Genomic DNA, 112891 nt, shown 5'->3' with positions numbered 1-112891 from the left:
GGTAGCCCCTCTCAATCAAAAACTGCGAAAACAACCCCATGCACAGTAGACGGGGGCTGTGAAATCAATGGGTTACGCGTAGACCAAGAAATCATTCGACCGTAGCCCCTGATGGAGCGGAAAGCGAAGTCCGGGGCCGCGCCTCAAATGCAGGAATTCCCGGTTTGCGCGGAGCCCGTCATCGGGCGGCGCTTCGCGCCGACACGGTAAGTCCATCCGGCCCAGGGCCGCGGGCCGAAATTCGGAAAAATCCGGATGCTTTCAGTCTGCCCGCCGAATGCCGGCAATTATTGCGGAAGCTAAAGCCCCTCACAAGATTGGGCCTCCGGCTTTCGCGTTCCCTCGGAGACATGCCGTACATGCCGAGCCATTGTTCGATCAAACTCGGCGTTGCCGGCCTTCAGCGATGATCCGGACGCCGATTCGCGTGGCATCTATTCGTACAAGGTGCAGACATCGCCCTGGCAGCGAAAAAAGGCCCCGGTCAATGCCGGGGCCTGAGTTCACTGGGAAGACCTGAGATCAATAGCGAGCCGCGACCGGCGCACCGTAACCGCCGAAGCGGTAGTTCAATCGAAGCGTGACCATGTCCACATCCTGGCTGATCCCGCTGCCGGTGAGCGTGAATCCTCCGGGCGTGACCACGCCTGCGAAGCCGAAATTGTCGCTGCCCATCCAGAGATGGTCATACTCGATGCCGAACGACCAGTTCGGCGTGAAGCCGTATTCCCAGCCGACGCCCAGGGCGCCGCCCCAGCGCGTGTGACCTGCCGAGGCAAGGCCGACGCCGGTGAGGTTGTTGAAGATGTCGAAGCGATTGCGCGTCACTGCGGCGCCGCCCTTGACGTAGAACAGCGAGGCATTCCATGCCCAGCCGAGTTGCGCCGTGAACAGCCCGATGGCGTCGATCTTGCCCGTCGTCGAGATTGCCGGATCAATCAAGCTGACGCGCGTGTTCTTGATCTCGGCCCAATCGCCCTGCGCTTCCAGGCCGAGCACAAACTGGTTGGTTTGCCAGCGGTAGCCGATTTGGCCACCCACGAGACCGCCGGAGCGATCGGCGCAACCAGCAGCGAGCGTCCCTGCCGGTGTGACGAAATCCACGCAACCATGGCTTTGCCCCCAGCCTCCGTTGGCGCCAATGTAGAAGCCACTCCAATTGTAGAGCGCCACGACTGGCGCAGGCGGCGGCGCCTTGACGGCCATGTCGGCCGCCATGGCCGGAGCCGTCATACCCAGCGCCGCGAAGCCGATCGCAGCCATCGAAAGCTTTCTCATCGTTTCATCCCCTTTGCTCAAATATCTTCCTTCAGAAGCGCGCCCCTATGCATGCTGGCGTGCATAAGCGTTGCGAACACCCTGAAGTTTATGCGCGAGAGGCATTTCCTCCCGTATCAAAATGGCAACACTCAAGGGCAATTGCTGTGCACGGTAGCGGGGTTAGTCGCCAGTCAAAGTTCCGGGCGCTGCGTCGCGGCCCTGCTCCTCGGCAAGCCAGGCAGCGATGCCGGATGCCGGTATGAGCCGCCGGGGAAGGTGGGGATTGATCGTGCCCGCGAAGACCGCGAGGCCCTCGTCGAGTTTCGCACGCGCGAACAGCTTGGCCTCCGCCTCTGTCGCAAACGTCTTCGTCTCGCGCGGGCTCCGCTGTCTCAAAAGCAGGCCCCGCCTTCGCACTTCAAACGTGACATACCAAGTCGAGATCATCGCGCACACACCGAGATGGCACCAGTCCCTACTGTCGCGTTGTGGTGCGGCTGTCATCGGCGTGCTTGATTCAAATCAAGCTGCTGCGCGAGCACCGACACGCGGGGCAGGATACCCGTAGCCGGCACTGAGCATCGGTTGAAAGGGGAACGATGGCCCCATCGATTGCAACCACACCAAGATCACGAGCGGCTCCAACGCGGCGAGCTGCTCGATGGATCGTTTCAGCACCGACAGACTAACCGCCGAAAGGGGTGAAGGAGCACCACCGCGCCGAGCCCGTGATGCTACATTTCGATGCGGAGGTGTCCCGTCAACTCGGCGGCGTGCGCTTGGCCGAGACAACGAAGGACTATCTCGACGTCAACATGCCGCATTGGGACCGGTATGACTTTGGGCTGTGGGCGCTGCAAACGAGCGACGGCTCGCTTGCTGGACGAGCGGGCCTCCGGCACATCCTGGTGGATGACAGCGACGAGATCGAGATCGCCTACGCGTTCACGCGCAGTCTCTGGGGGCAGAAATTTGCCGGTGAGATCGCGACCGCGATGACGCGCATCGGACTTGAGCCGAGCACGAACCGGCACGGCGAGGACGTCGTGATTTACCGCATCCGGCGGTGAGGGCTCCCGAGGGGGCTGGAAGCCGATACCACTTCTCTTCTCGCAGCTCAGCCCGGGATAACGGCCGCTTCGCCAAAACCTCGACGGCGTGACTCAGTCGGCGCGCAGCCGAACGAGCGATCGCGGCAACGAGGCGAGGAATAGCACCGCGCAAACACACAGCAGGACGATGTCCTTGAACAGGAACTCGCCGGTCAGATTCCACGCCATCGGATCGGATGACAGGCTCCATGTGACGACGCCCGGCGTCGTGAAGAAGAACGACCAGGTGATCGCGAAGGTCGCCACGCCCATGAGTGAACCGAGGGCGGACAGGATCGGGCTGAATGCGCCGGCTGCGAGCAGCGCCGCAATCACGAACTCGGAGACACCAAGAAAATAGGCCTCTCCCCTCAAGCCGAACACAGACAGCCAGGAAATGAACGGACTATTGGTGATGAACTGGGCGATGCCCTGTGCCGATTGCAGCGTGAATTTCTGCATTCCAAACGACACGAAGATGATCACCATGACCCAGCGAAGAATGGCAAGAGGACGATAGGACCCCCCGCCATTCTCGGCGACGTTGAATCCGTTCATGTGACGATTTCTCCCGGCTAGCGCGTTGATTGATTTGCGAACGAAACGTCCGCTGCAGGCTGTACGGCAGGGGAGCCTGCCGCATTACCGGCGGAACGGGGTTCCGCGGATCACAGCCGCGTGCAATGCGCGTACCCGCGACGAAAATCCTGCCGCGCACTCGGCCGGTCACTGCGGATCGCTGCGTCCAGTCTCCGAATCGGTCTCCGGCTCCGGGATCAGCACCGCCGGTTCGTCATAGCCTTTGCGGCTGCTGTAGAACAGCAGCGCCATCAGGCCGACGCCGACGACCAGCGAGAACACGACGCCGAGCACCAGCGCGACGTAGCCCGCCACCGGCACCTCGGTATCCGTGCTGAACCAGCCGAGGTAACCGAGCGCGACTGCGCCGGCGAGCATCGCGCACAGCACCGCGATGACCAGCCATCTGGCGAGCCTGCCGTTGCGCGGGCCGGATGGCGTGGGTTGTCCATCGGTGCTGGTCATGGAGATCTCCCGAAGGCACGTGCATCGCGCGGCCGTCGCATCACGCTACGGTGCCGTGGCCTTGGTTGCGATTGCATGCAGGGCGCCGGTCATTGCCGTGATGGCAGCCTTCGCCGGCTCGCCGACACCATGACGCCCTGCGAGATAAGCCGGGTCGTTATAGGACAGAAAGGTCGCACCTTGTTCGTCCTGCCAGACCAGCGCCTTCAGCGGCAGGTCGATGCCGATGGTCTGCGCCTGTTGCATCAATGGCGTGCCGCCCCTGGCGTTGCCGAAGATGATGAGATCGGTCGGCCGCAGCGGCAGGCCGACGGCGGCTGCGCCCGCGGCGTGATCGACGTGAGCGAACACGGTGAGGCCCTTGGCCTTCACTTCGGCCTCGAGCCGCTTCATGGTGTCTTCCGGCCCAAAAGCGCTCTTGATGGTTATGAGTCCGTCTGCGGCCATTGCCTGTGTCTCCCATGAACATGTCGCTGTGATCAGAGCGAAGATCCCGATCAGTGCCGAAAGCCTCATCACCCGCTCACTTCTTGCGGAACAATTTGGCGGGGTCGAATTCCGGCTCTGGAATGAAACCGTCGCGATTGGGCATCCTGATCTTCGGCAAGCTCGCCTTGTCCACCTTGCCGTCCGCGGGAACGATGCCATTGAGGCTCAGGATGTAGGCGGTGACGGCATAGGTCTCGTCGGCGCTGAGCGAGCCCGGCGTCGGATATGGCATCGCGCGATGAATGTAGTCGTACAACGTCGTCGCATAGGGCCAGAAGCTGCCGACGGTCTTGACCGGCATATTGGACGCGAGCGTGCCCTGCCCTCCCGCGAGGCGATCCTTGATGCCGCCCTGACCGTTGTCCCCGTGACAGACCGCGCAATTATCCGCAAAAATCTGCTTGCCCTGCGCCGCCGTGCCGCTGCCGTCAGGCAGCCCCTTGCCGTCGGGGCTGACGTCGATGTCCCACAGCTTGATCTCATCAGGCGTCGCCGGTCGGCCGAAATCGAACGCCAATGCGGGCGCGGAGAGCATGCCGGCGGTGAGGATGCCGGCGAGAAACAGCTTGTTACGCGAGGACATTGCGGACCCTCCCGGCCTCGTCGATGCTCCAGGTCTGCTGAGCGTTGTAGTGAAACAGCGCATTGGTCCCCATCGCGGCGATGAAGGACTGCCGGTCCGGCTGGACATTGCCTTGCTCGTCGGTGGAGCGGCTGACGATTCTGGTCGGCTTGCCGTCCCACACCCAATCCATCTGGAAGCGCACCTGAGCCTTCGACAGCACCGGCAGACTCAATTGCGCCTGTTTCCACGTCCTGGCGCCATCAGTCGAGATCTCGACCTTCGCGATCTTGCCATGACCGCTCCAGGCAAGGCCCGAGATGCGGTTGTAGCCTGGCTGGATCTGCATCATGCCCGAGGGCTGGGTGATGACGGAGTTGGTTTCCATCCGCAGCTGGAACTGCCGCGACTTGCCGTTTGCAAGCAGCTGTGTGTAGCGCGCCGTCTCCCAGCGCGTCATCCAGGGCGCAGTGCCGAACTTGAGGCGGCGCAGCCATTTGATGTTGAGGTTGCCTTCGAAGCCCGGCATCACGAGCCGCATCGGAAAGCCATGTGCGGGCCGGAGCGGCTCGCCGTTCTGGCCGTAGGCGACGAAAGCCTCGTTGACGATCTCCTCGGTGAGGGGAATGCTGCGGTCGACGCCTGCGCCGTCGCCGCCCTCCGCAAGCATCCAGTTCGAGCCCTTGTCCTTGGCGACGAGGTCGATCAGGAACCTGAGCGGCACGCCGGTCCATTCATTGGTGCTGACGAGGCCATGCGTGTTCTGCACCGTCAGATCGGGATCGGCCTTCTTCCAGTTTTCCCAGCCGTTGCCAGTGCACTCGATGAAAACGACGCGCGTGACCGACGGCATCCGCTTCAGATCCTCGACGCTGAAGACCAGCGGCTTCTCCACCAGGCCATGGATCAGCAGCCGGTGTTGCGCAGGATCGATATCGGGTACGCCGGAATGGCTGCGCTCGTAGTGAAGATCGGTCGGCGTGATGTTGCCGACCAACTTCTGGTGCGGTGTCTTGGAATTGATGGCATCGCTCGGGTCGACGTTGCGTTTGCCTGGCGTGGCCTCGGGGATCCGATCGAGCTTGACGAAGCGCGACCGTTCGCTGTGCGCGCCGAGATCGGCCCCGGGCCCGCGATCGGGGACGTCGGCCAGCGACTCGGCTCCGGCCGCCTCGGCCGCAGCCGCGCCCAAGATGCCTACTGACACGCCTCCAATAAAGGCGCGGCGCGATACAGGCGAGGCTCGTTGCGACGATTCGATTTGTGTCCTGGACGTCATGCGATCTCCCGTCGTAATCGTGCTTTTCGGAAATGCCGTCGGTTTCGTTCGCCGACATTTACTGAACGCTGCAGGAATTGCGCGTTAGGCTGTGTTAGAATCCATGAGCACTGGTCACCTCGCTCGCGTGCCGACTCCACGATTGAACCGCAATCTAGAGGCGCTTGCCGCTCCGCATAATGGCCAGGCGGACCGACGTCATGTCCGCGCGGATCAGGAGTGCCGAATGTCGGGGACCGAAACGGACGAGCTGTTGAAGGCGATGGTGCCGCTGTTCAGGATCCGTCCCGTAATCGACGATTCATGTCGATTCGGCGGCAGCTGGGAGTCGCTACACGCGCCGAATGGCCGGGGATGGGCACAATTCCACATGGTCACACGCGGCTCCTGCCTGGTCGAAAGGCCGGGTCTGGGGCCGCAGCGGCTGGACGCCGGCGACATTTTGCTTTTGCCGCACGGGGACAGCCACGTGGTACGAAGCCTGCCGGACGGTGTCGCAACGAGGATCTCGAGCGAAATCAAGAACGGCGTTCGCCAGCGCAGGACGGTCGACGCCGAGGCCGATACCGAATTCCTGTGTGGCCGGTTCCTCTTCGAGATGTCGGATGAGAACCCTCTGATCGCTGCGCTTCCCGATGAAATCGTCGTTCGCACCGCAGGAGAACCCCTGCTGGAAAGATTTCGGCGCCTGTTGATCGACATTCGCGATGAGCTCGACGCAGGACAGGTCGGATCGCAGATGATCGCGGCCGACCTCGCGAGGGCCCTGTTCGTCATGATACTCCGCGACCATCTGGCCGACGAGGGCACGGGAAACGGGACGGTCTCGCTATTGCGGAACCGCACAACAGTCCGGGTCGTGTCGGCGATCCTTAACGATCTTGCCCGCGACTGGACGCTCGACGACATGGCGGCGGTCGCGATCTCGTCGCGCGCGACGCTGGTGCGTGCTTTTCGAAAGCATGCGGGGATCGCCCCGATGACGTTCCTGTCCGATTTGAGATTGACGATTGCGCGCAAGCGGCTTGCCGGCACCTCCGATCCGATCGCGAAAATCGCCGGCGAAGTCGGCTATGCGTCCGAGAGCGCCTTGAGCAAGGCCATTATGCGCAAATACGGCCTGCGGCCGGGCGCGCTGAGGCTTGCAGAGCCGGGGCGATAGCGACTGCGGGCGGGCTGCTGCCGGGCCACGGATTGCCTTGCGCCGCAGCAAGGCCGGAAGGCAACACGCAGCAAAGGCCGGCGCGCTGCGGTCCCGGATTGCACGAAGCCGGCCATCGGGCGGCGCTTCGCGCCAGCCCGCTGACTCCGCCTGCGCGACGGCCCTTTACCGGAAATACCCCAGCACGAGATCGAGATCCGAGCTGCCTGCGGCCGTGCCGTTCAGCTCCGCGTCGATGACACGGCGGCAGGCCGCTACTGCGGCGTGGTCGCCGAGATCGTTGGCGGCTTCCAGAACGAGCCAGGCGGCGTCCACCGACACCTTGTCCGGCGCTCCGCCGCCGAGATCGGCGCCGACGGCGTTGCTGAGGCTCTTCTTGCGAACGGCGGTGCCGAATTGAGGCAACATTGCAAATACTCCCCTTCGGATTCCGGGACGATGCTCAGTGCACCCGACTAGTGGACCTGGAGCTCGGGCTGACGGCCCGTAACGGTCTCGACACCCGCGCTATTCTTGCGCGACTGGTAGAACTTCAAGATGCTGCGCGTGGTCTCGATCTTGAGCCGGCCGTACTCGCGCTCGTTGTCCTGGAGCTCGCGCGCCGTGATCAGATGATCCTTGGCGCCGAGGAACAGGAGCGACATCGTCGTGTCCCAGGAGAAGTCGAGCGCCTTGCACAAGACCAGGATCATCTCGCGGTTGCGGTCCATCAGCGCGCGCTCGATCACGTCGACGGGCAGTGACGAGAGCAGCGACAGGCCAATCTGCACCTCGTCGAAGCGGTGCTGGCGCGCATAGTTCGAGATCGAATCCTGATTGAGGTTGCCCTGCCGGTACTGCGTCGTGACCACGCGCTTGGCGACGAAATAGCTGCGCGAGGACGGGCCGAACTTGGACTGGAGATCGCCGGTGACGTCGGTCACCGAGCTCTGGATCTGCGCCATCATCTCGGGCCTCTCGGTCTCGAGGCGGCGGCGCACGTCTTCCGACGCCTTCGAGATCAGCTGCTGGAAGATGTGCCGCGGCACGTCCTTGCGCAGGCCGAGCTGCTCGGCGAGAATCGAATCGCCCTCGGCGCGACGGACCATGTGCAACAGGCCAGATCCGGAGAAGCGCGCGCCCTCGTTCTTCGCAACCGACGTCACGACCTCCTGGTTGCCGCGCTTGACCAGCACGTCGGTCACGGCTTCGCCGATCGACTTGCGCTGGGCGATCGCGAGCAGATGCGACTGGCTCTTGGTCATGGCACTCTCGACCAGCATCTTCTCGTCGAGACGACTGGAGTCGCGCAGCACGGGACCGGCGACCTCGATCTCGTCGTCGAGCGCGAGCTTCTCGATGACGTTGAGCGGCGCGTGATCGCATGCCGACATGACTTCAGAGAGTTGCGCCCGCGCGGCGACCTCGATCTCCTCGGCGAGCCGGCCGATGACCTCGCCGAACGTGGAGATCTCGTCGTCGCTGTAGCGGCCGGTGATCAGAATATCGGTCGCGTGCCACAACGCCTTCGCCCGGCTTTCGTCGGTGCCGCGCGCGATCGCGTCGTCCAGATCCTGTAGAAGCGATTTCGCCCCGTTCATCTCGATCACCCCAGTTCTTGGTAGCCCTTTGGCAAGCCGCTCTTGGCGCGACGCCGAATTCCTCTGGGAACCGACGTTAGAGATGAAACGCGAGAATTCAGTAAAATGGGCAAATCAGTTTTGCCGAGCAAAATTCATTCAAATGCGAGGGAATGCTTTAACGGGCGGGCAATGGAGACGGCGCTCCCCTTCCGCGAGCGGGAGAGGCAAGTCGGCCCGCGGCCCAATTCGCGCAAACCGATCTGCTCACGGATTCTGCGGCGTCAGCACCAGGGGCGGCTTTGGCCTGGGCTTGGCGGGCGCGGGGCCCGGCGCGGGCCGCACCTCGATCGGCGGCGGCAGCGGCGCGGCCTGCTGGCTTGCGAGCGGCGGGCCTGTGAGTGGAGGGCTTGTGAGTGGAGGGCTTGGCGCGGCGGGAGCGGCCTGCGGGGCCCTCGGCGTCGGCGCGGCCTTTGACTTCTGCGGCGCGCGGCGCGGATCGCGGCCGGGCAGCGGCACATCCAGCAGCGGCGGCTCCGGATCGGGCGAGACCAGGCTCGGCAGCGCAGCGGTGGCCGGCGGCGGCTCGCCGCGTTCGATGGCATCGAGCCGCCGCGTCTCGCGATCGATGGTGCGTACCGCGAGCCATGACGACAGCGGCGTGAGGTCGATGGTGCGGCTCAGCCTGTCGGGGGGCCCTGCCGCGAACAGCTGGATCTCCGGCGGCGCACCCGAGAGTCCGGTCATGATCGGCGTCAGGCTGACGCGGATGTCGGCCTGGTCGGCGGGAATGTCGTAGCCGCCGGAGACGATGGCACGGGCGTTCTTGGCCTCGAGCGGCGTCGCGCCGACCCGCAGCCGCCCGTCGCGGATCGTGAACGGGATCTGCGCCGAGGCGACCGTGATGGGACCGGCCGACAGCGCGGGCTCGACGAGCTGCCGCAAGCGATTGTCGTCACTGACCTGGCCGCTGTCGCTGGCGCGGATGGCGATCTCGAACGCGCGGGGATTGAGGCCGCCGATTTCCGCGGAGTCGAGAGTCACCGTGCCGTTGCCGGCGAGCGCGCCGGTCAAGGCCGCGACGCTGCGGCCCTGGCTGGTCAGCGCCATCTGCACCGAGGCGCGCCCCTTGGACAGTGCAAGGTCGCGATAGCGCAGCGCCGCCGCATCGACATTGCTGAGCTCGATGCGCGCGTTCAGCGCAAGACCATTCGCGCCATTGCGCGCGTCAAGGCTCGCGGACATCTCGCCGCCGCCAATGCGGCCCTTGAGCGCATCGAGCGCGAGCGACTGCCCGTCGTTCCGGATCGTGCCGCCGAAGGGGCGCAGCTCGATGCCGCCCGGCAACGTTCCGCGCAGCGCCTGGAAGGCGATGCGGCCGTGCCAGCCGCTGACGAGCCCTGCAGTGAGCGGTTCGCCGGACTCATGTCCGGCCGCGCCGATCGCCATCGCGAGCGCCGGCGCAAGATCGAGCGTATCGAGGCCAACCTCGCCGTCGACGTTCTTCTCCTGATCGAGCGTCACCGAAAGATGCCCGCGCAAATGCGAGCCCGCTGCATTGCCGTCGAGATCGTCGAATGTCAGGCGATTGCCCGACAGCGTGAGGCGGGAAGACAGGCTGACATTCTGCGCCGATTTGTCGGCCGGACCGGTCCCGAACAGCGGCGCCAGATTGACGTTGCGCACGCGCAGGTTCACGCTCGCCTTGGGTTCGGAGGATTTGGGCTCCGACAGTTCGACGCTGCCTTGCGCGTCCGCATCGAGCCCGCCGCCGGTGAGCTTTGCGTTCAATTGCGCCGGACGGCGCCAGGCGCCGCTCAAGCGGCCTTCGAATTGCGCGGCGCCATCGCCTGCGGCCACCATGCGATCGAGCCCGAGCAGGGCCAGCAGCGCGCCGGCCTGCGGCGTCGACACTTTCGAATCGAGCGTGAAGTCGCTGTTGCGCAACTTTTCGATATCGATGCCGCCGATGGCGGCGGTCGGCGTCTGCGCGGTCAGCGTCGCTGTCGCCTTGAGCTGCGGCGCATCGAGATCGAGCACGACGCGGGCATTGCTGCGATCGGGATGCTCGGTGTTCTTGTCGAGGCTGAGATCGAGCTTGAGACGGGTCGCGCCTGGCAATGACGGGAGGGCATCGAGGCGTGCGCGCACCGCGGGCGCAAGCGGTTCGATCAGCGCGGTGAGCTCACCCAGCGAATTGGCGGAGGATCTCAGCGCGAGCTTGCCCGTGGCCTTCGTGCGGTCGAAGCTGCCGCTCGCCTCCGTGGTCACGCCGCTGGCCTGGCCGAAGCGCAATTGCTCCAGCGACAGCGATGCGGGGCTGTAAGCGAGCTTGGCGGCGAACGGCCGCAGCTCCTGGCCGGCGGAGATGGCGCGGCCGATGGTGAGCGAGAGTCTTGCCTCCTCCGGCCACTCGCCCTGCGGTCCCGCGAGCGCGCGGACGAAACTTGCGGCGGCATCGAGGTCGAGGCGGTCGGCCTTGAGCTCCGCGTCGATCCGCGAGCCCTTGCTCGCGCCGGTCTGAACGAAGGCGATGCGGCCCTCCACCTCGCCGCCGTCGATGTCGGCCTTCAGCCTGTCGATGGCGAGGTGATTGGCGGCGATGGTCACGTCACCGGCGAGGCGCAGCGGCCGCGTGCTGCGCCGGTTGACCTCGGTGCGGCCCTGGAGCCAGGCCACCAGCGTGTCCGGGTCGGACGATTCGATGCGCAGACGGCCGCTGAAGCTGTCCGCGCCGGGGGTCGCGCCGTTGAGCGAAAGCTGCGTCGTGCCGGGCGCGCGCAATTCGAGCCGCTGGAAGGTCCACGACCTGCCGTCGGTCTGAAGTTCGGCCGCGATGTTCTGAAGCGGACGGCCGCCGAGCATGATCTGGTCGGCGTTGAATTCGATCTGCGCCGGGATTGGCGTCTGCGGGATCGCCGCCAACCCTGCGCGCAGCGCCGGCATGACGCGCGGCGGATCGGCATCGTCCTTGGCCGTCAGCTTGTCGGCATCGACCTGCCGCGCCGACAGCACGGTGCGCAGCAGCGGCGAGGCGCCGAACCTGAGATCACCGACGCCGCCGAGCTTCAGCGCGGCGTCCTCCGTGCCGAAGCTCGCGTCGATCTGTTCGAACTTGGCGCCGGCCGGGTCCGCCTTGAGCCTGGTCGCGAGCTTCCAGGGCGTCGGCCCCACCTCGCCCGCCTTCCTGGTCGCGGGCACTGCGAGCGTCAGCGCGCCGTCGAATTTCGGCTGGCGGTTGTCGAAGGCGAGCACGCCTTCGAGATCGGCGAGGATGGCGCGCTCGCCGGGATCGATGTTGAGGTGGAGACGGGTCGCGCTGCCGTCGGCACTCGGGCCGGAGGAGACGCGGAACGGGTAGCGCACTCCGCTAGCGGTGAAACTGCCGTCGCCCCGCACCGAGCCCGCGAGCGAGCGCACGTCGCCGGAGAAGGCGATGTCGTTCAGCTCCAGCGTCGAGCGGCTGGCGGCATCGTGCAGGGCGATGCGGCCGGTAAGGTTCAGGCGTTCGATGGCGAGGGACGCCAGATTGAAACTGCCGCTCGCGGTGGACGGCAAATCGACGCGCCCGCGCGCATCGAGGCCGAGATCGACCGCCATGCCGCCCACCGAAAGCTCGGTGGCGCGCCATTCACCGCGCATCAGGGAACTCAGGCTGAACTCGACGTCGAGCTTGTCGGCGCGCAGCCGGCCGAGATCGTTGTTGCCGCCGAAGGTGACGCCGCGCAGCCGCAGCGTCGGCGCCGGCAGCAGCCGCGCGTCGAGCTCGCCCACTACCCGCACCGGCACGCCGATGATCTTGCCAGCCTCCGCCTCGAACTGGGGCCTGAACTGGTTCCAGTCGATGTAGTAAGGCCCGATCAGCGCGGCCAGCAGCGCAATGATAAAGGCAATCGCCAATCCGAGCAGCGTCGTCTGCACGGGTCTCCCCTCGGCCAAACCGACCCGGGCCGAACCTGAGGGCCTCAGGCGCGCCGGAACAGCCCCTTATATAGGGGGAAGTGTGGCGAAGTCACAGCGACTGTTCCGCACGGAGGTTAACGCCGGCCGCCTCACCAGCTCGCCGGCAGCCGCTTCAGGCCGCGCAGCACGAAGGTCGGCCGCCATTCCGGGTTCTCGACGTCGTCGATGCGCAGATCAGGCAGTCGCCGCAGCAGCGTGGCGATGGCGATCTCGGCCTCGATGCGCGCCAATTGGGCGCCCAGGCAGAAATGGATGCCGCCGCCGAACGACAGCGGCTTCACGTTCCGGCGGGTGACGTCCAGCCGGTCGGGCCGATCAGGATAGACCGCGGGATCGCGGTTGGCCGAGCCGAGCAGGCACAGCACGGTCTCGCCCTTGGGAATCGTCGCGCCGCCGAGATCGTCGATATCCTCCAGCGCGACGCGCCCGGTCATCTGCACCGAGGAATCGTAGCGCAGGAATTCCTCGATCGCGCCCTCCATCAGCTCCGGCCGCGCCTTGAGCAGCGCCAGCTGATCCGGATTGCGGTGGAGCGCGAGCAGGCCGTTGCCGATCAGGTTGACGGTGGTCTCGTGACCGGCGCCGAACAGCAGGATGATGTTGGCGGTCAGTTCCTCGTTGGTGAGCTTGTTGCCGTCCTCCTCGGCCTGCACCAGCTGGGTGATGAGGTCGTCCCCGGGATTGCGGCGGCGCAGCTCGAACAGCTGCTGGAAGTACATCTGCGCCATCAGGTTGCCGGCGTTGCCCTGTTTGATCTCCTCCGCAGACAAGGGCACGGGATCGAGCAGCCGCCCGCCGTCGCGCGAGCTCTTGTAGAAGACCTCGCGGTGCTCCTCGGGGATGCCGAGCATGTCGCAGATGATGGTGACGGGCAGGCGGAAGGCGAAATCCTCGATCAGGTCCATGTGGCCGCGATCAATCACGGCGTCGATGGCCTGGTCGACGATCTCCTGGATCCGCGGCCGCATGTCCTCGACCCGGCGGGCGGTGAAGGCCTTCACCACGAGGCCGCGCAGGCGGGTATGGTCCGGAGGATCGGCTTGCAGCATCCAGTAGCTCATGCTGCGAAACACCGGCTCGTTCATGATCTCGGGACCATAGCGGCGCATGGTGCGCTCGGCGAAATCCTTGCCAAAGCGCTTGTCGCGCAGCACGAGACTCACCTCGGCGTGGCGGCTGGTGACGAACTGGCCGAACGGCGTCACATGGATCGTATCAAGAGTGCGCAGTCGGTCGTAATGCGGATAGGGATCGCGGATGAAGTCCGGCGACAGCGGGTTGAACAGCGGATCACCGCCGGCGCCTTGCACGTGCTCGTTCATGGTGACCTCAGATCGGTTGCCGCACGACACGAATACGCAAGGCTGCCCCGTCGCCTGGCGTAACCATCCCCGAATTTTCAAACTCGATACATTGTTGTATCGAGTTGCAGTTTGCCCTAACCTGTGCCGATGTCAAGGGTGAGAACGAGACCGACCAGGGACGACACGCGCGACAGGCTGTTCGAGGCGGCCGCCCGCGTGTTCGAACAGGACGGCATCGGCGGCGCCAGCATCGAGGCGATCGCGGCGGCGGCGGGCTTCACCCGCGGGGCGTTCTATTCGAACTTTGGGAGCAAGGACGAATTGATTATCGCCATGCTCGAGGACCATGTCGAGCAGTCGATCCGGCGCAACATGGACATCCTCGCGCAGCACGACAATCTCGACGATTTCATCGCGGCGCTGAAGGCGATGGACCGAAGCCGGCAGGATCCGCTCGGCCGCTCGCCCCTCCTCCACATGGAGATGATCCTGTTCGTCGCGCGCGCCGAGAAGCGTCGGCCGGAGCTCGCCAAGCGCCTGCGTGCGCGACGCAAGCTGGTTGCCGACATCGTCGAGGCGACATTGAAGAGCAACGGGCGCAACGACAATCTGAACCCGCCCTGGATGGCCTCCGTCGTGCTCGCGCTGGAAGACGGCTTTCGCCTGCACCGGCTGATCGACCCGGAGACGACGCCGGCCGACAGTTTTCTGCGCGCGATCACGGATCTCAGGCGCAGGACGGGACTGGCCTCGGACTAGCGGCTGCGCATGCGTTAAGTTGCCGCACTCAGGGAACGCGCAGCGCAACTATCGATAAGCGGCCGCGCAAGAGCGAGGCTTGAGGATCTCTTCAACCGTTGCGATCCGTCCTGCGCCGGTCGCCACCAGGAGACGCGAGCCTCGAGATGAACGCGCGTTTATCTTCATGACTCTTTGTCTCTCCTGATTGTCTCTCCTGAATGGCGCTTGCAACTTTTGCCCGTCATTGATGTTGGCCCGGCATCGCAACACCAACGAGGAGGAAAGCACATGAAGACCGCGCTAATTCTGGCAACCGTCGGCACACTCGGCTTGAGCGCCGTAGCGGCACCAACGCCCGCGGAAGCCCGCTGGCGTGGCGGATTCGGCCCAGCGCTGGCAGGCGGATTGATCGCAGGCGCCGTGTTCGGCGGCCTGGCCTCTTCCGCTTACGCGTACGGCCCGGGTTACGGCTACTATGATGGATACCCTCGTTATTACGGCGGCTACGCGCCGGCGTATTACGGCGGCTACGGATATCCCTGGGGCGGCTACACCACGACCTATTACAGCACTGGTTACGCCCCAGCCTACTACGGCTACGCCTATCGCCGAATCGTGCGTCCGGCCTACGCCTATTACGGCGCACCATTCCCGCGGCGGAACTTCCATCACCATCGTTGGCACCACCACTGGTGACGTGAATCGCCAAGTCAGGCCCAGCACGGAACGCTGAGCCCTCAAGAAATGATGATCAGGCCGATGCCATCCGGCGTCGACCAGAGACAACGCGCGCTGACGCCTCACGACGGAACCGCGCAATTGCAGCGAAGCAGAAGCAAATGAAGGAGAGTTTCAGATGAACGCGAGGAAGAACAAGTTTTTGCTGACCACGGCAATCCTGCTCGCAGGCGTCAGCCTGGCGTCGGCACAAGGCATGCGCGAAGGCACCGGAGGCGGAACTGGCGGGAGCGGCATGAGCGCCGGAGGCGGAGCCGGCGGAGGTGCTGCGGAACACGGACGATCCGATGGCGCGATGTCACACGGTGCAGGTGCGGCATCGCACAGCGAAGGGATGACGCAGGGCCGCGCGGGCGGCCGGGCCGAGGGCTCGTCTGCGGCGCAGGACAGCAGCCGAACCACGGACAAGGGCGACAAGCAAACCATCGGTCAGGGCCGCGACCGCGGCGACGCGCGTCAGTCAGAATCTGAACACAACAAGCAAGGCAAGACGGTGGGTCAGAGCCGTGGCGATCGGGACACGGCACGTCAGTCCAAATCCGAGTCCAAGTCCGAGAGTGACAAGAACGGACAGAAGAGCCAGACCGTCGGACAGAGCCGCAGCGACCGCGACCGGACGCATCAGTCGCAGGGCGCCGAGCGGAACAGGAGCACGACCACGGGCGCCAACACCAACGACAATGCTCGCGATAAGAATACCCAGGGCAAGAATGCGCAGGGTCAAAACACGACGACCGGCGCAAACACAAAGAGCGATACCCGGAGCAAGACCGCAGAGGATCCAAGCAAGACGACCACCGGCGCAAGCACCGGCAGCAACGCCCAGGGTCAGAATGCGCAGGGCGCGACGACCGGCGCCGATGCGCAAGGACAGACCAACGCCCAGACCCGGGGCGCGGCCACCCAGAGCATGTCCGGCCGCGTGCAGGTGAATGCGCAGCAGCAGACGCAGTTGCAACAGTCGGTGCTGAACTCACGCAATGTAGACCGCGTGCGGGTCAACACCAATTCCATCAACTTCCGGATCGATGCCGGCGTGGTCGTGCCGCGGAACATCTCCGTGATCTCGGTTGCGGATTATCCGGCGCTGATCGACGTCTATCCTGGTTACCGCGACGATAGCTTCTTCGTCGTCGATGACGAAATCGTCGTCACCGACCGCAGCCGCAGGATCGTCGACGTCATTCCCGCCGGGCCGCGGACGCACTATGCCCGGAGGGGCGGCTCGAGCACTGCTGGCGGCAGCGTTGCCGCGCTGGATCTCAGCCCCGACGAGATCCGCATCGTTCAGCACGTCCTGATCGAACGCGGCATGCTGTCCGGCGAAGCCGACGGCATCCTCGGGCCGGATACGCGCAGGGCATTGATGACCTTCCAGAGGCAGGAGGGCTTCCAGGCCACCGGTTCGATCGATACCCGCACGGTCGCGGCGCTTGGCGTGTCGAACAAGATCAGTGCCACGCAGGGCCAGTCGACGACCGTCGGCCAGGGCCAGAGCAACCAGTCGGCGCCGCAGAACACGACCGGACAAAGTGCTGGTCAGAGCAACGCGCCGGCGCAACAGAACGAGACCACCGGCAAGGCTCCGCAGAACCCGCCGGCGACTTCGGGCCAAGCCAGCACGCAGCCGCCTGTAGGGCAAACCACCGGCCAGGCTCCGGCCCAGGGCAGCACTCCGTCCACTGGTCAGCCCAGCACCGGTCAGGACACGCAGGCTGGGCAGCCGAACCAGAACAGTGCCCCGCCGCCTTCGACGTCGAATCAGCCAGCCCGGAAGTAAGATTGCTGGCAAACGCTTCGGAGCTCCGCCTTCCGGCGGGGCTCCTTTGCTGCCCATTGGAGGCGATGGAGGGCAGTGGCGGGATCCGCTCGGCCGCTCGCCCCTTCTGCGCGCGATCACTGATCTCAGGCGCGGACCGGACTGGCATCGGACCACGTCGAAGTGGTCCACGTCGAGCCCTGATCAGGCCTCGTCGGGACCGACCAGTTCTGCCGGCCATCCAAAATACGAACACAGGAATTCCCCTCCGACCTCGCGGTCGGTTAGGATGGTGCGGGACCACTAGAGAACCCGCAAAGGTTGTTATACGGTCAGGCGCGCAGAGCGAGGGGTGATTGATCGCATGTCGCACACTAAGGGTTCACCCACCGGCCTGAACGTCACTTCGCGCGCCGGTTTCGAATGGCGTCAGAGCATCATAACTTTGATGCTGGTTCTTGCCCCTATGGCGCTTGCGGTCATTGTGATGACCATTGGTCTTGCCGTCCGGGCGATGTGGCTCGTCATACACGGCGCGCCGGCCGAGCTGCCCGCGCCACCTAACTTCAGACTCTATGGCCTGCTGTCGTACGCAGTCAGCAGTTGGCTTGCTGTAGCGTTGGTGTTGGTTTGGACAAAGCGACAGACCATGCGCTCTGACGTCTTCCGATTTCGAAGACTAACTCTCCCCGCCTTCGCCGCGAGCCTCATTGGCTTCGGGATCGTCACCATCGGCGTGCCCGTCGTGACACATTGGTTGACTATCGTAACTGGCCATCGAAGTCAGGATGTTCGGATCGATTTCCATGACGCGAAGTCAATCGCAATTGTCGTTTTTCTTCTCGTCGTGACAACGCCGGTGACCGAAGAAATCCTCTACCGTGGCCTCCTGGTATCTTGGCTGCGTCGGATTGGGTGGCACGATTCCAACATCTTGGTCCTTGGCACCGTGATCTTTGCTGCCAATCACATTATTCCGCTCGGGCTCGTTTGGGGTGCAGCGATGATCTTGCTGGGCCTCGTGACCTACGCACTGCGCCTGCGCTACGAATCGCTTTCTCCAGCCTGGCTCGCTCACACTCTTTTCAACGCGCAACTGACACTGTCCTATCCGTTGATCGCTTGGATCGCGCAAGCCACCTAGTTGTTCGAGCGGTTTAGAAGGCAATGCGGCACTCGACCCGTCGCATACTTTCGCCAGCGGCCTCGTCGCGACAAATTCCGGCCGAACTCTAAGTCGGTCGTGAGGTGTAAACCGGGCGCCACTTTGACCGGGCCAAACCGACTCGATTGACCCCGAGCGGACCTGCCGCCAGAGGCGTCGGCGCCGAACAGTCGAAGCCTTCCGCCTAGTCCTTCGCGGCAGGTACGGGCGGCACCGGCAGAATGATTTCGGAAGCGATCTTCCAATCTTTCTCGACGCGAAGCCAATTGATGATCATTAGAAACCGCCTGGCTGTTCCATCCTGCCCCGCATAAGAGACCGTGATGTTCATCGGCACGTAGGACTCGGCGACATCGCGGGTCAGGCCGACAACCTTGAGCTTGGAATAATCCGGCTCGAGCACGACCGGACCGGAGCTGCCGATATCGTGAAGCTTCTGATCAATCGCCTCGTTGCCCCAAAAGCCGGCCCAGTTCCCCTCAGACTGGATCGCGCTCTTAGCTACCAATAGTGTGGAGGGCGATTGCCAGAACATCTCATGGAGAGCCTTGAAATCGTGCTTGTTGGCCAATTCCATCAGCCTGCCGAACTTTGATTTGATCGCGTTAAGGGCCGTAGCATCCAGCGGCTCTTTCCTGACAGCGGATTCAGACGCGACAGTCCCGGCGGAAAGAACCGAGGCAGCGACAACAAGTGTCTTGTACATGGAGGAATTTCTCTTTCGACGTCTGGCTCGTGTCATGACAACGCCTGTCGCGGTCCGCGATTGATATGAGTTACCCACTCTACCGGCTGAAGATTTCATCAGAGCGCTTTAGCCTGCACACTCGCGTAGCAAGGTTGTGATTTTCGTATCGAGATCTCGGGCGACGGCAAGTGCTTCCGAGCTGCCATAATGCAGTAGATAACTCTCCATCTTGTCATAAGAGACGTGCACGCCATCGGGACGCTCATCAATGAGTACTGTGACTGGAGCATAAGATCCGGCATCGGGCACGTGCTTGACCATCTCTTTCATGATGAGTGGATTGCCTACGACGAACCGTTTGATCTTGGGCGTCCTGGATCCGGTTTCGCGACGCAGAATGTCGCCCAAGTCGAATTCCGCGAAGAGCATAAGGTCCGTTCGGCCGAGGTCGCGTTGTACAACGCGCTCAAGATCCGGGAAGGAGTTTGTCGCCCTCGTCTCTTTGAAGAAGTTGACCATGTCAGGTTGACCGATCGCGGACTTGAGGGTCGCGACAACAGCCTCGAATGGTTTTGCGCTCGTGAGGCTGAAACGTTCAACCTCGACTCTAACGATTGTCATTTTGTCCTCCGTAGCGACTCTCATTGATGAAGTGCGTCCGATGGTGCGTCGGAACGCGGTGAGATCATGCAGCCGCGGGATGCGATTCCAGGAAGGTCCGGACGTGGCTGACGAACATGTCGGGATACTGAAACAGGGCGCCGTGCCCTGAATCGGGATAGAGGACCAACTGAGCGTTGCCGAGTTCGTTGAACATTGCGTAGGCGTTATTCGCGGGCAGCATGGTGTCGTGGCTGCCGCTGACCACAAGAGCGGGCTGGCGGATGGCGCGTAGAATGGCGTGCTCGGGATCAGGTGTGGCGCACCAGGCGATCAGAGCCTTGGCCTGCGGGTCGGTAACCGCGTTGCCGTTATCGGTGTCCCGATCGTCCTTACGCAACTTCGTCCGCTTCAGGAAGGCCAAGCCTGACGACCGGCTGGCGGACGACTTCGTGAAGAACAGCGGCAGACGGGGGTCCGGCGCGTCGGTTTGGGAAAACGCCTCCTGCAGAACCGCTAACAGGTGTTCCTCTCCGCCTCGTGGCGCGGTGCCGACGAGGATGAGTTTCCGGACCAGCCTTTCGTGCTCAGCTGCGATCTGTTGGGCGACGCAGCCGCCGAGAGAAAAGCCCAGCAGGTCGACCTCAGAAAGGCCGAGGAGATTGATGAAGGCGAATGCATCCCTCGCCATCGCTGCGATATTGTCAGGCGTTTGGCCGGTCGAGCGACCGACCCCAGCATTGTCGAATGCGATGACGGGGCGATCGGCGGCAAGACCGTTGACGACGGCGGGATCCCACGCGTCAATGTTGCCCGAAAAGTGCTGCAGGAGCACCAGCGGCGTTCCGGTCGCGGGGCCGAGGCGACGATAAGCGAAGCGGATTCCGTGGCCTTCGACATAACGGGTCGGTGCCGTTTCGAGCGTGGCGGCGTCCAGGCTCGCAGTGTTGAGTTGAGTCATCTCATCCTCCGGATGTTTGGCAATGAAATAGTCGAGCGGGCGCGCTCCCGGCGCGAAAGGACCGGGAGCGCTACCGTTACTTCGCGAGTGCGGCCTTTTCGATTGCCTCTGCGACTTGCTTCGCATGGACGACGAGCGAGGCATGGCTACCGGCGACTTCCGTCGTCTGAGCCTTGATCCTGGCTGCGAACGACTTCTGCGCTTCCGGCGCGAGGACTTTGTCCTTCGTGCTGATGACATAGAACGTCGGCTTGTCATGCCAGGCCGCAATGTCGACCGGGGCTTCGTACGCAACGTGATTCAACGGAAGCTGCGAGTTGGCGAGGTGCTCAGCGATTTCCGGAGGAAGGTCGGCCGCGACGGCTGACGGAAACACCTTGGGATCGATGTACAAATTGCCCTTTGCATCAGGATGGATCGCTTTGCTGCCTTCGGTCGGCGGGCCGGCCTTTGCCAGCGACGCCAGGGATTCGCCTACCTCCGGCGCGAAGGCCGAGACATAGACCAGCGCCGACACCTTGGGATCGTTACCGGCTTGCGTGATAACCACGCCGCCCCAGGAATGGCCGACGAGAACGGTTTTGCCGTCCTGCTTCGCCAGCGCCTGTTTCGTGGCATCGACGTCAGCGGCAAGGGAGGTGAGCGGATTTTCGACGAGCGTAACGTTGTAGCCCTTCTTCATGAGAATATTGGCAACGGGCTGCCAGCTCGTCTGGTCCACGAAAGCGCCGTGCACGAGCACTATGTTGTGGGCTGCTCCCTTGGGTAGTTCAGCGGAATGAACGGAGCCGACCAACGTCGTTCCGGCCAGGAGTGCGGTGGCGGCTGAGAGGAGGATGTTTCGCATTGATAATTCCTGTTGGCATGTCGGACGAACTCGGTCCGGCGGAATGGACAGGCGTTTCCAGCAAGGCCGCGGTTCTTCCATCTGCCATCGGCAAGATGGTTGCCGTACGTGACGTCGGCCCGCGGCATCACCTAGTTCGCGGACAGTTCGGACGATAGAGATCAATCGTCCGGATGTTGTGTCGGATCGTCCACTGGTCTAACTTTGGCGACATGGACATTCTCGCCCAAGTGCTCGATCGCGTTCGCCTCGGCGGCACGCTGCTCTTTCACTTCGAACTCGGACATCCCTGGAATCTGGAGTTGCCGGCGCGCCCCTACGCCTTGTTTCACTATCTCAGCGAGGGCTCTGCGACCCTGGTGCTCGGCGAGGGTCCGGAAATCCAGATGAGCGAGGGCGATTTCGTCGTCATCACACGCGGCGAGCCCCATGCCTTTTATTCCGATCGCCGGGCCAAGCCTCTGCGGATCATAGATATCGATCGAGCGTCGTCGCGGTTTGGTGTCATCCGTCACGGCAGCCGAGCAAAGCCACTCTCGACGATGATCTGCGGCAATTTCACGGTGTCACGGCCCCTGTTTGGCAGTGTGCTGGAGCTACTGCCGCCCGTGCTCCTGCTGAAGCCGACGGCAGACGGAGGTTGGCTTGAAGCGATCCTGCGCCGCATGGTCAGCGAGTCCGCGCTTGAGCGTCCCGGTCAACGCGTCGCGCTCTCGCGACTGACGGAAGTGCTCTTTGTCGAGGTGCTCCGAAGTTGGATCGCGTCTCTTAGTCCCGGACAAGGCGGCTGGCTCGGTGCCATATCTGACCCACATATCGGACCGGCGCTCAAGCTGATCCACGAAAACCCGGAGAAGCCCTGGACCCTGAGCGACCTTGGCCACCGCGTGGGGCTCGGCCGCTCGGTGTTTTCGGCGCGCTTCACCCAGCTCGTCGGCCAGTCCATGCACCGTTATGTGGTCGAACGCCGCATGGCGGAAGCGGCGTTTCTGCTGGAAGCCAGCGATGAGCCCATCGCGCGAATTGCCAGCAGAGTTGGCTACGAGACAGCGGCGGCGTTTTCGAAGCTATTCCATCGACATCACGGCGTATCGCCCGGCCGGTACCGAATATCCCGTCGCTCTGACACGGGCGAAAGGCAAGGGGACTTTCAGGAAGCAGCGGTCGCCGATTAGGTTTGTAGCGGCCATCTGCGGCAGGTCCCGCTACTGGCCCATCCGCGGCCTGCGAGACCATTCGCTCTTCGACCACTGTAGGCGGCAGACCGTACATCAGGCGGCCATCGCTTGTTGAGTACTTGCCCTAGCCGTGTCTCGAGCGAGCGGCTGGTCCCGAGCCAGCGAGTTGCGAGATTCGTCGCAGGATCGGACAAGGCATGTCCGCTTTGGGAAAGATTTTTCGGCGCACCCTGCGCCACAAACAAACCTATCGCTCGAATCCAAAGGTTTCGTTCTGCCAGAGTTCCCGAGCGGCGCAGCCACGCCGATCTCCGTCGTCGATGCCTTGAGGGCAGTTGCCGGTCTTCCGCCACGGGCGCGCGCGAGCTTTTGCCGGGGCCAGTGCGTTCGCGGTACCTATGCCCCCTCGGATCAGGCCAAGGAGATCACCAGGTCTCGCAGCTTCACCATGCCCTCCCGGGTGCTGGCGCGTTTCTCGGCGGACGTCGTCTCCCCGAACTCGGTCGATACCGACGGTCGCTCGCTGCGCGGCTTCAGCTTCCGGCTCGGCAGCGGCCATCAGCGCTCCGAGATTTTCACCCAGAGCGCCCCGGTTCATTTCGCCAGAACGCTCGACCAGATGCTGGCCTTCCTGCAAACGCGCATGCCGGGAACTGACGGCAAGCCGGACACGGCCCAGGTCGAGGCATTCTCCGCCGTCAATCCCGAGACGCTGCGCCAGGCAAGCTACCTTGCCGCGAATCCGCCGCCGGCAAGCCTTGCCTGCACGACCTATTGGGGCGTGCACGCCTTTCCCGCAACGAACGCTGGAGGTGAGACACGGTTCATCAAGTTCAAGATCGCGCCGGTCGGCGAAGAACGCAGGCCGAGCCAGGACACGGCCACGGCCAAGTCCATTGGCTTGCTGCGCGATCTCGAATCCCGGATCGCGGCACGCGATGTCAGGTTCAGCGTGATGGCGCTGCTGGATCGTCCCGGCGACCCCGTGATGGACGTGACCATCCGTTGGCCCGATGAGGATGGGCGCGAAGCGGTACGGCTCGGAACGATCGTGATAACGGGCACTGAATCGAACGAGGCGTGCGACGCATCCATGTTCAATCCAGGCAATCTTGCCGAAGGCATCGGCCATCCGCCGGACGAGATGTTTGCGGCGCGGCGCGCAGTCTACGCCATCTCTCAAACAGGCCGCCGCTGAACGGAAGGGTCACGCTTCGCTTTCCGGCTCGCCCTGCGCCTCACGGCGCCACACGCCCGGGCTGACGCCGACCACCGAGGAAAACACCCGGGTGAAGTGGCTTTGATTGGCGAACCCGGCCGATATCGCGATCTCCGCCAGCGACAGGTCGCGCACGGTCATCAATTGCTTGGCCGTGTCCACGCGCTGGCGCAGCAGCCATTGGTGCGGCGGCAGGCCGGTGGAGAGGCGGAATGCGCGCGAAAAATGGCTGACCGAGAGATCGAACTCGGCGGCGATCTTCTCGAGTGAGAGCTTTCCGCGGAGATCGGACTCCAGCCTTTCGCAAGCCCGCTTCACCTGCCATGGGGCAAGGCCGCCGCGCGCCGGCTCGGCGGCGCGCCGCAACCCGCCGTAGGTCGTCGCAACATGCGCGGTGAGCGCGAGCATCATGTGGTCGATGAAGAGCTGGTTGGCCTCTTCAGGCTGCCGCAACGCCGCCAGGAACGACGCGCCGAGATGGCGGATCGTCATGTCGTCATGGCCGGCGCCGGGCTCATAGGCGAGTTCCCCGATCCGTGGCGCGCCGCTTTGCCTCGCCATGTCGTCCAATGCCGAACGGGGCAGATGGAAGAACAGGGAATGGAAGGGCTTGTCGATCACGTAGCGCGGATCGCGCTTCAGGTCGTACAGATAGGTGGCGCCGGCGCGGATATCGCTCTTGATCACGCATCGGCCGCGCTCCCAGCACTCGCAATCAGAGAAATCCCGGAATTTGAGGCTGACGAGATAGGCGTCCTCAGGCGGCATCGACTCGGAAAGCCGCGGCAAGGGATGGTCATCCCGGGTTTCGATGACCGCGAGTGCGGCGCTGCGCAGCGAACGCGTGACCAGCGTTGGCGGCGCATCCTTCAAATGCAAGAACCGTTCGAGCTTCTGCGCGAAGGCGTCCGCCTGTGCCATGGGAGTGCATCTCGTATGTAAGGAGACCGGGGAGCAGAGGCGCCACCGCCAGATCACGTCCAATTATCCGACATCCGCAAGCGACGGTCCAGACTTGCGCGTTGGAACGCCGGCCGTGTGACGCCCCGCCGCATCTATTGTCGCAAGACGTTTTCACAAGAGATTTCAACGGATCTTGATGTCTCTCGCGCGATCTCCGTTCAATGCCTCGACAACTCGTCGCCCGCCCATCGTGCATTTGTGAAAACGCGGGTGCGCTTGAAGCATTCGCCTGCACCGGCTGATCGATCCGGAGATGACGCCGGCGCGATCAAGGATTTGCGGGGCCGCATGCCGCAAATGCCACAAGCACTCGTGAAGTTGGCACATCCACAGCGCTTGGGCTGACACTGAACAGCAATCTTAGGCTCACGATCAGCGATGGCATGCTGACGCTGCACGGCCGGCCCGCGACAAACTCACCAGCTATGCCGGCAAGGGAGTCCTCAAGTACGGCTGGTGAGCTGCAGCTCCTCGCTACTTCTTCTTTGCGGGTCCGAAGTCCGGCTGCCAGGCAGCTTCCTTGCGGGACGGGGCCGCGGCAATCACCTTGGCCTTGTCCTTCTTCGGCTTCTTGGCTTCGCGGTTGCCGCGTTGCTGGCCCTTTGCCATGTCGCTCTCCTTTGCTGGCTTGAGTTCGTCGAATTCATTCGGCTGCAGGACCCGGCCGCGCGGGGTGCAGACCCTGACGTCCATGTACCCCTCGCGCAGCAGTTTTTCCGCAAGGCGTAGCGCGACCGTCGCAGTCCCGCGCCCGAGATTGGAGCTGCCGTATTCGTTGGTCCCGCTGACCAGATACGGCACGCGTGTTGTCCTAGCCATTGAGGACCGCAGCGGCGCAGACGAGCAGCAGGAGGAACAGCGGAACGATCACCGGCGGCACGATCCATTCCGAGATGCGAACACGCGACATCGAACGCTCCTGCGAAGCCTTCGGCGGGAGCACACGTGACCCTCAGTCACCGGTCGAAGCCGTTGAGAAGTGCGGTGATGCGAATGACCCTACTCTCGTGTCGGACCAATAGCGAGCGCCAAATGCCGTGCGGGCAGCCGCCGCGCCGCGACGTTATCGTCTCCGGCATGAGACGATATCGCTGGCCATTGCCGTGCCAAAGGCGCATGCTTGCAGTGGCCGGCACGGGTTGGGGCTTCACTTGCGAAAGGCAGGCGTGCATGACCATCCGCTCGCGGCGAAAATCCGCTTCGTCCAGGCATCCGTTCCGCATGAACTCTGTCGATCTTGCGAGCGCAAGCCGCAGTCGCGAGCATCGCCGATGACTGACCAGCCGGTTGATCTCGACAAGCGCCGCGGCATGGCCGCGCAAAAGGCCACCGACTTGCGTCGCGCGCTGGCCGAGGTCGAGGCTCACGTCAGGGAGTTGCGCGAGCGCGAGGCCGAACTCGAACACCGCATGATGACGGTGCCCGCTGCGTCCTGGCTCGAGGCCGCGGTGAAGGCGCGCCATCTGCTCAACCTCTACGCTGCGAGCCTGCCGGCCGAGGACACGCGCCACCGCGCGCTCGTATCGGCGCTGTTCGACGATTTCGCCCGGCTGTCCGGGGACGGCTGAGGCGAGCAACGGCCGTCTGCATTCTCAAGATGTGCATACTCGGCGCGAGCCCGGAAGCAAGCGCGCGGTCCCCGTCAATGATTGGATGGCGCGAACTCACCGAGCAGCAAGCATGTTACGGAGTGAGCCATGACACTGACCAGCGGCCGCTTTATTGGCCACGAATACGACCGGATGATCGTCCGGTTCTCGATGCATGACGGCGCCAGGGAGATTCCTTGCGCGATCTCGACCTCCGCGATGGACTCTCTCGAGCACGGCCCGCAAGTCAGGCCCGAGGAGCGGGAAGCCCAATTCGCCCGTCTACGGGATCGCATCGAAGCATGCGCCGCGAACAAATATCGCGCGACAGAGTTCGAAGGCACGCCGCCCGGCATCGTGCTTCGAGGTATCGATTTCAGGCCATAGCGAAGACGGCAACCGCGACGGCTCAGTCAGGCTTCTCCGCGGCGTCACAGGTGACGCAGCATGGCATGAGTTCCAAACGAAAATCGCTTCTACTCCGGCCGTGCCTTGATCTCCGGCAAGGGCGGCTTGCGCTCGAAGGGCTTCTTTTTCGGTGGTGCGGGCAGCAATCCCTCCCTGATCGCCTGCTTCCGGGCGAGCTTGCGGGCGCGGCGAATGGCCTCGGATTTCTCGCGGGTCTTTCTCTCGGACGGCTTCTCGTAGGAGCGGCGCTGCTTCATTTCCCGAAAGACGCCTTCGCGCTGCATCTTCTTCTTGAGAACGCGGAGTGCCTGCTCAACATTGTTGTCTCTGACGAGTACGTGCAATTGATCCTCCTGGCTCGGGCTGCGAATGCGAGATGTCCTGCAGGGCAGCCAATTGCGCAGGAGCCTTATTGCGATTGTCTTATTGCGATTGTTGAGGATAGCAGCGGCGACATTCGTCGCGGCTTCGGACGAGCCGATCTGCTCGTCACAGCGAGCAGCTTGGTGGCGTCGACGTGACCACTGTCGCGCAGCGCTGTCAATCGATAACGTCCTGCTTGCAGGTCGACGGACACACGCGAGGCGCCTCGATCGGAACAGACGAACTGCCTCGCGGAAAACAAACTGGCTTCGCTCCTTGCAAAACCGTGAAAGTCATATATATTGACCTCGTTCGATTAGCCGCTGTGCCTTGTTGAATGCGCCCGCGGGCTCCTTTTCCAATGACATCGACGAAGTTGAAGACAACCGCGTGATTGTTGCGCGGGATGCGTTCGTGCGCTTTGGAGAAGAAAATGGCGACAGGTACAGTCAAGTGGTTCAATGGCCAAAAGGGCTTCGGTTTCATTCAGCCGAGCGACGGCGGCAACGATGTGTTCGTTCACATCAGCGCCGTTGAAAGAGCCGGTCTTACTGGTCTCGGGGAGGGCCAAAAGGTCAATTTCGAGATCAAGACCGACAAGATGCGAGGCAAAGTCAGCGCTGAGAACCTCTCGCTGGCTTGATATCGTGGCGCCGTTTCACGGATGTACTGAAACGGTTTCTCCGCCCGCTCAATCCTGGGATTGAGCGGGTTTGGCCGTTGCGGAGCCGGGTGAACGATGAGCACCAAGAAGCCGGCGGAACCGTCACCCGAAAGCATTGCGCGTTCCGATCGCAAGCGCCTGGCCGCTGAAGAGGGAGCGCGGGCGTTGGCAGACGTCGAAAGGCAAGCCGTCGAGGTTCGCAAGAACATGGCGCGGCTCCGAGAAGTACGCGAGGCGAAGGAAGCAGCTGATGAAGCTCTTCGAACAGCTTTGCCAGCCCCAGCGCTCAGGAAGCGTTCAAGGAAGCGGGCGCGATAGTGGTCTTCCACGGCGCCGGCGAAATTTGAAGAGCCGATCACATGCCGGAGAGTGCAGATCGTGCCTAGACTCAAGCCAGACCACGGAACCATCACCTTCTTTCTTGCGTCCGGCGCAAACCGCCAGATGTGCCGGCTTGCCACGACCTTCAACACGCAGAAGCAGGCCTTCAGCTATCTCCAGAAGCATCGAACGGAGTTCGAGCGTATGGCGCGGGCGCGCCTGGCTTCAGGCGAGCTCGAGGACGGCATTGTCGTGCTTTCGATGCTCTAGTCAGTGCGGACACGTGAGCGAGAGCACTCTTGGCGGTCTCAATCGGCCCATCGAACTCTTTCGTCGACGAATGTCGCTCTCAAGACAGGGCCGCTCGCATCCCGAACATTGATGGCGACGCCATCGCTGCTCGCGAACGGTTCGAGCTGTTTGGCAATGTCGGCAAGTGACAGCGCCGCCTCGATCTCCGCGGCTCGCCGGCTGGCCAAGTCCAGGCCTTCTTCGTCTACGACGAGCGCTTCACCATCCCAGATGTCAAAGTAGAATCGCGACACTAGGTCGTCTTCTCTGACGGGCTTCGTCGTTCAGCCTCCCTCGCCAGCCGCTCAGCCTTCAGTCGCTCCCGATTTGCGTGGAAAGCCTGTTCTGCTTTCTCGTAATCGGTCGCGGGCTTCGCCGCGGTCTGCCTGAAGAGGTTGTTCGCCTCCTTCGCTGTTTGCGATTGGGAATACCGTCTCATTGCTTGTCCTCCCTGTCTCCAGTGACCCGAAGTCCGCCGGTGCCGGCGGCTTCCTGGTGCTCGGCCTATTCTCGGATCGGCCTGCTGCGCTTGGACCGAGCAATTCGCACCCGGTTGAACTCCTCGGGCCCGTCGAGCAGATCCCGCTTGCGGACTGCCCTATCCTCCACCGTCGTGGTCGCATCGCCCATGCGATCGATCGCATCGGCGGCCATTTTGCGGGCGCGCTGCTTCCGGCGATCCGGATCGGCGTGCAACGCAAGCCCCAGTTCCATCAGGCGGCCTATTGCCTCGGACCGGCTGGGCTTATCGCTCCGACAAGCCATCCATGACGTGATGGCCTTGAGCTGCGGTTGCGAAAGGTCGAAAGCCTGCCGCTCGGACGGTGGCGCTGCTTTCCGGTCTTTTCATCAGGCCCATGCAGTTTGCAAACAGGACATGGCGCGGTGCCCCTTCCGGCGAACGTCGAAAACCAAACCGCCAGTCGCCGATGTGTTCCTACCGGCCGGAAATATCGCTCAAAGGCGCCTATGCCGACCGCTTCACCGCAACTCCACCCGCCGCCACAACATCGAGCCGCCCCAGCATCGCCCTCGCCTGCTCGGCGCAGTGCTCGATCAGCCAGCGCTCGAAGGCGACCGGAGGCAGCGCGGGTGCGTAGAGGAAGCCCTGGACGATGTCGCAGCCGAGCTCGGCCAGCGTCTTGCGCTGGCCCTCGGTTTCGACGCCCTCGGCGACCACGGTCATGCCGAGACCCTGCCCGACGCGCACCACGGCGGTGGCGATCGCGAGCGCGCCCGCGTCTTTCTCGATGTCGCGCATGAAACTGCGGTCGATCTTCAGTTCGCGGATCGGCAGATGCGCGAGCCGGCTCAGGCTGGAATAGCCGGTACCGAAATCGTCCACCGAGAGGCCGACGCCGAGCTCGCGGATCGCGCTCATCGTCTCCGGCGCGGCGGCGCCGTCCTGCATGAACGCGCCTTCGGTAATTTCCAGCATCAGCGCGTTCGGTGGCAGATCGTATTCGGCCAGGATGTTCTCGAGCCGCGCCGCCAGCGCGACATTGCGGAAATTGATCGGCGACAGGTTCACCGAGACGCAGGGAATGTTGAGCCCGGCGCGGCGCCAGGTCGCCATCTGCCGGCAGGCCTCGCGCACGGACCAGAGGCCGATCTGCTCGATCAGGCCGCATTCCTCCGCGAGCGGGATGAACTTTGCCGGCGAGACGTCGCCGAGCACGGCATCACGCCAGCGCGCCAGCGCTTCGACGCCGTGAATCGCGCGGTCGCAGCTGCGGATCTGCGGCTGGTAGCTGAGGCTCAGCGCACCCTCCGCGACCGCGCGGCGCAGCGCCGCGATCAGCGCCAGCCGCTGCTCGGCGAGCACGTTCATCTCGGCGCTGAAAATGCGGTGGGTCGAACGTCCGGCCTGCTTGGCCATGTACATGGCGGCATCCGCCTGCTGCATCAGAGTGTCGATGTCGGTGGCGTGATCGGGGTAAAGGCTGATGCCGATGCTGGCGGACATCGGCATCAGCTTCGATCCGAGCCGCAGCGGCCGCGCCAGCGCTTCGGTGATGTCAGCCGCGACGCGCTCTGCGCTCTCGGCGCTACGTTGCGGCAGCAGAATGACGAACTCGTCGCCGCCGAGCCGCCCCAGCATGTCCCCGGGGGCGATATGCTCGCGCAGGCGCTGCGCGAGTTGGACCAGGAGCTCGTCGCCGGCGGCGTGACCGAGCGTATCATTGACGTCCTTGAAATGATCGACGTCGAGGAAGGCCAGCGCGACATGGCCGCTGGTCGGGCAGGCATCGATGGCCGTGGTGATCAGGTGCCGCAACTGGGCGCGATTCGGCAGGCCGGTGAGGATGTCGTGATAGGCGAGCCGCGCGATCTCGGCGCGCGCCTCCTTGCGCTCGATCGCGAAGGCGCCGAGGTTGACGCAGGCCTCGACGATGCGCCGGTGCCAATTGCTAGGCGCGCGCGGCTCACGATAGTAAAAGGCGAAGGTCGCGATGACGCGGCCGTCCTTGGCCTTGACCGGGGTCGACCAGCAGGCACGCAGGCCGATCGCGAGCGGCATCGCCTTGTAGGGCTGCCAGCGCGGATCGGTGTCGAGATCGGTCGCCAGAACCGGTGTACCGTAGAAAGCCGCGGTGCCGCAGGAGCCGACATTGGGGCCGATCGCGATGCCGTCCAGCGCGCGGGAATAGTCTTCAGGCAGGCTGGGACCGCCGAGCGGATGGATCAGGCCTGCGACATCGACGTGGAGCAGCGAACAGACCACGTCGGGCGCGATCTCCTCGACACGGCGGCACAGCCGGTCGGCAATCTCGCCGATCGGCACCTCGTCGGCGAGCGCGCTCATGATGAGCTGTTGAAGCGAGCGCAGCTGCCTGGTCTCGGTGATATCCTCGAGCAGCGCGAGGATGTGCTTGACCCGGCCCTTGCCGTCGCGGAAAGCATCGATCCGGGCGGAGACCCAGATCTCCTCGCCGTCCTTGTCATAGACGAGCACCTCGGCCTCGCCGCGATGTCCGCCACGCAACAGGCGCCTGACAAGCTTCGCGAGGGCCTTGCGATCGGTGTGACGACCGGCAATGAGCCCGTCGGCGCTGCGACCTGCGGCCTCCTCGCTGGTATAGCCGAACAGCGCCGTGAACGCCGAATTGACGTAGACGATGTTCTGCCCGACGTCGGTGACGATCACCGCGCGGTTGGTCTGGTCGGCGACGGCGTGGAGAAGCCCGATCCTGACACGCCGCTCCGCATCGAGAGTGACGTCGCGTGCGAACACGATGCGATGGGTCGCGCCGCCGATCGTCGTTGATGACATCGACACCAGCGCCCTGATGCGGCTGCCGTCGCGCCGCACGAGGCTGATCTCCTCGCGGAACTCCGCGGTCGCGCCGGCCTCGAGACATTTGAGGGTGAGAACTGCGGCGTTGCGGCCGAGCACATCGGTGGCAGCGAGCTTCCAGATCCGCTCCGCGGCAGGGTTGAAGTGCGTGATGCGATGCGCATCATCGACGATGACGACGCCGTCCTCGGCGCGTGCGAGTGCCGCGCGCAGCACGTGCGGCATTTCGGTCGCGGGACAATCGGAGGCAGACATCGTTGGAACCGGACGGCATCGGGAAGAAGTGGTACTGAGCGGACGCTACCGCTCCGATGGTGTCCAAGACGTTCTTGCGGCGCCGTGGCGTCACGCCAAGACGCGATATGCTTAACGTTCTCCGAAGAAGAAACGAACAATGCGATGCTTGAGAGAACCTATCTCGCAATACCGCCGGGGAGCTTGTGCAGCCGGCCGGCGACGGCCCGCACATTGCGCGGTGCGGCCCGCCAGATCGAGAGCGCCGACAATCCGCTCATGACGATCGCGATGGCAAAAGCAAGCGTGTAGTCGCCGGCACGATCATAGAGGAAGCCCGTCACCCACGGTCCGGCCGCACCGCCCGCCAGCGCCGCCAGCATGATCGTGCCGAAGATGCTGCCCTGGTGCCTGCCCTGGAAGATCTCGAACACCACCGCGCCCATGATCGAGGTGAGGCCGTAGCCGAGCGCGCCTTGCGTGAACACCATCACGTAGACTAGCCAGAGCGACGGCTGGAATTTCAGTGCCATCAGCGCCGCAAAACAGATCGCAAAGCCCGCGCAGCTGATCGCCCAGACCCACTCCCGGCCGATGCGGTCGGAGACGTGGCCGAGCAGGATCTGGCCGGGAATGCCGAGCAGGCTGACGATACCGAGTGCCCACACCGCCACGCTGGGGCTAAAGCCGATGTCGAGCAGGAATTTGGTCTGGTGCACCTGCACCGCGTACCAGATGTAGAGCCCGCAGAAATAGCCGAGCGCGATCCACCAGAACCGCGAGGTCGCGACGGCGCGTTTCAGCGTCCATTCGGTGCCGGCCCAGACCGGATCGACAATGTTGGAGACGGATCTTGCGGCGCCTGCGGCCGGCGCGGCATCGCCATCCGGCTGAAGGCCGATGTCCTCGGGGCGCTTGCGCAGCAACAGATTGATCGGCGCCAGCACGATCAGGACGAGCAGTCCCATCGCGGTGCAGGCGGTGCGCCAGCCGGTCTGCTCGATCATGTGCTGCACCCATGGCAGCAGCGTCACCGAACCGATGCCGACGCCGGCAAAGGCGATGCCGATGGCGAAGCCGCGCTTGCGGATGAACCAGTTCGGCAGGAACAGCGACTGGCCGGAATAGCCGAGGCAGACGCTGCCGGCGCCGACCATGACGCCGATGGTGACATAGAGATGCCATGGCGCGCTGGTCAGCGGTGCCAGCAGCAGGCCGCCGCCCATCAGCACGACACCGAGCTCCATCACCGCGCGCGGACCGGCGCGATCCATCAGGCGGCCGATCAGCGGGCTGACCACGCCCGACACCACGAAGCCGAACGAGAAGGCGCCCGCGGTGACGCCGCGCTCCCAGCCGAACTCGGAGATGATGGGCGGAAAGAACAGTGAAAAGGCGGTGCGCGCGTTGACGCCGATGGCCATGGTGACGAAGGTCACGGCGACCACGACCCAGCCGTAGAACAACGGAAGCCGCATGTTTGTGTGTTTCATCCCTGGACGGTCCCTTCGGACCATCCGGGACTGCCCGGGTCAAGCGCTTTTCGCGCATGCCCCTCGAGCGGCAGTGCAATCGCGTACGACGTCAGAGCTCGGGCGCCGAAGCCTCCACAACGTCATGGCCGGGCTTGTCCCGGACAAGCCCGGGCATGACGACCTCTTGTCAAGGACCGAGAGCGTCGCGCTCAGGCGGCGTCGCGCCGTGAAGGTTTGACCGGCGCGTCGAACAGGATCCGCTCGATCGGCTGCGGCCGGCCGAACAGATAGCCTTGCGCAAAATTGATGCCGAGCGCCCTCAGCCGCTCGAACTCCTCGCGGGTCTCGACGCCCTCGGCCGTGACCGACATGTCCAGCCCGCGCGCCAGCGTCACGATTGCGGAGACGATGGCGGAGCTGCGCGGGTGATCCGTGAGGTTGCGGATGAACGACTTGTCGATCTTGATCTTGTCGAACGGGAACGCGGTCAGGTAGCTGAGCGACGAATAGCCGGTGCCGAAATCGTCGAGCGCGAGCTCGATCCCGATGCTCTTCAGCCGCTCCATGAAGGCGTGGTTCTCGACGGCGCGCTCCAGCAGCACGGATTCCGTGATCTCGATCTCCAGCCTCTGCGGCGGCAGGCCGGAATCGGCGAGCGCCGCGCAGATCATTTCGAACAGCTCGGCTTCCTTGAACTGGATCGGCGACAGATTGACGGCGATCATGAGATCGGAGGGCCAGCCGGCGGCGTCCGCGCAGGCGCGCCGCAGCACGAATTCGCCGAGCGGCACGATCAGCCCGGTCTCCTCCGCAAGCGAGATGAACTGGTCCGGCGGGATCAGTCCGCGCGTCGGATGCCGCCAGCGCACGAGCGCCTCGAAGCCGCGCCGTGCGCCGCTGAGGGCGTCGACGAACGGCTGATAATGCACCTCCAGCTGGCACCGTGCGATGGCGTCGCGCAGATCTCCTTCCAGCGTGTTGCGGGCCTCCAGCTCGGCCGACATCGCCTCGTCGTAGATGGTGAAGCAGTTGCGGCCCGCCGATTTCGAACGATAGAGCGCGAGATCCGCCTTCTTCAGGAGCTGCTCCTGATCGCCGCCGTGATCCGGCGCGATCGCGATGCCGATGCTGGTGCCGATCTCGACGCGGTGTCCGGGCAACAGGAACGGCTCGCTCACGAGCTTGGCGATCCGCGCCGCCAGCTCGGTCGAGCAGGCGCGCTGGTCCTCGCCGGCTTCCTGGATGATGGCGAATTCGTCGCCACCGAGCCGCGCCAGCACGTCGTTCGCGCGCATTGCGGATTTCAGCCGCTGCGCCACCTGGCGCAGCAGTGCATCGCCGGCTGCGTGACCGAGGGAGTCGTTGACGTTCTTGAAGCGGTCGAGGTCGAGCATCAGGATCGAGAAGGGCAGGCCCCTCATGCTCAACTGGCTGTTCATCTCGTCGAGCCGGGAGAGGAAGAAGGCGCGGTTCGGCAGTCCGGTGAGTATGTCGGTCTGGGCAAGCTCGAGCACCCGTCGGTTCGCCAGAGACAGCCGCCGCGAATTGCGGCTTGCCAGCATCAGATAGGTCGAGAGCGACAGCGTCAGCAGCATGCCGACGATCAGCACCGCACCCGCGCGATCGTAAGTCGTCGCCAGCGGACCGCCGGCGGTCGGGACCGCCCGCACCTGCCAGTCTGTATCGCCGATCTTGAGACTGCCCGACCAATGCACGGCCTGCATGACGTCCCGAATCGACCGCAGCGGCGTCGCCGCCGACGAGTAATCCGGCAGCGTTTCCTCCAGGCTGACGATCCGCGCGGTGAAGGGCGGGTAGACGTTCATGCTGACCGCGGGGCTTGCCCCGGTGGTCACGCGAATGGACTGGATCAGCAGCGGCAGGTCGAAGATGCCGACCACGAAGCCAGCGAGATTGCGGCGCCGGTCCGCGATCTCCTCGCGCGACGTACCCTTGGCATAGACGGGAATGGCGACGAGGACATCGGACAACCGGCTGCCCTCCTTCGGCTCGAACAGGCGCGTGCGGATGGCTGCGATGCGATCGTTGTCGCGCGCGCGCTCCAACACCGCCCGGCGCTCCGGAACGGTCGCGTAGTCCATGCCGTAGACCGACGAGGTCTTCGGCTGGGTCGAGTAGAACACCGGAAAATATTCATCGCTCTGCGGCGCGACGGCAAAGCCGTCGCCCTCGAGCGACTTGATGCGATAGCCGGACACGCCGTCGGTGATCGCCGCAGCCTCGTATTCGGCGCGTTCCTTGCGGTTGACGCGCGGCAGCCAGGCAATGCGCAGCATGCCGGGATGGCGCTCGAACAGCCGGGCGCTGAAGGTCTCGAATTCGCTGCGGGTGATCTCCTGATTGGTCGATTCGAACAGCGTACGCAGCGCGACCAGCCTGGAAATGTACTCGTTCATGCCGTTCTGCATGACGATCGCTTCGGTTTCGGCCGCGTTCTCGAACTCGATCCTGTTGACGCGATCTTCCCACCGCGCCACGGCGGCAGCGCCGACGACCGAGAACAGAAGGCCGACGCCGACCGCGACGAGCGCAGGGCGATAGAGACCGAGCAGCGGCGCGGCACGCCACCATCCGGTCATACGCCTCCGATCCTGATCGTTCTGATCGCGACCGCCCATCTTGATCCGCAAGTCCCCTCGGTACGGCGACCAGAACTTCTGGTTGAGCCGCCGGTGCGACTATCGGACCAGGATCGGGGTTAAGAACTGCACAATTTCGAAATCGGGGCGCTGCGCATCGCGCGGCTTAGTTAACGATTGCCCTGATAGTTGCGGCAGAGTGGCAGCAACTTGCCGGTTTTACCCGAAGTTTTACGGATCGTCGACGCGGCGCAAATTAGCGTCCTGTTCAGGCCGCAGGACCTATCGTTTTCGCAACGCGTCCCGCATCCGGCAAGCATCCTCATGACACGATCGCCATTCGCGACCTACGTCGGCTTGACCGTCGCATTGCTGGCCGCAGCGATGCTTCCTGCCAAAAGCGACGAAGTCGGCGTCAGCGAGGACGCGATCCTGTTCGGTCAGGCGGCGGCGCTCGAGGGCCCCTCCTCCGCACTCGGCCAGCGCATGCGGCAAGGCATCGTCGCGGCGTTCACGGAGATCAACGCCAAGGGCGGCGTCCACGGCCGCAAGCTCCAGCTCATCAGCCGCGACGACGGCTACGACCCCGACCGCTCCGTGGCGCAGACGCTGCGCCTGATCGAGGACGACAAGGTGTTCGCGCTGATCGGCGCGGTCGGCACACCGACTGCCATCGCGACAATTCCGATCACGAGCTCCAGGAACATTCCCTTCATCGGTCCCTTCAGCGGCGCCGAGTTCCTGCGCGACCTCGAGCTTCCCAACGTCGTCAACATCCGCGCGAGTTATGGCGCGGAGGCCGAGGCCTGGATCAAGCACCTCACCGAGGATCGCAAGTTCACCCGCATCGGCATCTTCTACCAGGACGATTCCTTCGGTCGCGACGGTCTCCTTGGCGTGAAGCGCGCGCTCGCCAGGCGTGGCCTCGAACTCGCCGCCGAAGGCACTTTCGAGCGCAATACCCGCGCGGTCGCCGCGGCCTTGCGGGTGATCAAGCGCGCCGAGCCCGAAGCCATCGTCATGGTCGGCACCTATGGACCCTGCGCGGAATTCATCAAGCTCGCGCATCGCGGCGGTTTTTATCCGACCTTCGTCAACATCTCCTTCGTCGGCGCCAACGCGCTCGCCGGGGAGCTTGGCCCGGACGGCGAAGGCGTCATCGTCTCGCAGGTCGTGCCGTTTCCCTGGGACCGTTCGCTCAAGCTCGTCGCCGACTACCACGCGGCGCAAACGGCATTCGATCCGACGCTGACGCCGGACTTCGTGTCGCTGGAAGGCTACCTCTCCGGCCGCCTCGCTGCCGCGGCGCTGGAAAAAGCCGGACCGAATCCGACGCGCGCGAGCCTGTTGCGCGCCATCAACGATATCGGCCATTTCGACATCAGCGGCAGCATCGTCACCGTCGGCACGCGCATGATCGACACGCCGCCGAAGGTGTTCTTGACGGTGATCCAGAAGGACGGGACGTTCAAGGCGGTGGACCGGCTGTAGGGCCGACCCTTCACGGCCGCCGCGTCCAGCGGTCGGCGATGACGAGCAGGCGCAGCATCAACCGGCCAGATAACCCGCGCAACAAAAGAGCTGCGGACCGTGATCCCGCAGCTCTCGCGATTCAACAATGGCCGATGTCAACGCGAATGCGCGCCGCTCAGCTGGCCGCCCGCCGCCGCGGCATCACGCGAGGGACGCAGTGCGTAGGCGCCGTCGCCGAGCAGCGCTTGCGCCACGAGCGCGATCGCCCAGAAGGCGGGGAATTCCCAGCCGCCCTTCGGATTGGTGAAGAAGAAGCCGGCCGCGCCGTGCACCGAGAAGATCGCGCCGAGCAGGATCGGGATTCCGGCCAGCGCCGCATAGCGGGTCAAGACGCCGAGGATCAGAGCGACGCCGCTGAGGACTTCCACGGTCATGATGAGATAGGCGAGCTCGGGCGGGAAGCCGAGGCTGCCGAAGAACTTTGCGGTGCCAGCCGGGGTGAACACGAAGAGCTTCAGGCTGGCATGGGCGAGGAACAGCGCGCCCAACGTCACGCGCAGCACCAGCGCGGCGTAAGGGGCGGTACGGGAATCGATCATGGTGGGTCTCCTTTGCGTCGCACCATGATCTATTCTCGGATCGACGATAATCTGCTATTTTCGAAATATACTTCATACCAATAGAGTGAGATAGATTTGCTCGATCGCCTGACCAGCCTGGAGGTCTTCGCGAGAGTTGCCGCGGCCGGCAGCCTCTCGGGTGCGGCCCGGGCCATGGGCTTGTCGCAGACCATGGTGACCAAGCATGTCGGCTCGCTGGAGGCGCGGCTCGGCACAAAACTGTTCCACCGCACCACCCGGCGGCTCTCCATCACCGAGGCCGGACGGAGTTATCTGGAATCCGCCGAGCGCATTCTCGCCGACATGGAGGCAGCCGACGCCGCGATCGCACGCGAACGCGTCGAGCCGCGCGGACTGCTGCGCGTCAACGTCCCCGTCGTGTTCGGCACAAGGCAGATTGCGCCTGCGATCGCGGAGTTTTCCGCAGCCCATCCCGAGGTCACGGTCGAGCTCGGTCTCAACGATCGCCTCGTCGACCTTGCCGAAGAAGGCTGGGACCTCGCGATCCGCATCGGCAGCTTGCGCGACTCCAGCATGGTGGCCCGAAAGCTCGCGCCGAACCGCCTCGTGGTCTGTGCCGCACCTTCCTATCTTGCCAAGCACGGCACACCGCGCACCGTCGCCGACCTCGCCGCGCATAATTGCCTCGGCTACACGCTCTCGCAGCAGGCCAGCGCGGCGGAATGGCTGTTCGGCGTCGAGGGCGAGATCCGCGTCCAGGTCAGCGGCACCTTGCGTGCCAACAATGGCGATGCGCTGCGCGCGGCGACGCTGGCCGGCCTCGGCCTCGCGCGACAGCCCACCTTCATCATCGCCGACGATCTTCGCAGCGGCGCGCTCGTGGCCCTCCCGCTCGACCAGCCGGAGATCCAGACTTCGGCGGTGCATGCGGTCTACCTGCCGGACCGCCGCCCGCCGGCCAAGGTGCGCGCCTTCATCGATTTTCTCGCCGCGCGCTTTGCACCTGTGACGCCCTGGGACCGCGGACTGCCGTGACGGCGCACGGCCGGACGCGCCGGCTCCGGCAGACCCACTGCCCGATTTGTCGCAGCCCAACGTGAGCCAGCGCACAGACGGCGTCATGGCGGCATCCTAGAAAGAGTGACATCATCGCGCGCATTGCCGATGGAGGTGACACTATGCGTCGTCGAGTCTTTTCCAATTTCCTGCTCGCATCCGGTCTTCTTGCGCTCGCGCAATTGACGACGCCGACCGATGCCGCAGCCGAAGCACGGCTTGCTCTGGTGATCGGCCAATCCGCCTATCGCACCGTGCCCGAGCTGCCCAACGCCGCCAACGATGCCAAAGGCATGACCGAGCTGCTCGGCCATGCCGGCTTCAGCGTCACCACCGCGGCCAATCTGGCACAGAACGAGATGCGCGCGGCGATCTCGGATTTCGCCGACAAGGTCGGCGCCAGCGGCGCTGACACCGTCGCGCTGGTGTTCTATGCCGGCCATGGCCTCCAGATCGACGGCGAGAACTATCTGGTTCCCGTCGATCTCGACCCCAAGCGCGAGGCCGACATTCCGCTCCAGGGCGTGCGGCTGAACGACCTGCTCAACACGCTCGGCGCGCTGCCGACGCGGGCGCGCATCTTCATGCTCGATGCCTGCCGCAACAATCCGTTCCCGGCGCTGAGCGGCGCCGGCCACGGACTTGCGATCGTGGACACCAAGGCCGGCGCACCCGGCTCCTTCATTTCCTATTCGACCTCGCCCGGCGCCGAAGCCGAGGACGGCAACGGCCTCGACAGCCCCTACACCACGGCGGCGCTGACCATCGCCAAGCAGCCCAATCTGCCGATCGAGGAAGTGTTCAAGCGCATCCGCGTCGCCGTCGCGCAATCGACCGACGGCCGGCAGATCCCCTGGGAGAGTTCGTCACTGACGACCGACTTCAGATTCTTCGGCGAGAGCAGCGGCAGCACGCCCGCTCTTCCCGGCGCATCCGCGATGGCGCTCGCCAGCGGCACGCGCAGCGTCGAGGACTGGCGCAAGACCTTGCAGGGCAAGCCCGCCATGGTCGCCTATGAGCTCGTGATCACCGAGGACACCGTGGAGGCGTATCAGGCCTATATCGAGCTGTACGCACAGGATGCCCGCACGCCGCGCGTGCGCACCGTGCTGGAACGGCGGCGCCAGATGCTGGCCTGGGAGCGCGCCACCGCGATCAACACGCGTGCTTCGTTCGAGGCCTATCTGGCCAACTGGGACAACAGCGACCTGGCTGCAACCGCGCGCCGGCTACTGCTGCGCGTGCAGAACCGCAACTACGCCGTGCCCGTGGCCGCCGCGGCGACGCCCGTCGCGGTCGCGATGGCTCCCACCTGCCCGTGCACGACGCCGTCGCCGCCTGCATCGCCGGTCAATCCGAGCGTCGCGCCCGTCATCAAGAAGCGCGTCGACCAGACCCCGCCGAAGCGAAAGGTGGTCCAGACGCCGCCCAAGCGACGACCGCCGTCTGACCAGGTGATCTACGAGCGCGCGCCGCCACCGGATCGCGGCCCGCCGCCCGAAGCTGTCATGCAAGGCATCGGCGTCGGTGTTGGTATCGGCCTCGGCATGGGAATGGGCGGCCGCGGCGGAGACAATTATGGCGGCGGATACCGCAGATAGCCGAGGTGCGGCGCGCGGCGGCGCTTGAACAATAATCCAAAGCGCGATGACGCCCAATCTCATCGCGCTTTGGACGTTAGGCACCGCCGGCTCGGAACGGACCGTTTCTGTTGCTGCTGCGCGCGACGGGCTGAGTCTGCGCAGCCGTACCGAAGCGCTCCACCGCGACCGTCAGCTGCGACAGCGGCCTGATTTCGTGGCGAACCGCCCGATCATCTTCCACGATCATGATCGTCCGCTTGTCCATGACGACGATCCGTCGATCAATGCGTCGGCGGCAACAAGGCGGCGCGCCGCCGTTACAAGACGTTACAAATCGAGGTTCGCCCGCAATATCGCGGCAAAGAGGCGCGGCAAGAGTGTCCCCATGCGGCGCGGCCGGACTGTTGCCGGCGCGCTCTTTCGAGGGAGAAACTGATGAGACGTATCCTGGCTTCGGCCTCACTCGCAGCCGCCCTGGCCGCGGCCGGCGTATCCGAGGCAAACGCCTGGGTCCGCACCGGCACCGTCACGACCGGGCGCGGCACCTACTACGGCAGCGCCAGCGGCGGCTGCGCCGGCGGCACCTGCTCGCGCTCGATCTCCGTAACCGGGCCGAACGGAGGTACGGTCTCGCGAACCGGCAGCATCACGCGCGTCGGCCCTCATGCCTACCACTACACGCGCACCACAACCGGCCCGTACGGCAACAGCGTGACACGTCGCGGCACAGTCGTGGCCTATCCGTTCTACGGATACCGCTACTGATCCGCACGCCGCGGCCGCCGGCTGATTTCCAGCCCCCGGGTCCGGCCGGCGGCCGCAAACCTCGTTCAACCTGGAAGATGGATTCCAAATGACAAGACTGACGATCATGGCGGCGGCCGCCGCAGCGGCGCTGGCCGCAGGCTCGGCTGCGTACGGCTTTCCGCCCACCCCTCACCTCGCTCCCGACGATCTGATCCGGGTGAGCGGCGGATGTGAACCCGGCTGGCATCTCACCCCCAATGGACTGTGTCGGCGCGACGCCATTCCCTATGCGTATCGGCCCTACGCCTACGTGATCCCTCCCCATGCCGGCCGCTGCTGGTGGACTGCCACGCCCCTGGGCGTTCGGAGGGTCTGCGCATGGTGAGAGCTCCAAGCTTGCATCAGCTGAGACGCGCGGCCGCTGCAATGCTGATTGCGGCGGTCGCAGCCGCGTCCGCGTCTTCCGCACAGGCGCAGCGACAGCAGATACGCCAAGCCTGCACTGCCGACATGCGGGCGTTGTGCTCTGGCATCATGCCCGGATCAGGGCGCATCAAGCAGTGCATGATCGACAAATTCGATCGGCTTTCGGAGGGCTGCAAGAGCGCGCTCAAGGCGGCGCAGGCGCAGTCACCCAAGCAATAGACCCAGGCGGCGAAACCTGGAGCTGTTGTTGCCCGAGCGGTATATTGAACCGGACCGCGATGACGAGGCGGTTTTCCTCGCCATATGGGTTGGCTCTCGGCTCTTTCAGGACATGCGGCGCGGCCCGATCGCCTCGAACTGCGCCTTCTGCTCGTCGTTCAGCGTGGCGTAGAAATCATCGAGCGCCGCGCGCACCGACTTGATCCCGTCCAGCATCGCGTCGAGGCGCTTGCGGATCGCGGCCATGCGTGCCGGCGGTGTCATCACGTTGTTGGGCTCGCAGGCCGCCTTGAGCGATGCGCTGACTTTGGCGCTGGTGTCCTGGAGCACCTGGAGCGCCGCGCGCTGGGTATCGTTGGGACGAAGTCTTTCTTCGATCGCGGCGCCGGGCCAATCGAACGCGGCGGACGCGCCGCAATCCTGCACGAACGATCCGCTCGCATTGTTCGCAGCCGTGGCACGACGCTGATCGTCAGCCAGTGCGTTGAAGCGCGCCTTCTGCTCGTCGGTGAGCGAACCATAGAACGTCTCGAGCGCGGGCTGGACCAGATCGACCGCCCTCTGCATGGCTTCGACGCGCAGCTGCATCGCCGCGAGCCGGCCCGGGGCCGTCGCTGCGGCCTGCGTCGGACAGGACGCGCGGATCAGCGCCGCCGCGTCGATCGAGGCGTTGCCGAGCGCATCGAGAGCGGCGCCTTCCGCATCCCTCGGCTGCACCGCGGCTGCAATCTGATCGATCGGCAGACCGACGATGGCACGGCGGTCGCTGCCGCAGAGCTGATCGAGCGGCGCGCTGCGCGCCCGCCGTCGTCCCTGCGGCTGCTGTGGCAGATAGGCCGACAGGCGATCATAACCGTAGGGACCGAAGATGCCGGCATAGATGTCCGGATAGCCGTAGCCCCAGAAGCCGAGCCCGTCGCCCCAGATCGCGTAATCGTAAAGATCGTTATAGGCGAACGGCCAGAATAGCGGTCCGACCCAGCCATAGCCGCCGCCCGCATGCTGCCACCATCCGCTGCTTGCGCCGCTCCAGCCGGCAAGTGCGGCCGCCGCGGCGATCTGCGCACGGGCCGCCGGATTGCTGATCAGCCGGCCGTTCCGGAATGCGCTGGCGTTCAGGGCATTGCGGAAGTTCGCCGGCCGTATCGCGGCATTGCGGATCCGACCGAAGTTCGGGCCGCCGCGTCGGGCGCCGGTTGTGAACCGCATTCCGCGATGATGGCCGCCGCCATGCGCATGCCCGCCGCCGTGCCCGCGCAAATGGCCGCCACCGTGATGCCCGCCGCCGTGCCCGCCTCCGTGTCCACCTCCATGGCCCCCGCCATGTCCGCCCCTGGCCAGCGCCGCACCCGCCAGCATGCAGGCAAAGGCCACCGCGGCAATTCCAATGACCGGTCGCACCATCGCAGCCTCCCGCGCACAGCCCTGCCATCGAGGCATTGCAACTTCGCGGAAGTTGGAACCGGCGAGATTACCGAAAGTTCCCGATACCTTGCGGCGCAGGCCTTAGGCCCCCGGCACGATCTTGCCGGGGTTGAAGATGTTGAGCGGATCGAGCGCCTTCTTCAGCGCCCGCATCGCATCGAGCGCCTCGGGGCCGAGCTCCGCCTCGAGATATTTCTGCTTGCCCTGGCCGATGCCGTGCTCGCCGGTGCAGGTGCCGTCCATCGCCTGCGCGCGCTCGACCAGGCGATGCATGAACTCCTCGCCGCGCGCCATCTCGTTCGCATCGTTGGTGTCGCAGACCAGCGAGCAGTGGAAATTGCCGTCGCCGACGTGGCCGACGATCGGCGACAGCAGGTTGAGACGCTTGAGATCCTCCTCGGTCTCGCTGACACAATCGGCGAGCCGCGAAATCGGCACACAGACGTCGGTCGCGACCACGCCGATGCTGTCGCCGGGGCGCAGCGCCTTCACGGACCAATAGGCGTCGTGCCGCGCCTGCCACAGCTTGGTGCGGTCCTCCGGCTTGGTGGTCCAGGAGAAGTCGCCGCCGCCGCACTCCTTCGCGATCTCGCCGAAGGCCTTGGACTGCTCGCCGACCTCGATCTCGCTGCCGTGGAATTCCATCAGCAAGAGCGGCGCCTCGGGCAGCGTCAGCTTCGAATAGGCGTTGCAGGCCTTGACCTGCGCCGCATTGAGCAACTCGATACGCGCGACGGGAATGCCGGTCTGGATCGCCAGGATCACGGCCTGGCAGGCGCCGTGCACGGTCCCGAACGAGACTGCGCCTGCCGCGATCGTCTCGGGGATGCCGCGCAGGCGAATGGTCAATTCCGAGATGATGCCGAGCGTGCCTTCGGCGCCGACGAACAGATGCGTGAGGTCGTAGCCCGCAGACGATTTCTTCGCGCGCGTGCCGGTCGTGATGATCTCGCCGTCGCCGCGCACCACCTTCAGCGCCAGCACGCTGTCGCGCATGGTGCCGTAGCGCACCGCATTGGTGCCGGAGGCGCGGGTCGAGGCCATGCCGCCGAGCGAGGCGTCCGCGCCGGGATCGATCGGGAAGAACAGGCCCTGGTCGCGCAGATGCTCGTTCAGCGCCTTGCGGGTGACGCCGGGCTGGATCACGCAGTCGAGATCCTCGGCATGGACCGCCAGCACCTTGTTCATGTCGCGCAGGTCGATCGAGATGCCGCCGGCCGGCGCGTTGACCTGGCCCTCGAGCGAGGTGCCGGTGCCGAAGGCAATGACCGGCACGCGATGTTTCGCGCAGATCCGCACCACGTCCTGGATGTCGGCCGTCTCCTGCGCCATCACCACGCCGTCCGGCGGCTGGTTGACGATCCACGTGGTGGTATGGCCGTGCTGCTCGCGCACGGCCTGCGAGGTGATGAGGCGGTTGCCGAAGCGTGCGGCAAGCTGCTCCAGCGCGCTCGCGAGGGCTTTCGGCTCCGGCCGCGGCGGACTATTGGTGATGGTCGTACCCACGGAATTCCTCCCGACAGAAGAACCGTGGCAAAGGACAGAACGCCGGTCAAGTCAAGCGACCGGACGCATAGCTGGAAGGAAACATGCCGGAGACTGCCGCATCAAGGCCCAAAGCCGCGCCGTTCCGCGCCTCGATCATGCAGATCGAGCCGCAATGGATCGACTATAACGGCCATCTCAACATGGCCTACTACAACGTGATGTTCGACCGCGCGATCGACCAGCTGTGGCTCGAGCTCGGGATCGGGCCGACTTACATGAAGGAGCGAGGCGGCTCGACCTTCACCGCCGAATGCCACGTCCGGTACTTGCGCGAGATCCACCTCGGCGATCCCGTGCAGATCTTCGTCTGGCTGCTGGAGGCCGACGACAAGCGGCTGCATACGTTCGAGGAGATGCGGCATGCGACCGAAGGCTGGTTGTCGGCCACATCCGAGAACATGTCGCTGCACATGGACATGAATGTGCGCCGCGTTGCGCCGTTTCCGCCTGATATCCAGCAGCGCATCGCGGCCGTGACTCGCGCCCACAGCGCGGTGCCGCGACCCGAGGGCATTGGCCGCAACGTGGCGATGCCCTCGAAGCGGTAGCAACCACGTCTGCCGCTTGTGTTCACCTCTCCCCAGCGGGGAGAGGTGAACACGCTGCGCTAGACCCTGGTGCGGCCGCGGGCAAGGCCGACGACGGCCGAGACCAGGAAGAGAACAACTGCGATGAAGAAGATGATCTTGGCGATCTCGATCGAAGCGCCGGCGATGCCGCCAAAGCCCAGGATGCCGGCGATCAGTGCGATAACCAGAAACGTCACAACCCAGCCTAGCATGGTCAAACCCTCGTCTTGATGTTGTCTGCCTCGACGCGGCTTGCCGCGCCACCTGCCCTGACAATCTCGACGCGGGAACGATGGTTCCGGCTCGCGCGGGAGCGAAATTCGTGGTCCTTGCAGGAACAAATCGGCCTGCCGCGCACGTGGAAAACCCTGTCCCGGCGACCCATATAGGCAGCAATCCCTGTTAAGAAGGCTCCCTCCCGTCACCCCGCGGTGCCATCGTGGGGCCAATGATTCGCATGACCGAGCCGAGCAAGATCACAGGCGTACCCGACCACCAGCCCGCAGCAGGCGGCATCGCCGCGCGTGCGCGCGCCGCGGTGGGCCCCAAATACCTCTCCGGGCTCAATCCGGAGCAGCGCGAGGCCGTGGAGACATTGGACGGCCCGGTCCTGGTGCTGGCCGGCGCCGGCACCGGCAAGACGCGCGTCTTGACCACGCGCATCGCCCATATCCTGAGCCAGGGCCGCGCGCGCCCCGCCGATATCCTGTCGGTGACCTTCACCAACAAGGCCGCGCGCGAGATGAAGCACCGGCTCGGCCAGATGCTCGGCCACGCCGTGGAAGGCATGCCGTGGCTCGGCACCTTTCACTCCATCGGCGGCCGCATCCTGCGCTTCCATGCCGAGCTGGCGCAGCTCAAGTCGAACTTCACCGTGCTCGACGTCGACGACCAAGTCCGGCTGCTCAAGCAGCTGCTGCAGGCCGAGAACATCGACGACAAGCGCTGGCCGGCACGCATGCTCGCCGGACTGATCGACGGCTGGAAGAACCGCGGCCTGATGCCCTCGCAAGTGCCGTCGGGCGAGGCCGCGGTGTTCGCCAACGGCAAGGGCGGCAAGCTCTATGCGAGCTACCAGGAGCGGCTGAAGATCCTGAACGCGGCCGATTTCGGCGATCTCCTGCTGGAGAACATCCGGATCTTCCGCGAGCACCCGGATATCCTGCGGCAGTACCAGCAGCGCTTCAAATACATCCTGGTCGACGAATACCAGGACACCAACGTCGCGCAATATCTGTGGCTGCGGCTGCTGTCGCAGGCGCCGGCGAAGCCAGCTCCGCCTACCGTCATTCCGGGGCGGCTCGAAGAGCTGAATCCGGAATCCGGAGATGAGTCCTCAGCTCTAGATTCCGGGTCTGCGCCTGCGGCGCATCCCGGAATGACGGAGCGGGCGGCGCTGGCGGCTGCTTCTGCGGCGCCCACCAAGAACATCTGCTGCGTCGGCGACGACGACCAGTCGATCTATGGCTGGCGCGGCGCCGAGGTCGACAACATCCTACGCTTCGAGCACGATTTCCCCGGCGCGAAAGTCATTCGCCTGGAGCGCAACTACCGCTCGACCGGCCACATCCTCGCCGCCGCCTCGCATCTGATCGCGCACAATGAAGGCCGGCTCGGCAAGACGCTGCGCACCGAGGACCAGGACGGCGAGAAGGTCACCGTCACGGGCTCCTGGGATTCCGAAGAGGAAGCCCGCGGCATCGGCGAGGAGATCGAGCAGCTGCAGCGCCAGGGCGAGAAGCTCAACGAGATCGCGATCCTGGTGCGCGCCTCCTACCAGATGCGCGAGTTCGAAGACCGTTTCGTCACGCTCGGGCTGCCCTATCGCGTCATCGGCGGCCCGCGCTTCTACGAGCGCGCCGAGATCCGCGACGCGCTGGCGTACTTGCGCGTCATCAATTCGCCCGCCGACGATCTCGCCTTCGAGCGCATCATCAATGTGCCCAAGCGGGGCCTCGGCGATGCCACCGTTCAGATGTTGCATGACCACGCCCGCAAGCGCCGCATTCCCTTGTTCGAGGCGGCCCGCGCGGTGGTCGAGACCGACGAGCTTAAGCCGAAGGCGCGCGGCTCGCTTCGCGAGGTCGTCGCCCAGTTCGAGCGCTGGCGCGCCCAGCGCGAGGTCACCGCGCACACCGATCTCGCACAGATCGTGCTCGACGAGAGCGGCTATACCGAGATGTGGCAGAAGGACCGCTCGGCGGACGCCGCGGGCCGGCTGGAGAACCTGAAAGAACTCGTGCGCTCGATGGAGGAGTTCGAGAACCTGCAGGGATTCCTGGAGCACATCTCGCTGGTGATGGACCGCGAGGGCGGCGCCGAGGACGAAGCCGTCTCGCTGATGACGCTGCATTCGGCCAAGGGCCTCGAATTCGACAACGTGTTCCTGCCCGGCTGGGAGGAAGGCCTGTTCCCGAGCCAGCGCACGCTGGACGAACAGGGCCGCGCCGGCCTCGAGGAAGAACGCCGGCTCGGCCATGTCGGCCTGACCCGGGCGCGCCGCCGCGCCATGATCTATTTCGCGACCAACCGGCGGATTCACGGCACCTGGTCGACCACGATCCCCTCGCGCTTCCTCGACGAATTGCCCGCGGCCAATGTCGAGATCACGGAGTCCAAGGGCGGTTCGGCCTGGGGCGGCACCGGCGGCTACGGCGCCTCGCGCTTCGACGACATGGAGGCATTCGGCTCCAGCTACACGACGCCTGGCTGGCAGCGCGCGCAGGCCAACCGCAATCGCGGCGGCGGCGGCAGAAGCGGCGGCCGGGGCGGCTTCGAGGAAGAGGCCGCGACGTTCTCATCGTCATCATCCGGCCCGGATTTCGGCAGCTTCTCCTCCCGCCGCCGCGGCCCCCTGACGATCGAGGGCGAGCTGGTCGCCAAATCCACCGGCACGACGTCCGAATTCTCGCTCGAAGACCGTGTCTTCCACCAGAAATTCGGCTACGGGCGCATCACCAAGATCGACGGCAACAAGCTCACCATCGCCTTCGACAAGGCCGGCGAGAAGAAGGTCGTGGACAGTTTCGTGCAGCGGGCGTGAGGCGCGATATGGCTCAGTACGTTGCCATCATCGAGAACGCCGGCCCGGACGAGGCCGTTGGCGTCTGGTTTCCGGACCTGCCCGGCTGCTTCTCCGGCGGCGACGAGGCCGACGAGGCCCTGGAGAACGCGTCCGAGGCGCTCGCGCTCTACGCGCAGGACCTGATTGAGGACGGCCGCCAGCTTCCCCCACCGAGGACGCTCGCCGAGGTCGAGGCCGACCCGGAATTTGCGGACGACCTCAGGAACCACACCGCCCTCCTGATCGAATGGCCTCCCCGCACCGACGCCGCGGAGTGAGGACTGATCGCCGCACTTGCCGGACTCTCGACAGTTCTCCCCCGAACGCCACTTGACCACCGCGAACTTCCCCGTATCAGATAAACCCATGGTCCGGGGCTCCATCACGCTGATCCTGCTTGCATTGGGGATGCCGTCGCTTGCGGCGGCGGAGACCATGAGCTTTGGCGATTCGATCGGAAAGCTGGCGGCGAGCTGCGGCGCGGAAATCGTCGCCAATTGCCGCGGCGTCAATCCGGACTCGACCCGTCTGAAGGAGTGCCTGTCGCGCAACCGCGACGTGCTATCGCCGCAGTGCGCGAGCGATTATCTCGGCGTCTTCGACGCGATTCAGAAGCGCGTCGCCGCGCGCGTCACGGTGGCAAATGCGTGCCAGCGCGAGATCGTCAAGGTCTGCGGCGGCTCGACCAAGGAGACCAGCAAGTCGGTCCCCTGCCTGGTGTCGACGCCCAAGGGCATCAGCAACAACTGCCTGAAGGCCGTCGACGACGCGGGGTATCGCTGATGCGCGCGAAGGGGCTCGCCACCGCAAGATTGGGCATCGCGCTGGGCTTCGTGGTGCTCGCGAGCGCGGCACGCGCGCAGACGGCGGCGCCGACCCGCGACGACATCGTCGGCAAGCTCAACCATTTCGAAGAAGCCGCCGAGTTCGATCTGCCCGCGCTGAAGCAGCAGGTGATGGAGCGTGCCAAGACCAGGATCAAGAACGATCCGGGCCCCGTGAACCGGCCACTGATCGCGCCCGACCTCGCCAAGCTGCCCGCCTTCAATGCACAGATCCAGTTCGACGCCGACACCCCGATCATCCAGCCGGCGTCCTACCAGACCGTCGGCCGGATCGCTGATGCGCTGGTGCATTCCTCGCTGCTGCCCTACACCTTCCTGATCGTCGGCCATGTCGAATCCAACTCGAAGACGCGCGAGGCCAATGCGATCCTGAGCCAGCGCCGGGCCGATGCGATCCGCGACGTGCTGGTGAACACGTTCAAGATCTCGACCAAGCGGCTGCATCCGATCGGCCTCGGCGAGGAGCAGCTTCTTGACCGGGCCAAGCCGACCTCGGCCGTCAACGGGCAGCTGCAGATCCTGACCTATGCCAGGCTGCCGGAGGAGCCGCATCCGGCTGCGGCACCTGCGCCTGCGGCGAAAAAGCCCGCCAAAAAGCGGTGAGCGAACGCGGTTCCACGGCGAACGGAACCCTTTGAAGCGCTGGCGTTTTGCAGCCTGTCCCGGGGCGCGCCAGCACAGCTTGGCGCGACAAAAGTGCCGGTTTGTGCACCGCCGGGTCCAGTGCTATAGCCTCTGTTCGCCCTTCCCCCGACCCCGTGCTGCATGAGACCGAAATGGGTGGCTTTTTTCAGCGCCAACTTGCCGTCTACGTCGAGTACCATCGCGATCCCCGGAATACGGCGATGCATGTGGTCGGCATTTTGTTGCTGTTCACCGGCGCCGTGCTGCCGCTGACGCTGGTCAAGCTTCCGCTGCTCGGTTTCAACGTCAGCCTGGCGGTGATCCTGGCCTTGCCGGTATTGATCTATTGGCTGCTGCTCGACGCGGCGCTCGGGCTCGGCATTCTGGCCGTTTCTATCGTGCTGTTTTCGGTTGCGACGACAATTGCGGCGCAAGTCAGCACCGCGACGATGTGGGCGATTTTCGCCACGCTGGTCGTGCTCGGCCTCGCCGCGCAGACCATCGGCCACAAGGTTTTTGAGGGCCGCGAGGCCTCGTTGTTCACTTTTCCCTCGCATCTTTTGCTTGGACCGATGTTCGTGATGGCGAAATTATTCATCGCATTGGGCTTCCGTCGCGACCTTGCCGCGATTCTGGCGCCTCTTCCGGCCAGTTCCCTTTCAACCCAATAGCTCTAGAAGCGAAACAGCAACCTTCTGCATGGCTCTCGTCCTGGTTACCGGTGGCAGTGGCTTCATCGGACATCATCTCGTCGAAGCGCTCTGCGCCCGAGGGCAGCGGGTGCGTGTTCTCGATGTCCGCGCGCCGACCGCGGCGAACGCGGACGTTGAACACGTCCACGGCTCGGTGCTGGACGGCGCCGCGGTCGATGCTGCGATCGCCGGTGTCGATCAGGTCTATCACCTTGCCGGCCTGCCCGGCATGTGGGTCGCCAACAAGCAGGACTTTCACGACGTCAATTGCCGGGGCACCGAAATCGTGCTCGCAGCCGCAATGAAGCGCGGCGTGTCGCGCTTCCTGCACTGCTCGACCGAATCGATCCTGTTCCCCTATTCCGACCTCAAAGGCATTCCCGCCGAAGAGGCGCTGCAGCCTGCCGACGCGATGCCCGGCGCCTATACGCGGTCTAAATCGCTCGCCGAGCATCACGCCGCCAAGGCCGCGGCCGCGGGCTTCCCTCTCGTGATCGGCACGCCGACCATGCCGATCGGTGCTGCCGACCACAATCTGACGCCGCCGACCGCGATGCTCTGGTACTTCCTCCAGAAGAAGGTGCAGCCGCATCTCGACTTCCTGGTCAATCTCGTCGACGTCCGCGACGTCGCCATGGGCCTCGTGCTGACCATGGAACGCGGCCGCCTCGGCCAGCGCTACATCCTCGGCGGCGACTGCGTCCCGCTCGGGCGCATTCTGCGCATGATGTCGGCGATGAGCGGCCGCCGGCAGTTTCCGGTCGTCGTGCCCGGAAAGATCGCCGAGCTCTCCGCCATCATGCTCGAATTCATTGCCGATCACGTCACCCGCCGGCCGCCCAACGGCACTGCCGAGGGCGTGCGCATCGCGCTCGCCGCAAGCGACCTCTCGATCGGCAAGGCGCGCACCGAGCTCGGCTATTCGCCGCGCCCGATCGAGCCGGTCTTGCGCGAAACCATCACCCATCTGCTCGCCCGCAACGGCCAGCAGCCCTCCGGCGCCATCAAGCATCACGCGCTCTCCTCGCGCGCGAGCTGATCGCTCCGCCCAAACGCAAAGAACCTTCATGTCCTTTGATTTCAGCAAGCTTCTCTCTGTCGCCTGGGGTGGCTGGACCACGACCTGGCCGACGCAACTGCTCGCCCTGATCTGGCTCGCCTGGCTCGCCAGCTGGGTCGGCGCCTCGTTCTGGCAGGGGCGCACGCAAAAGCAGGTGATGACGCTGGAGTCGGGCCGCTATCGCATCCCGATCCTGGTCGGCGGCATCCTGTTCACGCCGTGGACCGCGGAGATCCTGAACGAGAAGCCGCTCTGGGTGTTCAGCAACCTGGGTGTCTACATCACGGCGCTGATCGTGCTGGCCGGCATCTCCTTCACCTGGTGGGGACGGCTGCATCTCGGCAAGTTCTGGTCCAACACGATCACCCACAAGGAAGACCACCGCGTCATCGACACCGGCCCGTACGGCATCGTCCGCCACCCGATCTATACCGGCCTGATCGCCGGCATGCTTGCGACCGGCATCGCGGTCGGCACGGTGACCGCGATCCTCGGCGCCATCCTGATCTCGCTCGGCATGTGGCAGAAGGGCCGGATGGAAGAGGTGTTCCTCTCCAAGGAGCTCGGCGAAGACGCCTACGGCGCCTATTGCCGCCGCGTGCCGATGATCATCCCGTTCCTGTCGCCTCGGTAAGGGCGTCGAGCGCGTACACACTCGGTGTCGTCCCGGCCTGGTGCGCAGTTGCGCACGGGGGCCGGGACGACGCCGAGAGTTTTGCGCTACCGTATTCTTGCCATGCAAATTCGGCGTGCTGCATCCGCGTCATAAACGGCTCGATCAGAGCCCGCACAGGTTGACCTTTTTACCGTCAGCCAGTTGGATGCGCGCGCAACGAGGCACGACGACATTCTATCGTGGATCTGGAGAGGTCGACGATCAGGCCTGAGCCCGCGCGGGGTTTTGGGCGATCCGGCGTTGAATGTGCCTTGAGGGTTCGACAGGGGCTTCTCATGACGTTTTCCAGCATCTTCGCGCAGTTCGTCGCGTTCATCGGCGGCATCGCGCTGCAATGGCGCAAGATGACGGGCACCGAGCCCGCGCCGGCCTGGGGAGCGCAGCCCGCCATCCCCGAAGCGAAGCCGCAAGGCGCGATCCCGACCTTGAAGATGCCGACCGCGCGCGGCTGGAGCGAGGCCCGGAAGCCGGCGGTCGCGCCCGGGCTCGAGGTCAATGCCTTCGCAACCGGGCTCGATCATCCGCGCTGGATCGAGGTGCTGCCCAATGGCGATGTGCTGATCGCGGAGGCAACGCAGATCGCGGGCGCCCCGCGCAGCGTGTTCCACTATGCGATGCAGGCGACGATGCGGCGCGCCGCGGCGCTCGGCGTGTCCGCCAACCGCATCACGCTCTTGCGCGACAAGGACGGCGACGGCGTCGCCGAAATTCGCGGCGCCTTCATGGAGAACCTCAATCAGCCCTTCGGCATGGCGCTGGTCGGCGACACCTTCTACGTCGGCAACACCGATGGCGTGATGGCCTTCCCCTACGTCGCCAATGCCGACCGCATCACCGCGCCAGGCAAGAGACTCACGACGTTCAAGCCGGGTGGCCACTGGACGCGCAGCCTGCTGGCAAGCCCCGACGGCAAGAAGCTCTATGCCGGCGTCGGCTCGCTCAGCAACATCGCCGAGATGGGCTTCGAGGTCGAGGAAGGCCGCGCCGCGGTCTACGAGCTCGATCTCGTTGCCGGCACGCATCGCATCTTCGGCGCCGGCCTGCGCAATCCCGTGGGCCTTGCCTGGGAGCCGAGTACGAATGCGCTCTGGACCGTCGTCAACGAGCGCGACGGCCTCGGCGACGAGACCCCGCCCGATTATCTCACCTCGGTGCGCGACGGCGGCTTCTACGGCTGGCCCTATTGCTACTGGGGCAAGACGGTGGACGACCGCGTGCCGCAGGATCCGGCGATGGTCGCCAAGGCGCTTCAACCGGACTATGCGCTCGGCGGCCACACCGCTTCGCTGGGCCTGTGCTGGATGCCGGCGGGCACGCTGCCGGGCTTCCCGGACGGCATGGTGATCGGCCAGCATGGTTCGTGGAATCGCAGCAAGCTGTCCGGCTACAAGCTGGTGTTCATCCCGTTCGAAAACGGCAAGCCGTCCGGCCCCTCGCGCGACATCCTGTCGGGCTTCCTGTCCCCGGACGAGAAGGAATCCTATGGCCGTCCGGTCGGCGTCGTGATCGGCCCCGACAGGAAGTCGCTGCTGATGGCCGACGACGTCGGCAACGTGATCTGGCGCGTGACGGGCGCGTAGGGATCAGGTCCCCACGCACAGCGTGGCGCGCTGCTTGCGTAGCAACGCGATCACCGAGAGCGCCGTGATCAGCCCGGTCTTGGGATTCCCGGACGGGATGTTCTCGATCCCCATCGAGAACCGCGCCGAATCCGCTTCGACCTCGATGCGGTGAACGTTGCGCGTCACGGTCGGGTCGGCCCAAACCTGAATTTGGGTGCGATCGGGCCCGATGCCCGCCAGCGACAGCGCGACGGCGACGTTGACGTTCGCCGGAAAGCCCTTCGCCGCTTCGCGCGCGCTGCCCTCGAACAGCTTCAGCGGCTCGCGCAGATTGTCGATGTCGATATTGTTCTGAACGATGAACGGCGCGCCCTTGAGCCCGTCGATCGGCTTGCGCGTCACCATCTTCACCGAATGAATGGTGCCGATCGCGGCGGCGTTGACGGCATCGAGCCCGATCAGCGCGCCGGTCGGCACCATGATGCGGCCGCCATTGGCGCGGGCGAGATCGACGAGATCGAAATTGTCGAGCAGGCCGCCGACGCTGACCACGACCGCGGCCTTGCCGCGCTTCACCGCGGGCTCGACGATCGCGCGCAGCTGACTGCTCGGCGCGCACTCGACCACGATATCGGCGGCCTCGCCGAGCTGGTCGAGGGACAGAACCTGCGGCGGGCAACGCAGGCCGTCGAGGAAGGCCTGATGCCTGGCGGGATCGCGCACGGCGACGGCGGACAGCGCCAGGCCCTCGATGCCCCGGTCGAGCGCGGTCGCGATCTTGGTGCCGATCGAGCCCAGCCCTGCAACGGCAACCCGCAACTCGCTCTGGACCCTCTGATCGGTCATCGCATCCGACTTTCCCGCTGGACTGATGTCATAGCGCATCATTTTCTGTATAAGCCAGCGCGAATTGAATTGGCCTTGCGGCCGGCAAGCTGCAGCCTGGACTGTGATGCCGCCATCTCACTGATACGGAGCAACCCCATGCGCACCCATTCGATCGCAGCCATCCCCGCCGACGGCATCGGTCCCGAGGTGATCTCGGCCGGAATTCGCGTGCTGGAGGCGCTGGCAAAACGCAGCGGCGATATCGCCTTCGACGTCAAGACGTTCGACTGGGGCTCGGACTATTACAAGAAGCACGGCGTCATGATGCCGGCGGACGGCCTCACCGAGCTGAAGAAGTTCGACGCGATCTATTTCGGCGCGGTCGGCGCCCCCGATGTGCCCGACCACATCACGCTGTGGGGCCTGCGGCTGCCGATCTGCCAGGGCTTTGACCAATACGCCAATGTGCGGCCGACAAAAATCCTGCCGGGCGTGGCCTCACCGCTGCGCAATGTCGGTGTCGGCGATCTCGACTGGGTGATCGTGCGCGAGAATTCGGAAGGCGAATATGCCGGCATGGGCGGCCGCGCCCACCGGGGCCTGCCGGAAGAGGTCGGCACCGAGGTGGCGGTGTTCACCCGGGTCGGCGTGACGCGGATCATGCGCTACGCGTTCCAGCTCGCGCAGTCACGTCCGCGCAAGCTGCTCACCGTCGTGACCAAATCGAACGCGCAGCGCCATGGCATGGTGATGTGGGACGAGATCGCGGCCGAGGTCGCCGGCGAATTCCCCGACGTCAGCTGGGACAAGATGCTGGTCGACGCCATGACCGTGCGCATGACGCTGCATCCGAAGAGCCTCGACACCATCGTGGCGACCAATCTCCATGCCGACATCCTGTCCGATCTCGCGGGCGCGCTGGCGGGAAGCCTCGGCGTCGCGCCGACCGGCAACATCGATCCGCAGCGCCGCTTTCCCTCGATGTTCGAGCCGATCCACGGCTCGGCCTTCGACATCACCGGCAAGGGCATCGCCAACCCGGTCGCGACGTTTTGGACTGGCGCGCAGATGCTCGAGCATCTCGGCGAGAAGGATGCGGCCTCGCGGCTGATGGCGGCGGTCGAACGCGTCTGCGCGGCCGGCACTCTGACGCCCGATGTCGGGGGCAAGGCCACGACGAAGGAAGTGACAGATGCGGTGATCGACGCGATCAACGGGTCGAATGTCTGATCACTGCTCTACCCCCTGCCGGACAAGCCCGGGCAGGACGAATCTGCTCATTTCCGCCCAGCCGACGGAGGCGGTGGCAGTGCCATCGCGGCGGCCGGCTCGGGCGGCGTCAGGTGGCGCGGGACGATGATGGTCTGGCCCGGGGTGAGCTGCGCGTTTTCCGGCAGCGAGTTGCTCTGCGCGAGCGTCCACAGCGGCACGCGATTGGCTGCGGCGATGCTCTCCATGGTGTCGCCGCGCCGCACCGGCACCCGCACCCCGCTATCCCACAATTCGACCAGCGTATCCGCAGGCACGAGATAGCGCAGCGGCACGGCATCGGCCTGGGTCTGCGGCGGAATGCGCGGCAGCTGTGTCACCATCTCGACGATCTGGCGGTGGATGTCGTCGGACTTTTCGATGTTGATGTGCGAGACCCGCGAATTTTCCTTCAGGTCGTAGCTGGCATAGTGGCCGCGAAAGCCGGGCACGGCCACGACGTCGCCGCCGCCGAGCACGCTGTCGGACAGGAAGATGTTGATGAAGCGCTCGACATTGAGCGGCACATCGCCGGTCGCATGCGCAGGGTCGATGGCGATGACGAGGCTGATCGGGACGTTCTCCTTGGCCGCCATCTCCGAGATGACGATCGAGCACAGCCCGCCCATGGAGTGGCCGATCAGCACGATCGGCGCCGGCTTCTCCTTGTAGCTGGCGATGGCGCGGTTGCCGATCAGCCGGCACAGGGTAAATTCATAGACGTCGGCGGAAAAGCCGGCCTGCGTCAGCTTCTCGCTGAGCCGGTCCATGCCGGTCGAGAAGATCGGGCCCATCGCACCGCGGAACAGGTAGACTTTCGGCGGCGGCAATGGCTCGAACGGCGGAGGCGGCGGCGGCGCGGCGGGGGCCACCGCGGTGGTCTTGGACTTGGCCGGAGAAGCCGCGGCCATGCCGCTGCTCAAGGCGAGCAGCGCGACTGCCGCCAGCGCGAGGAGTCGCCTCGAATCAATCATCCGTCCAGCAGTCCCACCACGGGAGGCAAGGGCTCTCCCAAACCGGCTTAGTGACAACCGATTTGGCGGATTTTGGGGCGCGGGAACCGGGGCGCGACGCAGCGCGCGCATCAAGGCTCCGTGAACGGATGGGCCGCTCTCGGTCCGTCACTGCCTGCTCTCTTGAGCCGGCTGCGATGCGCGGCCTGCTTGGCGCGGTTGCCGCAGACCGCCATGACGCACCATCGACGCCCGCGCCTGTGGGTGTGGTCGGCGAACAGCATCGTGCAGTTATGGCCCTCGCACGCCTTCACGTTGGAAAAGTCCTCCTCGCAGACGAATTTGGCCAAGGCTTCACCGACCGGCAGCAGCAGTGATTCCGGCGATCGCCAGCGCCGCATCCCTTGCAACGCAAGACCTTCCTCACCGAGGCGAGGCACAATTTGCGGGAAGGCCTCATCGCGCTCCAGGAGGCTGTTCAAGGGGCCAAGCTCATGCAGTGCCTTCGCGGTGAGCGGCCGGCCCGCATGCTCCAGAACAAATCCCCTGAACCACTCGCGCAAGGCGCGCGCCTGATCTGCGACCTTGTCCAGTTCGTCCGGCCTCGCGCCCACCCTCAATGCGTGCAGCTCATCCGTCGGCACCAGCTTCGCCTGCGCCAGCCAGTCGATCAGGCCATCGCCATCGTCGATCCAGTCGACCGGCGTATCGACCGGTGTCGCCACCGAGTTGAGGAAGTCGAGGCCGAGCGAGTCGGCGATGAACATGGCGGGCGGGCGGTCCATGCGCGGGTCCTTGGCCTGTGTAAGAGGTCGCCTAGATGTAACCTGTAAAAGTGCAGTTGACAAGTTATGCCACGCGGTGTAACCTGAATATAGGCTTTTAACAGGTTACAGAAGATTGGAGACCGCCATGGCCCCGACCACCTACCGCACCGCAGACGTCGATGGCTTCAAGGTGTTCTATCGCGAGGCCGGCCCCCGAGGCGCGCCGAAGCTCCTGCTGCTGCACGGCTTCCCGAGCGCCGGTCACATGTTCCGCGATCTGATCCCGCTGCTCGCCGACAAATTCCACATCGTCGCGCCCGACCTTCCCGGCTTCGGCCAGTCCGACATGCCTCCGCGCGAAAGCTTCCGCTACAGCTTCGACAATGTCGCGCAGGTGATCGAGCGCTTCACCGAGGTGATCGGCTTCGATCGCTTCGCCGTCTACGTCTTCGACTATGGCGCGCCGACCGGCTTCCGCCTCGCGCTGCGCCATCCCGAACGGATCACCGCGATCATCTCGCAGAACGGCAACGCCTATGAGGACGGCCTCAGCGACGGCTGGACCCCGATCAAGGCCTATTGGCAGGACCCCTCGCCCGCCAACCGCGAGGCGTTGCGCGCCTTCCTCACGCCGGAGGCGACGCGCTGGCAGTACACGCATGGTGTCTCCGATCCAGCGACCGTGTCGCCGGACGGACAGAATCTCGACAATTTCTATCTGGCGCGTCCGGGCTCGGACGACGTGCAGCTAGACCTGTTCGGCGACTACAAGAGCAACGTTGCGCTCTATCCCGCCTTCCAGGACTATTTCCGCAAGCACAAGCCGCCGTTCCTGGCGGTCTGGGGCAAGAACGACCCGTTCTTCATCCCTCCCGGCGCCGAGGCGTTCAAGCGCGACAATCCCAATGCCGTGGTGCAGTTCTTCGACACCGGTCATTTCGCGCTGGAGACGCATGCGCAGCAGATCGCGCAGAGCATTCGCGCGTTCCTGCCATGACCTGAATTGGGTATCGGGGCGCGGCCCTAAAGCGGCAGCATCCGGTTCAGGAGATCGAGCAGCGTGCGCTGCTCGGTCTCGCTGAGCGGGGCCAGCATCGTCCGGTTATAGGGCTCCGTCAGCCTTGCCCCCTCCGCAATGAGCTTTGCGCCTTTCGGTGTGAGCACGAGCTCGACGGCGCGGCGATCCGACTTCGAGCGGTTGCGCTTGATGAAACCGGAGGATTCGAGCTCGTTCAGGATCTTGATCAGGTTCGGCAGGCGCAGCCGCAGCAGGCTGGCAAGGCTGCTCGGCGGCACGCCCGGATTGTCGCGAATGACGACGAAGATCGCATAGGTCGCCGGCGTCAGACCCAGCGCGGCGAACTCCTCGTAGAAGCCTTCGAAGAACTTCAATTGCGCCAGGCGGAGCATGAAGCCCGGCGTCCGCTGCAGCACCCGCAAATCCAGTGAGTTCTCCGCTTGTTGAGCCGATTTGGCCCCTCGTCGCAACGCTCTCGCGCTCATGGTCCTCGATCCTTACCGCCAGTCGAATTGACACTCTCAGAAATAGCTATAAAATATAACTATTATTCAGCGGCACCAAGACCGCGCATGGGAGGGACACAATGAACGGCAAATTCCTGCATAAACTGTTCATTTCAGCCTTGATGCTGGCGTGCGCCGCTCCGGCATTCGCCCAGGACGTCGTGAAGATCGGCGTCTTGAACGATCAGTCCGGTCCGTTCGCGAGCTATCAGGGCATCGGCTCGGTCGTCGCTGCAAGAATGGCGGTCGAGGATTACGGCGGAAAAGCCGGCGGCAAGACCGTCGAGGTCGTCGCCGCCGATCACCAGAACAAGACCGACATCGGGATCGGCATCGCGCGGCGCTGGTACGAGAACGACGGCGTCGATGCGATCTTCGACCTTCCGAATTCCTCGATCGCGCTTGCGGTCGCCGGCATGAGCGCCGAGAAGAACAAAGTGTTTGTCGGATCGGGCGCCGGAACGGTGCTGCTGACCGGCGAGAAGTGCACGCCGAACACCGTGCACTGGACCTACGACACCTATGCCTATGGCCGCGGCCTCGGCAAGGCGATCGTGCAACAGGGCGGCAAGAAATGGTTCTTCATCACCGCCGATTACGCGTTCGGTCATGATCTGGAGAAGCAGGCGGCGGAGGCCGTGAAAGCGGCCGGCGGCGAGGTGCTCGGCAGCGTGCGGCATCCGCTGGGAACGGCCGACTACGCCTCGTTCCTGCTGCAGGCCCAGGCCTCGGGCGCGAACGTCGTCGGCTTCGCCAATGCCGGCGACGACACCATCACGTCGATGAAGCAGGCCGCCGAGTTCGGGCTGACCAAGGACCACAGACTGGTCGGGTTGATCCTGGGCATGAACGGCCTTCCCGCGCTCGGCCTGAAGTTTGCGCAAGGCGCGCAGATCATGAATCCGTTCTATTGGGACCTGAACGACGGCACGCGCGCCTTCGCAAAGCGCTTCGCCGAGCGCATTCCCTCGAAAGCCTATCCGAACGACATGCAGGCCGGCGTCTATGCCTCGGTCGTTCACTATCTCAAGGCCGTGGACAAAGCCGGCAGCGCCAAGGATGGCAAAGCCGTCGTCGCCGCGATGAAGGAGATGCCGACCGACGATCCGCTGTTCGGCAAGGGCTATATCCGCAAGGACGGACGCAAGGTCCATCCGCTCTACCTTCTCCAGGTCAAGTCGCCCGAGGAGTCGACATCCGCCTGGGACCTGCTGAAGGTCGTCGCCACCATCAAGGGCGAGGACGCATTCCGCGCCGAGAGCGAAGGCCAGTGCGCGCTTAGCAAGCAATAGACGCGGAGCTGACGATGAGCGGCATTGCATCTAGTCCGGTCGATCCCTTTGCGCCGGACTTCCTGACGGACCCCTATCCGGCCTACGAGGCGCTGCGCGCATTCGGGCCCGTCTTCGCGCTGGAGCGATACGGCGTGTGGGCGATGGCCGGCTATGGCGGGGTCGAGCCGGCCCTGAAGGACTGGAAGACGTTCATCAGTGGCGAGGGCGTCGGGCTGCACGGGATGAACCCTGCACTGCCGAAGCCGCTCACGCTCCAGATCGATCCGCCCGACCACGACAAGGGCCGGCGGGTGCTCGGCCGCACGCTGTCTACAGGCGTCGCGCGGAAGCTGCGGGACACGTTCCAGCGGGAGGCCGAGCAGAAGGTCACGGAGCTGATCGACAAGGGCTCGTTCGATGCCGTCACCGATCTTGCCGAAGCCTATCCGATGAAGGTGTTTCCGGACGCGATCGGCATCCGGCCCGACGGCCGCGAGAAGCTCCTGGCCTGGAGCACGTTCGTGTTCAACAGCTTCGGCCCGGAGAACGAGATAGCCGCGGCCTCACGGAACGAAGGGCTCGCCGCGCAGAGCTGGATCATGGAATGTTGTGCGCGGAATGCGCTGCGGGCCGACAGCCTTGGCATGATGATCTACCAGGCGGCCGACGAGGGCGAGATCAGCGAGCACGAGGCAACGCATCTGGTGCGGCCATTCCTCACTGCCGGGATCGACACCACCGTCAACGGCATCGGCAACACCCTGCTCGCGCTCGCCACCCATGCGGATGAGTACCGCAAGCTCCACCACAGGCCGGAGCTGGCGCGCAACACTTTCGAGGAAGGCCTGCGCTACGATTCACCGGTGCAGACATTCTTTCGCACCACTTCGCGCGACGTCGAGATCGGCGGCGGCGTGATTCCCGCTCACCGCAAGGTGCTGTTGTTCATGGCCTCGGCCAACCGCGATCCCGCGCGCTGGGAAGGTCCGGACCGGTTCGACATCGAGCGGGCCGCGACCGGCCATGTCGGCTTCGGCGCCGGCATTCACGCCTGCGTCGGCCAGATGATCGCACGCCTGGAAGGCGAATTGATCTTCAGCGAGCTCGCAAGGCGGGTGAAGACGATCGAGCTCACGGCCGAGCCGAAACGCAGGCTCAACAATTCCCTGCGTGGATTGGAGAGCATGCCCGTGCGTGTGACGGCAGCTTAGGCGGCATCACGCGGAAGAATGAGCGGCCAGCTTCAGTTCCTCGCCGGAGCCGTCGCAGCCGCCGAGCGTGCCCGTCGCGGCGTGCCGGGTTCGGCGACCGGCGCTGCCGGTGCGCGCGAACGCATGATGGCGGCGTCGATCTCGGCGATGACGCGACGCTGGATCGCCTCGTTCTTGTCGATCGAGATGTGGCCGACGCCGGTGCCGCGCACGTCGACATTGTCAAGCTTGCCGCGGAAGCCCGCTGCGGCCCGCACCGGCTCGCCGGGACCATCGCCGATATAGATGTTGATGTAACGCTCCGCGCCGGTCGAGAGCTTGGTCTTGAACACGGAATCGAGGCCGATCGCGAGCTTCACGGGCACGCCGAGCTGATTGAGCTTGGCGATCATGTCCGGCAGCGCGGTCGCGCCGGAGGAATGGCCGACCAGGATGATGGTCTTGATCCGGCCGGCCCTGTAGGCGGCTGCCGCTTCATCGGCGAGCGAGGACCAGGACACGAAGTTGGCGACGGTCACCGGGACGCCCTGCGCCTGGAGCCGGGCGCCGATCGTGTCGAGCCCGAGCGAGAAGATGTTGAGCACGCCACGGAGCAGGTAGACATGCGTCGTCGCCACCGCGGCCTGGCTCGGCGCGGCTTTGGCGGTGGTCGGGCTGATGGCAACAGCTGACAGCAGGACCAGGCCCATCGCCCACATGCGGAGGGCGGACAACTGGCTGGCGCCGGCGGTGTGACGGCCGTTCGGTCTCATCGATCTTTTCCCTGGAGACAATACGCTTCGCGATTGGTCGGAATCGTAGCCACGGCCCGCTCGCGGACGCAACAAAGAGCCGCGTGAGCGGCAATCTTAGCAGCAAGCCGTGACCATCGCGCAACACTTGCCCGAAACATGCCACTGAAGGGCCTGTTTTGAGACCATTTTTCTCCGGGGAATTGCGGGGCAACATCAGCGTTCCTATTTCAGGGCTCCGCCGACCCGCCCTTCCGGGTGGATCCAGCGTTCCCCTTTCCCTCCCCAGCCCGCCGGCCATCATGTCTTCCATCATTTCCGTCGCCAATCTGTCGAAGACCTATGGGTCCGGCTTCAAGGCGCTCAAGAACGTCAATCTCGACATCAAGCGCGGCGAGATTTTTGCGCTGCTCGGCCCCAACGGTGCCGGCAAGACCACGCTGATCTCGATCATCTGCGGCATCGCCAACCCGAGCCAAGGCAAGGTCTTGGTGGGCGGCGAGGACATTCAGACCTCCTATCGCAAGGCGCGCTCGCTGATCGGCCTCGTGCCGCAGGAATTGCACACCGACGCCTTCGAGAGCGTGTGGGCGACGGTGAGCTTCTCACGCGGCCTGTTCGGCAAGCCGAAGAATCCTGATCATATCGAGAAGGTGCTGAAGGACCTCTCGCTGTGGGACAAGAAGGACAACAAGATCATCACGCTCTCCGGCGGCATGAAGCGCCGCGTGATGATCGCCAAGGCGCTGTCGCACGAGCCGCAGGTCCTGTTCCTGGACGAGCCGACCGCCGGGGTCGACGTCGAGCTGCGCAAGGGCATGTGGGAGGTGGTGCGAGGCCTTCAGCAATCCGGCGTCACCATCATCCTCACCACGCACTATATCGAGGAAGCCGAGGAGATGGCCGACCGCATCGGCGTCATCAACAAGGGCGAGATCGTGCTGATCGAGGACAAGACCACCTTGATGCAGAAGCTCGGCAAGAAGCGGCTGACGCTGCATCTGCAGGGCAAGATCGCCTCGCTGCCGGAGAGCCTTCGCCATTACGAACTCGAACTCTGCGACAACGGCGCGACGCTGGTCTACGACTACGACACCAAGGGCGAGCGCACCGGCATCACCAGCCTGCTCGGCGACCTGCGCACCGCCGGCATCCGCTTCAACGACCTCGACACGACGCAGTCGTCGCTCGAGGACATCTTCGTCGATCTCGTGAGGACGTCATGAATCATCGCGCCATTCGCGCCATCTATCTGTTCGAAATGGCGCGCACCTGGCGCACGCTGCTGCAAAGCATCGTCTCGCCTGTGGTTTCGACTTCGCTCTATTTCGTGGTGTTCGGCGCCGCGATCGGCTCGCGCATCAGCCAGGTCGAGGGAGTCAGCTACGGCACCTTCATCGTGCCGGGCCTGATCATGCTCTCGGTGCTGACGCAGAGCATCGCCAACGCCTCGTTCGGCATCTACTTCCCGAAATTCACCGGAACGATCTACGAGATCCTGTCGGCGCCGATCTCCTATTTCGAGATCGTGCTCGGCTATGTCGGCGCCGCCGCGACCAAGTCGATCATCCTGGGCCTCATCATTCTCGCGACAGCCGGCCTGTTCGTGCCGCTGCACATCCACCATCCTGTCTGGATGCTCGCCTTCCTGGTGCTGACGGCGGTGACGTTCAGCCTGTTCGGTTTCATCATCGGCATCTGGGCCGACGGATTCGAAAAGCTTCAGATGATCCCGATGCTGGTGGTGACGCCGCTGACCTTCCTCGGCGGCAGCTTCTATTCCATCGACATGCTGCCGCCGACCTGGCGCACCGTCGCGCTGCTCAACCCGGTCGTCTATCTGATCTCCGGCTTCCGCTGGAGCTTTTACGAGATCGCAGACGTCAGCGTCACCGTCAGCATCGGCATGACGACGGCGTTCCTGGTGATCTGCCTGGTCGTGATCTGGTGGATTTTCAGGACCGGATATCGGCTGAAGAATTGAGCCCTGCTGTCATTCCGGGGCGTGCGGAGCACGAACCCCGAATTCCATTCATTCACCAAATCTGCCGCCCAATGGATTCCGGGCTCGCCCTTCGGGGCGTCCCGGAATGACTATGGTGGAATCACCGATAGCAATGGAAGCGGTGATACCCGTCATAATATCCGCGGCAGCGGTGGCGGTAGTGACGGTATGGAATGCCGAGCACGCCTTCCACCGCGCCGACCGCGCCACCGACACCGGCTCCCACGACGCCTCCGACCGCGCCGCCCACCGGACCGGCGATCCGGTTGCCTTCATGAGAGCCTTCCTGAGCGCCGCGCACGATGCCTTGGGCGTGGCCAGCTTGCGGCAAGGCGAGCAGCGCAAGAAGGATGGCGGCGGCTGCGAACAGCAGGCGGACAGGCAAGCTGGCCGGCAAGGCGGCGGCGGTAGCACGGGCTTTGTTCATCTTCAGTCCCAAAGGAAAGGGAAGTACAGGGGTAAATGGCGGCGAAAGCCGCTTCTCGGGTAGGCGACGATCAACGCGCGAAGCGGCGGAATGGTTGCGCCTTTGTGACGAATTGTCGACGTTGTGAACGCGGCTCTGCTCGCGAAAATGTCAGCGCCGCCGCGGCCTTCGCGGCACAAGGCGGCCTTGCTTACATCAGGCATCGCGTTAACGATGCGCTGGCAGCTCGCTGGAACGAAAGCCGGATTGCAGGCATATTGCACACCGGGGACGGAGAGCCGCGGCGCTAGCGTGAACAGGCCGGAGGCCAGGATTCAAATGCGTTTCCAGATGCGTTCATTTTTCATCGCTTTCACATCCCTGATGCTTTTGAGCGCGGGCACTGCGCAGGCCAAGGTCGAGATCACCGTCGACAAGGACAATCAGCAGATGACCGTCGCGGTCGACGGCGTCGCGCGGTATCACTGGCCGGTGTCGACGGGCATTCCCTCGCGCGAGACGCCGAACGGCGCATTCCGCGCCTTCCGCATGGAAGAGGATCACTACTCCAAGGAATTCGACGACGCGCCGATGCCGCACGCGATCTTCTTCACCAAGGTCGGCCACGCCATCCACGGCACCGACTCAGTCAGCCGGCTCGGTACGCCGGCCTCGCATGGCTGCGTGCGGCTGTCGCGCCAGAACGCCACGACGCTCTATGCGCTGGTGCAGCAGCAGGGCGTGCTCAACACCACGGTGACGCTGACCGGCTCGGCGCAGGTGGCGCTCGCCCGCAATCCGCGCGGCCGCAATGCCAATGCGGTGGCCCGCGCACAGCAGCCGGCTGAAGAGCAATACGCGACCACTGGCGATCCCGTGAAGCTGGCGCCGCCGGCGCAGACCGCCCGCCGCTACATGCCGCAGGACGACAACTACATCTATCCGGCCGATGGCAGCGACACCGGCGCGCGCTATCCGGCGCCGCGCTCGGCCACCCGCCCGCTCTACGACGCCCAGGTCTATCAGCAGCAGCCGCGGCCCTATTACGATCAGGGCTACGGCCAGCAGGGCTACTACTACCAGCCGCAGCCCCGGCAGTATTATCAGCCGCGCGGCTATTACTATCAGAACTGACGCGGCCGCCATCAACCCCCCTCGCCGGCCGAGGCACCATGAAGCCACGTGCCACGACCATTCTGATTGTGCTCTGCGTTCTGATAGCGGGACGGGCCATGGGATCTGATGTGGCCTTCGATCTCGAGGCGCATCGCGGCGGGCGGGCGCTGCGGCCGGAAAACACCCTGCCCGCCTTCGCCAACGCGCTGTCGATGGGCGTGGACACGCTGGAGCTCGATGTCGGTGTCACCGCCGATGGCGAAGTGATCGTGTCGCATGAACGCGGGCTCAATCCCGATCTCGCACGCGGCCCCGATGGGACCTACATCACTCCGCCCGGCACGCCTTTCGCAAAACTGCGGCTCGACGAGGTCAGGACCTACGACGTCGGCCAGATCAGGCCGGACAGTGCCTACGCAAAACAGTTTCCCGACCAGCGTGCCGTGCCGGGGACACGCATTCCCACCTTGCGCGAGCTGTTCGCGCTGGTGCGCAAGTCCGGCAACACGCGGGTTCGCTTCAACATCGAGACCAAGATCGCCCCGAACCATCCGGACGAAACGCTCGATCCGCAGGCCTTCGTCACTAAGCTGCTCGGGCTGATCGAGACCGAAAAATTTTCCGACAGGGTCATGATCCAGTCGTTCGACTGGCGGACCTTGCAGCTCGTCCAGCAGCTGGCGCCGAAAATACCGACGGTGTACCTGACGCTCCAGCGCAGCTCGGGCCAGACGGTGGCGCTGGACAAGGCCACCGGCTGGACGGCCGGCTTCAATCCGGCCGATCACGGCGGCTCGCTGCCGCGGACGATCAAGGCTGCGGGCGGCGTGATCTGGTCGCCTCATTTCGGCGATGTGACCGCGGCCCTGATCACCGAAGCCCATACGCTTGGACTGCAGGTCGTGGTCTGGACGGTCAACAAGCGCGACGACATGGCGCGGATGATCGAGCTCGGCGTCGACGGGATCATTTCCGACAGACCCGACCTGTTGCGAGAGGTCACGGGCGAGAAGGGAATTACGCTGCCAGCGGGCACCCCGGTGGAGCCTTAAATCCAGGTCTCGCGTCCCGGACGCGACGCAGCGCGTAGCGGTGCGTCGCAGAGCCGGGACCCAGGCCGCCATGGGCCCCGGCTCTGCAGCGCATCACTTCGTGCTGCGCAGCGTCCGGGGCACGAGACGCCGGCTCGCCCCTACTCCCCGTCCCGCAAACGCCGATACAGCGCGCCCAGGATATTCGAATAGTCGTCGGTCCAGACCCGCACCCTGTCATCGGCCTCGGTCTGCTCCCATTGCCTGGAGGACGCGAGCCTGCCGACGTCGGCCTCCTCGCGCGCGGAAATGACGACGTCGGTCGAGAAGATGTAGTCGGAATCGCGGCCCGAATCCTCGTTGAAGACCCAGCTCTTGAGATCGTTGGCGTCCGCAATACCGACCACGACGGTCTCGAGATCCAGGTGCCGGTTGGAGACGTGCATCACCACGGCGCCGTGCGGCGCGAGCTTGTCCTTGTAGATCTTCATCGCCTCTCCGGTGGCGAGGTGGATCGGGATCGCATCGGACGAATAGGCATCGACGATGATGAGATCATAGGCGCCGTCGGGCTCCTTCGCGAAAGTGAGGCGCGCATCGCCGATGACGGGCTTCATGTCCGGCATGCAGGTCGAGATGTAGCGAAAATTCCGGGGGTCGCGCGCTGCATCGACCATGGACTGGTCGATCTCGAAGAAGGTCCAGCTCTCCCCTGGCTCGGCGGCACAGGCGAGCGTGCCGGAGCCGACGCCGATCGCGGCAACCTTGAGCGGCGCGCCCTTGCGCTCGCGGATCGCGCTGACGGCCTGACCGATACCGCCGTCCCTATGATAGTAGGTGATCGGCTCGGGCCGGCCGGTGACCGGCGTGCCGTCATCGTTGCGGAAGCGCTCGGCGCCATGAATGGTGGTGCCGTGCATCAGCACATGGAAATAGCCGCCGGGCGTCACCACGATCTTGTGTACGCCGAAGAAGCTGCGCACCGTCGTGACGCGGCCCTCGTCTGCGGGATAAGCGCGGATCAACGCCAGCGCGAGCGTGACGGTCGCGAAGATCTTCCAGCGGCCGGCATTGAGGATCAGCGCGAGCAGCGCGGCGAGCACGCCGACGGCTCCGGCAACCCAGACGCGGTGGTGCTCGAACCAGGTCGAGAGGTCGCCTGTGGCATAGGACGGCGCGACGAGCGCCACCGCGAGTGCGGCGAGCGCCAGCCAGTACCATTTGACGACGCCGGCGAGGCGCTCGTTCGCGGACGGGCGGCACAGCGCGGCGAGCGCGATCAGGATCGGATATTCGGCGATCCACGAGAAGGTGAATGGAGCAACGAGGCCGGCAAACAGGCCGCCGACCATGCCGCCGAACGACAGCGCGACATAGAATCCGGTGAGATGTTTGGCGGCGGGCCGCGTCCGCGCCAGTTCGCCATGACAGGCCATGGCGATGACGAAGAAGCACAATTGATGTCCGCCGAGCGTCAGCAGCAGATTCTGCTCACCGCCGAAGGCCAGCAGCACGACGACGCCCGCGATCGCGACCGGCTGGAGCATCAGCATCCATTTGTGCGGCAAGAGCGGCCGCGACTGGAACACCACGACCCAGGTCAGCAGGTACAGCGACAGCGGCAGCACCCACAACAGCGGCGCCGCCGCGACGTCGGTCGAGATGTGCGCGGTCACCGCGATGAGCAGGCCGGACGGCACCGCGGCCAGGAAAATCCAGCGCAGCCGCGTCACCAGACCGGGCGCCGGCGCATTCACCTCCTCGGTTCGTGCGTCGACCTCAGCCGGCTTCGGCGAGCGCAACAGCAACGCGCCGCAAGCGGCAATCAGGAGGATCAGGAGGCCGTAGCCGCCGGTCCAGAACCGGTTCTGCATGTGCAGCGTGAACATCGGCTCGAGCAGGAACGGATAGGACAACAGCGCGAGGAAGCTGCCGATGTTGGAGGAGGCATAGAGGAAATAGGGATCGTGGGCGGCGGGATGGCCGGTGCGGACGAACCAGGCCTGCAGCAGCGGATTGTTGGCGGCGAGCGCGAAGAACGGCAGCCCGATCGAGACCACGAACAGGCCGAGCAGCCAGAATGCATAGCCCGAAGCGGGCGGCTCGCCATAGGCCGAGGCGATGCCGAGCGGCAGCGTGGCGAAGGCCGCGATCAGCAGCACCAGATGCACGGCGACCGGCACGATCCGGTTCCTCGCCTGCATCAACAGATGCGCGTAGGCGTAACCGGCCAGCAGCAGCGACTGAAAGAACACCATGGCCACCGACCACACCGCCGGCGAGCCGCCGAGCCGCGGCAGCACCATCTTCGTGAACAGCGGCTGCACCGAGAACAGCAGCAGGGCGCTGACGAAGATCGCAGCGGTGTAGACCGCCAGCAGCAGCCGGTTGCGCGACGACGACGGCTGCTCCGTGGCGGCGGGTTGCACGATCGAATCCATGGAGGCTCCGGCTCAAAGCCCGGCGGGCGCCGGGCGCGCGCAATGGAGCACAGGGCGCCTGAACGGGCAATAAAGGGTGGCGTGATGTTGCGGCGAGCAATGCTTGATATAGAGATGTCATTGGGTGCCTCGAAGAGGCGAACTGGGGTGCGCCGGGGCGCACCTGAGAATCTCGAGATTCCGGGTCTGGTCCTTCGGACCATCCCGGAATGACGGTGGAACAATCTGAAACTCGTCATGACCGAAACCGACGTCATCATCATCGGCGCTGGCCATAACGGCCTCACTTGTGCGGCCTATCTCGCGATGGCGGGCCTGCGGGTGCGCGTGGTCGAGCGCCGCAAGGTGGTCGGCGGCGCCGCGGTCACCGAGGAATTTCACCCGGGATTCCGCAATTCGGTCGCGGCCTATACCGTGAGCCTGCTCAATCCGCAGGTGATCCGCGACCTCAAGCTCGTCGAGCAGGGCCTGCGCATCGTCGAGCGGCGTGCGCAGAATTTTCTGCCCGCGCCCGACGGCAGCTATCTCCTCACCGGCGAGGGGCGGACCAAGGCGTCAGTCGCGCGGCTCAGCGCGCATGATGCGGAGGCCCTCGACGGCTTCTCACGCGAGCTGGAAGACATCGCCGACGTGCTCAGGCAGTTCGTGCTGCGCGCGCCGCCGAACCTGCTCGACGGATTTGGCACGAACGCCGTCCGCGAGGCAGTGAATGCGTTCCAGAGCGCCAACATCCTGCGCGGTCTCACGCTGGAGCAGAGCCGCAGCCTGCTCGATCTCTTCACGCGTTCGGCCGGCGAGATGCTGGATGAACGTTTCGAACATGATCTGGTCAAGGCGCTGTTCGGTTTCGACGCCATCGTCGGCAACTATGCCAGCCCCTACGCTGCCGGCTCGGCCTATGTGATGCTGCATCACGCCTTCGGCGAGGTAAACGGCAAGAAAGGCGTCTGGGGCCACGCCATCGGCGGCATGGGCGCGATCACGCAGGCGATGGCGCGCGCGGCACGCGACCGCGGCGTTGTGATCGAAACCGATGCCGGCGTCCGCGAGATCATCGTCGAGCGCGACCGCGCCGTCGGTGTCGTGCTGGAGAGCGGCGCAGCCATCCGAGCAAGATATGTCGCAGCCAATGTCAATCCGAAGCTGCTCTACACGCGGCTGATCGCGGCCGACGCTCTCCCTGCGGACTTCCTCGCCCGCATCCGGCGCTGGAAGAACGGCTCCGGCACCTTCCGCATGAACGTGGCGCTGGACCGCCTGCCCTCCTTCACGGCGCTGCCGGGCGAGGGCGATCATCTCTCTTCCGGCATCATCCTGGCGCCGAGCCTCGACTACATGGACCGCGCCTGGCTCGATGCGCGGGCGCAGGGCTGGAGTCGTTCGCCCGTCGTCGAGATGCTGATCCCCTCGACGCTCGACGACACGCTGGCGCCCGCGGGCAAACATGTCGCGAGCCTGTTCTGCCAGCATGTCGCACCAGAGCTTCCCGATGGAAAGTCGTGGGACGACCATCGCGAGGAGGTCGCCGATCTCATGATCGCGACGGTGGACAAATACGCCCCCGGCTTCGCGGCGAGCGTGCTCGGCCGTCAGATCCTGTCCCCGCTCGATCTCGAACGGCAGTTCGGATTGTTGGGAGGCGACATCTTCCACGGCGCGCTGACACTGAACCAGCTGTTCTCGGCGCGGCCGATGCTGGGCCATGCCGACTATCGCGGGCCGCTGAAGGGGCTCTACCATTGCGGCTCCGGCGCCCATCCCGGCGGCGGCGTCACCGGTGCCCCCGGCCACAACGCGGCGCAGGTGATCCTGCGGGATCACCGCTCGCTGTTCGGAAGCCGTGGATAGGTCTGTGGATTGCTTGTGGACAGCCTGTCGAAAGGTCTTTGGTCGGTCGGAGGATGCCTGGGCCAGACCGCCGCGCCGAAGCTGGGGAAGGCCGGTGGAAAATCGCGGAGATAATTGCGGGAAAAGCGGTGGATAGGGACCCGGGCAAGCCGCGGATAACCTGTTGAAGATCCGCAGAACAGACGCCGCAAAAACGACCTCGCCCGCCAGGGAAATCCCTGGCGGGCGGTGATCAGGAACAGCCTCTGAAGAAAAACAGCCCCCCGCTGGGAAATGCAGGCGGAAATTACTTCAAGGAGGTGCTAATCGAAGTGAACTTCTCATTCATGGCGGTGCCCAGGCCGTTCACCACGGTGATGATCGCCAGGGCGATACCCGCGGCAATCAGACCGTACTCGATCGCGGTTGCACCGGACTCGTCCGACCAGAACTTCTGAATCATGCGCTTCAAGACTCGCCTCCGTTTCAACTCCAAGCTGTGCTAGCTGGATCCAACATCCGAGAATGTATAGGGCGGAACCTTCGTCCCAGTTAACCCGGGAACCGCAACTTGTCGGGAAATTGGTGCCAAAAGTTCCAAAAATTGAACCCAACGGAACCCTGAATGCAGCCTTCGCCCACCCATCGCGCCAGCTTTTCAATCGGCAGCGAGACCGACGCCAGGCGCGTCGTCGACGTGCTCACCGAGGTGTTTTTCGACGGCGATGCAGCGGTCGCCGCCTTCGAGCGGCCTGACGGACGATGGGACGTCACGCTCCATTTCGCCGAGGCGCCGGATCAGGCATGGCTGCGCGAACTCGTTGCAACTTCAGCAGGAAATGAGATTGCGGCGACGCTTGCCTTCGACACCGTCGAGGCCAGGGACTGGGTCAAGGCCAGCCTGGAAGATCTCGTGCCGGTCCCGGCCGGGCGCTTCGTCGTGCACGGCAGCCATGACCGTGACCGTGTGGCGCCAAACAAGCTCGCCATCGAGATCGAGGCGGCGCTCGCCTTCGGCACCGGTCACCACGGCACGACGCGTGGCTGTTTACTGCTACTTGACCATGTCCTGAAGAGTTCCCGACCGCAGAACGTGCTCGACCTCGGCACGGGGACCGGCGTGCTGGCGATCGCAGCGGCGAAGGCGCTGCATCGCGCCGTGCTCGCCTCCGACATCGATCCGCCCTCGGTGCGGGTGGCGGCCGAGAACGCCTCGCTGAATGAAATTGGCAACCATGTGCGGGTGATCCGCGCCACCGGCTTTGCCGCGCCGGATTTTGCAGGTTGCGGCCCGTTCGACCTCGTGCTCGCCAACATCCTTGCCAATCCGCTGCGGCAATTGGCGAGCCCGATGGCGCGGCACCTTGCGCCTGGCGCTCGCGTCATCCTTTCCGGCCTGTTGACGCACCAGGCCCCCGCCGTGGTCGCCGCCTACCGCGCCCGCGGCCTCGTGCCGTTGAAGCATCTGCGGATCGAGGGGTGGAGCAGTCTGTTGCTGCGGAAGGCTTGGTAGGACCTCCTACCCTTGGTCAAGAGGAATAGGCGGTCCCTGCGATCTCGACGCCGCCCTACTCCTCCGCCGGCTTCTCGTCGCGGCGCATCGCGCGCTGGTCCTGCAAGGTGCGCCTCGCACGGCGCTCGGCGAAACGGTCGATCATCTGGCTGATGAGGCCGCGCGGCTTCTTCGGTGCCGCCGCAGTCGGGGCACGGCGCACCGGCGGCGAAATCTTCTCAAACGTGAATGCTGGCATCGTGTGTCCCCTCGCCGTTGAGATGAACCACCTGCTCGAATTTCCCTGTTGTCCGGACGAAGCGCAACCGCCCGATCCTTACTCCACTCAATTCGAATGGAATTATTTCAAGCACAGTCCATGCCAGATGCGACACAAATGCGTCTAGATTGCGGACTGATGCCCATGATCCTAAAGTGATCCACCATGTTCGAAGCACACTTCCAGACATTCGAGGAGCCGGAGGCCGGCGTCGCATTGGCGGCACGGCTGGCCGCACTTCGCGAAGAACTCGCCCGTCGCAGGCTGACCGGCTTCGTAATTCCACGCGCCGATCAGCAGCAGAACGAATATGTGCCGCCATCGGAAGAGCGGCTGGCCTGGCTGACCGGCTTTACGGGTTCGGCGGGATTGGCGGTGGTTCTGACCCACGAGGCTGCGGTGTTCGTCGACGGCCGCTACACGCTTCAGGCCGCCAAGCAGGTCGACGCAAAGGCCTGGGCCGTGGAATCGCTGATCGACCCGCCTCCGGAGAGCTGGGTGGCGGCCCATCTGAAGGCCGGTGATCGCCTCGGATTCGATCCATGGCTGCACACTTTTGCGGCAGCCGAGCGCCTGTCCGCAGCCTGCGCCAAGGCCGGCGCCGATCTCGTTGCCGTCGACAGCAATCCGATCGACGCGATCTGGCAGGACCGACCGCAGCCGCCGCTCGCCCCCGTCGTCGTGCACAGCCTCCAGCATGCCGGCGTCACCGAAGCCGAGAAACTGACGCAGATCAGAGCCGAGATCGCCAAGCTCGGTGCCGATGCGCTGGTTTTATCCGACAGCCATGCCGTGGCCTGGACCTTCAACATCCGCGGCGCCGATGTCGCGCACACGCCGCTGCCGCTGTCCTACGCGCTGGTGCCGAAGGACGGCCGTCCCACCATCTTCATCGACCATCGCAAGCTCTCCAACCTGACGCGCGACCATCTCGAGCAGTCTGCCGACGTGCGCGAACCGGACGCCATGGCGCCGACACTGATGGCGCTGGCCAAGAGCGGTGGATCGATCGCGCTCGACAACGCCACCGCGGCCGACGCACTCAGCCGGCTGATCGCCGGCGCCGGCGGCAAGCCGGTGCGCGGCAGCGATCCGATTGCGCTGCTCAAGGCGGTCAAGAACGCGACCGAGATCAAGGGCACCAAGACGGCCCATGTGCGCGACGCCGTGGCGCTGGCGCGCTTCCTCGCATGGATCGATCGCGAGGCGGCAAGCGGCAAGCTCACCGAGATCGACGCGGTGGAGGCGCTGGAAACGTTCCGCCGCGATACCGGCGCGCTCAAGGATGTGTCGTTTCCGACCATCTCCGGCACCGGCCCGAACGGCGCCATCGTGCATTACCGCGTTACCCGCAAGAGCAACCGGCGGATCGCGCCCGGCGACCTCTTGCTGATCGATTCCGGCGCGCAATATGAAGACGGCACCACCGACGTCACGCGGACCATGGCCGTCGGCGAGCCCTCGGACGAGATGCGCGACCGCTTCACCCGCGTGCTGCGCGGCCATATCGCGATCGCGCGCGCGGTCTTCCCCGACGGCACCACGGGCGCGCAGCTCGACACGCTGGCGCGGCAATATCTCTGGGCCGCCGGCGTCGATTTCGAGCACGGCACCGGCCACGGCGTCGGCAGCTATCTCTCGGTCCACGAAGGACCGGCGCGAATTTCGAAGCTCGGCATCACGCCGCTGAAGCGCGGCATGATCCTCTCCAACGAGCCCGGCTACTACAAGACCGAAGGTTTCGGCATCCGCATCGAGAACCTCGAGCTGGTCGTCGCCGCCGATATCAAGGACGCCGAGAAGCCGATGAATGCGTTCGAGACGCTGACGCTGGCGCCGATCGACCGCCGGCTGATCGATGTGGCAATGCTGAACCGCGACGAGCTCGACTGGCTCAATGCCTATCACGCCCGCGTTCGATCCGAGGTGCGTCCGGCGCTGGACGAGGCGACCAAGGCCTGGCTCGATCAGGCGACCGCGGAGCTGAAGGCGTAGCACGCGCCCGAGGGCGCGATGCATGACGCTACGCGATTTGCGCAACGCTCTTTCCCAGCACCCGCTGTCGTGCGCCGCGAAGGCGGGGCATCTCCCCCAGAGACGGAAATCGTACACGGAGAGGCCGCGGCGTACTGGATCGCCCGCCTTCGCGGGCGATGACACCGCCTTTTTGGCACGGGTAACGCGCCCAATCGGTCGCCATCTTGCCCTCATCACAACCATCCCGGAATCCGTATAGCCGCATTCCGAAACGCCGATATCCGTCTTGCGCTAGCGCGCTACAGTCGATTCGAACTCGAAAGACGGACACTTATGCACGGCATGATCAGCAAGCCGCCGAGGGCGGCAACCAACCTTGCGACATCGCGCGGGGTGCTGCTGTTGCTGGTCGTGATGACCGGGATCGCGCCGATCTCGCTCTATATCCTGGTTCCCGCGCTGCCGGTGCTGGCGACGACGTTCGGGCGCGACATCTCGATCGCACAGATGACGGTGTCGCTCTACATGGTGGGCATCGCGCTGTCTCAGCTCATCATGGGTCCGCTGTCGGACAAATTCGGCCGCCGCCCGGTGCTGCTTGGCGGCCTCGCGCTGATGGTCGTGGCGAGCGTCGGCTGCATCTTCGCCGAGACCCTGCCGCAATTGATTGCCGCGCGCTTCTTCCAGGCGCTCGGCGGCGCCTCCGGCATGGTGATCAGCCGGGCCATCATCCGCGACATCTACGAGCGTGACCGCGTCGCCTCGATGATCAGCCTTGTGGTCGCCGCCCTGATGGTCGGCCAGATGGTCTCGCCGCTCACCGGCGGCTTGATCGAGACCGCGTTCGGCTGGCGGGCGATCTTCTACGCCGTCACGATCGGCACGCTCGCGGTTGCCGTCGGCATTGCGCTGGCTCTGCCCGAGACGCGCCGCGACCGCGCCGTCGGCAGCGGCGGCTTTCGCAGCGACGTCGGCACCCTGGTCAAGAGCCGCGCCTTCATCGGCTATGTGATGTGTCAGGTGCTGGCCTCGCAGATCATCTTCACTTTCGCCGGTGGGGGCCCTTACATCGTCGTGACGCAGATGGGTCGGACCAGCGCGGAGTACGGCGCCTGGTTCGCAACCACCGGCTTTGCATTTCTCGTCGGCAATTTGCTCTGCGTGCGCTTTGCGCCGCGGCATTCGCTGGAGAAGCTGATCTGGTTCGGACTCGCGCTCCAGCTCGTCGGCAGCCTCGCGAACCTGCTGTGGAGCTTCACCGGCTGGAACGAAGCCCCGGCCTGGCTGTTCGGCACGCAGATGATCGTGATGGCCGGCAATGCCTTCGTGATGGCGAATTCCGCCGCCGGCGCGATCAGCATCCGCCCCGAAGCCGCCGGCACCGCATCAGGCGCGATGGGTTTCCTCCAGCAAGGCATCGGCGCGCTGATGTCACAGTTCGGCGCCTATCTCGGCGGCCATTCCGCAACCACGCTGCCGCTCACCTCCGCGGTCCTGGCGATCTCCCTGCTCTGCGCCTGCGTGATGATCTTCGTCGTGCCGCGGCGCGAGGTGGTGGTGAGCGAGACGCTGATCGAGCAGGCGGAAGAGGAAGAGAGCGGGATGATGTGAGGGGGCGTGGTGCTCTATCCCCGTCATTGCGAGCGGAGCGAAGCAATCCAGACTGCTACCCACGGAAAGATTCTGGATTGCTTCGTCGCTGCGCTCCTCGCAATGACGGAAGAAACCCTCACTCTCCGATCAGCTTCAGCCACTCGTCCTCGGTCAGCACCTTGACACCGTGCTTGTTGGCTTCCGCGAGCTTCGAGCCCGCGCCGGGGCCGGCGACGACGAGGTCGGTCTTCTTCGACACCGAGCCCGACACCTTGGCCCCCAGCCGCTCGGCGGTGGCCTTGGCCTCGTCCCGCGTCATCTTCTCCAGCGAGCCCGTGAACACCACGGTCTTGCCGGCGACGGCCGAATTGCCCTTCGGTTTCTCGGCGTCGACGATCTCGACCTCCTTGGTCAGCCGCTCGACGATGCCGCGATTGTGGCTCTCGCCGAAATAATCGGCGATGCTCTTGATCACGGTGTCGCCGATCTGGTCGAGCGCGTCCATTTCCGTCATCGCCTCCTCATCAGCCCTGGCGACCTTGAGGCAGGCGTCGTGGAAGGCGTCCCACGAGCCGTAGCCGCGTGCCAGGGCCAACGCCGTGGTCTCGCCGACATGGCGCATGCCGAGCGCATAAATGAAGCGCTCCAGCGCGATTTTGCGCCGGCTCTCGATGGCACCGAACAGGTTGCGGACCGAGGTCGTGCCATAGCCCTCGATCTCCTCGAGCTTGAGCTTCGCGTTGCGCTTCTCCAGTGTGAAGATGTCGGCGGGCTCCTTCACCCAGCCCTCGTCGAAGAAATACTGGAGCTGCTTCTCGCCAAGGCCGTCGATGTCGAAGGCACGCCGCGAGACGAACAGCTTGAGGTGCTCGATCTTCTGATAGGGACAGGCGAACTCGCCGGTGCAGCGGGCCCGCGAGCCCTCCTCGCCCGTCGCCGTCTCCTCGCGCACGACGTCGGTGTGCAGCGGACACGGGCACTTCTTCGGGAAGTGGAATTCCTTGGCGGTCTTCGGCCGCTTGTCGAGGACGACGTCGACCACTTGCGGGATGACGTCGCCGGCGCGCTGGATCACGACGGCGTCGCCGATCCTGATGTCGCGCCCCTCGCGAAGCACCTCGCCCTTGTTGCCGATGCCCTTGATGTAGTCCTCGTTGTGCAGCGTGACGTTCTGCACGATCACACCGCCGACGCCGACCGGCTCGAGCTTGCCGACCGGCGTGAACGAGCCGGTGCGGCCAACCTGGATCTCGATATCGCGCAGCACAGTCATGGCGCGTTCGGCCGGAAATTTGTGCGCGATACCCCAGCGCGGCGTGCGCGAGACGAAGCCGAGCCGCTCCTGCCAGTCGATGCGGTCGACCTTGTAGACGACGCCATCGATGTCGTAGTCGAGCCGCGCGCGCTGCTCCTCGATCGCATGATGAAAGGCGAGCAGTTCCTCGACGGAGTGACACAGCCTGGTCAGCGGATTGGTCTTGAAGCCGCAGCGCTCGAACCAGTGGATCATGCCGCTCTGGGTCTCTTCCGTCATCGCGCTCATCTCGCCCCACGCATAGGCGAAGAAGCCGAGCGGACGCGAGGCGGTGATGGTCGGATCCTTCTGCCGGAGCGAGCCGGCGGCGGAATTGCGCGGATTGGCGAAAATGGTGCCGCCTTCCGCCTTCTGCCGCTCGTTGAGCGCCAGGAACGCCTTCTTGGTCATGTAGACCTCGCCGCGGACCTCGCAGATGTCGGGGACGTTGCGGCCCTTCAGCTTCTGCGGCACGTCTTCGAGCGTGCGGATGTTGGCAGTGACGTCCTCACCGACCGCGCCGTCGCCGCGCGTTGCGGCGGTGACGAGCTCGCCCCCCTCGTAGCGCAGCGACATCGAGAGACCGTCGATCTTCGGCTCGGCGGAGAAATTGACCTTGTCGTCGTCGAGCTTCAGGAAGCGCACGATGCGGCCGACGAAGTCGCGCACGTCCTCTTCCGCAAAGGCGTTGTCGAGCGACAGCATCGGAACGGCATGCCGGACCTTCCTGAAGCGGCCGGACGGCGCCGCGCCGACCTTCTGCGAGGGCGATTCCGCGGTGACGAATTCTGGAAAGCGCTTCTCGATCGCGTTGAAGCGCTGGCGCAGCGCGTCGTACTCCGCGTCGGTGACGGTCGGCGCGTCCTCCTGATAGTAGCGCTCGTTGTGCCCCTCGATCTCGAGCGCGAGCCGCATGTGCTCGACCTTGGCCTGCGCCTTGGTGAGGTCGGCGACGTCGCGAAGCGGTTTCGATTTTGCTGCTCTTGCCATGGTGCTTGGATACGACGGAGCGGGCGGGAGGGTAAAGGTGGTTAGGTTTGCGTGCCCCGGACGCAGCGCAGCGCCTCTCCGGCGCTGCGCTGCAGAGCGGGGGCCCATGCGCGGCATTCTGGGTCCCGGCTCTTCGGCCGGGACACGAGACCTAAGCCGTCGCGGCCTTGAGCAGCCGTTCCGCCGCCGCCCTCGCCTCCGCCGTGATCTCGGCGCCGGCCAGCATGCGAGCGATTTCCTCGCGGCGGTGGTCGTCGGCGAGCGCATTGACGCGGGTCGCAACGCGCTTGCCCTTGTCGAGGGCGTCCTTGGAGATGAGCAGATGCTGGTCGGCGCGGGCGGCGACCTGCGGGGCGTGGGTCACGGCCATGACCTGGACCTTCCCGGCAAGCCGCGCCAGGCGCCCGCCGATGGCGTCCGCAACCGCGCCGCCGACGCCGGTGTCGATCTCGTCGAAGACGAGGGTCGGCGCCGAGCCGCGGTCGGACAGCACGACCTTCAGCGCCAGCAGAAAGCGCGACAGCTCGCCGCCGGAAGCGACCTTCATCAGCGGGCCCGGCTTGGTGCCCGGATTGGTCTGGACCCAGAACTCGACGCGATCGAAGCCTTGCGGCCCCGGCGCGGCCTCGTCGGTCTCGACCTGGGTCATGAATTTTGCGCGTTCGAGCTTGAGCGGCGCGAGCTCGGCATTGACGGCCTTGTTGAGCTTCTCGGCCGATTTCTGCCGCGCCATCGACAGCTTCTTGGCCGCGGCGGCATAGCGGCCATCTGCCTCGATCGCGGCCTGCTCCAGCTTCTTCAGCCGCGAGGCGCCGGCGTCGATCAGCACGACGTCGGCGGCATATTTGGCGGCAAGCGCGGCGAGGCCGTCGACCGGCGTCGAATATTTGCGCGAGGCGGCGCGAAGTGCGAACAGCCGTTCCTCGATGCGCTCGAGTTCGGCAGGATCGAAATCGGTTGCGGCCAGCGCGGCCTGGAGATGCTGATCGGCTTCCTCCAGCGCGTTGATCGCGACATCGATCGCCTTCACGGCAGGCTCGACCAGCGCCGGCGAGTTGACGCCGCGGCGCTCCAGCCGGCGCACGGCGGCCGAAAGCGCGGCGACTGGCGAATGATTGCCGCCGACCGCTTCCTGCGCCTCGCGCAGGTCGGAGGCGATCTTCTCGCCCTGCATCATGGTGGTGCGGCGCGAGGCCAGCGCGGTCTCCTCGCCGTCCTTGGGCGCGAGCTGCTTCAGCTCGTCGGAGGCATGGCGCAGATAGTCGGCCTCGCGCGCGGCGCTCTCCATGGCTGCGCGATGCTCCTCCAGTGCGGTATTGGCGGTGCGGCGCGCCTCCCAGAGCGATTCGACCGCCGCAACGTCCTTCTCCAGGCCGGCAAAAGCGTCGAGCAGGCGACGGTGGGTGGCGGCATCGACCAGCGCCCGCTCGTCGTGCTGGCCGTGGATCTCGACCAGGGCGGCACCGACCGCCTTCAGCGTCTGCACGCTGATCGACTGGTCGTTGATGAAGGCGCGGGTGCGGCCGTCGGCGAGTTGCACGCGGCGGAGAATCATCTCGCACGACTCTTCAATACTCGTGTCGTCCAGACCGTTCTCGGCCAGGATCTTCGTCGCAGGGTGGTTCTTCGGGACATCGAACACGGCGGTGACCTGCCCCTGCTCCGCGCCGTGGCGCACGAGGCCGGCATCGCCGCGGCCACCGAGCGCCAGCGCAAAGGCATCGAGCAGGATGGATTTGCCCGCACCGGTCTCGCCGGTCAAAACCGCAAGGCCGGTGGCGAATTCGATATCGAGCCGTTCGATCAGGACGATGTCGCGGATCGACAGACGCGCCAGCATGGAACCAGATTTCCTAGCCGAGACCCATCTTCTTGAAGGTCCGGCTGATCCAGGACCCCTGATTCTCGCTCGGTTCGAGACCGCCGGATTTTACAAGATTATAGGCGTCCTTGTACCAGCGGCTGTCAGGAAAATTGTGTCCAAGCACGGCCGCCGCGGTCTGCGCTTCTCCGACGATGCCGATCGCCATATAGGCCTCGGTGAGCCGGAACAGCGCCTCCTCGACATGGCGGGTGGTCTGGTACTGCGTGACGACGGTCTTGTAGCGATTGATCGCCGCCGTGTAGTCGCGCTTCTGAGCATAGTAGCGGCCGACATTCATCTCCTTGCCGGCGAGTTGGTCGCGCGCACCCTCGATCTTGGCCTTGGCGGAGGTCGCATACTCCGAGTTCGGATATTTGCGCACCACCTCTTCCAGAGCGGCAATGGCCTTCTCGGTGCGGGCCTGGTCGCGGCTGATGTCCGGGATCTGGTCGTAATGAGAGGCGGCGATCAGGTATTGCGCATAGGCCGCGTCAGGGCTGCCGGGATGCAGCGTCACGTAGCGGGTGGCGGCGCCGATGCAGCCGTCATAGTCGCCGCCCTGATAGGACGCATAGGCCGACATCAGCAGCGATTTGCGGGCCCAGTCGGAATAAGGATGCTGGCGGTCGACCTCTTCGAACTTCTTGGTCGCCGCCTTCATGTCCTTCTTCTCGTTCATGAGGTACAGGCCCTCATTGTAGATCTTGTCGGCGGGCTCCTCGACGAAGGTGTCGTCCTTGGCGGTGAACTTGTCCCAGAGCGAGCCGGTGCCGCAGCCGGCGAGCGGCAGCGCGAGCATGATGAAGGTGACGGCCTGAAGCAGCCCACGGGCTCGCGACGAGACCGAGAAATATCCGCGCGTCATACGCTGTGCCGACATGAGTTTAAGCCCTGACGCCCTGTGATGCGGTGTCCGCCAGCCCACGAACCCCGTCATGGGCGCGAAATGTAACCGTGGTGCCTGCCATGCGACCACGCCGATGTATCCGAAAAGCGATCTTTAACCAACCGGATAGGCAGGCATTTCGCCCGGATTAAGGCGAACGTGCCGCAATGCTAGCCGATCATGGTTACCAGGAGTTTCCGGGGGTAAGCCGCGGCCAATGCCTGCGGCGTCCCGATCGTCAGGACACGTCCGGCCCGTAGGCCGCGGCGATCCGGCCACCGACGATACCGCGACCGACTTCGCCCACGGGACGCGTGGTGCGGCGGACCGCTTCGCCCTCGACCACCCGCCAGGCGGTGCGGTCGGCGAGCAGCGCGGTCAGGACGGCGTGGTTGAGCTTGTGGCCGCCCCGCACCGAGCGGTAGGCGCCAAGCAGCGGCAGGCCGGCCAGCGAGAGGTCGCCGATCACATCCAGCACCTTGTGGCGGGCGCATTCATCGGCGTAGCGCAGGCCCTCGGTATTGAGCAGCCGCTCGTCGTCGAACACGACGGTGTTGTCGAAGGAGGCGCCGAGGGCATAACCTGCGCTCCAGAGCCGCGCGACATCGCACATCAGACCGAAGGTGCGGGCGCGGCCGACTTCGCGGCGGAAACCTTCAGGGTTGAGGTCGAAGGCGTAGCTCTGCTGGCCGATGACGGGATTGGTGAAGTCGATCTCGACCTCGACGCGGAACCCGCTGGCGTGGGGCCTGATCTCGCCGAAGGAGTCGCCGATCTTGACCGAGATCGGCTTCAAAACCTGGATGAGGCGGCGCTGCGCCGGCTGGGTCACGACGCCAGCCTGGTCGATCGCCGCAATGAAGGCCGCGGCGCTGCCGTCCATGATCGGCACTTCGGGACCATCGATCTCGATGGTGGCGTTGTCGACGCCCATGCCCCGCAGTGCGGCAAGCACGTGCTCGGCGGTGGATACCAGCGGACCGCTACGGTCGCCGAGGACTGTCGCGAAGTCGGTCGCGATCACCTGCTCGGCGGTGGCCTGAACTTCGCGATCACTTCCCTCGAGGCCTGTGCGGACAAAAATAAAACCCGCGTCGACAGGCGCAGGCCCAAGCGTGAGAGTGACGGGAAGACCGGAATGAACGCCCACGCCTGCCACGGAGGCTTGCGCACGAAGCGTCGTTTGCCGGTTAAATTTCATCAGGAACCGCCCCACTACGACCAACGCGACTTATACGAGACCCACTTGGCCAGCCAGTGCCGGCGCGCCGCGAATCCGTATCCCCAAGTCACGGCAAACCATAGTCACTGCCTCAAACAGCGCCAACTCACGCTTTTTTACCGATTGTTACCCCAAACCCGCCGTATTCGCGCCAAGGCTTAACCAAATTGAGCCGAGGTTTTGGGCCGCTACCGGCGGTCTTACTGAACCACCAGATACGTAATTAATGGTTTAAAATCAGCTGCTTGGCGACGCCATCCGGGCACGCAAGGGACAAAAGGAAAGGTCCCGGCAAGCTTGCTGCCGGGACCTTCATCCATCTGCCTTATTGTAACAATCCTCAGGTCGCCTGCCGCCGCAGGAAGGCCGGGATATCAAGATGATCGTCGCCCTGTGGCGCCGGCGCAACAGGCGCGGGGCGACCATGCATGTCCAGGCCCTGCGGCGGGGGACGGCGAGCATACTCAGATACCGGTTCGTTGGATGCGATCTGCTGCGCCACGCTCTTCTGCGGCCGGCGTTCGGGCAGCGGCGGCATGGCGGGACCGGCGGTGCGGGCCGCCACCGGCGGCTCACTTTCCTCGTCCCGGCGGCCGAGGCCGACATTGGCGAGGCGCTGAAGCAGCGACAGACGGGTCTTCTGCGGGGTCTCTTCCTCGACCTCGCCGCGGGCCTGACGAATCTCGGCCTGGGCCGGCATCGGCAGTTCCTCAATGCGCGGCATCCGGGGCGCACGGACCGGCGGACGTTCGGCCTGCGGCGGAATGAAGTTTTCGGGCGTCATCGGTTCCTGCATCGCGACCGGGGCCATGTCGGGCTCCGGGAACAGGGTCGGCTTCTGCGCGATCGGTCGCACGGTGACGTCGCCATAGGTCTGCGTCGGCGCGGGCGGCTGCGGGACGTCAGCGACGGCAGCGGCGATGGCGGCGAGCGCAGCACGCTCGACATTCGGACGGGGCGCGGCAGCAGCGGGAGCGGCGGCCGGCGTCTGCGCTTCCAGCTTCTGGGCGCGTTCGGCCAGGCGCTGATTGTCGGCGCGCAAGCGCGCGGTCAGGTCGGCGAGACGGCTCTCGGCGGCAACGGCCGGTGCGGCAGCCTGCTGCACCTGCGGCGCCGGGTTCGCGACGGGCGCGGAGGTCCCCTGGCTGTTGCGGGCGATCACGGCCTGCTCGATGCCGGTGGCGACCACCGAGACGCGGATCAGGCCATCCAGCGCTTCGTCGAAGGTCGCGCCGACGATGATGTTGGCGTCCTGGTCGACTTCCTCGCGGATGCGGGTCGCGGCCTCGTCGACCTCGAACAGCGTGAGGTCCTTGCCGCCGGTGATGGAGATGAGGAGGCCCTTGGCACCCTTCATCGAGCTATCGTCGATCAGCGGGTTGGCGATCGCCGCTTCAGCGGCGGTCAGCGCACGCTTGTCGCCGGAGGCTTCGCCGGTGCCCATCATCGCCTTGCCCATCTCGCGCATGACGGCGCGGACGTCGGCGAAGTCGAGATTGATCAGGCCTTCCTTGACCATCAGGTCGGTGATGCAGGCAACGCCCGAATAGAGCACCTGATCGGCCATCGCGAAGGCGTCAGCGAAGGTGGTCTTCTCGTTGGCGACCCGGAACAGGTTCTGGTTCGGGATGATCAGGAGCGTATCCACGACCTTGTGAAGCTCGTTGATGCCGGCTTCAGCGGTACGCATGCGGCGGCCGCCTTCGAAGTGGAACGGCTTGGTCACGACGCCGACGGTGAGGATGCCCATGTCGCGCGCGGTCTTGGCGATGACGGGTGCAGCGCCGGTGCCGGTGCCGCCGCCCATGCCGGCGGTGACGAACACCATGTTGGCGCCCGAGAGATGGTCGCGCAGCTCGTCGATCACCTCTTCCGCAGCCGCAGCGCCCACGTTCGGCTGCGAGCCGGCGCCAAGGCCTTGGGTGACCGCCGTGCCCATCTGCACGATGCGCTGCGCCTTCGACATCGTCAGCGCCTGCGCGTCGGTGTTGGCAACCACGAAGTCGACGCCCTGCAGGCCCGCCGTGATCATGTTGTTGACGGCGTTGCCGCCGGCGCCGCCGACGCCGAACACGGTGATCCGGGGCTTCAGTTCGTGAATATCAGGAACATTGATGCTGATGGTCATGGTTGCTGCCTCTCGATCACGCGCGCGTGGGTTCGCCCCGGCCGGCGGCCGCGGGAGTTGGTGAAAATCGAAGATTGCGGAAAGCGGTCATCAGAAGCCCTCGCGTAGCCATCGTCCGACCTTTCCGAAATATCCGCCCGTCCCTGTCCTGACCTGCTGCCGCGTATGCCGCGGTTCGACATGTTCGAGATGAACATATTGCGGGTAGACGAGGAGCCCGGCCGGCACCGCAAACGCAGCGTTCTTCGCCTCGTTGGGCAGCCGGCCGAAACCGAGCGGACGTCCGACCCGCACGGGCCGGCCGAGAATCTGGGTGCCGAGCTCGACGAGGCCAGTCAGCTGCGAGGCGCCGCCCGAGAGCACGACGCGGCCGTTGGGCTCCGAGGCGAAGGGCGAATCCTTCAGCTTGTCCCGAACCATTTCGAAGATTTCCTCGGCACGGTGCTTGACGATATTGGCGATGGTGGCGCGGGAGACGATCTGCGGCAGATCCTGCTCGTCACCGGCTGTCGGCACAGACATCAGCTCACGCGAGTCCGATCCGCCGGTGATGACGGTCCCATATAACGTCTTGATTCGCTCGGCATCGGCAATGGTCGCGGAGAGTCCGCGCGCGAGATCCATCGTGATGTGTTGCCCACCGACTGCAAAGCCGGCCGCATGCACGAAGCGGCCACCGGAATAGACTGCAATCGTCGTGGTGCCCGCGCCCATCTCGACGACGGCGGCGCCAAGATCGGCCTCGTCGTCGGTCAGCACCGATAGGCCGGCCACATAGGGGCTCGCCGCCATGGCCTCGACATTGATGTGGCAGCGTTCGACCGCCAGCATCAGATTCCGCGCCACGGTGGCGTCGCAGGTGACGACGTTCATGTCGACGCCGAACTGGTGCGCGACCATGCCGCGGGGATCGCGGATGCCCTTGACGCCATCCAGCGTGTAGCCGACCGGCAGCGCATGCAGCACGGTGCGGCCTTCGCCGGTGGCGTGGCGCATGCCGGTGGAGGTAACGCGGCTGACATCGGCCGGCGTCACGGCGCCGCCGCGGATGTCGGCGGCGGCCTCGACCAGCTGGCCGGAGAGCCGGCCGCCGGAGACCGAGAGCAGCACCGACTCGACCCGCACCTTGGCCATCTTCTCCGCGAGCCCGACCGCCTGGCGCACCGCCTGTTCGCACTCGCCGAGATCGATCACCGCGCCGGCCTTCATGCCGCGCGACTGGATCTGGCTGTAACCGATCAGTTCCACCGCATGGGTGCGGCCGCGCAGCGCATCGCTCGGCGGCGACGGCTTCAGCCGTGCGATCATGCAGGCGATCTTGCTGGTGCCGATGTCGAGGCAGGCGACGATGCCGCCGCGCTTGTGCGGCATCGGGCGCGTCTTCGGCGTCTGGGTGCGATCGAGACCGGTCATGCGGAATCCCCGGCCTTCTTTTTCTTCTTGTCCTTGAACTGATCCTCACGCGCCTTGGCGGCGTCCTCGGACAGCTGCACCACCAGCCGATCGGGCAGGCGCATGTCGACGGCGACGATGTCGCGGGAGAACAGCCTGTCCTCCTTGTCGAGCTTGGACAGCATCGCAAGCGCGTTGCCGACGTCCTGCTCGGGCAGGCGGATGTCGAGGCCGTCCTTGAGCCTCAGGTTCCAGCGCCGCTCGCCGACGAAGATCGCAGCCTTCGTCACCGAGTTGACCTGCGGATAGCGCGCCAGCAGCGCGAGGAAATCGCGGGCCTGGGTCTCGGCGCCCTTGCCGACGACGAGCGGCAACGACAGGAAGCGACGCGAGACGTAGGGCTCGAGCACGGCGCCGTCATCGGCGATGACCGAAAGCCGGCCGGCCTCCTGCCACAGCGCGAACGCCTTGCGCTCGGTGAGCTCGATCATGAGCTGGCCCGGATAGAGCTTCAGCACGGTCGCATCCGCGATCCAGGGATTGGCCTTGAGCTTGTCGCGCACCGCATCGGCATCGAGGAACAGCAGCGAGGAGCGGCCGCTGACGCCACCGATCGCCAGGATCTCGTCCTGGGTGAGCTGCTTGCGGCCGTTGATCACGACGGAGGTGATACGGAACCCAGCGGAATTGGCCAGCGCGTTGCGGGCGTCGCTGACCGCGGTGATGAAGTCCTGGAGATGGCCGCCCTTGACGATGCCGAAGCCGCAGCTGCCGATCAGCAGCAGCACGGTCATGCTGATCCCGACCCGGCGCGGCAGGTAGCGCTCGACAAGTGCGACCACGCGCGGCGGCGGCTCGCGCTCGACGACGGCTTTGGCCCTGGCCCTGGCCTTGACTTTGTCCTTGGCGGCGGCGCGCGCCTCAGCGTGCTTGTCCTGCATCCACTCGCGCAGAAGCACGACCGCTCCGACAGCGGCCGCCTTCAGGTCAGCTTGGGGCCTCAGCGATCTGAAAAGCGATCGGGTGAGGCTTCCTGCTCCATCCATTGCACGAGCTCGTCAACAGTTTGCCCGCGACATCGCGCGGATCCTGGCGAACATGACGTCTCGGACCTGCCGGGCCGGGTGCTGGTCTTCAGCAGAAGAAAACCTCTCCCTTCAAAGCGCTCGCTGGAGGTGACATCACCCGCGACAGCTCACGCGCCGGCAGCCAAAGCGCCATATGCGCCGCCAGCGTTAACCTTCGGACGTCCTGGTAAACAAAAGGTAAAATTCGTTAACGACCGGCGAATTTTGCCCCGCGATGTCCGGCATTTGTGCCGCGATGTCCGGCATTTTACCGGCTTTGGGCGCCAAACCGGGCCATTCCGGCCCTCCAGCCGTTAACCAGTCCTAACTATTTCCGCACGCGCTGGCGAGCGAGCTCGACCAGGCCGCGCAGGAAGTCGACGAATTCGATGCCCTCGGCCTTCAGCGCCTTGGGGTAGAGCGAGGACTTGGTCAACCCGGGGAGCGTGTTGGTTTCGAGATAGACGAGGCCCTTGCCCGAGACGATGAAGTCCGAACGGGAATAGCCGGTGCAGGACATCGCGCGATGCGCCAGCATCGCCTGCTCCTTGAGCGCGGCGGTGATCTCGGGCGCGAAACGGCCGGGGCAGATCTCCTGGGTCGATTTCAGGAGATATTTTGCGGCGTAGTCGAAATTGCCTTCGCCCGGAATGATCTCGATCGGCGGCAGCGAGATGATCGAGCCATCGGTGCGCTCCAGCACGCCGCAGGTCGCCTCGACGCCGGCAATGTAGGGCTCGATGACATACTCTTCGTGCCTGGCTGCATTGCGGACGGCAACGAGATCCTGTTTGGCGTTGACGAAGATCAGGCCGTAGCTCGAGCCGTCGCGCGCCGGCTTCGCGATCAGTCTTCCGTATTCGGCAAAAGCCTCGTCGATGTCGTCGAGCGCAACGTTTGCCGGCGGCGTCACACCGCCCAGCGCAGCAAATCGCTTGGCCGCGATCTTGTCGAAGGCAAGATGCGAGGAAGCCGAGCCCGAGCCGGTGAAGGGCACGCCGCGCGCCTCGCACAGCACCTGCAATTCGCCGTTCTCGGCACGCCCGCCATGCAGGCCGAGCACCAGCACCCGTCCTTCGGTCTTGGCCTTGTCGAGCGCCTGCTCCAGCGGAATGCCTGATGTGCCCGGCTTGAACTCGTCCTCGAACGGACGGGCATGCTCGAGCAATTGCTTGGACTGCACCACATGCACCTTGTCCTCGACGTCCCACCACCACAGATCGGCCTCAGGCAGCGCCTGATGCAAGGCCTGGGCTGACGCGACCGAAACCAGACGCTCCCGGTTGGAGCCGCCGAAAAGGATGGTGATGCGCATGGTCATGGTCCACAATCTCTCTCGTTCGTCATTCCGGGGCGATGCGCAGCATCGAACTATGGTGCGCACTTGCGCACCTGAGAATCTCGAGATTCCGGGCTGCGCTTCGCGCCCCCGGAATGACACTCACGCGGAAACCCCGATCCGCTTGATTTCCCAGTGTAGCTCGATTCCGGAATTTGCCTTCACGCGTTCGCGCACGGTCTCGCCCAGCGTCTCGATGTCGTGCGCTGTGGCATCTCCGGTGTTGATCAGGAAATTGCAGTGCATCTCGGACACCTGCGCGCCGCCGACGCGCAAGCCGCGACATCCGGCGGCATCGACCAGCTTCCAGGCGGAATGGCCGGGCGGATTCTTGAAGGTCGAACCGCCGGTCTTTTCGCGGATCGGCTGCGCGGTCTCGCGGTGGTTTTGCACCTCCGCCATGCGCGCGCGGATCGCCTCCGCATCCCGGATCTCGCCACGGAAGCGCGCGGAGGTGAAGATGATGGAGGGATCGACGCCGCTGTTGCGATAGACGAATTTCATTTCGGCGTTGGAGAACACGTGCCTGGTGCCGTCGCGGCCCACGCCTCGCGCCTCGATCAGCACGTCCCTGGTCTCGCCGCCATTGGCGCCGGCATTCATGCGCAGCGCGCCGCCGATGGTGCCGGGAATGCCGAAATAGAATTCCAGCCCGCCGATGTTGGCGCTTGCCGCGACCTCCGCCACGCGCTTGTCGAGCGCAGCGGCGCCGGCGGTGACGATGTCTCCGCTCGCGGTGGCCTCGCCGAAGGCCCGCGGCGCAAGGCGGATCACGACGCCCGCAATGCCGCCATCGCGCACGATCAGGTTGGAGCCGACGCCGACGACGTAGACCGGAATGTCGGAAGCGAGATGCGCGAGGAAATAAGCGAGATCGTCCTCGTCCGCCGGCGTGAACAGCACCTGCGCGGGACCGCCGACGCGAAACCAGGTCAGCTCGGCCAGCGACTGGTTGGCCAGCAGCCGGCCGCGCAGCTCCGGCATCGCGGCTTTGAGTTCGGGCGCGATGTCGGGAAAGCTCATGCCGCAAGCCCCAAGCGAAGTCGGAGTTTGTGGCTACCCCTCTCCCGAACCCTCCCCCGCAAGGGGGGAGGGAGCCTGACGGGCGTGCTCACCTCACCTGGTATTACAGCCACAGTCTGATGCTTTGGGAGAGTGAGGGACGCACGGGCGGAAGGGTTCCCTCCCCCCTTGCGGGGGAGGGGTAGGGAGAGGGGTGGCCACACGGGCGGTGATCGACGATGAAGCGACATTCGCTCGATCACCCCAGCGCCTTCAATTCGCCCGGCAAGGCATACGCCCATTGCGTGATGTTGCCGGCGCCCAGGCACACGACGAGGTCGCCGGAATTGGCAAGTCCCTTGACGATGCCCGCGAGCTCCGAGGCCGCCGGCAGCGGGATCACCTCGCGATGGCCGTGGGCGCGCAGGCCGGCGACGAAATGATCGCGGTCGATGCCCTCAATCGGCGTCTCGCCTGCGGCATAGACGTCGGCGACAACAACCGCATCGGCGTCGTTGAAGCAGGCGCAGAATTCCTCGAACAGCGATTGCAGGCGAGTGTAGCGGTGCGGCTGCACCACGGCGATCACCTTGCCGGTGTAGGAATCGCGCGCTGCTTTCAGCACGGCCGCGATTTCCACGGGGTGATGGCCGTAATCGTCGATGACGGTGACGCCGTTCCATTCGCCGGTTTTGGTGAAGCGGCGCTTGACGCCGCCGAAGCCTGCGATCGCCTTGCGGATCGCTTCGTCCGACACACCGAGCGCGTGAGCGACGGCAATCGCCGCCGTCGCGTTCGAGGCGTTGTGGCGGCCCGGCATCGGCAGCGCGAGGTCGGCGATCTCATGCGTGGTGCCGGTCTTGCGGTCGCGGATCACGACCTTGAACTTCGAGCCGCCGCCGCCCGCGGTGAGATCGACCAGGCGGGCGTCAGCCTGCGGATTCTCGCCGTAAGTGATGATGCGGCGGTCTTCGATCCTGCCGACCAGGCTCTGCACCACGGGATGATCGATGCACATCACGGCGAAGCCGTAGAACGGCAGGTTTTCGACGAAATGGCGGAAGGCGTCCTGCACGGCGTCGAAGGTCTTGAAGTGATCGAGATGCTCGGGGTCGACATTGGTGACGATCGCGACATCGGTCGGCAGCTTCAGGAACGTGCCGTCGCTCTCGTCGGCCTCCACCACCATCCAGTCACCGGCACCAAGCCGCGCGTTGGAGCCGTAGGCGTTGATGATGCCGCCGTTGATCACGGTGGGGTCGAGCCCGCCGGCGTCGAGCAGCGTTGCGACCATCGTGGTCGTGGTGGTCTTGCCGTGCGTGCCGGCGATGGCGACGCAGCTCTTCAGCCGCATCAGCTCGGCCAGCATCTCGGCGCGGCGCACCACGGGAATGCGCCTTTCGCGCGCCGCCATCAGCTCCGGATTGTCGCGCTTGATCGCGGTGGAGACAACGACGACCTCGGCACCGTCGATATTCCCGGCCTTGTGGCCGACCGAGACCTTCGCACCCTTCTTGCGCAGACGATCGAGATTGTAATTGTCGGAAGCGTCCGAGCCCTGCACGGCATAGCCGAGATTGACCAGCACCTCGGCGATGCCGCTCATGCCGATCCCGCCGATCCCGACGAAGTGGATGGGTCCGATCTCGCGCGGCAGTCTCATGCTCTAATCCCTGACCTTGCCGCCTTGCGCAGGCGGCATCTGGCGAAGGTCACGGCCAAATCAGCCGCACGCCTTTCCTACTGGATGCCCCGCTTTAGAACGCGAAGACAAGGGCTTTTTCGCGTCAGATTCCCGCGACTTTGACCACGAGATCCGCCAACCGCTCGGCCGCGTCGAGCCGGCCGGCGCCGCGGGCGGCTTCAGCCATGCGGGCGAGGCGCGCGGGCTCGGCGACGAAGGCGGAGATTTCGGACGCCAACCGGTCGGAGGTGAACTCGGTCTGAGGGACACGAATGGCGCCATCGACCTTGACCAGCACGCCGGCATTAGCGAACTGATCCTGATCGATCGAGCCTGGCAGCGGCACCAGGATCGAGGGCCGGCCGATCGCCGCGAGCTCGGCCACCGTGCCGGCGCCGGAGCGCGATACCACGAGATGGTTGGAGGCGAGACGCGCGGGCAGATCGGTGAAGAACGGCGCGAGCTCAAACTTGATCTTGAGCTTGTCGTAGACCGCGCGCACGCGGCTCATGTCCTCTTCGCGCACCTGCTGGGTGAGGACGAGGCGGCTCCACAGCGCAGGCTCGAGCCGCTCGATCGCGCCGGGCACGATGTCGGCCATGATGCGCGCGCCCTGGCTGCCGCCGACGACGAGCAGGCGCAGCGGTCCGTTCACCTCGGGCGCGGCATATGGCACGGCGGCGGCGGCGAGGACCGCGGGCCGCATCGGCGTGCCGACCGTCGTGGTCTTGCCGGATAGCGCGGGATCGCGGTCGAGCACACCGGGCAAGGACGTCGCGATGGCGCGCACGCGGCTCGCCAGGAACCGGTTGGCACGGCCGAGCACGGCGTTGGCGTCGTGGATGATGCCGGGCACGCCGGCAAATTTCGCCGCGACCAGCGGCGGCAGCGTCGGATAGCCGCCGAAGCCGACGACAGCGACGGGCTTCAGGCGCTTGATCAAGGCGTAGGCGGACAGCGTGCCGGCCGCGAGCGTGAGCCCGGCATAGGCAAGCTGGAACGGATTGCGGCCGCGCGCGGTCTCGCTTCTGACGACGTCGATCATATCCTTGCTGAACAGCCCGCTGTAGCGCAGTGCGCGCTCGTCCGTCACGAGGCGGACGCGATAGCCGCGCCTGATCAACTCGACGCCGAGCGCCTCGGCCGGAAACAGATGGCCGCCGGTGCCGCCCGCGGCGAGAAGAATCAGGGGGGAAGAGGTGTCCATGGTGAGGGAGTTTTACAGGGTCTTTCTCGTCATTGCGAGCGAAGCTGCCCTCGTGCCCCGGGCGCAGCGCAGCACGTCGCCCTTTGCGACGTGGTGCGCTGCTGAACCGGGGCCCATTGGTGCGGTAGTCTGGGTCCGGGATCTGCGCTTCGCTTGTCCGGGACACGAGACCGTCACGCGTAACTGCGCATCGCCTCGGCGTGGCCGTTCGCCTCGACCTCGGTGCGCGGGCGCAGCCGAGTCAGCGCCAGCATCATGCCGACGCCATAGGCCAGCGAGACGATCGAGGAACCGCCATAGGAGATGAAGGGCAGCGTCATGCCCTTGGCCGGGATGAGCTGGAGATTGACCGACATGTTGATCGCGGCCTGCACGCCGAACAGGATCGCAAGACCCGAGGCGGCAAAGCGCGAGAACATGTCCTCGTTGGCATAGGCCCGCGACAGCGTCCGGATCACGACGAAGGTGAACAGTGCCAGCATCGCAAGGCACAGGATGATGCCGAACTCCTCGGCGGCGACCGCGAACACGAAGTCGGTATGGCTGTCCGGCAGGCTGCGCTTGGCGATGCCCTCGCCCGGTCCGAGGCCGAACCATCCGCCGTTGTAGAAGGCTTCCATGGCGGTATCGACCTGGAAAGTGTCGCCGGAAGCGGGGTTCATGAAGCGCTTGATGCGCCCCGCCACGTGTGGGACGAACAGATAGGCGCTGAACAGGCCGGCCGCACCGAGGCCCGCGAGGCCGAACACCCAGATCATGCGCATGCCCGCGATGAAGAACAGCGAGCCCCACACCATCAGGATCAGCATGGTCTGACCGAAATCCGGCTCCATCACCAGCAGCGCGACCAGCATCATGAGCAGCACCAGCGCCATCGAGGTCGCAGGCATCTCGGGCCGCTTGGTCGATTCCGCGAACAGCCAGGCGGCGATCACGACGAAGGACGGCTTCGCGATCTCGGAGGCCTGGATGTTGACGCCGAGCAGCGTGATCCAGCGCCGCGAACCCTTCACCTCGGGGCCGATCGCGAGCGTAAGCACGATCAGGATGATGCTCGCCGCGAAGATGATCAGGGCCGAGCGGCGGATCGACCGCGGCGACAGGAAGGACACCCCGAGCAGCACGATGCAGGACGGCACCAGGAACAGCACGTGACGATTAAAGAAATGGAACGGATCGAGCCCGATGCGGGTCGCGACCGGCGGGCTCGCCGCCAGCGACAGGATCACGCCCGTCAGCATCAAGGCCAGGATGGCGCCCATCAGCGGCTTGTCGACGGTCCACCACCACTCGGAAAAGGGGGTGCGTTCTTCACGGGAGAGCATGGGCGGCCGCTTTCGGACAGAGGTCCGCCCATTGGTCGCCGAGGTTGGTTACCGGGGGGTTAAGGGAATGGATGAAGTTGTGGAGAGTCTCGTGCCCCGGACGTAGCGCAGCGCGCCGCTTCTTCGCGGCGTGGCGCGCTGCAGAGCCGGGGCCCATTGCGGCAGTGTATCGTGTAGCGGCTTGGGTCCCGGCCCGCGCTACGCGCGTCCGGGACACGAGAGCGCCCTACACCACCGGCTTCACACCGGGCAGCGCCTGCACCAGCTCGCGGAACTTGGTGCCGCGGATCTCGAAGTTGCGGTACTGGTCGAAGGAGGCGCAGGCGGGCGACAGCAGCACGACGGCGTCGGTGAGGCCCGATGCTTCCGCATCGCGGGCGGCGTGCTCGACCGCGACGTCCAGCGTCTGGCTGATCTCGTGCGCGACCTGCGTGCCCTGCGTGCCCAGCGTGCCCGAAAACTCCTGCGCGGCTTCGCCGATCAGATAGGCCTTGCGGATACGCGGGAAGAAACCGGTCAGGCTGGTAATCCCGCCGGCCTTGGGCTTGCCGCCGGCGATCCAGAAGATGTCGGCAAAGGACGACAGCGCATGCGCGGTGGCATCCGCGTTGGTGCCCTTGGAATCGTTGACGAACAAAACGTTGCCGCGGCGACCGACCTGCTCCATGCGGTGCGCAAGGCCGGGAAAGCTGCGCAGGCCGCTCTGCAGCACATCGAGGCTGATGCCCATCGCGAGCGCGGCGGCGGCGGCGCAGGCCGCGTTCTGCGCATTGTGCAGGCCGCGCAGCGAGCCGATGCCGCCGAGCGCGGCGATCTCGCTGCGGGCGCCGCCCGAGGTGCGCACGATATTGCCGTGCTCGACATGGATACCGCTCGCGAGCGGATTCTTGACCGAGATGCGCACGACGTTCTTACCCGAACGGTCGAGCCGGTCGGCGATGTCGCGGCAGAAACCGTCATCGACGCCGACGACCGCGGTGCCGCCAGCCTGCACGCCCGCGACGAGGCGTTCCTTCACCGCGGCGTAATGCTCGATGGTGCCGTGACGGTCGATATGGTCCTCGCTGACATTGAGCAGGACGCCGACCGAGGGATCGAGCGAGGGCGTGAGGTCGATCTGGTAGGACGACATCTCGATGACGTGGACGCGCCCCATGCGCGGCGGCTCCAGCGACAGGATCGCGGTGCCGATATTGCCGCCCATCTGGGTGTCGTAGCCGGCGACTTTCGTGAGATGTGCGATCAGCGCCGTGGTGGTCGATTTGCCGTTGGTGCCGGTGATGGCGATGAAGGGCGCATCCGGCGCGTGGCGCCGCCGCTCGCGGCAGAACAATTCGATGTCGCCGATCACCTCACAGCCTGCCTCGCGCGCCTTCAGCACGCTCCAGTGCGGCACCGGATGGGTCAGCGGCACGCCGGGCGCGAGCACGAGTGCGGCGAAATTCGCCCAGGAGACATTGCGCAGATCGGCGGTGATGAAACCGGCCTGCGCGGCTTTGGCGACGTTCTCGGCATTGTCATCGGCGGCGATCACCTCGGCGCCGCCCGCCTTCAGCGCGTGGCAGGAGGCGAGCCCCGACCCGCCGAGGCCGAACACCGCGACGGTCTTGCCGGCAAAGGACGTGACGGGGATCATGATTGGGCCCATGTCATTCCGGGGCGACGCGACAGCGTCGAACCCGGAATCTCGAGATTCCGGATCGCCGCTTCGCGTCGTCCGGAATGACGATCCTGGGCAGACACCCTCATCACCGCAGCTTCAGCGTCGACAAGCCGGCCAGCGCCAGCATCACCGAGATGATCCAGAACCGGATCACGATCTGCGGCTCGGTCCAGCCGAGCTGCTCGAAATGGTGATGGATCGGCGCCATCCGGAAGATGCGCTTGCCCGTCAGCTTGAACGACACCACCTGCACGATGACGGAGACCGCCTCCAGCACGAACAGGCCGCCGATCACGGCGAGCACGATCTCGTGCTTCACCGCGACCGCGATGGCACCGAGCATGCCGCCGAGCGCGAGCGAGCCGGTGTCGCCCATGAAGATCGAAGCCGGCGGGGCGTTGAACCAGAGAAAACCGAGACCGGCGCCCAATAGCGCACCGCAGAGCACCGCGAGCTCGCCGGTACCCGCGACATATTTGATCTGGAGATATTCGGCGAACACCGCGTTGCCGGCGAGATAGGCGATCATCGCAAAGCTCGCGGTCGCGATCATCACCGGCACGATGGCGAGGCCGTCGAGGCCGTCGGTGAGATTCACGGCGTTGCCGGAGCCGACGATGACGAAGGCGCCGAAGATGACGAAGAACCAGCCGAAATGCAGCACGGTGTCCTTCAGGAACGGAATCGTCAGCGCGGTGGAGGCGGGATCGCGGTTCAGCCGCACCAGGGCATAGCAGGCAACCAGCGCGATGATCGCCTCGATCAACAGGCGAAGCTTGCTGCCGAACCCGGTCGTGGTCTGCTTGGTCACCTTGAGGTAATCGTCATAGAAGCCGACGAAGCCGAAGCCGAGCGTCACCGCCAGCACGATCCAGACGTAGGGGTTGAGCGGGTTGGCCCACAGCACCGTGCCGACGGTGAGGCCGGACAGGATCATCAGCCCGCCCATGGTGGGCGTGCCCTTCTTGGCGAGATGCGATTGCGGACCGTCGGTCCGGATCGGCTGGCCCTTGCCCTGGCGGATGCGCAGATGATCGATGATCCAGGGCCCGAACAGAAAGACGAACAGCGCGCCGGTGACGACCGCGCCGCCGGTGCGGAAAGTGATGTAGCGGAAGACGTTCAGGAAGGTGCGAACGGCACCGAAGCCCGAAAATGTGTTGGAGAGGTCGATCAGCCAGTAAAACATTCAGTCGGTCCTATGGCGCCTATGCACGCGCAGCCTTGGCCTTGTTCCTGGCCTTCATCTTGGCCTCAACGTGCCTCACGCGCATTCGCTGGTCTTCGTCATGGGTCGCGACCTCTTCGGAAAAATAGACGGGCTTCGCGCCGCAAAGGGTGGGATTCGGGAACAGCGCCTTCCAAGCAGTTTACGCCTTTGCCTGCAAGGCGGCCACCAGGCCCGGCACAAACTTGTTGATCCAGAACATCTTTTTGCTACCCTTGACAACCACGACATCGCCTGCCTTCAGCAGGCTCGCAACCTCGCTCGGCTTCAGCGTGACGGGATCATCGTGCCAGCCGAGGCCCTTGCCTGATGGCAGCACGTCGTAGAGGTGGCGCATCAGGGGGCCGACGCAGTAGACGCCGTCGATGCCTTCCAGATGCCTGGCGAGGCCGGTGTGATAGTGAGGTGCGTCCTCGCCCAACTCGAGCATGTCGCCGAGAACTGCGATCCGCCGTCCGTCGCTCACGTTGCGCGCCTGGAGGCTTTGCAGCGCAGCCGCCACGCTGGCGGGATTGCCGTTGAAGCTGTCGTCGATCACGGTGACATCGCCGACCGCCTGCTCGACGCCGCGGCCGGTCATGATGCCGACGCGGTCGAGCTTGATCGCGAGCGTCGCAACGTCGAGATGCGCGGCATGAACGGCGGCGAGCGCTGCCAGCGCATTATGCACCCGGTGCGGCGCGCCAGGAGTGAGGCTGAAGGCGATCTCCTTCCTGCCGATCATGGCCACCACCTGCCAGCTCTCGCCATGCGGCGCATGCGCGACCTCGTGCACCTCGGCGTGCTCGCCGCCAAAGCGCACGACCTTGCCCTTCCACTCGGGCGCCTTGATTCCAGCGGGCAGCACCAGCACCCCGCCCTCGGGCAGGCCGAGCGCGATCGACACTTTCTCGCGCCTGATAGCGTCGAGCGAGCCGAGCTTTTCCAGATGCACGGGCTGAACGTTGACGACGAGCGCGACCGTCGGCCGGGTCAATTCGCTGAGCCGCGCGATCTCGCCTTGCTGGTTCATGCCCATCTCGACGACCCAGAGACTGGCGTCGGGTCTCGCGTTGCACAGCGTCAGCGGCACGCCCCAGAAATTGTTGAAGCTGGACGGGCTCGCATAGGCGTTCGGATAGGCGGCGAGAAACTCCTTGGTGCTGGTCTTGCCCGCGCTTCCGGTGAGCCCGATCACCGGTCCGCCAAAGCGCGTGCGTGCGGCACGTGCAAGGCCCCAGAGACCGTCGATCAGCGTATCCTTCACGACGATCTGCGGAATGCGGATGCCCGCGATCTCGTGCGGCACGATCATCGCCACCGCGCCCGAAGCTTCCGCCTTGTCCGCGAACTCCCAGCCGTCGCGCGCGCTGGCGAAGGCCGAGACGAAGCCGCCGCTCGGCGTGCCGCTGAGCGCGACGAACAGGCTGCCCGGCTTCACCAGGCGGCTGTCCTGCGTGACGAAGTCGATTCCCGTGTCCGGGAATGATCCGGCAACACCAAGCGCATGCGCGACCTCGGCGACCGTCCATATTGGCGCGCTCATGCAACCCTCGATGCTAGTGCGGCGGCAACCGCCTCGTGATCACTGAAGGGCAGAACCTCTCCACCGATGATCTGCCCGGTCTCATGGCCCTTCCCGGCGATGAGCAGCGCATCGCCTTCTTCCAAGCCCTCGATCGCCACGCGGATCGCAGCCGCGCGGTCGCCGATTTCGCGGGCGCCCTTCGCGGTGGCGAGGATCGCGGCGCGGATGGCTTCCGGCTTCTCGCTGCGCGGATTGTCGTCGGTGATGATGACGCCGTCGGCGTTCGCGGCCGCGATCTCGCCCATGATCGGACGCTTGCCGGCATCGCGATCGCCGCCGGCGCCGAACACGACGACCAGCCTGCGCTGCGCATAAGGCCTCAGTGCCTGGAGCGCCTTCGCGAGCGCATCGGGCTTGTGCGCGTAATCGACGAAGATCGGCGCGCCGTTGCGCTCGCCGACGCGCTCGAGCCGGCCCTTGGCGCCTTCGAGATGTTCGAGGCCTGCAAACACGTTGGCGGCGTCGCTGCCAGTGCCGATCGCAAGGCCCGCCGACACCAGCGCGTTCTCGATCTGGAATTCGCCGACCAGCGGCAGCCGGATCGCATGGAGCCTGCCGCGATGTTCGACCGTCAGCTTCTGCGAGAAACCTTCGACCACGGCCTCGGTGAGGCGGATGCCCTCGCCTGCTCCATCGCCGTTGCGGCCCACCGCCATCACGCGCAGGCCGCGCGACTTCGCCGCATCGATTGCTTCCGCCGAGCAATCATGATCGGCCGAGATCACTGCGGCGCCGCCCGGCGGCACCAGTTCGCGGAACAGGCGAAGCTTCGCCGCAAGATAATGCGCGACGGTCGGATGATAGTCCATGTGGTCGCGCGACAGGTTGGTGAAGCCGCCGGCCGAGACGCGCACTCCGTCGAGGCGATACTGGTCGAGCCCGTGCGAGGAGGCCTCGAAGGCGAGATGCGTGACGCCCTCGCATGCGATATCATCGATCTGCCGGTGCAGCGCGATCGGATCCGGCGTCGTCAGCGAGCCGTAGACGGTGCGCTTGGGCGAGACGAGGCCGATGGTGCCGATGCTGGCGGCGGCATGCCCCAGCCGCTCCCAGATCTGGCGCGTGAACGCCGCGACCGAGGTCTTGCCGCTGGTGCCGGTCACGGCGGCGATCGTGGCGGGCTGCGCCGGGAAGAATCTTGCCGCAGCCAGCGCCAGCGCGCGGCGCGGATTGGCGACCGCGATGAACGGCACCTGGCAGGCCGCGGGCGCATGGTCGCCGACGACGGCGACCGCGCCGGCCGCAACTGCGGCATCGATGAAGCGGACACCATCGGTCTTGCTGCCCGCGAGCGCAAAGAACAGGTCGCCCGGCTTGACCACGCGGCTGTCGAGCGCAAGGCCGCTCGCGTCGAGCGCAGCAACAGCGGGCGCGATCGCGGCATCATCGCCCAGAATATCCTGACCCAAGAGGTCGCGCAGCTTCATGGTCTTCCAGTCGACATGCCCTGCCGGAAAGCCGAATCCCTTGGAAAATCCCGACTCGGCACCGGCGATGGCCCACCCGGTTGATTACTGGGTTGTCCTGGATGCTGCAAGAATAAGGCGCTCGGACGGCGGCAGGTCAAACCGCGGCTCGACGCCCAGAAGCGGCGCGATCCGCTCGATCACCTTGCCCCCGGTCGGCACCGCGTTCCAGCCCGAGGTGATGAAACCATGCGTCTCCGGCAGTGCCTGCGGCTCGTCCAGCATGATCAGAACGTGATATTTGGGATCGTCGCACGGCAGGATGGCGGTGAACGAGTTGAGCACGCGCTTCTTGGCGTAACGCCCGTTGATGACCTTTTCCGAGGTGCCGGTCTTGCCACCGACGTAGTAGCCCTTGACGTCGGCTGTTTTGGCGGTGCCGATTTCGGCATTGAGCCTCATCAGATACCGCATCTTGTCGCTGGTCTCCGGCTTGATGACGCGCTTGGCCAGCACCGCGGCTTCCTCCGGGCTGCGCTTCATGAAGGTCGGCGGAATCAAATAGCCGCCGTTGACCAGCGCGTTGATGCCCATCACCGCCTGTAGCGGCGCCACGGAGAGCCCTTGTCCGAACGCCGCGGTCACCGTGTTCAGTTCACTCCAGCGGCGCGGGATCAACGGCGCCGCGCTCTCCGGCAGCTCGGTGCGCAGCCGCGTGAGCTGACCCATCTTGGCGAGGAACGCCTTGTGCGCTTCCACGCCCTGGCCGAGCGCGATCCGCGCCGCGCCGATGTTGGAGGAGTAGGTGAACACTTCCTTGGTGTTGATGAAACGCCCGAGCGGATGACTGTCGTGAATCGTGAACTTGCCGTAGTGGAGGTTACCGCGTGCGTCCCACATCGAGTTCAGATTGATCTTGCCGGAATCGAGCGCCATCGCCAGCGTGAACGCCTTGAAGGTCGAGCCCATCTCGTAGACGCCGGTGGTCAGGCGGTTGATGCGATCGGGGTCGTGCGCTTCCTTCGGATTGTTGGGATCGAAGTCCGGAAGCGAGACCATCGCCACGATCTCACCGGTCTTGACGTTGGAGACGATGCCGGAGGCGGCCTTGGCGTGGAACTTGTCCTTGGCCTTCAACAGCTCGTCGCGCAGCGCATGCTCGACGCGCAGATCGACCGAGAGCTCGATCGGCTTTTGCAGCCGGTCGGTGGCAAAGCCGGCGCGATGGAGATCGGCGAGCCCCTGGTTGTCGAGCCACTTCTCGAGGCCGGCGATGCCCTGGTTGTCGATGTTGACGAGACCGATGAGATGGGCGACCTCGTTGCCGGTCGGATAGACGCGCTTGTTCTCGCGCAGGAAGCCGATGCCGGGAATGCCGAGCTTGTGGATGGCCTGCTGCTGCGCCGGCGTGACCTCGCGCTTGAGCCAGGCGAAGCCCTTGCGCGACTTCAGGCGCTCGCGCACCTCGGCCTCGTCGAGGTCGGGAATGGTCGCGGTCAGCAGCTCGATCGCCTCGTCCTTGTCGATGATGCGGCGCGGCTCGCCGAACAGGCTCGCCGCCTTGACGTCGGTCGCGAGGATCGCGCCGTTGCGGTCGACGATGTCGGGCCGCGCGGTCGCAACCACCTCCTGCGCCGCGGCGCGGCGCGCGCTGTGGGCGTCGGCGCCGATCGCGAACATCACGAGCCGGCCGCCGATCAGGGCGTAGACCGAAGCGAAGGCGAGCATGGCGAGGCCCACGCGTGCGCGCGCCTTTGCGGCGCGATCGACATTGCGCCCATAGAGCAGGCTGCGGATCAGCCGCTGCCGCCAGGGTTCGATTGGTCTTGCAGCTGGTTTTGCAGGCGTCGCCGGGCTCATTGCTTGTCCTCGGGCTGAGGCACGGAGCCCGTCACCGTGTCGGGGTCGCTCGCGGCTTCGATGGCGTTGAGCATGGCCCCGATCGGATCGGGCTCGCCCGGCCTGAACATCCGCGGCGGGCGCTCCGGCAAATTCTTCAGCGAATCATATTGCGTGCCGTTGACCGGCTTGAGGTGCAGATGCCGGTCGGACAGTCCTTGCAGACGCAAGGGCGCATCGAGCTTGGCCCATTCGGCGCGCAGCGAGGCGATCGCATCGCGCTGTTCGCGGATCTCCGCATGCAGCCGCAGCACCTTCTCGGTGCGCGCGGTGGAGTCCATCTTGATCCGGTAGACATGGGCCGCCGCGAAGATCAGCGCACCGATGACGAGGAGGTGGATGATGCGCATGCGCTAGCCGCCCCTAATCACGTCGGAGAGTTTTGGCCAGGACGATGCCTCATCGATCTCATGTGCCGGCGCCGAGGTGCGCTCGGCGGCACGCAGCTTCGCGGAGCGCGCGCGCGGATTGCGCCCGACTTCGTCTTCGCCGGCGACGACCGGCCGCCGCGTCAGCAGCTGGAAGCTCGGCGGACTTTGCGCGACTTCCGGCAGATGCCGCGAACCGCCGCCCGTCTTGGAGCGCTCGGAGAGGAAATTCTTGACGATGCGGTCTTCCAGCGAATGGAACGAGACGACGACGAGGCGACCGCCGGGCTTGAGCACGCGCTCGGCCGCAGCGAGCGCCGTCTGCAGTTCCTCGAGCTCCTCGTTGACGAAGATGCGCAGCGCCTGGAACGTCCGCGTCGCCGGGTGAATCTCGCCGGGCTTCGATCGCACGACCCTGCCGACGAGATCGGCGAGCGCGCGCGTGGTCCTGAACGGGGTTTCCTGCCGGTCCGCCACGATGGCGCGGGCGATGCGGCGCGAATGCCGCTCCTCGCCGAAGAGATAGATGATGTCGGCGAGATCGCCTTCGGAGGCGCGCGCGACGACGTCCGCCGCAGTCGGGCCTGTCTGTCCCATCCGCATGTCGAGCGGACCGTCGAGACGGAAGGAGAAGCCGCGGCCGGCCTGGTCGAGCTGCATCGAGGACACGCCGACGTCCATCACGACGCCATCGATCGCCTCGACGCCTTGCGCCGCGCAGACCTCGGCAAGGTTGGAGAAGCGGTCCTCGACCAGCATCAGCCGGCCTGCGGAGCCTTCGGCCAGCTCGGCACCGCCGGCAATCGCGGTGCGGTCGCGATCAATGGCGATGAGTCGGGTTCCCGGCACGTCCAGGATCGCGCGGCTATACCCGCCGGCACCAAAAGTGGCGTCGACGTAGACGCCACCCTCGCGCGGGGCGAGATGCGCGATGGCCTCACGGCCAAGAACGGGGATATGCGGAGCCGAGCTCATGCGAGACGCCAGCCGACCGCCCAGCCTGACATCCAAGGGAGATCGGGGAGGAGCAAGCCCATAACGCCTCGAATCATTGCGCGTCGCGGCGGTTCCACGACAAAGCCCTCGTCCTGCATGGTTACCGAGCCTGGTCGTCCCGGGCCACAAACCCAGTGTCCCCAGTGGAATTTGTCGGGCAGCCATGGGATTTCGAGCCAAAATACGCTTTGGCCGCCTCCGGACGCGGGTCGGCTCTTCATCCCTCAGTAACGGCCCTTAGCGTTAAGAAAGCGTTGCTCGGCTCGTGACAAGTGGAAAAGGTGACGAAGGGGTGATGCGTCATCCACACACATCATCAAAATGCATCCGTTAACCGCGCCGCGCGATTGCGTACGGTGGAGGGTAAAGGAATAGTAAAGAGAAGGGCTTGCCCCACTCTCCGTCCGTTTGAGCTGCTCATGCCCTCCGGTTCGTCCACACCGTCTGGATCTGATTCGAAACGTCAACGCGTTCTCCCGGTTCCCAAGACCGCGGCGAGCCTGCGGACGTTCGAACCCGACTCTTCGATCGTCTCGGACATCATCCCCTCGCCCAACTATGGCGAGCGCAACAAGGGACGGCAGCCGGACATGATCGTGCTGCACTACACCGGCATGCCCGATGTCGAGGGCGCGCTGGCACGGCTGTGCACGGCCGGCACCGAAGTCTCGGCGCATTATGTCGTGCTGGAGGACGGCCGCATCGTGCAATGCGTGCCCGAGGCCAAGCGCGCCTGGCACGCGGGCACCTCCTCCTGGGCCGGCGAGGACGACATCAACTCCTGCTCGATCGGCATCGAGATCATCAATCGCGGCCATGACTGGGGCTATCCGGAGTTCCCGCTGCGCCAGATCGCCGCCGTGATCGCGCTGTGCCGCGGCATCATGCTCCGCCGCGAGGTGCCGGCCCACCGGGTGCTCGGCCATTCCGACGTCGCGCCCGCCCGCAAGAAGGACCCCGGCGAAAAGTTTCCGTGGCATTCGCTGGCGAATTCCGGCGTCGGTCACTGGGTCACGCCCGCCCCGATCGTGCGCGGCGAGACCCTGATGCTCGGCACGATCAGCGACGCCGTGCTGAGCATGCAACAGGCGCTCGCAAGGTACGGCTACGGCGTGCCGCTCACCGGCAAATACGATGCCGCGACGATGGAAGTCGTCACCGCCTTCCAGCGCCATTTCCGCCCGGCGCGGCTGGATGGGGTCGCTGACCATTCGACGCTGTCGACATTGCAGGCGCTGCTGGCGAGCTTGCCGGCGGAAGGGACGACGGCTGCGTCGAAGTGACGGCGCAGGCCACGCAGTTCACTCGCGTGTCCCGGACGCGCGAAGCGCGAGCCGGGACCCCATCGACGACGCGGCCCGTTGCGATGAGATGAGCCCCGGCTCTGCAGCGCACCGCTGAAGTAGCGCTGCGCTGCGTCCGGGGCACGAGAGCCCTACCCCATCTCCCTCACCCTTCGCGCATAGAGCCTCCGCAACGGCGCGAGCTGCGTCGCTTCCGTCGCCGCACGATAGGCGTCGCGCGCCTCCTCCGTCCTGCCGAGCCTTCGCAACAAATCCGCGCGCACTGCGGGCAACAGCTCATAGCCGGAAAGCCCGCCGCGCGCGGTGATCGCATCGACGAGATCCAGCGCGCGTGCCGGCCCATCGACCATGGACACCGCCGCGGCGTGGTTGAGCTCGATCACCGGCGAGGGGTTGATACGCAGCAGCACCCCGTAGAGCCCGGCGATCTGCGGCCAGTCGGTCGCCTCGAAGCTTGGCGCACGCGCATGCAGCGCGGCGATCGCGGCCTGCACCACATAGGGCTGCGGCCGGCCCGGCACGCGCAGCGCATCGTCGACCAGACGAAGACCCTCGTCGATCTGCCCGCGATCCCACAGCGAACGGTCCTGCTCTTCGAGCAGCACGATGTCGCCGGCCGACGTCTCGCGCCCGGCGCGGCGCGCGTCGTGCAGCAGCATCAGGGACAGCAGGCCCTTGATGCCGGCGCGATCGGGCATCAGTCGATCGAGCAAGCGGCCGAGCCGGATGGCTTCGACGGCGAGATCGGGCCGCATCAGGTCCGTGCCCTCGGTCGCAACATAGCCCTCGGTGAAGACGAGATAGATGACGGCGAGGACGCCGTCGAGCCGCGACACCAGCGCCTCGCGCCCGGGCACTTCGTAAGGGATGCCGGCAAGCCTGATCTTCTGCTTGGCGCGGACGAGCCGCTGCGCCATCGCCTCCTCACCGACGAGGAAGGCGCGTGCCACCTGCGCCGTCGACAACCCGCACACGGTGCGCAGCGTCAGCGCGACCTGCACCTCGGGCGCGAACGCCGGATGGCAGCAGATGAAGATCAGCCGAAGCATGTCGTCGTCGAGCGTTGCCGGCGGCTCGTCGGCGGCCTGTGCGTTGAGTTCCAGCTCGTGCACCAGTTCCTGCTGCTTGCCGCGAAAGACAGCCCGGCGGCGGATGCGGTCGATCGCCTTGTGCCTGGCGACATTGACCAGCCAGGCCCGGGGATTGTCGGGGATCTCGCACGCCGCCCAGCGTTCCAGGGCGACGGCAAAGGCATCCTGAAGCGCGTCCTCGGCGAGATCGAAATCGCCGACGAGACGGATCAGCGTGGCCAGCGCGCGCCCCGCCTCGTCGCGGAAGATTTTGTCGATCTCGCTGGGGGTCATGTCACGCGGTCGCTTGACTCCACCGTCATTCCGGGGCGCGACGCAGTCGCGAACCCTGGTGCGCAATTGCGCACCTGAGAACCTCGAAGCTGTGGAGCGAGATTCCGGGGTCTCGCCTCGCGAGCCCCGGAACGTCGCGTGGAAGAATCCTCACTTCTCATACACCCAGATCGGCCGCACCTCGATCGAGCCGATGCGTGCGCTGGGAATCCGCGCCGCGATCGCGATGGCCTCGTTGAGATCCTTCGCCTCGACCAGGTAGTAACCGCCGAGCTGCTCGCGCGTTTCCGCGAATGGACCGTCGGTCGTCAGCGTCTTTCCCTCGCGCACACGCACGGTCGTTGCAGTCATGGTCGGCTGCAGGCGGTCGCCGGCCTTGAAGTTGCCGCTCTGGACGATGGATTGGGTGAAGGCCTGGTATTCGGCCAGCATCTTCTGGCTGGTCGCCGCGTCGTTCTTCGCGTATTCGACCTCGTTCTGATAGATCATCAGCAAATATTGCATTGCTTCACTCCTGTTGTACGGCTCACTCGCCGACATCCAGTCGAACGGGACACGCTCCAAACGACACCTTCAGGATAAATTATTTCGGGCGGTTCGTGCGTCGCGATATCGGCTTGACGAAACCGTCACAAATGCCACATGCGTTGTCAGTCAGTCGGCCGGACGGCCGCTCCGGCAGGTGCCGAAAGGCCGCCGGGGAGGAAAGTCCGGGCTCCCTTGACATGCGGTGCCGGATAACGTCCGGCGGGGGTGACCCCAGGGAAAGTGCCACAGAGAACGAACCGCTCCGCTTCGCCTTCGGGCTTCGCGGAGTAAGGGTGAAAAGGTGCGGTAAGAGCGCACCGCGGTTCCGGCAACGGAGCCGGCATGGCAAACCCCACCGGGAGCAAAACCGAATAGGGACGGCTTAAGCGGGCTGTTCGCGCAAGCGATAACGCCGCGGGGCGATGTCAGGCCCGCCGTCCGGGTAGGTTGCTCGAGGCCATGTGCAAACACGGTCCCAGAGGAATGGCCGTCACGTATCGGTCGCGCAAGCGGACGGTGCCCTACAGAACCCGGCTTATAGGCCGGCTGATATGCGACGAGGGGTTCGATGCCAACGCATCGGGCCCCTCACCATTTTGACGCTCCGTCATTCCCCGGCGCGCGCAGCGCGAGCCCGGAATCCATCCGTCCACAGAGTTGACGGAAGGATAGATTCCGGGCTCGCGACTTCGTCGCGCCCCGGAATGACGGCGAGAACTAGGCTACGATCTCGTTCAACAAACCCATCAACGCCTCCGGCGCCGTCACATTGGGCGCATGGCTGGCGTCGAGCTCGACATAGCGCCAGCCATGCTCGCTCTTCGCCCGCTTGGCGAACTGCCCGAACACGTCGCCCGGCGGGACGCGCGTGCAATAGATGTAGCTGCGAGGCATCGCCGGCTCGCCGTGTTCGAGCCTCAGCCTGGTCTCGAAGCACTTGATCGGCATTGGGACGCGGCGTGCACTGAGCCAGTCGAGATCGGCTTGGGGCGTGTCCGGCGGCGGCGGATTCGGCGGCATGCGATAGCCGTCGCCCGAGCTTGCTGCCGTTCGCATCTGCTCGCGGCCGCCCTCGTTGAGATCGAACAACGACTGGCCGTCGCGCGGCACGAAGGCGTCGAGATAGATCAGCTGCATCACGCGCTCGCGCGCGCGGTCCGCGACGCCCGTCGCGACCATGCCGCCATAGCTATGGCCAAGCAGCACGATGTCGCTGAGATCCTCGAAGGCGATGACGTTGAGGATGTCCTGGATGTGCGTTTCCAGATCGATCGCCGGGCTTGCGAGATGCGCGCGCTCGCCGAGCCCGGTGTAGGTCGGCGCCACCAGGCGATGGCCGGCCTGCGCCATCAGCGGATGCATCTTCTTCCAGGCCCATCCGCCGGACCACGCGCCATGACAAAGCAGGAAGGTCTTCGCGCGCGTGGCCATCGGCGTTTCCATCGGTCTTGTTGGTACGACGGAGTGTAGCGGCCGTGCGCGCGATGTAAACGCCGCTCAGGCCGCGCGCGTATCCGCCTTCGCCAGCACCGGTGCGAGCTCAACGGCCTCGCGCCGCAGCTTGCTCGCCTCGAACCCGTGCATGCCCAGCTGCCATTGCAACCCGACGATGGCGCCCTTGGTCGGTTGCAGCAGTGCGAGCGAGGCGAACAACGTCACCGGCAGCCACACCGCGAGTTGCAGCCACTCCGGCGGCGCATAGGCGGTCTCGACCGCGAGGATCGCCGGCACCACGAGATGGCCGACCACGACCATCACGAGATAGGCGGGAAAGTCGTCTGCGCGCTGGTGAAACAGCTCCTCGCCGCAATGGTCGCAGCTGTGGGCGACCTTCAGGAAACGGCCGAACAGGCGCCCTTCCCCGCAATTCGGACATTTGCCGCTGAAACCGCGCCACATCGCCTTTGCCAGAGAGACCGTCGCCATGGCCACACCTCTTCCTTTTCGTCGGCCCATACAATAGTATCTTGCATCCATACATTCAAACGTTTCTGGCCAAAATTGCATGGACTGGACCCCTACAATCTCGGAGCTGAGCGGGCCGCGCTACCAGCGCATCGTCGAGGCCATGGAGGCCGACATCGCCGCAGGGAGGCTGGTGCGCGGCCAGCAGTTGCCGACGCAGCGGGCGCTCGCCAAGGTACTCGGCGTCGACCTCACCACGGTGACGCGCGCCTACACCGAGGCGCGGCGCCGCGGCATCATGGAGGCCCGTGTCGGACTGGGCTCATTCGTGTCGGAGACCAGCGCGCGCCGCACGGTCGACCTGCCGCATCCCGTCGCGATCGATCTCTCGATGAACGTGCCGCCGCATCCGCTGGAGGCGCAGCTCGACGAGCGCATCATCGCCGGCATGGAAGCCATCCGCGCGCAATCGGGCCTGACGGCGTATCTCAACTATCAGCCGCCCGGCGGCAGCGCGCATGAGCGCGAGGTCGCGGCGCGCTGGATGCGCGCACGGGTTCCGCATGCGCGGGCCGACAGGCTCGTGATCTTTCCCGGCGCGCAAACCATCCTCTTCAACCTGCTCGCTCATCTTGCGCGGCCCGGCGACATCGTTCTGACGGAAGCCCTCACCTTCCCCGGCATCAAGGCCGCCGCGGCGCGGCTCGGCGTCAAGCTCGTCGGCGTCGCCATGGATGACGGCGGCATCCTTCCCGATGCGCTGGCAGAGGCGTGCCGCGCGCACCGGCCAAAGGCCGTCTATCTCATTCCGACGCTGCACAATCCGACCACCGCGACGCTGTCCGCCGAGCGGCGCAGCGCCATCGCAAAGATCATTGGCGATGCCGATACGATCCTGATCGAGGACGACGCCTACGGCCTGCTCGATCGCACGGCAGCGCCGATCGCCAATCTCATCCCGGAGCGGACATATCTGGCGACCACGCTGTCGAAATGCATCGCGCCGGCGCTGCGCGTCGCTTATCTCGTCACGTCCGATAGCACCGCGCAACGGGAGATGCGCGGCTACCTGCAGGCGACGGTGCAGATGCCGGCGCCGCTGATGGTCGCGCTGGTGACGCACTGGATCGAAAACGGCATTGCCGATCGCATCATCAGCGCCATTCGCAGCGAGGCGGTCGGCCGCCAGCAGCTCGCGCAACGCACGCTGAAGGGCTTTCGGTTCCTGGCCAAACCTGCAGCGCATCATCTGTGGCTGCGGCTGCCGGAGGGCCGGCCCGATCTCGCGGCACATCTCCTGCGGAACGGACTTGCCGTTGTCTCCGGCGATGCCTTCACGGTCGACGGGGCACCGCCGCATGCGGCGCGCGTCTCGCTGGGGGCGGCACGGAACAGATCGGAATTGACGGAAGCACTGCGCATCCTGATCGGCGCGCTGCAGAAGCCTGCCGACACCAGGCAGATCGTCTAAAGCATGATCCGGAAAAGTGCGCAGCGGTTTTCCGAAAAGATCATGCTTAAACAACAACCTAAAGCGCGATGACGGTTCATCCTGATCGCATCGCGCGTTAGATCATCGACGATGACGGCGATGGCCGGAGCGCACCACCGGTGCCACAGGTGGCGGATAGGCCTGCGATGCAAACGCATCGCCCGGCGATCCCTGCCGACCGAGAGCCGCACGCGCCGCAGGCGTGAGCTGGCCGCCATTCAGCACATCGCGGTCGGGATGAGCGGCCTGATAGGCCGCAGGCTCGGAAAACTGTGCCTGGGCCATCGTCGGCGTCAACGCCACCGCGAACAGCGCGGCTGCAACGGCAATCTCGGTGCGGGTCATGGTCATTCTCCATCATCGCATTCAGGACTGACCGATCCGAGCGCATGATCGTCGGGCGGCCCCAGGATTGGGGTACGGCCATCATGTAGGCGTGTCTTCCGCGAAAGCCCGACGCGGCAGATCACGCTTGCGTGCAGCGTGGATTGACCGGCACGGCAGCAGGCATGTTATGCGAGCGATGGCGATCGGCAATTCGGGATCGCCCCTTGCGACGGGGATAATCTGTTGGGAATGCTCACCTATGTCCTGCTGCTGTTCGGCGCGCTGGCCGGCGGCTTCGTCTCGGGACTGGCCGGATTCGGCACGGCGCTGATGGCGCTCGGCATCTGGCTCTACGTTCTGCCGCCCTCGCTCGCGGTACCCCTGGTGCTGATCTGCTCGGTGATTGCGCAGACTTCGACGCTGCCCTCGATGTGGAAGAGCTTTGATCTCTCGCTGGTCTGGCCCTTCCTGATCGGCGGACTGCTCGGCGTGCCGCTCGGGACCACGATGGTCGCCTCCGCCGATCCAAAGGTATTCAAGCTGAGCGTCGGCGTGCTGCTGCTGATCTTTTCGACGGCCCTCTATCTGAACAAGCGGCCGCTCGCGATCAAGTTCGGCGGCAGGATCGCCGACGGAGCGATCGGCTTTGCCGGCGGCATTCTTGGCGGCCTCGCCGGGCTGTCGGGGCCGCTGCCGATCCTGTGGGCCAACATCCGCGGCTGGAACAAGCACGAGCGGCGCGGCATCTTCCAGCTCTTCAATTTCACGGTGCTCGCCACCGCGCTGGTGCTGCAGACGGCGTCGGGCCTGGTCGAACTGCAAGTGGTGTGGCTCGCACTGGTCGCCTTTCCGGGCACGCTGATCGGCGCATGGGCGGGCGCGCGGGTCTATCACGCGCTGAGCGACAAGCATTTCGGCGACGTCGTGCTCGGCCTTCTCTTCCTCTCGGGCCTCGGCCTGGTCTGGAACAGCCTCGGCACACAATAGGCGCTCCTCGCGAGCGACATGCGGACGGCGAAGCGACGGGGTCGCATTGCACGTCCGTACGTCAGCCGCCGCCTCATTCCGCTGCTGCGATGTGCCCGAGCTCTACCACCTGTCGCTCGAACAGGCCGCGATAGATGCCCCCTCGCTTGGCTGCGAGCACGGCATGCGTGCCTTGCTCGACGATCTCGCCGCGGTCGAACACCAGGATGCGATCGAGGCTCATCACCGTCGACAGGCGATGCGCGATCACGATCGAGGTGCGGCCCCTCATCAGTCGCTCCATCGCCTCCTGGATCAGCGCCTCCGATTCCGAATCCAGACTCGAGGTCGCCTCGTCCAGGATCAGCACCGGCGCGTCCGCCAGGAAGGCGCGCGCCAGCGCCACGCGCTGCCGCTCGCCGCCCGACAGCTTGACGCCGCGCTCGCCGACCAGCGTGCCGTAGCCCTTCGGCAGGCGCAGGATGAAGTCGTGCGCGTTGGCAAGCCGCGCCGCCTGCTCGATCGCTTCAAAGCTGGCGCCGGGTCGGCCATAGGCGATGTTCTCCGCAAGCGTGCGGTGGAACAGGATCGGCTCCTGCTGCACGATCGCGATCTGGCTGCGCAGCGATTGCTGCGTGGCGTGCGCGATGTTCTGTCCGTCGATCAGCACGCGGCCACCGGTGACGTCGTAGAGCCGCTGCACCAGCTTGACGAAGGTGGTCTTGCCGGAGCCGGAGCGGCCGACCAGACCGACGCGTTCGCCGGCGCGGATCTTGACAGACAAGCCGTCGTACAGCGGCGCGCGATGACCGCCATAGTGAAACGTGACGTCGTCGAACACGATCTCGCCGCCCTCGATCGCGATCGGCCGCGCATCCGCAGCATCGGCGATTCCGATCGGCTCGTCATGGATCGCCACCAGTTCGTCCATGTCGTTGACCGAACGCTGGAGGTTGTTGATGTGCATGCCGACATCGCGCAGATAGGCATGGATGACGTAGTAGCTCGTCAGCACATAGGTGACGTCGCCGGGCGAGGCGTGACCTGACATCCACAGCAGCACCGATCCGCCGATCACGGACGCGCGCAGGCACAGCAGCAAGGACAGCTGCGACATGGCGGTGTAGTTGTAGCGAAACCAGGTCCGCCGCACGCGCACGCGCCAGCGGTTGACGACGCGGGCGAGCCGCGTGTCCTCGCGCGCTTCGGCGCCGAAGGATTTCACCACGGCATTGCAGGTCAGCGCGTCCGCCAGCGTGCCTCCGACCTTGGTGTCCCAGGCATTGGAGACGCGCGCCGCCGGCGCGATGTAGCGGGTCGAGAGCACCACCGTGATCGTGACGTAGAAGATCGCCCCGAGCGCGATCACCAGGCCGAGCGAGGCCCAGTGCACGCCGATCAGGATCATCGAGCCGACCAGCACCAGCAGCGACGGCGCCAGAGCCATCAGGATGGTGTCGTTGAGCAGGTCGAGCGCCCACATTCCGCGGGTGATCTTGCGCACCGTGGAACCGGCAAAGGAGTTCGCATGCCAATCGGTCGAGAAGCGCTGCACGCGCATGAATGCGTCCTGCGCGACGTCGGACATGATCTTCAGCGTGAACGGCACGATCGCCTGGAGACCTGCGAGCCGCAGCACCATCGAGGCCGCGCCCAGCGCCACGATGGCGCCGAATGCGACAAGTGCGGCGTGGCGCGCATCGGGATCGGACGGACCGCGTGTCAGCGCATCGATCAGATGCCCCGAAAACACCGGCATGAACAGGTCGGCGACGGTCGCGCCCAGCAGGCCGCCGGCCACGACGAGGC

General features: G+C 65.3%; 105 protein-coding genes and 1 other RNA gene (2 of these 106 running past the window's edge). 45 read left to right on the top strand and 61 right to left on the bottom strand.

What is annotated here, in order from left to right:
* A protein-coding gene (gene feoB, locus XH87_RS23705) for a ferrous iron transporter B (protein WP_271589101.1) crosses the window boundary here: on the top strand, positions 1 to 5 show its 3' portion. It extends 1867 nt beyond the left edge of the window; 5 of the gene's 1872 nt are visible here — the last part of the coding sequence; its start codon lies beyond the left edge, outside the window; it ends in the stop codon at positions 3 to 5.
* Between the two features lie 517 nt (positions 6 to 522).
* On the opposite strand, the gene XH87_RS23700 is transcribed toward feoB, so the two are convergent.
* Both XH87_RS23700 and XH87_RS23695 read right to left on the bottom strand, forming a co-directional pair.
* Entirely contained in the window at positions 523 to 1278 is a 756-nt protein-coding gene (locus XH87_RS23700; protein ID WP_271589100.1) for an outer membrane protein, read from the bottom strand.
* Positions 1279 to 1440: 162 nt separating this feature from the next.
* On the bottom strand, positions 1441 to 1707 hold the full coding sequence (locus XH87_RS23695; RefSeq protein ID WP_035700352.1) for a hypothetical protein: 267 nt from the start codon (positions 1705 to 1707) through the stop codon (positions 1441 to 1443).
* Positions 1708 to 1991: 284 nt separating this feature from the next.
* Here XH87_RS23695 and XH87_RS23690 point away from each other — a divergent pair, with 284 nt between their 5' ends.
* Positions 1992 to 2330 carry a GNAT family N-acetyltransferase gene (locus XH87_RS23690; RefSeq protein WP_271589099.1) on the top strand — a complete coding sequence of 113 codons (339 nt, stop codon included), beginning with the start codon at positions 1992 to 1994 and terminating at the stop codon, positions 2328 to 2330.
* A gap of 93 nt (positions 2331 to 2423) precedes the next feature.
* Here the strand turns inward: XH87_RS23690 and XH87_RS23685 are convergent, their stop codons facing one another.
* From XH87_RS23685 to soxC, 5 genes are all read right to left on the bottom strand, one after another.
* Positions 2424 to 2909, bottom strand: a complete 486-nt coding sequence (locus XH87_RS23685) for a YkgB family protein (RefSeq protein WP_035700355.1) — start codon at positions 2907 to 2909, stop codon at positions 2424 to 2426.
* A 168-nt stretch (positions 2910 to 3077) separates the two neighbouring features.
* Positions 3078 to 3395 (bottom strand): hypothetical protein, encoded by a 318-nt coding sequence (locus XH87_RS23680; protein ID WP_158671335.1) that lies wholly within the window; start codon positions 3393 to 3395, stop codon positions 3078 to 3080.
* Between the two features lie 45 nt (positions 3396 to 3440).
* A complete protein-coding gene (locus XH87_RS23675) occupies positions 3441 to 3911 on the bottom strand; it encodes a DUF302 domain-containing protein (protein ID WP_271589098.1) in 471 nt (156 codons plus the stop codon).
* 7 nt (positions 3912 to 3918) lie between these two features.
* Entirely contained in the window at positions 3919 to 4467 is a 549-nt protein-coding gene (locus XH87_RS23670; protein WP_271589097.1) for a c-type cytochrome, read from the bottom strand.
* A complete protein-coding gene (gene soxC / locus XH87_RS23665; RefSeq protein WP_271589096.1) occupies positions 4454 to 5725 on the bottom strand; it encodes a sulfite dehydrogenase in 1272 nt (423 codons plus the stop codon). Before soxC ends, XH87_RS23670 begins: the two co-directional genes overlap by 14 nt.
* A 262-nt stretch (positions 5726 to 5987) precedes the next feature.
* On the opposite strand from soxC, the gene XH87_RS23660 reads away from it, so the two are divergent.
* The gene (locus XH87_RS23660) at positions 5988 to 6887 is read left to right on the top strand and encodes an AraC family transcriptional regulator (protein WP_271589166.1); all 900 of its coding nucleotides are present in this window, start codon (positions 5988 to 5990) and stop codon (positions 6885 to 6887) included.
* Between the two features lie 165 nt (positions 6888 to 7052).
* Here the strand turns inward: XH87_RS23660 and XH87_RS23655 are convergent, their stop codons facing one another.
* From XH87_RS23655 to XH87_RS23640, 4 genes are all read right to left on the bottom strand, one after another.
* Positions 7053 to 7295, bottom strand: a complete 243-nt coding sequence (locus XH87_RS23655; RefSeq protein WP_271589095.1) for a hypothetical protein — start codon at positions 7293 to 7295, stop codon at positions 7053 to 7055.
* 47 nt (positions 7296 to 7342) lie between these two features.
* Positions 7343 to 8467, bottom strand: a complete 1125-nt coding sequence (locus XH87_RS23650) for a DUF2336 domain-containing protein (protein WP_271589094.1) — start codon at positions 8465 to 8467, stop codon at positions 7343 to 7345.
* 246 nt (positions 8468 to 8713) lie between these two features.
* Entirely contained in the window at positions 8714 to 12367 is a 3654-nt protein-coding gene (locus XH87_RS23645; RefSeq protein WP_271589093.1) for an AsmA family protein, read from the bottom strand.
* A 131-nt stretch (positions 12368 to 12498) separates the two neighbouring features.
* Complete coding sequence (locus XH87_RS23640; protein WP_271589092.1) at positions 12499 to 13731, bottom strand: cytochrome P450; 1233 nt, start codon at positions 13729 to 13731, stop codon at positions 12499 to 12501.
* Between the two features lie 129 nt (positions 13732 to 13860).
* On the opposite strand from XH87_RS23640, the gene XH87_RS23635 reads away from it, so the two are divergent.
* The 4 genes from XH87_RS23635 (at position 13861) to XH87_RS23620 (ending at position 18095) form a co-directional block, all read left to right on the top strand.
* Positions 13861 to 14472: a TetR/AcrR family transcriptional regulator gene (locus XH87_RS23635; RefSeq protein ID WP_158671741.1), complete on the top strand. Its 612-nt coding sequence runs from the start codon at positions 13861 to 13863 to the stop codon at positions 14470 to 14472.
* A 270-nt stretch (positions 14473 to 14742) separates the two neighbouring features.
* Positions 14743 to 15150, top strand: a complete 408-nt coding sequence (locus XH87_RS23630; protein WP_271589091.1) for a hypothetical protein — start codon at positions 14743 to 14745, stop codon at positions 15148 to 15150.
* 160 nt (positions 15151 to 15310) lie between these two features.
* Positions 15311 to 16972, top strand: a complete 1662-nt coding sequence (locus XH87_RS23625; RefSeq protein ID WP_271589090.1) for a peptidoglycan-binding protein — start codon at positions 15311 to 15313, stop codon at positions 16970 to 16972.
* Positions 16973 to 17315: 343 nt separating this feature from the next.
* Positions 17316 to 18095 (top strand): CPBP family intramembrane glutamic endopeptidase, encoded by a 780-nt coding sequence (locus tag XH87_RS23620; protein WP_271589089.1) that lies wholly within the window; start codon positions 17316 to 17318, stop codon positions 18093 to 18095.
* A 205-nt stretch (positions 18096 to 18300) separates the two neighbouring features.
* Here the strand turns inward: XH87_RS23620 and XH87_RS23615 are convergent, their stop codons facing one another.
* The 4 genes from XH87_RS23615 to XH87_RS23600 form a co-directional block, all read right to left on the bottom strand.
* Positions 18301 to 18822: a hypothetical protein gene (locus XH87_RS23615; RefSeq protein WP_271589088.1), complete on the bottom strand. Its 522-nt coding sequence runs from the start codon at positions 18820 to 18822 to the stop codon at positions 18301 to 18303.
* A gap of 108 nt (positions 18823 to 18930) precedes the next feature.
* A complete protein-coding gene (locus XH87_RS23610; RefSeq protein ID WP_194392414.1) occupies positions 18931 to 19425 on the bottom strand; it encodes a DUF302 domain-containing protein in 495 nt (164 codons plus the stop codon).
* 64 nt (positions 19426 to 19489) lie between these two features.
* Positions 19490 to 20365: an alpha/beta fold hydrolase gene (locus XH87_RS23605; protein ID WP_271589087.1), complete on the bottom strand. Its 876-nt coding sequence runs from the start codon at positions 20363 to 20365 to the stop codon at positions 19490 to 19492.
* Between the two features lie 76 nt (positions 20366 to 20441).
* Positions 20442 to 21212 (bottom strand): alpha/beta fold hydrolase, encoded by a 771-nt coding sequence (locus tag XH87_RS23600; protein WP_271589086.1) that lies wholly within the window; start codon positions 21210 to 21212, stop codon positions 20442 to 20444.
* 212 nt (positions 21213 to 21424) lie between these two features.
* Between XH87_RS23600 and XH87_RS23595 the strand changes: the two genes are divergently transcribed.
* Complete coding sequence (locus XH87_RS23595; RefSeq protein ID WP_271589085.1) at positions 21425 to 22387, top strand: AraC family transcriptional regulator; 963 nt, start codon at positions 21425 to 21427, stop codon at positions 22385 to 22387.
* 133 nt (positions 22388 to 22520) lie between these two features.
* The gene (locus XH87_RS23590) at positions 22521 to 23588 is read left to right on the top strand and encodes a catalase (RefSeq protein WP_271589084.1); all 1068 of its coding nucleotides are present in this window, start codon (positions 22521 to 22523) and stop codon (positions 23586 to 23588) included.
* Between the two features lie 9 nt (positions 23589 to 23597).
* Here XH87_RS23590 and XH87_RS23585 read toward each other — a convergent pair whose 3' ends face one another.
* Positions 23598 to 24530, bottom strand: coding sequence for an AraC family transcriptional regulator (locus XH87_RS23585; RefSeq protein WP_271589083.1), 933 nt, complete (start codon positions 24528 to 24530; stop codon positions 23598 to 23600).
* Between the two features lie 516 nt (positions 24531 to 25046).
* The gene (locus tag XH87_RS23580; protein WP_271589082.1) at positions 25047 to 25373 is read right to left on the bottom strand and encodes a hypothetical protein; all 327 of its coding nucleotides are present in this window, start codon (positions 25371 to 25373) and stop codon (positions 25047 to 25049) included.
* A 470-nt stretch (positions 25374 to 25843) separates the two neighbouring features.
* Here XH87_RS23580 and XH87_RS23575 point away from each other — a divergent pair, with 470 nt between their 5' ends.
* Both XH87_RS23575 and XH87_RS23570 read left to right on the top strand, forming a co-directional pair.
* Positions 25844 to 26140 (top strand): hypothetical protein, encoded by a 297-nt coding sequence (locus XH87_RS23575; protein ID WP_271589081.1) that lies wholly within the window; start codon positions 25844 to 25846, stop codon positions 26138 to 26140.
* A gap of 129 nt (positions 26141 to 26269) precedes the next feature.
* On the top strand, positions 26270 to 26548 hold the full coding sequence (locus XH87_RS23570) for a DUF1488 domain-containing protein (protein WP_271589080.1): 279 nt from the start codon (positions 26270 to 26272) through the stop codon (positions 26546 to 26548).
* Between the two features lie 89 nt (positions 26549 to 26637).
* Here the strand turns inward: XH87_RS23570 and rpsU are convergent, their stop codons facing one another.
* Positions 26638 to 26913, bottom strand: a complete 276-nt coding sequence (gene rpsU / locus XH87_RS23565) for a 30S ribosomal protein S21 (protein ID WP_025038058.1) — start codon at positions 26911 to 26913, stop codon at positions 26638 to 26640.
* Positions 26914 to 27365: 452 nt separating this feature from the next.
* On the opposite strand from rpsU, the gene XH87_RS23560 reads away from it, so the two are divergent.
* The 3 genes from XH87_RS23560 (at position 27366) to XH87_RS23550 (ending at position 28187) form a co-directional block, all read left to right on the top strand.
* Complete coding sequence (locus tag XH87_RS23560; protein ID WP_158670467.1) at positions 27366 to 27575, top strand: cold-shock protein; 210 nt, start codon at positions 27366 to 27368, stop codon at positions 27573 to 27575.
* 96 nt (positions 27576 to 27671) lie between these two features.
* Entirely contained in the window at positions 27672 to 27914 is a 243-nt protein-coding gene (locus tag XH87_RS23555; RefSeq protein ID WP_158670466.1) for a transcriptional regulator, read from the top strand.
* A 51-nt stretch (positions 27915 to 27965) separates the two neighbouring features.
* Positions 27966 to 28187 carry a hypothetical protein gene (locus XH87_RS23550; protein ID WP_158670465.1) on the top strand — a complete coding sequence of 74 codons (222 nt, stop codon included), beginning with the start codon at positions 27966 to 27968 and terminating at the stop codon, positions 28185 to 28187.
* A 38-nt stretch (positions 28188 to 28225) separates the two neighbouring features.
* Here the strand turns inward: XH87_RS23550 and XH87_RS23545 are convergent, their stop codons facing one another.
* The 5 genes from XH87_RS23545 to XH87_RS23520 all read right to left on the bottom strand — a co-directional run bounded on the left by XH87_RS23545 (position 28226) and on the right by XH87_RS23520 (position 35815).
* Entirely contained in the window at positions 28226 to 28462 is a 237-nt protein-coding gene (locus tag XH87_RS23545) for a DUF6894 family protein (protein WP_035700410.1), read from the bottom strand.
* 250 nt (positions 28463 to 28712) lie between these two features.
* A complete protein-coding gene (locus XH87_RS23535; protein ID WP_271589078.1) occupies positions 28713 to 28922 on the bottom strand; it encodes a hypothetical protein in 210 nt (69 codons plus the stop codon).
* Between the two features lie 253 nt (positions 28923 to 29175).
* Positions 29176 to 31761, bottom strand: coding sequence for an EAL domain-containing protein (locus XH87_RS23530; RefSeq protein WP_271589077.1), 2586 nt, complete (start codon positions 31759 to 31761; stop codon positions 29176 to 29178).
* Between the two features lie 158 nt (positions 31762 to 31919).
* The gene (locus tag XH87_RS23525) at positions 31920 to 33218 is read right to left on the bottom strand and encodes an MFS transporter (RefSeq protein ID WP_271589165.1); all 1299 of its coding nucleotides are present in this window, start codon (positions 33216 to 33218) and stop codon (positions 31920 to 31922) included.
* A 206-nt stretch (positions 33219 to 33424) separates the two neighbouring features.
* The gene (locus XH87_RS23520; protein WP_271589076.1) at positions 33425 to 35815 is read right to left on the bottom strand and encodes a bifunctional diguanylate cyclase/phosphodiesterase; all 2391 of its coding nucleotides are present in this window, start codon (positions 35813 to 35815) and stop codon (positions 33425 to 33427) included.
* A gap of 324 nt (positions 35816 to 36139) precedes the next feature.
* Here XH87_RS23520 and XH87_RS23515 point away from each other — a divergent pair, with 324 nt between their 5' ends.
* Positions 36140 to 37306: an ABC transporter substrate-binding protein gene (locus XH87_RS23515; RefSeq protein WP_271589075.1), complete on the top strand. Its 1167-nt coding sequence runs from the start codon at positions 36140 to 36142 to the stop codon at positions 37304 to 37306.
* A 137-nt stretch (positions 37307 to 37443) separates the two neighbouring features.
* Here XH87_RS23515 and XH87_RS23510 read toward each other — a convergent pair whose 3' ends face one another.
* Positions 37444 to 37887: a DoxX family protein gene (locus XH87_RS23510; RefSeq protein WP_271589074.1), complete on the bottom strand. Its 444-nt coding sequence runs from the start codon at positions 37885 to 37887 to the stop codon at positions 37444 to 37446.
* A gap of 96 nt (positions 37888 to 37983) precedes the next feature.
* Between XH87_RS23510 and XH87_RS23505 the strand changes: the two genes are divergently transcribed.
* From XH87_RS23505 to XH87_RS23485, 5 genes are all read left to right on the top strand, one after another.
* Positions 37984 to 38904 (top strand): LysR family transcriptional regulator, encoded by a 921-nt coding sequence (locus XH87_RS23505; RefSeq protein WP_271589073.1) that lies wholly within the window; start codon positions 37984 to 37986, stop codon positions 38902 to 38904.
* A gap of 143 nt (positions 38905 to 39047) precedes the next feature.
* Positions 39048 to 40526, top strand: a complete 1479-nt coding sequence (locus XH87_RS23500; RefSeq protein ID WP_271589072.1) for a caspase family protein — start codon at positions 39048 to 39050, stop codon at positions 40524 to 40526.
* Positions 40527 to 40572: 46 nt separating this feature from the next.
* Positions 40573 to 40944: a hypothetical protein gene (locus tag XH87_RS23495; RefSeq protein ID WP_271589071.1), complete on the top strand. Its 372-nt coding sequence runs from the start codon at positions 40573 to 40575 to the stop codon at positions 40942 to 40944.
* Positions 40944 to 41273 (top strand): hypothetical protein, encoded by a 330-nt coding sequence (locus XH87_RS23490; protein WP_035700422.1) that lies wholly within the window; start codon positions 40944 to 40946, stop codon positions 41271 to 41273. The genes XH87_RS23495 and XH87_RS23490 overlap by 1 nt, the downstream gene beginning before the upstream one ends.
* Before the next feature lie 408 nt (positions 41274 to 41681).
* Positions 41682 to 41900 carry a hypothetical protein gene (locus XH87_RS23485; protein WP_271589070.1) on the top strand — a complete coding sequence of 73 codons (219 nt, stop codon included), beginning with the start codon at positions 41682 to 41684 and terminating at the stop codon, positions 41898 to 41900.
* 105 nt (positions 41901 to 42005) lie between these two features.
* Here XH87_RS23485 and XH87_RS23480 read toward each other — a convergent pair whose 3' ends face one another.
* Together XH87_RS23480 and XH87_RS23475 are read right to left on the bottom strand one after the other, a co-directional pair.
* The gene (locus tag XH87_RS23480; protein ID WP_271589069.1) at positions 42006 to 43304 is read right to left on the bottom strand and encodes a Spy/CpxP family protein refolding chaperone; all 1299 of its coding nucleotides are present in this window, start codon (positions 43302 to 43304) and stop codon (positions 42006 to 42008) included.
* Positions 43305 to 43406: 102 nt separating this feature from the next.
* Positions 43407 to 44831 carry an FAD-binding oxidoreductase gene (locus XH87_RS23475; protein ID WP_271589068.1) on the bottom strand — a complete coding sequence of 475 codons (1425 nt, stop codon included), beginning with the start codon at positions 44829 to 44831 and terminating at the stop codon, positions 43407 to 43409.
* A gap of 83 nt (positions 44832 to 44914) precedes the next feature.
* Here XH87_RS23475 and XH87_RS23470 point away from each other — a divergent pair, with 83 nt between their 5' ends.
* Positions 44915 to 45421: a thioesterase family protein gene (locus tag XH87_RS23470; protein ID WP_271589067.1), complete on the top strand. Its 507-nt coding sequence runs from the start codon at positions 44915 to 44917 to the stop codon at positions 45419 to 45421.
* A 59-nt stretch (positions 45422 to 45480) separates the two neighbouring features.
* Here XH87_RS23470 and XH87_RS23465 read toward each other — a convergent pair whose 3' ends face one another.
* Complete coding sequence (locus XH87_RS23465) at positions 45481 to 45654, bottom strand: DUF1328 domain-containing protein (protein WP_035700449.1); 174 nt, start codon at positions 45652 to 45654, stop codon at positions 45481 to 45483.
* Positions 45655 to 45890: 236 nt separating this feature from the next.
* On the opposite strand from XH87_RS23465, the gene XH87_RS23460 reads away from it, so the two are divergent.
* The 8 genes from XH87_RS23460 (at position 45891) to XH87_RS23425 (ending at position 53983) form a co-directional block, all read left to right on the top strand.
* Positions 45891 to 48485, top strand: coding sequence for an ATP-dependent helicase (locus tag XH87_RS23460; RefSeq protein ID WP_271589066.1), 2595 nt, complete (start codon positions 45891 to 45893; stop codon positions 48483 to 48485).
* Between the two features lie 8 nt (positions 48486 to 48493).
* The gene (locus XH87_RS23455; protein ID WP_271589065.1) at positions 48494 to 48784 is read left to right on the top strand and encodes a type II toxin-antitoxin system HicB family antitoxin; all 291 of its coding nucleotides are present in this window, start codon (positions 48494 to 48496) and stop codon (positions 48782 to 48784) included.
* An 88-nt stretch (positions 48785 to 48872) separates the two neighbouring features.
* Positions 48873 to 49289 (top strand): hypothetical protein, encoded by a 417-nt coding sequence (locus XH87_RS23450; RefSeq protein ID WP_271589064.1) that lies wholly within the window; start codon positions 48873 to 48875, stop codon positions 49287 to 49289.
* Positions 49289 to 49954, top strand: a complete 666-nt coding sequence (locus XH87_RS23445; RefSeq protein WP_271589063.1) for an OmpA family protein — start codon at positions 49289 to 49291, stop codon at positions 49952 to 49954. The genes XH87_RS23450 and XH87_RS23445 overlap by 1 nt, the downstream gene beginning before the upstream one ends.
* 173 nt (positions 49955 to 50127) lie before the next feature.
* Entirely contained in the window at positions 50128 to 50646 is a 519-nt protein-coding gene (locus tag XH87_RS23440; protein ID WP_333909193.1) for an Mpo1 family 2-hydroxy fatty acid dioxygenase, read from the top strand.
* A 28-nt stretch (positions 50647 to 50674) separates the two neighbouring features.
* Positions 50675 to 51706: an NAD-dependent epimerase/dehydratase family protein gene (locus XH87_RS23435; protein ID WP_271589061.1), complete on the top strand. Its 1032-nt coding sequence runs from the start codon at positions 50675 to 50677 to the stop codon at positions 51704 to 51706.
* Between the two features lie 28 nt (positions 51707 to 51734).
* A complete protein-coding gene (locus tag XH87_RS23430) occupies positions 51735 to 52361 on the top strand; it encodes a methyltransferase family protein (RefSeq protein WP_035700469.1) in 627 nt (208 codons plus the stop codon).
* Between the two features lie 317 nt (positions 52362 to 52678).
* Entirely contained in the window at positions 52679 to 53983 is a 1305-nt protein-coding gene (locus XH87_RS23425; protein WP_271589060.1) for a PQQ-dependent sugar dehydrogenase, read from the top strand.
* Positions 53984 to 53986: 3 nt separating this feature from the next.
* Here XH87_RS23425 and XH87_RS23420 read toward each other — a convergent pair whose 3' ends face one another.
* Positions 53987 to 54811 carry an aspartate dehydrogenase gene (locus XH87_RS23420; protein WP_271589059.1) on the bottom strand — a complete coding sequence of 275 codons (825 nt, stop codon included), beginning with the start codon at positions 54809 to 54811 and terminating at the stop codon, positions 53987 to 53989.
* A gap of 138 nt (positions 54812 to 54949) precedes the next feature.
* Between XH87_RS23420 and XH87_RS23415 the strand changes: the two genes are divergently transcribed.
* Positions 54950 to 56023: a tartrate dehydrogenase gene (locus XH87_RS23415; protein ID WP_271589058.1), complete on the top strand. Its 1074-nt coding sequence runs from the start codon at positions 54950 to 54952 to the stop codon at positions 56021 to 56023.
* A gap of 47 nt (positions 56024 to 56070) precedes the next feature.
* Here XH87_RS23415 and XH87_RS23410 read toward each other — a convergent pair whose 3' ends face one another.
* Positions 56071 to 57015, bottom strand: coding sequence for a LysM peptidoglycan-binding domain-containing protein (locus XH87_RS23410; protein ID WP_271589057.1), 945 nt, complete (start codon positions 57013 to 57015; stop codon positions 56071 to 56073).
* 110 nt (positions 57016 to 57125) lie between these two features.
* Positions 57126 to 57779, bottom strand: coding sequence for a CGNR zinc finger domain-containing protein (locus XH87_RS23405; protein ID WP_271589056.1), 654 nt, complete (start codon positions 57777 to 57779; stop codon positions 57126 to 57128).
* A 127-nt stretch (positions 57780 to 57906) separates the two neighbouring features.
* Between XH87_RS23405 and XH87_RS23400 the strand changes: the two genes are divergently transcribed.
* Entirely contained in the window at positions 57907 to 58758 is an 852-nt protein-coding gene (locus XH87_RS23400) for an alpha/beta fold hydrolase (protein WP_271589055.1), read from the top strand.
* Between the two features lie 26 nt (positions 58759 to 58784).
* Here the strand turns inward: XH87_RS23400 and XH87_RS23395 are convergent, their stop codons facing one another.
* A complete protein-coding gene (locus XH87_RS23395) occupies positions 58785 to 59195 on the bottom strand; it encodes a MarR family winged helix-turn-helix transcriptional regulator (protein WP_271589054.1) in 411 nt (136 codons plus the stop codon).
* 170 nt (positions 59196 to 59365) lie between these two features.
* On the opposite strand from XH87_RS23395, the gene XH87_RS23390 reads away from it, so the two are divergent.
* Together XH87_RS23390 and XH87_RS23385 are read left to right on the top strand one after the other, a co-directional pair.
* The gene (locus tag XH87_RS23390; RefSeq protein ID WP_271589053.1) at positions 59366 to 60577 is read left to right on the top strand and encodes an ABC transporter substrate-binding protein; all 1212 of its coding nucleotides are present in this window, start codon (positions 59366 to 59368) and stop codon (positions 60575 to 60577) included.
* Between the two features lie 14 nt (positions 60578 to 60591).
* Positions 60592 to 61770 (top strand): cytochrome P450, encoded by a 1179-nt coding sequence (locus XH87_RS23385; RefSeq protein ID WP_271589052.1) that lies wholly within the window; start codon positions 60592 to 60594, stop codon positions 61768 to 61770.
* Positions 61771 to 61802: 32 nt separating this feature from the next.
* Here the strand turns inward: XH87_RS23385 and XH87_RS23380 are convergent, their stop codons facing one another.
* Positions 61803 to 62522 carry a hypothetical protein gene (locus XH87_RS23380; protein WP_271589051.1) on the bottom strand — a complete coding sequence of 240 codons (720 nt, stop codon included), beginning with the start codon at positions 62520 to 62522 and terminating at the stop codon, positions 61803 to 61805.
* 281 nt (positions 62523 to 62803) lie between these two features.
* Between XH87_RS23380 and XH87_RS23375 the strand changes: the two genes are divergently transcribed.
* On the top strand, positions 62804 to 63727 hold the full coding sequence (locus XH87_RS23375) for an ABC transporter ATP-binding protein (protein ID WP_158669440.1): 924 nt from the start codon (positions 62804 to 62806) through the stop codon (positions 63725 to 63727).
* On the top strand, positions 63724 to 64485 hold the full coding sequence (locus tag XH87_RS23370) for an ABC transporter permease (RefSeq protein WP_035700489.1): 762 nt from the start codon (positions 63724 to 63726) through the stop codon (positions 64483 to 64485). The genes XH87_RS23375 and XH87_RS23370 overlap by 4 nt, the downstream gene beginning before the upstream one ends.
* A 121-nt stretch (positions 64486 to 64606) precedes the next feature.
* On the opposite strand, the gene XH87_RS23365 is transcribed toward XH87_RS23370, so the two are convergent.
* Positions 64607 to 64933 carry a hypothetical protein gene (locus XH87_RS23365; RefSeq protein ID WP_271589050.1) on the bottom strand — a complete coding sequence of 109 codons (327 nt, stop codon included), beginning with the start codon at positions 64931 to 64933 and terminating at the stop codon, positions 64607 to 64609.
* Positions 64934 to 65263: 330 nt separating this feature from the next.
* On the opposite strand from XH87_RS23365, the gene XH87_RS23360 reads away from it, so the two are divergent.
* Positions 65264 to 66046, top strand: a complete 783-nt coding sequence (locus tag XH87_RS23360; protein ID WP_271589049.1) for a L,D-transpeptidase — start codon at positions 65264 to 65266, stop codon at positions 66044 to 66046.
* 98 nt (positions 66047 to 66144) lie between these two features.
* On the top strand, positions 66145 to 67080 hold the full coding sequence (locus tag XH87_RS23355) for a glycerophosphodiester phosphodiesterase (RefSeq protein WP_271589048.1): 936 nt from the start codon (positions 66145 to 66147) through the stop codon (positions 67078 to 67080).
* A 140-nt stretch (positions 67081 to 67220) separates the two neighbouring features.
* Here the strand turns inward: XH87_RS23355 and XH87_RS23350 are convergent, their stop codons facing one another.
* A complete protein-coding gene (locus XH87_RS23350) occupies positions 67221 to 69500 on the bottom strand; it encodes a fused MFS/spermidine synthase (RefSeq protein ID WP_271589047.1) in 2280 nt (759 codons plus the stop codon).
* Positions 69501 to 69737: 237 nt separating this feature from the next.
* Between XH87_RS23350 and XH87_RS23345 the strand changes: the two genes are divergently transcribed.
* Entirely contained in the window at positions 69738 to 71348 is a 1611-nt protein-coding gene (locus XH87_RS23345; RefSeq protein WP_271589046.1) for a phytoene desaturase family protein, read from the top strand.
* A gap of 286 nt (positions 71349 to 71634) precedes the next feature.
* On the opposite strand, the gene XH87_RS23340 is transcribed toward XH87_RS23345, so the two are convergent.
* A complete protein-coding gene (locus tag XH87_RS23340; protein ID WP_085973554.1) occupies positions 71635 to 71790 on the bottom strand; it encodes a Flp family type IVb pilin in 156 nt (51 codons plus the stop codon).
* A 162-nt stretch (positions 71791 to 71952) separates the two neighbouring features.
* Between XH87_RS23340 and XH87_RS23335 the strand changes: the two genes are divergently transcribed.
* Positions 71953 to 72840 carry a 50S ribosomal protein L11 methyltransferase gene (locus XH87_RS23335; protein ID WP_271589045.1) on the top strand — a complete coding sequence of 296 codons (888 nt, stop codon included), beginning with the start codon at positions 71953 to 71955 and terminating at the stop codon, positions 72838 to 72840.
* Positions 72841 to 72895: 55 nt separating this feature from the next.
* On the opposite strand, the gene XH87_RS23330 is transcribed toward XH87_RS23335, so the two are convergent.
* Positions 72896 to 73078 (bottom strand): hypothetical protein, encoded by a 183-nt coding sequence (locus XH87_RS23330; protein WP_271589044.1) that lies wholly within the window; start codon positions 73076 to 73078, stop codon positions 72896 to 72898.
* 186 nt (positions 73079 to 73264) lie between these two features.
* On the opposite strand from XH87_RS23330, the gene XH87_RS23325 reads away from it, so the two are divergent.
* Positions 73265 to 75094, top strand: coding sequence for an aminopeptidase P family protein (locus XH87_RS23325; RefSeq protein WP_271589043.1), 1830 nt, complete (start codon positions 73265 to 73267; stop codon positions 75092 to 75094).
* 315 nt (positions 75095 to 75409) lie between these two features.
* Positions 75410 to 76687 carry a multidrug effflux MFS transporter gene (locus XH87_RS23320; protein WP_271589042.1) on the top strand — a complete coding sequence of 426 codons (1278 nt, stop codon included), beginning with the start codon at positions 75410 to 75412 and terminating at the stop codon, positions 76685 to 76687.
* A gap of 118 nt (positions 76688 to 76805) precedes the next feature.
* On the opposite strand, the gene ligA is transcribed toward XH87_RS23320, so the two are convergent.
* The 19 genes from ligA to rsmH form a co-directional block, all read right to left on the bottom strand.
* Positions 76806 to 78953 carry an NAD-dependent DNA ligase LigA gene (gene ligA, locus XH87_RS23315; protein ID WP_271589041.1) on the bottom strand — a complete coding sequence of 716 codons (2148 nt, stop codon included), beginning with the start codon at positions 78951 to 78953 and terminating at the stop codon, positions 76806 to 76808.
* Between the two features lie 151 nt (positions 78954 to 79104).
* Positions 79105 to 80793 carry a DNA repair protein RecN gene (gene recN / locus XH87_RS23310; RefSeq protein ID WP_271589040.1) on the bottom strand — a complete coding sequence of 563 codons (1689 nt, stop codon included), beginning with the start codon at positions 80791 to 80793 and terminating at the stop codon, positions 79105 to 79107.
* A 13-nt stretch (positions 80794 to 80806) separates the two neighbouring features.
* The gene (locus XH87_RS23305; protein WP_035700529.1) at positions 80807 to 81697 is read right to left on the bottom strand and encodes an outer membrane protein assembly factor BamD; all 891 of its coding nucleotides are present in this window, start codon (positions 81695 to 81697) and stop codon (positions 80807 to 80809) included.
* 244 nt (positions 81698 to 81941) lie between these two features.
* Positions 81942 to 82904 (bottom strand): UDP-3-O-acyl-N-acetylglucosamine deacetylase, encoded by a 963-nt coding sequence (gene lpxC, locus XH87_RS23300; protein ID WP_035700531.1) that lies wholly within the window; start codon positions 82902 to 82904, stop codon positions 81942 to 81944.
* A 361-nt stretch (positions 82905 to 83265) separates the two neighbouring features.
* The gene (gene ftsZ, locus XH87_RS23295) at positions 83266 to 85053 is read right to left on the bottom strand and encodes a cell division protein FtsZ (protein WP_271589039.1); all 1788 of its coding nucleotides are present in this window, start codon (positions 85051 to 85053) and stop codon (positions 83266 to 83268) included.
* Between the two features lie 90 nt (positions 85054 to 85143).
* On the bottom strand, positions 85144 to 86466 hold the full coding sequence (ftsA, locus tag XH87_RS23290) for a cell division protein FtsA (protein WP_035700536.1): 1323 nt from the start codon (positions 86464 to 86466) through the stop codon (positions 85144 to 85146).
* Positions 86463 to 87491, bottom strand: a complete 1029-nt coding sequence (locus XH87_RS23285; protein WP_271589038.1) for a cell division protein FtsQ/DivIB — start codon at positions 87489 to 87491, stop codon at positions 86463 to 86465. Before XH87_RS23285 ends, ftsA begins: the two co-directional genes overlap by 4 nt.
* A 349-nt stretch (positions 87492 to 87840) precedes the next feature.
* Positions 87841 to 88827, bottom strand: coding sequence for a D-alanine--D-alanine ligase family protein (locus tag XH87_RS23280; protein ID WP_271589164.1), 987 nt, complete (start codon positions 88825 to 88827; stop codon positions 87841 to 87843).
* Between the two features lie 126 nt (positions 88828 to 88953).
* Positions 88954 to 89874 (bottom strand): UDP-N-acetylmuramate dehydrogenase, encoded by a 921-nt coding sequence (murB, locus tag XH87_RS23275; protein WP_271589037.1) that lies wholly within the window; start codon positions 89872 to 89874, stop codon positions 88954 to 88956.
* Between the two features lie 238 nt (positions 89875 to 90112).
* Positions 90113 to 91516, bottom strand: coding sequence for a UDP-N-acetylmuramate--L-alanine ligase (gene murC, locus XH87_RS23270; RefSeq protein WP_271589036.1), 1404 nt, complete (start codon positions 91514 to 91516; stop codon positions 90113 to 90115).
* A gap of 124 nt (positions 91517 to 91640) precedes the next feature.
* Entirely contained in the window at positions 91641 to 92744 is a 1104-nt protein-coding gene (gene murG / locus XH87_RS23265) for an undecaprenyldiphospho-muramoylpentapeptide beta-N-acetylglucosaminyltransferase (RefSeq protein WP_271589035.1), read from the bottom strand.
* Between the two features lie 173 nt (positions 92745 to 92917).
* Positions 92918 to 94069, bottom strand: coding sequence for a putative lipid II flippase FtsW (ftsW, locus tag XH87_RS23260; RefSeq protein WP_035712377.1), 1152 nt, complete (start codon positions 94067 to 94069; stop codon positions 92918 to 92920).
* A gap of 226 nt (positions 94070 to 94295) precedes the next feature.
* Entirely contained in the window at positions 94296 to 95705 is a 1410-nt protein-coding gene (gene murD, locus XH87_RS23255; protein ID WP_271589163.1) for a UDP-N-acetylmuramoyl-L-alanine--D-glutamate ligase, read from the bottom strand.
* A 112-nt stretch (positions 95706 to 95817) separates the two neighbouring features.
* Complete coding sequence (gene mraY / locus XH87_RS23250) at positions 95818 to 96921, bottom strand: phospho-N-acetylmuramoyl-pentapeptide-transferase (RefSeq protein ID WP_035712382.1); 1104 nt, start codon at positions 96919 to 96921, stop codon at positions 95818 to 95820.
* Positions 96922 to 97102: 181 nt separating this feature from the next.
* Positions 97103 to 98485, bottom strand: coding sequence for a UDP-N-acetylmuramoyl-tripeptide--D-alanyl-D-alanine ligase (locus XH87_RS23245; protein ID WP_271589034.1), 1383 nt, complete (start codon positions 98483 to 98485; stop codon positions 97103 to 97105).
* Positions 98482 to 99954, bottom strand: a complete 1473-nt coding sequence (locus XH87_RS23240) for a UDP-N-acetylmuramoyl-L-alanyl-D-glutamate--2,6-diaminopimelate ligase (protein WP_271589033.1) — start codon at positions 99952 to 99954, stop codon at positions 98482 to 98484. The genes XH87_RS23245 and XH87_RS23240 overlap by 4 nt, the downstream gene beginning before the upstream one ends.
* 84 nt (positions 99955 to 100038) lie before the next feature.
* Entirely contained in the window at positions 100039 to 101793 is a 1755-nt protein-coding gene (locus XH87_RS23235) for a peptidoglycan D,D-transpeptidase FtsI family protein (protein WP_271589032.1), read from the bottom strand.
* Positions 101790 to 102182 (bottom strand): cell division protein FtsL, encoded by a 393-nt coding sequence (gene ftsL, locus XH87_RS23230; RefSeq protein WP_271589031.1) that lies wholly within the window; start codon positions 102180 to 102182, stop codon positions 101790 to 101792. The genes XH87_RS23235 and ftsL overlap by 4 nt, the downstream gene beginning before the upstream one ends.
* A 3-nt stretch (positions 102183 to 102185) precedes the next feature.
* A complete protein-coding gene (rsmH, locus tag XH87_RS23225) occupies positions 102186 to 103175 on the bottom strand; it encodes a 16S rRNA (cytosine(1402)-N(4))-methyltransferase RsmH (RefSeq protein ID WP_271589030.1) in 990 nt (329 codons plus the stop codon).
* A gap of 440 nt (positions 103176 to 103615) precedes the next feature.
* On the opposite strand from rsmH, the gene XH87_RS23220 reads away from it, so the two are divergent.
* Positions 103616 to 104479, top strand: coding sequence for an N-acetylmuramoyl-L-alanine amidase (locus XH87_RS23220; RefSeq protein ID WP_271589029.1), 864 nt, complete (start codon positions 103616 to 103618; stop codon positions 104477 to 104479).
* Between the two features lie 152 nt (positions 104480 to 104631).
* On the opposite strand, the gene XH87_RS23215 is transcribed toward XH87_RS23220, so the two are convergent.
* Together XH87_RS23215 and XH87_RS23210 are read right to left on the bottom strand one after the other, a co-directional pair.
* Positions 104632 to 105864, bottom strand: a complete 1233-nt coding sequence (locus tag XH87_RS23215; protein ID WP_271589028.1) for an RNA polymerase sigma factor — start codon at positions 105862 to 105864, stop codon at positions 104632 to 104634.
* A 150-nt stretch (positions 105865 to 106014) separates the two neighbouring features.
* A complete protein-coding gene (locus XH87_RS23210; protein ID WP_035712396.1) occupies positions 106015 to 106368 on the bottom strand; it encodes a YciI family protein in 354 nt (117 codons plus the stop codon).
* A gap of 150 nt (positions 106369 to 106518) precedes the next feature.
* On the opposite strand from XH87_RS23210, the gene rnpB reads away from it, so the two are divergent.
* Positions 106519 to 106946, top strand: an RNA gene (gene rnpB / locus XH87_RS23205) — RNase P RNA component class A.
* A 163-nt stretch (positions 106947 to 107109) separates the two neighbouring features.
* On the opposite strand, the gene XH87_RS23200 is transcribed toward rnpB, so the two are convergent.
* Together XH87_RS23200 and XH87_RS23195 are read right to left on the bottom strand one after the other, a co-directional pair.
* Positions 107110 to 107823, bottom strand: a complete 714-nt coding sequence (locus tag XH87_RS23200; protein WP_271589027.1) for an alpha/beta fold hydrolase — start codon at positions 107821 to 107823, stop codon at positions 107110 to 107112.
* Between the two features lie 66 nt (positions 107824 to 107889).
* Positions 107890 to 108324 (bottom strand): DUF983 domain-containing protein, encoded by a 435-nt coding sequence (locus XH87_RS23195; RefSeq protein WP_035712413.1) that lies wholly within the window; start codon positions 108322 to 108324, stop codon positions 107890 to 107892.
* 73 nt (positions 108325 to 108397) lie between these two features.
* Here XH87_RS23195 and XH87_RS23190 point away from each other — a divergent pair, with 73 nt between their 5' ends.
* Entirely contained in the window at positions 108398 to 109768 is a 1371-nt protein-coding gene (locus XH87_RS23190) for an aminotransferase-like domain-containing protein (protein ID WP_271589026.1), read from the top strand.
* Positions 109769 to 109870: 102 nt separating this feature from the next.
* Here XH87_RS23190 and XH87_RS23185 read toward each other — a convergent pair whose 3' ends face one another.
* Positions 109871 to 110134: a hypothetical protein gene (locus tag XH87_RS23185; RefSeq protein ID WP_271589025.1), complete on the bottom strand. Its 264-nt coding sequence runs from the start codon at positions 110132 to 110134 to the stop codon at positions 109871 to 109873.
* Positions 110135 to 110365: 231 nt separating this feature from the next.
* Between XH87_RS23185 and XH87_RS23180 the strand changes: the two genes are divergently transcribed.
* Complete coding sequence (locus tag XH87_RS23180) at positions 110366 to 111103, top strand: sulfite exporter TauE/SafE family protein (protein ID WP_442868295.1); 738 nt, start codon at positions 110366 to 110368, stop codon at positions 111101 to 111103.
* Between the two features lie 73 nt (positions 111104 to 111176).
* On the opposite strand, the gene XH87_RS23175 is transcribed toward XH87_RS23180, so the two are convergent.
* Positions 111177 to 112891, bottom strand: the 3' portion of a protein-coding gene (locus tag XH87_RS23175) for an ABC transporter ATP-binding protein (protein ID WP_271589023.1). It continues 85 nt past the right edge of the window; 1715 of the gene's 1800 nt are visible here — the last part of the coding sequence; its start codon lies off the right edge, out of view; it ends in the stop codon at positions 111177 to 111179.

The organism is Bradyrhizobium sp. CCBAU 53415, from assembly GCF_028128735.1.
In the GTDB taxonomy this organism is placed as follows: Bacteria; Pseudomonadota; Alphaproteobacteria; order Rhizobiales; family Xanthobacteraceae; genus Bradyrhizobium.
This window is presented reverse-complemented; position numbering and strand designations above follow the sequence as displayed.

Excerpts from the sequence above, each read along its gene's own strand:
- XH87_RS23555 (WP_158670466.1), top strand. The coding sequence starts at position 27,672 with ATGAGCACCAAGAAGCCGGCGGAACCGTCACCCGAAAGCATTGCGCGT.
- XH87_RS23335 (WP_271589045.1), top strand. The coding sequence starts at position 71,953 with ATGCAGCCTTCGCCCACCCATCGCGCCAGCTTTTCAATCGGCAGCGAG.
- murC (WP_271589036.1), bottom strand. The coding sequence starts at position 91,516 with ATGAGACTGCCGCGCGAGATCGGACCCATCCACTTCGTCGGGATCGGC.
- XH87_RS23360 (WP_271589049.1), top strand. The coding sequence starts at position 65,264 with ATGCGTTCATTTTTCATCGCTTTCACATCCCTGATGCTTTTGAGCGCG.
- XH87_RS23235 (WP_271589032.1), bottom strand. The coding sequence starts at position 101,793 with ATGAGCCCGGCGACGCCTGCAAAACCAGCTGCAAGACCAATCGAACCC.
- rsmH (WP_271589030.1), bottom strand. The coding sequence starts at position 103,175 with ATGAGCTCGGCTCCGCATATCCCCGTTCTTGGCCGTGAGGCCATCGCG.
- XH87_RS23675 (WP_271589098.1), bottom strand. The coding sequence starts at position 3,911 with ATGAGGCTTTCGGCACTGATCGGGATCTTCGCTCTGATCACAGCGACA.
- murD (WP_271589163.1), bottom strand. The coding sequence starts at position 95,705 with ATGATCCCCGTCACGTCCTTTGCCGGCAAGACCGTCGCGGTGTTCGGC.
- XH87_RS23685 (WP_035700355.1), bottom strand. The coding sequence starts at position 2,909 with ATGAACGGATTCAACGTCGCCGAGAATGGCGGGGGGTCCTATCGTCCT.
- recN (WP_271589040.1), bottom strand. The coding sequence starts at position 80,793 with ATGCTGGCGCGTCTGTCGATCCGCGACATCGTCCTGATCGAACGGCTC.
- ftsZ (WP_271589039.1), bottom strand. The coding sequence starts at position 85,053 with ATGACCATCAGCATCAATGTTCCTGATATTCACGAACTGAAGCCCCGG.
- XH87_RS23455 (WP_271589065.1), top strand. The coding sequence starts at position 48,494 with ATGGCTCAGTACGTTGCCATCATCGAGAACGCCGGCCCGGACGAGGCC.
- XH87_RS23600 (WP_271589086.1), bottom strand. The coding sequence starts at position 21,212 with ATGCGAAACATCCTCCTCTCAGCCGCCACCGCACTCCTGGCCGGAACG.
- mraY (WP_035712382.1), bottom strand. The coding sequence starts at position 96,921 with ATGTTTTACTGGCTGATCGACCTCTCCAACACATTTTCGGGCTTCGGT.
- XH87_RS23610 (WP_194392414.1), bottom strand. The coding sequence starts at position 19,425 with ATGACAATCGTTAGAGTCGAGGTTGAACGTTTCAGCCTCACGAGCGCA.
- XH87_RS23530 (WP_271589077.1), bottom strand. The coding sequence starts at position 31,761 with ATGTCTGCCTCCGATTGTCCCGCGACCGAAATGCCGCACGTGCTGCGC.
- XH87_RS23695 (WP_035700352.1), bottom strand. The coding sequence starts at position 1,707 with ATGATCTCGACTTGGTATGTCACGTTTGAAGTGCGAAGGCGGGGCCTG.
- XH87_RS23460 (WP_271589066.1), top strand. The coding sequence starts at position 45,891 with ATGATTCGCATGACCGAGCCGAGCAAGATCACAGGCGTACCCGACCAC.
- ftsA (WP_035700536.1), bottom strand. The coding sequence starts at position 86,466 with ATGACCGGTCTCGATCGCACCCAGACGCCGAAGACGCGCCCGATGCCG.
- XH87_RS23305 (WP_035700529.1), bottom strand. The coding sequence starts at position 81,697 with ATGTCGGCACAGCGTATGACGCGCGGATATTTCTCGGTCTCGTCGCGA.
- XH87_RS23670 (WP_271589097.1), bottom strand. The coding sequence starts at position 4,467 with ATGTCCTCGCGTAACAAGCTGTTTCTCGCCGGCATCCTCACCGCCGGC.
- XH87_RS23340 (WP_085973554.1), bottom strand. The coding sequence starts at position 71,790 with ATGATTCAGAAGTTCTGGTCGGACGAGTCCGGTGCAACCGCGATCGAG.
- XH87_RS23185 (WP_271589025.1), bottom strand. The coding sequence starts at position 110,134 with ATGACCCGCACCGAGATTGCCGTTGCAGCCGCGCTGTTCGCGGTGGCG.
- XH87_RS23510 (WP_271589074.1), bottom strand. The coding sequence starts at position 37,887 with ATGATCGATTCCCGTACCGCCCCTTACGCCGCGCTGGTGCTGCGCGTG.
- XH87_RS23490 (WP_035700422.1), top strand. The coding sequence starts at position 40,944 with ATGAGACGTATCCTGGCTTCGGCCTCACTCGCAGCCGCCCTGGCCGCG.
- XH87_RS23535 (WP_271589078.1), bottom strand. The coding sequence starts at position 28,922 with ATGGAACTGGGGCTTGCGTTGCACGCCGATCCGGATCGCCGGAAGCAG.
- XH87_RS23655 (WP_271589095.1), bottom strand. The coding sequence starts at position 7,295 with ATGTTGCCTCAATTCGGCACCGCCGTTCGCAAGAAGAGCCTCAGCAAC.
- XH87_RS23435 (WP_271589061.1), top strand. The coding sequence starts at position 50,675 with ATGGCTCTCGTCCTGGTTACCGGTGGCAGTGGCTTCATCGGACATCAT.
- XH87_RS23370 (WP_035700489.1), top strand. The coding sequence starts at position 63,724 with ATGAATCATCGCGCCATTCGCGCCATCTATCTGTTCGAAATGGCGCGC.
- ligA (WP_271589041.1), bottom strand. The coding sequence starts at position 78,953 with ATGGCAAGAGCAGCAAAATCGAAACCGCTTCGCGACGTCGCCGACCTC.
- XH87_RS23585 (WP_271589083.1), bottom strand. The coding sequence starts at position 24,530 with ATGGCACAGGCGGACGCCTTCGCGCAGAAGCTCGAACGGTTCTTGCAT.
- XH87_RS23690 (WP_271589099.1), top strand. The coding sequence starts at position 1,992 with ATGCTACATTTCGATGCGGAGGTGTCCCGTCAACTCGGCGGCGTGCGC.
- XH87_RS23525 (WP_271589165.1), bottom strand. The coding sequence starts at position 33,218 with ATGCGGCTTCCGTTGTTCTACGGCTGGGTCGTGGTCGCCGTGACCTTC.
- XH87_RS23500 (WP_271589072.1), top strand. The coding sequence starts at position 39,048 with ATGCGTCGTCGAGTCTTTTCCAATTTCCTGCTCGCATCCGGTCTTCTT.
- XH87_RS23420 (WP_271589059.1), bottom strand. The coding sequence starts at position 54,811 with ATGACCGATCAGAGGGTCCAGAGCGAGTTGCGGGTTGCCGTTGCAGGG.
- murB (WP_271589037.1), bottom strand. The coding sequence starts at position 89,874 with ATGAGCTTTCCCGACATCGCGCCCGAACTCAAAGCCGCGATGCCGGAG.
- XH87_RS23200 (WP_271589027.1), bottom strand. The coding sequence starts at position 107,823 with ATGGCCACGCGCGCGAAGACCTTCCTGCTTTGTCATGGCGCGTGGTCC.
- XH87_RS23575 (WP_271589081.1), top strand. The coding sequence starts at position 25,844 with ATGACTGACCAGCCGGTTGATCTCGACAAGCGCCGCGGCATGGCCGCG.
- XH87_RS23520 (WP_271589076.1), bottom strand. The coding sequence starts at position 35,815 with ATGACCGGATGGTGGCGTGCCGCGCCGCTGCTCGGTCTCTATCGCCCT.
- XH87_RS23650 (WP_271589094.1), bottom strand. The coding sequence starts at position 8,467 with ATGAACGGGGCGAAATCGCTTCTACAGGATCTGGACGACGCGATCGCG.
- XH87_RS23410 (WP_271589057.1), bottom strand. The coding sequence starts at position 57,015 with ATGATTGATTCGAGGCGACTCCTCGCGCTGGCGGCAGTCGCGCTGCTC.
- XH87_RS23365 (WP_271589050.1), bottom strand. The coding sequence starts at position 64,933 with ATGAACAAAGCCCGTGCTACCGCCGCCGCCTTGCCGGCCAGCTTGCCT.
- XH87_RS23210 (WP_035712396.1), bottom strand. The coding sequence starts at position 106,368 with ATGCAATATTTGCTGATGATCTATCAGAACGAGGTCGAATACGCGAAG.
- murG (WP_271589035.1), bottom strand. The coding sequence starts at position 92,744 with ATGGACACCTCTTCCCCCCTGATTCTTCTCGCCGCGGGCGGCACCGGC.
- XH87_RS23620 (WP_271589089.1), top strand. The coding sequence starts at position 17,316 with ATGTCGCACACTAAGGGTTCACCCACCGGCCTGAACGTCACTTCGCGC.
- XH87_RS23385 (WP_271589052.1), top strand. The coding sequence starts at position 60,592 with ATGAGCGGCATTGCATCTAGTCCGGTCGATCCCTTTGCGCCGGACTTC.
- XH87_RS23280 (WP_271589164.1), bottom strand. The coding sequence starts at position 88,827 with ATGCGCATCACCATCCTTTTCGGCGGCTCCAACCGGGAGCGTCTGGTT.
- XH87_RS23465 (WP_035700449.1), bottom strand. The coding sequence starts at position 45,654 with ATGCTAGGCTGGGTTGTGACGTTTCTGGTTATCGCACTGATCGCCGGC.
- XH87_RS23630 (WP_271589091.1), top strand. The coding sequence starts at position 14,743 with ATGAAGACCGCGCTAATTCTGGCAACCGTCGGCACACTCGGCTTGAGC.
- XH87_RS23390 (WP_271589053.1), top strand. The coding sequence starts at position 59,366 with ATGAACGGCAAATTCCTGCATAAACTGTTCATTTCAGCCTTGATGCTG.
- soxC (WP_271589096.1), bottom strand. The coding sequence starts at position 5,725 with ATGACGTCCAGGACACAAATCGAATCGTCGCAACGAGCCTCGCCTGTA.
- XH87_RS23595 (WP_271589085.1), top strand. The coding sequence starts at position 21,425 with ATGGACATTCTCGCCCAAGTGCTCGATCGCGTTCGCCTCGGCGGCACG.
- XH87_RS23660 (WP_271589166.1), top strand. The coding sequence starts at position 5,988 with ATGGTGCCGCTGTTCAGGATCCGTCCCGTAATCGACGATTCATGTCGA.
- XH87_RS23325 (WP_271589043.1), top strand. The coding sequence starts at position 73,265 with ATGTTCGAAGCACACTTCCAGACATTCGAGGAGCCGGAGGCCGGCGTC.
- XH87_RS23350 (WP_271589047.1), bottom strand. The coding sequence starts at position 69,500 with ATGGATTCGATCGTGCAACCCGCCGCCACGGAGCAGCCGTCGTCGTCG.
- XH87_RS23330 (WP_271589044.1), bottom strand. The coding sequence starts at position 73,078 with ATGCCAGCATTCACGTTTGAGAAGATTTCGCCGCCGGTGCGCCGTGCC.
- lpxC (WP_035700531.1), bottom strand. The coding sequence starts at position 82,904 with ATGAAATTTAACCGGCAAACGACGCTTCGTGCGCAAGCCTCCGTGGCA.
- XH87_RS23450 (WP_271589064.1), top strand. The coding sequence starts at position 48,873 with ATGGTCCGGGGCTCCATCACGCTGATCCTGCTTGCATTGGGGATGCCG.
- XH87_RS23560 (WP_158670467.1), top strand. The coding sequence starts at position 27,366 with ATGGCGACAGGTACAGTCAAGTGGTTCAATGGCCAAAAGGGCTTCGGT.
- XH87_RS23470 (WP_271589067.1), top strand. The coding sequence starts at position 44,915 with ATGCCGGAGACTGCCGCATCAAGGCCCAAAGCCGCGCCGTTCCGCGCC.
- XH87_RS23625 (WP_271589090.1), top strand. The coding sequence starts at position 15,311 with ATGAACGCGAGGAAGAACAAGTTTTTGCTGACCACGGCAATCCTGCTC.
- XH87_RS23345 (WP_271589046.1), top strand. The coding sequence starts at position 69,738 with ATGACCGAAACCGACGTCATCATCATCGGCGCTGGCCATAACGGCCTC.
- XH87_RS23400 (WP_271589055.1), top strand. The coding sequence starts at position 57,907 with ATGGCCCCGACCACCTACCGCACCGCAGACGTCGATGGCTTCAAGGTG.
- XH87_RS23425 (WP_271589060.1), top strand. The coding sequence starts at position 52,679 with ATGACGTTTTCCAGCATCTTCGCGCAGTTCGTCGCGTTCATCGGCGGC.
- ftsL (WP_271589031.1), bottom strand. The coding sequence starts at position 102,182 with ATGCGCATCATCCACCTCCTCGTCATCGGTGCGCTGATCTTCGCGGCG.
- XH87_RS23245 (WP_271589034.1), bottom strand. The coding sequence starts at position 98,485 with ATGAGCGCGCCAATATGGACGGTCGCCGAGGTCGCGCATGCGCTTGGT.
- XH87_RS23415 (WP_271589058.1), top strand. The coding sequence starts at position 54,950 with ATGCGCACCCATTCGATCGCAGCCATCCCCGCCGACGGCATCGGTCCC.
- XH87_RS23430 (WP_035700469.1), top strand. The coding sequence starts at position 51,735 with ATGTCCTTTGATTTCAGCAAGCTTCTCTCTGTCGCCTGGGGTGGCTGG.
- XH87_RS23615 (WP_271589088.1), bottom strand. The coding sequence starts at position 18,822 with ATGTACAAGACACTTGTTGTCGCTGCCTCGGTTCTTTCCGCCGGGACT.
- XH87_RS23215 (WP_271589028.1), bottom strand. The coding sequence starts at position 105,864 with ATGACCCCCAGCGAGATCGACAAAATCTTCCGCGACGAGGCGGGGCGC.
- XH87_RS23320 (WP_271589042.1), top strand. The coding sequence starts at position 75,410 with ATGCACGGCATGATCAGCAAGCCGCCGAGGGCGGCAACCAACCTTGCG.
- XH87_RS23380 (WP_271589051.1), bottom strand. The coding sequence starts at position 62,522 with ATGAGACCGAACGGCCGTCACACCGCCGGCGCCAGCCAGTTGTCCGCC.
- XH87_RS23190 (WP_271589026.1), top strand. The coding sequence starts at position 108,398 with ATGGACTGGACCCCTACAATCTCGGAGCTGAGCGGGCCGCGCTACCAG.
- XH87_RS23515 (WP_271589075.1), top strand. The coding sequence starts at position 36,140 with ATGACACGATCGCCATTCGCGACCTACGTCGGCTTGACCGTCGCATTG.
- XH87_RS23485 (WP_271589070.1), top strand. The coding sequence starts at position 41,682 with ATGCTGATTGCGGCGGTCGCAGCCGCGTCCGCGTCTTCCGCACAGGCG.
- XH87_RS23640 (WP_271589092.1), bottom strand. The coding sequence starts at position 13,731 with ATGAACGAGCACGTGCAAGGCGCCGGCGGTGATCCGCTGTTCAACCCG.
- XH87_RS23240 (WP_271589033.1), bottom strand. The coding sequence starts at position 99,954 with ATGAAGCTGCGCGACCTCTTGGGTCAGGATATTCTGGGCGATGATGCC.
- XH87_RS23220 (WP_271589029.1), top strand. The coding sequence starts at position 103,616 with ATGCCCTCCGGTTCGTCCACACCGTCTGGATCTGATTCGAAACGTCAA.
- XH87_RS23570 (WP_271589080.1), top strand. The coding sequence starts at position 26,270 with ATGACACTGACCAGCGGCCGCTTTATTGGCCACGAATACGACCGGATG.
- XH87_RS23495 (WP_271589071.1), top strand. The coding sequence starts at position 40,573 with ATGACGCCCAATCTCATCGCGCTTTGGACGTTAGGCACCGCCGGCTCG.
- XH87_RS23445 (WP_271589063.1), top strand. The coding sequence starts at position 49,289 with ATGCGCGCGAAGGGGCTCGCCACCGCAAGATTGGGCATCGCGCTGGGC.
- XH87_RS23440 (WP_333909193.1), top strand. The coding sequence starts at position 50,128 with ATGGGTGGCTTTTTTCAGCGCCAACTTGCCGTCTACGTCGAGTACCAT.
- XH87_RS23605 (WP_271589087.1), bottom strand. The coding sequence starts at position 20,365 with ATGACTCAACTCAACACTGCGAGCCTGGACGCCGCCACGCTCGAAACG.
- XH87_RS23355 (WP_271589048.1), top strand. The coding sequence starts at position 66,145 with ATGGGATCTGATGTGGCCTTCGATCTCGAGGCGCATCGCGGCGGGCGG.
- XH87_RS23635 (WP_158671741.1), top strand. The coding sequence starts at position 13,861 with ATGTCAAGGGTGAGAACGAGACCGACCAGGGACGACACGCGCGACAGG.
- XH87_RS23680 (WP_158671335.1), bottom strand. The coding sequence starts at position 3,395 with ATGACCAGCACCGATGGACAACCCACGCCATCCGGCCCGCGCAACGGC.
- XH87_RS23375 (WP_158669440.1), top strand. The coding sequence starts at position 62,804 with ATGTCTTCCATCATTTCCGTCGCCAATCTGTCGAAGACCTATGGGTCC.
- XH87_RS23480 (WP_271589069.1), bottom strand. The coding sequence starts at position 43,304 with ATGGTGCGACCGGTCATTGGAATTGCCGCGGTGGCCTTTGCCTGCATG.
- ftsW (WP_035712377.1), bottom strand. The coding sequence starts at position 94,069 with ATGCTCTCCCGTGAAGAACGCACCCCCTTTTCCGAGTGGTGGTGGACC.
- XH87_RS23180 (WP_442868295.1), top strand. The coding sequence starts at position 110,366 with ATGCTCACCTATGTCCTGCTGCTGTTCGGCGCGCTGGCCGGCGGCTTC.
- XH87_RS23285 (WP_271589038.1), bottom strand. The coding sequence starts at position 87,491 with ATGGATGGAGCAGGAAGCCTCACCCGATCGCTTTTCAGATCGCTGAGG.
- XH87_RS23405 (WP_271589056.1), bottom strand. The coding sequence starts at position 57,779 with ATGGACCGCCCGCCCGCCATGTTCATCGCCGACTCGCTCGGCCTCGAC.
- XH87_RS23700 (WP_271589100.1), bottom strand. The coding sequence starts at position 1,278 with ATGAGAAAGCTTTCGATGGCTGCGATCGGCTTCGCGGCGCTGGGTATG.